Below are 115,343 nucleotides of genomic sequence, written 5' to 3' on the forward strand. Positions count from 1 at the left end.
AGATAAAAGGGGATTGGAATTTTAATATTAATCTAAAAGGAATAGAAAATAAAGAGCAATTGATTGGAGGTAGTACAGAAAAAGATGGTGTCAAAGTAAATATGGAGAGAATGGAAATAACACCAATTTCGTTTATTCTATACTACAACCAAGAAGTATCTCAAGAGATAAGGGGTGTATGGGATGGAGTAGATGTCGATTTAGAAGTGAGAGATGATTTAGGTAATCAGTATTATGGAGAAGGAAATGGAGGTTCAGGTGAAGATTCTTATAATTTTAATTGGAGTAAAACATTCCAACAACTTAATGAGAACGCTACTAAGTTAATAATAACACCTCACGTTAATTTAAGAATCCACACTTCTGAAAATTATGAATCGGTAACAATAGTTGAAGGACAAGTAAAGGAGCGTTTTGTACCTCGAAGACTGGGAGGCAATCAGGCTATTGTGTTAGATAATATTGTAATCGACTTAAAGAAATAAAAGAAAGACTGCCTAAAACCATTAGGCAGTCTTTTTTACATCAATAACTAGTTACGAGTAACGCATGCGGATGCTGCGTTTTATATTCATCTTTCCACGGAATGTTTAGTTGTTCCCACGATTCGCCGCTATCATTGGATTGAAAGACGCCATTGTTATTTAACGTGTAGAACGTATGTGGTTCGGCTTCGTTTGTAGCAAACATCGAAATGACTGTACCGATTGCAGATGGTAGTCCTTGTTGTACTTGCTGGAACGGAGTATCTTTCGTTTTTCGATAAATATAAGATTCATAAGGGATACGATGATGAGCGAGATCAGCACTTGGCGCGGCAGAAACGAGAATCGTATCACAATCAGCTGGATCAATTGCCATGCTGTATAAATAATGATGTTCAAGTCCTGCACTACATGAGATCCAGCTGTTTCCATTGTTATAACTCTCAAGATAAGCACGATCAGGTCCGCCCATAAATCCGTCACCACATGATGCATAAAGGCGATTTGGTGCTTCAGGGTGCATAAGTAATTGATGAGCATCGATAGGAGCACCGAATTTTTTATCAATCCATGTATGCCCTTTATCGTTACTTTGAATAACAGCACCAGCTTCGATTGAAACGTGTATTGTATTAGGGTTGTTTGGGTCAACTGTAATCCAGCGTACATGATGGGTAAAAGGTCTAGGCGGAAATGCCCACGTATAAGAAGATAATAATGATTTCATATTTTTAAGTTCAGTCCACGTTTCACCACCATTTTCAGAGCGAAATAAAGCGCTTGGTTCTGTGCCGACATAAACGACACCATATCCGTTAACTTGTTCATTTGAGCTTATTGTTATGGAAGTGATAGAGGAGTGCAAAATACCATCTTCTTTAGGGAAATCAAAGTAACGATAAGAATCTCCAATTGGTCGCCATGAATCCCCACTATCGTCACTTAACCATAGACCTCGTCCAAATGTTCCGCAATATACACGATTCTTTTGAAATGGATCAACAGCGATACAGGTAGGTTGCATATTTTTTAAGTGATAAGTCGTTTCATAGTTATCATTGTGTTCTTTCACTACAACAAGTTCACGTTCCATACAGAGAAATAAACGTTTCATTTAAGTAACCTCCTTAAAAATTCTTTCATTAGTAAACAATATGAAAATAAAAAAGAAGTAGTCTTGTTTTATTTGAGAAAAAGGGATTGTTTAAAAAATAGCGAAGTGTGTATACAGAGGAAGCGGGCGTTTACAATCAGTCAATTCGGGATAAAGATGGGGAGTTTGTTTCATACTAACATACAGATATTGTACTTAAAGGAGTATAAGTATGGGACATTCGCATGATCATGGTCATTCAAAAAATAAAAAGGCGTTACTAATTGCCTTCCTACTAACAACAAGTTTTATGATTGCAGAATTTGTTGGTGGATTTGTAACAAATAGCTTAGCACTACTATCTGACGCGGGGCATATGCTAAGTGATGCAGTATCTTTAGCTTTAAGTTTACTTGCGTTTAAAATCGGAGAAAAAACAGCAACAACTGCGAAAACATACGGGTATAAGCGAGTCGAAATGTTAGCAGCATTATGTAACGGTGTCGTTCTTATTGTCATTTCGGTATACATTTTTATTGAAGCAATCCGTCGTTTTAAAGAACCAGTTGAGATTGCTAGTAATGGGATGCTCATTATTGCAGTCCTTGGTCTGCTTATTAATATTTTATCAGCCTGGATATTAATGAGGGGCGGAGATGTGAAAGGTAATTTGAATTTAAGAAGTGCTTTCCTGCACGTACTAGGCGATCTATTGGGTTCCGTCGGAGCGATTATTGCTGCGTTACTTATTAAATTTTTCGAATGGACTGCTGCAGATGCGATTGCTAGTATTCTTGTGTCTATTTTAGTCATTATTAGTGGATGGCGTGTAACACGTGATACGGTTCATATATTAATGGAAGGTGCACCACAGCACATAAATGTTGAAGAGGTAAAAAGTACGTTATTAAGTATTCCGATTGTAAAAGAAGTTCATGATTTGCACATATGGTCTGTCACATCAGATTTTCAAGTATTAACATGTCATCTTATTATTAAAGGGAATGAAACGCAAAGTGTATTAAAAGAGGCTACGTATGTATTAAAGGAGAAATTTCATGTAGAACATGTCACCATTCAAGTAGAAATAGATGGTGAATTTAATCATGATGAGACAACTTGCAAAGTATGAAAGAAAAAGGATAAGAAAAAGTGTCATAACATTTTTCGCACGGCATACATATATATAATGTGGCCACAAATACTTTGCAAGGTAAATATTTCATGAAATTACTTTACTTATAAAGAGTCATCTTTTATAATCAAAAGTGGTAATTGATAAAGATTATCATTTTCAATGATCGTAGAAAGGAGTTTTTTAAAAGATGAGTAGTCAACTCCGTTTTGCTGTTGAAAATCGTAAGAGGCATTTAATTGATGAGTTAATTGGAGCAGGTGTGTTTAAGATTCGCGACCGACAATTATACGAGCTGTCTTTAGAGGAATTGGAAAAAGAGTACGAAGATATGGAAGATTATGCAAATATCCAGGCATAGCTATATAGATTAGTAAAAGGAGAACTGGTTACGATTTTGTGTAACCAGCTCTCCTTTTATTTCGTAGAAATTATTTTTTGTATTTCTTTCATGGGACGGAGCCAGTTTTGGGTCATTATTTGTTCCATTTGTTTTTCGTCCTGCTTCTGTAATGCTTGAATGATAGAGTGATGTTCTTCAATAGATTGACTTGCTGGAACAAAGTTTTGGAAAAACAAATATTCAAGACGTAAAACGTGAAGTTGCATATTTTCTAGAAAGGGTTCAATATATTGGTTTTTAGCAATAGAAGAAATTGTATTGTGGAATTGTATATCTAATTCTAAAGCTTGTTTTGCGTTTTTTTTCTCTATAGATTGCTGAAAATGCTCATTTATTTCAGAAAGTAGTTGAATATCAGCGTCTGTAATGTTTTGAAGAGCTTGCTTTCCTATAATAGAGTGAAGACCAGCCATCGTTTCATAAATGATAGATACGTCGTCTAACTTAATAGGAGCAATTTTCGTTTTTTGCCCTGGTACCATTTCCACTAATCCAGAAAGCTCTAACATTTGAAGTGCTTCTCTTACAGGTGTTCTGCTTACTCCTAGTGCCTCAGCCAATTCCCCATCATTAATTTTTTCATTGGGCTTCAGTACACCTTCAATAATCCAATTTTGTAGTTGATTTAAAACGAGTGATTTTGCTGAAACTCTTCCTGGTTTTTTATAATTTTGAGGGACAGGCATAGTGAATTCAATCCTTTCATTGTATATTTTCCTTTTTTACATGAACAAGCTTTAATTTTTGTTTCCCTTCATCCGGCTTTTGGCTTAAGATGAGCACCATTACAATGACACAAAAAGCGCCTAATAACTGAAAAGATTGAAATGGCACTTGCAATATAAGTACAGAAGAAATAATAGCTGCGAGTGGTTCTGTGCAACCAAATAATGTTGTTTCTTTCGGAGTCAGGTATCGTATGCTGTCTAAGTATAAATAAAAGGCAATAAGTGTCCCGAAAATGACGACAAATGTGATGAGCGGTAGGGTACTTAGTTTTACATATTTCATAGTTGATAATAAAATGAATTCGTTTGTAGAAATAAAGTGTACAATCGTTACACCAATACCCCCAATAATCATGCCCCATCCAACGATAACGGAGGAAGACCATTTTTCTAACAATTCCTTTGAATATAAACTATAAAAAGCGAGAGATAATCCAGATAAAATCCCCCAAATAATAGCTGGTGTAGAAACAGCCAAGTTATGAACAGGCCCGTTTGTTAGTAAGAGAAAAGTACCTACTAATGAAAGGGTAATTGAAATGAAATCAATTTTTGATGGACGAACGTTCCATTTGAAAAGTAAGTATACAGTGATGAATATAGGAGCTAAATATTGTAATAATGTTGCCACGGCAGCATTTCCTTCTTTAATTGAAGCGAAATACGTATACTGTACAGCAAGCATACCGAATAGACCAAACAAAATCATTTTAATAGCATCAGATTTTTGTTTCCAAATGCCAAATATCTCTTTTTTTCTCGTTCCGAATGAGGAAATAATGAGCAAAATAATTCCAGATATAAGTAAACGGATCGTAACTAACCATTCGGTTGAAACATTGTCATATTGAAAAAGTTGTTGTGCAGCTGTTCCAGACAAGCCCCATAAACAAGCACCGATTACAACCATAATGATTCCTTTTAAACGATTCGAATCCATAATGTATAGAGTCCTCCTTTCAAGAAATATATCGTATACAATATGCAATATATCACGAAAAGAATTAAAAACAAACTGAAATTTCTTACTTAATGTAAAGTTGTTATTCAAATTAAAGATGTTTGTTAGATCAGAGAACGATAAAATAGAAAGGCTTCCGTTTACAGAAGCCTTTCTATTTTGAATTATGAAGTGTAAGTAAAAGCTGGAATAGGATCAATAAATGTGTTCCAGTTTTGTCTCATTTCTTTTTCTGTTAATAGACAATCATCTAATGATTGTTCAATTAACGAACGGTTCATATCAATTCCAATAAATACGAGTTCGGTTATTCGATCTCCATATTGTTTATCCCAGTTTTTCAATACTTCTGGTTCTTCTGCAATCATTTGATTTCTTTCAGTTTCAGGTAATGCGGCTATCCATTCACCGGCTCCTTGAATTGTAATAGAGGAGCCTGCTTGAGATAGAAGCCCTATCATATTATTACGAGATGCCAGCCAGAAGAATCCTTTCGCTCTTACAACATCTAAAGGCCATTTTTCTAGCCAATTCATAAGGCGCTCGGGATGGAAAGGATATTTGCGGCGGTAAACAAAAGAAGTGATACCATATTCTTCTGTTTCCGGTGTATGATGGTCACTGTTTAATTCTTGTATCCAGCCGGCCGATTGACTAGCTTCTTCATAATTAAATAGATTTGTGTTTAAAATTTCTTGTAATGGTACTTTGCTAAACGAAGATTCAAGAACTTTTGCATTAGGATTTAATTTTTTTAGTAAATGATGAAGCTCCATCACATCTTCTTTTTCGAGCAAATCTATCTTATTAAGAATAATTACGTTTGCAAACTCAATTTGATCTATTAATAAATCAATAACTTCCCGTGTATCATTCTCATCGATTGCTTGTTTTCGGTCTAATAAACTTTCTCCATCTGCAAAATCATCCCAAAATCTATTTGCATCTACAACTGTAACCATCGTATCGAGGCGACAATTTTTCGTTAAATCAATGGTAAGAACTTCGTCTGTATAAGTAAACGTTTGAGCAACTGGAATAGGCTCACTTATACCAGAAGATTCAATAATAATATAGTCAATATCACCATTTTCCACAAGACGATTCACTTCTATCATTAAATCTTCTCGTAGTGTACAACAAATACAGCCATTTTGAATTTCTACTAGTTTTTCCTCCGTACGTGAAAAACCACCCTTTTTTATAAGAGATGCATCAATGTTTACTTCGCTCATATCATTAACGATAACAGCTACTTTTAAGTTATTCTTATTAGTTAAAATGTGATGTAGTAAGGTAGTTTTTCCAGATCCTAAAAAACCACTTAATACAGTGATAGGTACTTTTTTCATGAAATGATCTCTCCTTTAAATCGTAATGATTACGTTTTATATTAAACGATGGGAAAAGAAAAATCAATAATAAATCATAATGATTACGATTTAAGAATAGAAATAGACTATAAAATTTGTGCTGTAGTATGAAGCATTTGGACAAGCACATGTTTACATATTAATAAAATGGAGGCGAGAAGCTTGGTCTTTAATAGAGTTTCAAAAGAATTAGTAGGCATAGCTCTTATCGCTATGTTTCTCTTTTTATTATTTTTTGTAGATTTTACAAGTCTAGCAAATTTGCACAAAAATATGCCACAGGAATGGTTGAATGTGAATACAGTATTTTTAAGTATCATTTTTGAAGCAATACCCTTTATTTTATTAGGGGTAATTGTTTCTTCATTTATTCAAGTGTTTGTGACGGAAGATATGATTCAAAAAGTAATGCCGAAATCTCCGATTGTTGCAATGATTCCAGCAGTATTTGTGGGAGTTCTTTTTCCAATGTGTGAATGTGTCATTATACCAATTGTAAGAAGGCTCATTCAAAAGGGGCTACCACTTCATGTAGGCATTGTTATTTTACTGAGTGCACCCATTATGAATCCAGTTGTTCTTTTATCTACTGTATATGCGTTTCAAAAAAATGATTACGTTGTATATGCACGCTTTGGGATAACAATTCTAGTTGCTCTATTCATAGGTCTAATTGTGTATTATTGCTATCGCGAAAGAAATGTTTTAAAAGACGTAGAGGTTTCAGTTCAAACAAGCAAAAAAAAGAGTTGGAAAGATGTTATGAATCACACTGTAGATGAGTTTTTTGATACTGGTAAGTATTTATTGATAGGTGCTTCTTTAGCAAGTGTATTTCAAACGTTTTTTGATCGGAATGTACTGGATGTAGTAGCACATAACGAAGTAATTGCTCCCTTTATTATGATGGGGTTTGGTTATGTTTTATCAATTTGCTCTGCAGCCGATGCTTTTATAGCGGCATCTTTTGGACATGTCTTCTCAGTAAAGGCACTTCTCGCATTTCTTGTGTTTGGGCCTATGCTTGATATGAAAAATACGTTAATGCTATTTGCATATTTTCAAAAGAAATTTGTATTCTTTTTGATGGGAATTGTCATTGTATCTGTGTATACCATCCTGCAAATCATAATGTTATAGGAGGTGAGAAAGAATGGAGAAAGAGGAGCAGAAGGCATATCATCGCTATATTCGTGGAATTATTTTAATTGGTTTAGCAATGCTCTTATTTAAACTACTTGTAACAGGGAATATTTATAATTTTATCGCTCCAAAAATGATTAAATTTACGTATATAGCTTTTGTAGTGATTTTACTTCTTGGTTCTGTACAAGTTTGGAGAGAAAAAGAGGGTGATTGTAATTGTTGTAAGCACCATACAGCATTAAAATCAGGGATAAAAAGTTTCTTTGTATATGTTTTATTTGTTGTTCCGATAGTTAGTGCTTTTCTCTTTGGAAGTGTAACAATTGATGGAAGTTTAGCAGGAAAAAGGGGTATGAATCAAAGTGTACAGGCGAGAAGTATGGAAGGTAACGAAAAAGAGGGGAAACAGGATGATTTTGATGGGCAAGAGGTATTCGATGATCCAGATGAAACATCAAATTTATCAACGACTTATGAAACGGAAGAGCAAGTAGTAAAAAGTATGTTAGGACAACGAAAAATACAAGTAGAGGATAAGGATTATGTTCAAACAATGAGTATAATTGGTCAAAATGTAAAAGGATTTAAAGGGAAAGAAATTACATTCTCAGGGTTTATGTATAATGATAAGGATGTGACGGGTAATAAAGCGGTAGTGGCTCGATATGGCATAACTTGTTGTATTGCGGATGCATCAGTCTGGGGGATGATTGTTACGGGGAAAAATGTTGAAAATATTCCAGAAGAAACATGGGTGAAAATAACAGGATTATTAGATGAAACGACATATAAAGGAACAGTCTTTTCACTTGTAAAAGTAAACAAAATCGAGAAAATTAATAAGCCAACTGACCCATATGTATATGATGTTTTACCTCAATAGAAAAGAATAAATTCTTCATATTTTCATGAAATAGAATCATAATCATGGCGATAAAAAAATAAAGATAAGAGTAATTTGGTTTGTTAAAAATATGTGCAGAAGGAGTTATGCGATGAACTGGGTTACTCATAAACCATCATTTGAATTTGAAACATTTAGTCCTATTATTCGGTCACAATCTGCGTGGAGTGGACATTTAGATTTTGCATATGACTTAGTACGATTTGAAAAACCAGAAACTTTAGTCGAGCTAGGTACACATTTAGGAGCTTCCTTTTTTAGTTTTTGTCAGGGAGTAAAAGATGGAGGGTTATCGACTAAATGCTTTGCAGTAGATACTTGGGCTGGAGATGGGCACACAGGTCCATATGGAGAAGGGGTTTTTCAAATAGTAGAAAAAGTAGTGAGCGATAACTACCTTAATATAGGAAATTTAATTCGATCTACTTTTGATGATGCTGTAGACCGGTTTCAAGATGAAACGATAAATCTTTTGCATATTGATGGATATCATACGTATGAAGCTGTTTCTCACGATTATAACACCTGGCTGCCTAAAGTCGCGAAAAATGGTATTGTATTATTTCATGATATTGAAGTTAGAAGTGGTGATTTCGGCGTATATAAGTTTTGGGATGAGGTAAAAGCGAAGTACCCTCATTTTCAATTTGCGCATTCATATGGACTGGGAGTGTTATTTCCGAAGGGTTGTAGTGATAAGTTTGAGGAAATACTTAAAAATAAAGAAGAAATACAAAATATGTATAAATAAAGGTAGGGCATGCATCATTTTTATGATGTGTGTCCTATTTTTGCGTGGGAAATAATGGTGTGAATTAAAAAGTGAAGATAGTTGTAAAAAGTTTTGTTGCAGCAAATATTAAAAAAGTTAGTATGGGATTTTTCTTTGTAAATAAAGTGAAGCTTTAATACGTTCATGTCAGTCCGGGATGTTACAGTAGTTAATTTCTTACCTAAGTGCTTTGCGCTTACTGAATTTTAAGGCGGAGGTCTTATTGGCCGAAAATATCGGGATAAATAAAAATACAACATTTTTTATATTTTTCATTGCGAAAAACGTAATCTACTTTTACAATAGAAAGGGTTGTGAATATATTATACTGGAAAAATAAATCGAAATAATATGAAAATTTTGTTTTGTCTTCGCTAATTGTATATTACATACATGTAAGACGACATACGTCATGTTATCGACTTGTAAGGAGAGAAAAAAATGAAAAGTGTAAGATTACCATCGATGCTAGAAATCATAGTTCTTTTATTACTATTTCTTGCTGTTGTCTTTTCCTTCCAAACGATTTTTGATCTCCCAATTCAATTAGCGCTATTTATTTCATGGTTTTTAGTAATTGCGCTTGGATTAAGATTAGGATTTCGTTATCAAGAATTGCAAGATGCAATTACGAAAGGGATTTCTAACGGATTAGAAGCAATACTGATTTTAGTTGCAGTAGGTGCTTTAATTGGAACATGGATTGCTGGTGGGGTAGTACCAACATTAATTTATTATGGATTAGAATTTATTCACCCTAGCATATTCCTATTAGCAACATTAATTATTTGTTCTATAACTTCTATCGCGACAGGAACGTCTTGGGGAACAGTAGGAACAGCAGGTATTGCTATGATGGCGATTGGTGAAGGACTTGGTTTACCACTTCCGCTTGTTGCTGGTGCAGTTCTTTCAGGAGCTTATTTCGGCGACAAATTATCACCACTTTCTGATAGCACAGTTCTTGCAGCTTCTATGGCGAAAGTAGATGTTATTGCTCACGTTCGAGCTATGCTCGTATTAGATGTTCCGGCTTATATTATTACTAGTATTATGTTTACTGTAGCTGGTTGGATGTATGGCGGAGATAATGTTGATTTGAATCGAGTAGAATTTTTAAAAGAAGCTTTATTAAAGCAATTTGATATTAAAATATGGATGCTTGTTCCGGCGATCATTGTTATCGTTCTATTAGCGATGAAGAAACCGTCTATGCCAACAATTGCAATGGGAGCTTTAATTGGTGCAATTTGGGCAACTCTTTTCCAAGGGATGAACTTTGGAGAAGCGATTGGAACAGCTTATAACGGATTCTCAATTCAATCTGGTGTTGAGTTTGTTGACAAGTTATTAAACCGTGGTGGAATTAACGGTATGCTTGGCTCAGTAGCTGTTATTATTTTCGGTTTAGGATTTGGTGGATTACTTGAAAAACTAGGTGTTTTAAAAGTAATCGTATCAAAATTTGAGAAGAAATTAAATTCTGCAGGTAATGTAACGTTGTCTACATTAATCGTGGCATTCTTAGCTAATATATTTGGTTGTGCGATGTATGTATCACTAATTTTAACACCAAAAATTATGGAAGATAGCTATGATAAATTAAAAATAGACCGTCGTGTATTAGCACGTAACTCAGAAGTAGGTGGAACGTTAACTTCAGGTATGGTTCCATGGTCTGATAATGGTATTTTTATGGCTGGTATTTTAGGTGTAGCAACGTTCTCATACGTTCCGTTTATGTGGTTAAGCTTCGTATCGTTAATTTTAGCAGTTATTTATGGATATACAGGCAAATTCATCTGGTATGTAGATGATGCAGATAAAGGAAAGCAAGCATCATAAAATAAAAATCACCTTCTACAATATGTAGAAGGTGATTTTTTTATTTTGTAATAGCATCTGCTGAAGTTATTTCATTCTCATATTTAGCAATTTTTTGTTGTATCTTTTTTAAGTTTTTTTTAGTGTCTTGGATAAGCTGTAAGACATTGGTCTCCTGTTGTTTCATTAATTCCAACCGTTGAAAGATGGTAGATTCTCCTTCCATAGACCAGTCGATAAATTGTTTTATTTTTTTAATAGGCATACCAGTGTTTTTTAAACACAAAATCATTTCTAAATATTTGAGTGCTTCTTCATCAAAAACTCGATCTCCTTTTTCATTTCTTTGCAGAAAAGGGAACAGTCCTTGTTTATCGTAATAACGTATTTGAGAAATAGTTAAGTGTTGCATTTTGGCGACTTGCCCAATTGTATAATACATATCATTCATCCTTTTGTTACCAAGGTATAATGCCATTTTTATTTAGTATTTTACCATTATAGTTTGTTTCACTTAATGCATATTTAATAATAATTTTAGCACTTTCAGTGGTTGTATGGCCACCGGGGGAATTTCCATTAAGATCTGTAGTTGTAAAACCAGGAGTTACCCCAAATACTTCTGGACCGTTAGTAGCAAATTCTTTACTAAAAGCTAATGTTAAAGCATTAATAGCTGTTTTGGAAGAATTATATCCTAGTGTATTGATTGGATGTGTTTCACCATTAGCAAACATTGTTAGTGAGGCCATGTCAGTTGTTATATTTATTATTTTACTGTTGTTTGAATTCTTTAATAATGGTAAAAAGGCTTGTATCATTTGGAAAGTTCCAAAAAAATTAACTTCAAATCCTTGGCGTAAAGTTTCAATATTTAATTCACTAGGTAGTGTATTGAAGTCTAGCGCTATGCCTGCGTTATTAATTAATAAATGTAAGTGGTCAGTCGTTTCGTAAATTTTTTTTGTTGCTTCTTGAATGGTTTGTGAATTTGAAATATCTACTTGAATATAGGAAACGTTTGAAACATTTAAAGATTCTACGGCTTGTTGTCCAAGTTGTTCATTACGAGCACCTAAAAATACGTGATAATCTTTTTCTGCTAATTGACGAACAAGTTCATATCCAATTCCTTTATTCGCACCTGTTATAAAAGCATATTTTTTCATATTGAATTCCTCCAGTAGTGTTATAGTAGGTTACAATGGAAAGGATACAGCCTAAACTTAAGTTTAGGTCAAGAGGAATTTTTTAAAATACATATAGAATATCTATATATAAGAGTGAGAATTCTTATCATTTAAGAGAAAGTCTGTTATTATAAGAGATGTAGGTAATATATTTTCAAGGGGATGAAAACATGGAGTACAGAATTGAAAGAGATACATTAGGAGAAATAAAAGTTCCAGCTGATAAATTATGGGCAGCACAAACACAACGTAGTAAAGAAAACTTTCCAATTGGAACAGAGCAAATGCCGCTTGAAATTGTAAAAGCATTTGCAATTTTAAAGAAGAGTGCAGCGCTTAGCAATCAAAAATTAGGAAAGCTATCACAAGAAAAAGCAGAAGCAATTGTAGAAGCTGCTGATGAAGTGATTGCAGGGAAATGGAATGAACATTTTCCGCTTGTCGTATGGCAAACAGGTAGTGGTACACAGTCAAACATGAATGTGAATGAAGTAATTGCAAATCGTGGGAATCAAATTTTGAAAGAGAAGGGATCTGACGTACATATTCATCCAAATGATGATGTGAACATGTCACAAAGTTCAAATGATACATTTCCAACAGCACTTCATGTAGCTTGTGTAATCGCAGTAGAAAATCACGTATTACCAGCAATTACGAAATTAAAAGAAACTTTAGCAGAAAAAGTAACTGCATTTGAACATATTATAAAAATTGGTCGTACACATTTACAAGATGCAACACCGTTAACTTTAGGACAAGAAATTAGCGGATGGCACCGTATGCTTGAAAAAACAGAGCGTATGATTGCAGAGAGCAATACATATATGAAAGAGTTAGCAATTGGTGGAACTGCGGTTGGAACAGGTATTAATGCTCATCCTAAATTTGGTGAGATGGTATCAGAGGAAATTAGTCAATTTACAGGTAAACAATTTGTTTCTGCACCAAATAAGTTCCATGCATTAACGAGCCATGATGAAGTTGTATATACTCACGGTGCATTAAAAGCATTAGCTGCGGATCTAATGAAGATCGCTAACGATGTACGTTGGCTTGCAAGTGGTCCACGTAGTGGTCTTGGAGAAATTATTATTCCAGCAAATGAACCGGGAAGCTCTATTATGCCAGGTAAAGTAAATCCAACGCAAAGTGAAGCATTAACGATGGTTGTAGCACAAGTGATGGGGAATGATGCAACGATCGGATTTGCTGCGAGCCAAGGTAACTTTGAGTTAAACGTATTTAAACCTGTTATTGCTTATAACTTCTTACAATCAGCCCACTTATTAGCGGATGCAATTGTTTCGTTTAATGACAATTGTGCAGTTGGTATTGAAGCAGATGAAGAAGTAATTAATGAAAATGTGAATCGTTCACTAATGCTTGTAACAGCGCTAAACCCACATATCGGATATGAAAATGCAGCGAAAATTGCGAAGCATGCTCATAAAGAGGGATTAACTTTAAAAGAAGCTGCATTACAATCTGGACTACTAACAGAAGAGAAATTTGATGAAATTGTAGATCCGAAGAAAATGATTGCTCCAAAAGAGTAATAGAAAAAGCCAAGGTTCTTAGTATAGAATCTTGGCTTTTTTGATGTTCATTTTTATGTTTCATCTACTTGCAATACTGCAAGTTTCAAAATATATTATTTGTTAGCAGGCGTATTCATTACTCTCATCTGTGGGCAGTTCTCTTTTAAGAGTGAAATGAATTTTTCTTCTTCTTGTGGTACGAAAGTGGTCACTGAGTCAAATAAATTATAATTAATTTCTAATTGTTGTCTAGTCCATTTTTTTGAACGAAGTTTTTTGCCAGAGTACTTAATATGGCGAATGTCTTTGAATGAGATTTCAGTACGAAGTATGAAACCGTGTTTTACAACAAGAGATGATTCCGTTACGTTGTAGTGAGAGAAATAGAATGAAGAAAGATTCACGATATTTAATAGCATCATGAGAGTGAAAAAAATAGAATTTTCATTTTGGAAGAATAACGAAACGAAAAAAATAATTATAAATAATGTAATGAAAATGACGTGGAATGGATTTTTTTTCGCTTTAAATTTCAAGTCAGTCACCTCGGTATACTTGTTCTTTAACTAAATTAAATCATAATATTGTAATAAAACGTATGAATATGCAGAATTGCATATTCATACGTTTTATTATTCATGTAAAATTTCTTGATGGGATAAATGCAAAAGAAGTTTTGTAATAGTGGAGTGGCATGAAGTGACTTACAAGAATAGAAAGATAGCGTTAGTCATAATTAGTTGTATGATGATTATGAGTAGTTGTGCTAATAAATTTGTTGAAGATAGAAATCGAAAGCATACATTTGTACGAGCAAGTAAAGTTTTAGTAGAGACTGTAAATAGAATATATAAAAAGTAAAGGATGTTTTCTTATACGAAAACATCCTTTTTGTCGTTAAAATTGAATACTGAAGTTTTGTAATGAGTGAATACAGGTTCCATATTCACTAATCGCATATGTATTCTGTGCAATTTGCTTAACGGTAAACCAAGGGTCTTGAAGAATATTCATATTCTATTTCACATCTTATAAAATGGAATTGTATAAACATATTCGCTTTTCGTTGCATTAAAGAAGTTCGGTAGATGTTTTTATAAAAGTTTATAAAATGGGTAAACGAAAGATTGAAATGTTTGTTTGTGTTGTGATAAGATGGTAAAGTGACAATAAACGTTATGGTAATTTGTTTGGTTTTAAAATAAACATTTTAAAGGAGTGTTTAGTGTGGATGATATTTCAGAGAAGTTTTGGGATGCGTCAATAGAAGAATTAAAGAAAGGGTATGTGTTTGATGAAGCAAAAGAGGAGTACATTTGCTTAGCTTGTGGTGAAACATTTATTAAAGGTGTTATTTATCAAGATAATCAAGTTTGGTATGAAGCAGAAAAGTTCGTCCAATTGCATATTCAAAATGAGCATACATCTATGTTTGATTATTTATTAAATATGGATAAGAAATTTACTGGTTTAACGGATTTACAAAAGAGAATGGTTCAGTTTTTCCATATGGGACTGAATGATAAACAAATTGTAAAAGAGTTGGATGGCGGAAGTACATCAACAATTCGTAATCATCGATTTACACTGCGAGAGAAAATGAAGCAAGCAAAAGTATTTTTAGCACTAATGGAATTATCAGAAGAAAAATCAAAAGTACAAACGAAATTTGTGCCAATTCATAGAACAGCAACGATGGTGGATGATCGATACAATATTACGGAAGAAGAAAATGACGAAGTATTAAAAGCTCATTTTACAGAAGGGTTAGATGGACCTCTCTCTAAATTTCCGAAGAAACAAAAGCGTAAATTAATTATCTTACGTCATTTAGTAAAGAAGTTTGATAGTAATAAAAAGTATACTGAAAAAGAAGTAAATACAGTGATAGAAAATGTATACCCTGATTTCGTAACTTTAAGAAGATATTTAATCGAATATGGATTTTTAGATCGAACAGCCGATGGAAGTCAATATTGGGTGAAGTTATAATCATGCGGAAGGAAAATGAATAGAAGCACAGTATTATAACAACTATACAAAGAGATAGATATTGAAAACAGATTTTTAATAAAAGGAGAAATGAAATTTGAAACCACCTGCAGATAACAATAAAGAAGGTGCGGAGTCACAAAAGTTGGAAAGTGAGAGTAAATCGATTTGGAAATCGATGTCTCTGTTTTTAGTACCGTTATTATTAAGTAATGTACTACAATCAGTTGGACAATTATTTGGTATGGTAGTAGTAGGAAGATGGCTTGGAGTTAATGATTTAGCGGCTATATCAGCATTCTTTCCTTTGTTCTTTTTACTTGTTTCATTCGTAATTGGTATCGGTTCAGGAAGCTCTATTTTAATTGGTCAGGCGTTTGGTGCTAAAAATGAAGATCGTTTAAAAGCTATTGTCGGTACGACGCTTACGTTTACTTTTATTATCGGAGTTGTATTAGCGATAATAGGTAGTATTTTTGCGATGGATATTATGCGTCTTATGGGAACGCCAGAAAATATTATTGAAATAAGTGTACATTATGCACGAATTTTATTTATATCGATGCCAGTATTATTTTTATATTTTGCATATACAACATTTATGAGAGGTACAGGAGATTCTAAAACGCCATTTTACTTTTTAATTGTAAGTACAGCGCTAAATATGATCTTATTACCGATTCTTATTTTTGGATGGTTAGGAGCTCCGAAATTAGATGTGTATGGAGCGGCCTATGCTTCTGTTATATCTACAGTTATTACGTTTCTTGTCATGCTTGTGTATTTAAAGAAGAAAAATCACCCATTACAACTAGATGGAACGGTTAGAAAATACCTTCGAATGGATGGGGAGTTATTAAAGCTATTGCTAAGGCTCGGTATTCCAGCGAGTATTAATATGATATTAGTTTCATTATCTGAAATTGCCGTAATCGCGTTTGTAAATCGTTACGGTTCGGATGCAACAGCTGCTTACGGCGTTGTGAATCAAGTTGCAAGTTATGTGCAAATGCCAGCAGTTAGCCTTGGTATTACAGTTTCTATTTTTGCGGCGCAATCGATTGGGGGGAATCAATTTGATCGATTGCAGAAAGTTGTGAAGGCCGGAATTATTATGAACTACGTCATCGGTGGTGTGTTAATATCTCTTATTTACTTATTCTCAAGAGACATTTTATCACTATTTTTAACGAGTCAAACTACAATTGAAATTGCTCATAGCTTAGTTATGATTACGTTATGGAGTTATTTAATTTTCGGTCATGCACAAATTATTAGTGCGACAATGCGAGCGAGCGGTACAGTACTTTGGCCAACTGTTATTGGAGTTGTTTCAATTTGGCTTGTAGAAGTCCCCGTAGCATATTATCTTTCTTACCATACAAGTCTTGGAATAGAAGGCATCTGGATCGGGTATCCAGCAGCATTTATTGTCAGCTTAATATTACAGTATGCATATTATAAGCTTTCATGGCAAAAGAAACGAATTACACGATTAGTTAGTTAAATAGAAAAATGTCCCTAAGTAATTAGACTTAGGGACATTTTTTTCGTAAGTGGAGGTTTACAAATAGCTTTTTAAAGTGATATCAAAATGTTGTCTAATGAGTGTTTTATCACTCATATAAAACTCCCACGCTTTTTCTGGTTCACCGATAATCTCAAAGGATTCCTCTGTAATATATAAAGCACAATTATCCTCCAGTGCAATTCCTTCTATATTCCCTTGATGATTTTGTAAAAAGGAATGGAAGGCGTTCATTCTGTTTAATTGATTATAATGTGGACAAAATCTTTTATTAACAATACCCCATCCGTTACTCTCTATATAACCAAAACCTTCATAATCTGATCGGATACTAGACGTGAACCAACACATAGCACCAGCACTATAACCAGCAATAAGTGTTCCTTGCTGCAGAGCCAATAATAATTTTTCATCAAGTCTATATTCTTTCCATTGTGTAAGCATGTGAATATAGTTTCCACCACCTAAATAAATTAAATCGGCTGAATGAATCATCTCGTCTATTTCATACTTAGAAGGTGAATCTGTTGTAATGCGTAAAATTTGTACTTCACAATGTAATTGTTTTTCAAACGTGTCTAAAAATAATTTTATATAGCTTTCATCATCATGACTAGCCGTTGGAATAAACAATATTTTTGGGTACTGTTTATTTGTTAATTCTATAAGGCGTTCATTAATAGGCAAGTGATTTGAATCTTGTAAATCACCGCCACCAATGACAGCTAATTTCATAGTAAAGCACCACCTAATCATTTTTGTTATATAAAAATTCGATAGAAGAGAGTTACATTCCTTCCGTAATGTAATCAATAATTAGAAAATATAGCTTAAGTATATCGGAATAGTAAAGAAACTACTGACTATATATACCAATGCATTAGAAACCATTCATTGATATATAATATTTCATACTAATGTTTCAAAATATGGAAAAAATATGTTTAAATAGATATAATGACGCATTCATTCATATTGAATTTATACTTATATTTTAAAAGGGTATCGGAAATAATAGCGATTTTCTAAAACAGTTTTTACTTTTAATAGGAAGTTGTATTACAATATGGTAAAATTATTTCAATATATTTATTTAATATGAAATACAAAGAAGGAGCGTGAAAAAAAGTGGATTTTCGATTTGAATTTACAACGAAGCTGAAAGAATACTTAGACGATGAGAAGGATGAAAAAATAATAAAAGATGGACATAGAGATGTAATTTTTCACTATTTATATGCGTTAGAGACTGAAATTGGCGTTGTTAAAAATCCTAATTTTACTTTTTTTGCATCAGGAAGACGTTCACATATAGTGTTAGAAAACGTTGAATTTAAAACAGAAGTAAATGTAAAAAGTAATATAATTGAAATTACAAAAATAGTGGATAATGTAGTTATTCCGTTAGATACTATCGTAGCGAAAGATCGGGAATTATTTGCCCTTGGACGTAATGAGAAGTTTAGTGTACAAATATTAGAGCAGTATCTCTTTGATACATTTGGAGATAAGTTAGGCTTATAATGAATAGAATGAGGTACGTATTTATAGGTAGTGAATTTTAGTTTATATTACTTGCGTTTGACCTCTCATTTAATTTGTACTACAATTCGTAGTGTGAAAGGAGTCATACGATGTTTACGCAAAACTATAGGTTAAATGAGCAAGGGTTAAATCATTTCTTTGGACCGCTTGAAGCGAAGATTATGGAGATTATTTGGTCTACTGAAGGTATTACTATTAAAGAAGTCCAGCGGAAGTTAAGTGAAGAATCGCCTGTGAATTTTAATACTGTTATGACAGTTATGAACAGGTTAGTAGAGAAATTACACTTAGAAAAACAGACTGTGAAAAGAAGTGGCATATATCGTGCTATACAAACGAAAGAAGAATTCTTATCTAATCAAACGAAGAAAATGACACAGGAATTAGTGGGGGAATTTGGAGATTTAGTTGTAACACATATGATAGATGAGTTAGAGCAGGCTGATCCGAATTTAATAAAAAAATTAGAAGACAAATTGAATCAGTTAAAAAAAGAGGATCGATGAAATGAAATGGCAAATGCGTAAAATCGTATTGTTAGCGCTCATTGTTAGTACCCTCTTTTTCAGCTTGTTATTGTATTATGTTACATATCCATTTCTCTTTCAAAATAGGGCATTATTCCTTTCAAAGTTTTGCTTGTTTCAGTTAGAAAAACATATGAAAGAACTATCAATGGTTCGTATTATAATAGCGGCGTTATTATTAATTACTGTATTAATTGTGTGTAAAAGAATTTGGCGGCAATTTTTCTATAGTAAAAAAGTACAAAAAGTACTTATCCCATTTATTAGAAAAGGGAAACAAATATATATATTGCCGACTGCGGAAGTTGCAGCGTTTACAATTGGATTATTCCGTCCGAAAGTTGTCATGTCAGAAGGTTTGCTTCAGACGTTTTCAGATGAAGAGATTGATGCGATTATTTTCCATGAAGAATATCATCAAAATAATTGGGATCCGCTAAAATTATTTTGTTTTACGTTATTAGCAGAAGGAATGATGTACATCCCGATATTAAAAGAATTGTTACAACGATATCATACGTATTAAGAGTTAGCAGCAGATAAATATGCGATGCAAAAAATGGAATCTTCATTTGAGTTAGGTAGCGCGTTATTAAAATTAATTAAAATAAAGACAATGGAAAATCGATATGTTACAGCTTCATTTGCAAAAACAGCAATAAATTTACGAATCGAGCAAGTGTTAAATGAAAAGGTTATTAAGCTTACTATTCCGTTACATACGAATTCGGTATATGTAACAGTAGGTTTATTCTGTATGTCGGTTGTACTTATTGTCGGAGAGTGCATATAGCCTCTTTTTTAAGGATAAACACTACTCTATGTAGTGTGGATAGAGTAGTGTTGTCATTTATATCATTATACTTTTTATCGCTATATATATCTTGTTTATCATATATTACAGGTATTTTATTGTATACAAATCAAATGACGAAAATTACAGCATTCTTTATTCGTCTATTCGGTGGATTTACAGGTTTTTAAAAATGAGGAGGAAGAAAAGTGAAGAAACTAATTGCTATTATACTAGTAGGTGCTCTCGTTTGGGCGGGGGTTAACTTTTATAATTCAAAGAAAGAAGAAAAGGAAAGAAAAGCAAAGCAAGCAGAGTTACAAGAGAAAGAAGTATTACCACAAGTAGGTTTTAAAGCACCTGGCATCACATTAAAAGGATTAGACGGAAAGTTGCAGTCGTTAAATGATGCCAAGGGAAAACCATATATTATTAATTTTTGGGCATCATGGTGTGGGCCGTGTGAAATGGAGGCACCTGACTTAGTTCATATGTATGATAAATATAAAAAGGATGTTGAAATTTTTGCGGTGAATGCAACTGTTAGTGACCCAGTACAAGAAGCAAGCGCATTTGCTAATCGCTATGGATTTGAGTTTCCGGTTCTACTAGATATGGACGGAGTAGCTGGACTAGATTATAAAGTATTCTCTTTACCGACGACATTTTTTGTTAATAAAGATGGAATTATAGTAGATCATGTACGAGGTGTATTACCACCAGATCAATTAGAAAAGAAATTTAAGAAATTGATTGAGAGTTAAAAGGGGATTTCGTGATGATGGAGTGGATCGTGAGATTACAACCCGTATCTCTTATAATTGGAAGTCTATTTGGATTTATGTTGATGAAACGAAAGATGAGGCATCAAAATGTATCATATGAAAAAATGATGGATGCCGTAACAAATGCGTTTCTTATCATCGTATTTGTATGGAAGTTTGCACCAGCAATTTTAAATCCTGTATGGGCTTTTGAGGCGCCAGTGCAAGCACTATTAGCTGTTGGAAGTATGCAACATATTGTAGTAGGATGCGTAATTGCTAGTGTACACATTGTCTGGAAAAGTAAAAAGGAACAATTTTTGCTTCGTATTTTACTTGATGTACTCCCTTTTGGATTGTGTGTGAGCACTATCTTTTATTTTCTATTACATCATGAAGTAGGTGCACCAACGACACTACCATGGGGAATGAAAATATATGAATCTAAACTATTATATCACCCTATTTTCGTATACGAGATCATCCTTGCTCTTTGTATAATGGGCTTGTTATGGATGAAAAATGAAAGGATCGGAAATGGAAAGAATATAAGTATTTTTCTAATTGTTGAGGGGTTTGCTCAAATCATTATTTCGCTTGTTAGTGAACAAAATTCGGTTCAGTTTGGTCTATCAGCACAGCAAATAATGAGCTTTTGTATTATTAGTTTAGGGATTTTGTTAGTGCCGAAAAAATAAAAGATAGCCATGTACAGAGAGTATCTGTGTATGGCTATCTTTTATAAGCGTATTTCTTCATCATATGCTAAATCATTATATTGTAGAAATCTAAAAACCCCTTTATTAGGGGTTTTTAGGTTTCTATAGGTCTGCATGTGTTTCTTGTTTATCTGTATCCCATTTTGGAAGTTGTTTTGCTTGTTGATTTTCAGTGAAATTATTAAAGCCAAAAGCAAGTATGCATGTAAAGGTTAAAATAGCTAAACTAATCTTTTTCATTATCTTAGTGCCTCCTTAGTTAATAATTTTTGTTTTGCTTCGTAAGTTTTGAAAAAATATTTTTGAGATTTCTCTATTTTATTCACTTTATGAAATTCTACTGCTAATAATTCGTAATATTCTTGTGCATAATCGTATAATTCTTTACTGTTAAAATATGTAGTGCCTGCAATGATTGCGTTTTCTAAGTCGTCTAGAATACCAGTGTGTTGTGTTTTTAAGATAGTGAAATGGTGTTTATATTCTTGATTATTTAATTCATTACAAATTTCTAAGCCTTTTTGAACCCAATCGTTTGCAAGTTCTTTTTCATTTAAACTAAAATGTTCTTTGGCTTGTAGAAAATTGGCTTTTAGGTGTTTAGGTAATTTGTTTGTAACTATTGTAAGATGTCTAATAGCAAGGGTTGATAGATTTTGAGAAGAGTAGAGCCAACCTAAGTTATTTCGAACTTTTAAGATTAGTGTATCGTCTTTCAGCTTTTGTAAAATATTGATTGCTGAATTATAGTTCTCTTCGGCTTGTTCGAATTGTTTTAAATAAACAGAACATGAGCCTAAAATGTTTTCGCATAGAGCTATTTTAATTTCATAACGTGGATATTTTGAGAAAATCTCTTTCGCTTGATTTGCATAATTGATTGCTGTAAGTGGTTTGTTTGTATGGTGATTAAATATAGCAAATTTATATTTATATTCAGCTTCTTCTAGTTCGCCTGGTACATGTTTTAAAAGGGATTCAGCTTTTTCGTATTCTTTTTTTGCTTCATCATAATTTCCAATAATGGTAGCATGTTCAGCTTTAAAAAAGTGATAATAATAAGTAATAAAGTCTTCAGTTATTAGATTGTCAAAACGAACAATTTGACTAAAAGTATCATACTTAATATTTGTCCAATCGGTTAGGACCTTATATTTAAAGTTTAGTAGGGAGTAGTAAAGCGATAGATTTTAATCAGCTTCAATTTTATTAATCTGTTTCTCTATTTTTTCTTTTAATTGTTTCGCTTCAATTAATTGCTCCGCTACCATTACTTGATATAAAATGTTTAATTCGTTGACAATCTGTTCATGCCCTTTTAATAACACACTCATTATATATTCCCCCATCCGATAAAAGTATCCTAATTTAATTATTTCTATAATAGCAAAATAGAAGAAGTATAAGAGTAATTTTACCATATTTTTCAAGAAAATTCCGAAAAATCAATTAATTTTTACGTATTTCTTATTTTTATGTGAATATTACAAGTGCCTCTGGTAGTGGTGGGATGAATCTGATTCATGATACGTTAGCGTCAATGGGAGGGATAGTTTCACTTGTAAATATGTTTTTAGGAGGCTTGTTCAGATTGGGTCCAACTGTTAAGTTTTTAACAAAAATTTCACTTTCTTATTTAATAAAAACAGGATAATCCGCATTTTATAAGAATCATCCTGTTTTTATTTATACATTAAAAAATCGGCGGAGTAACAGAAAACAAAACAATGGCATTTTTTTTAAAATGATTCACCCATTTATGTTTTAAATAAGCAGGTATCTTTACACTGTCGCCAGTTTCTAATACGTATTCTTCCTCATTTAAATATAATGTGATTTTCCCATCTAAGACAAATGCCAATTCTTCCCCTTTATGTTCTAGCACATTTTCTGATGAAGCTGTATTAGGCGGGATAGTCATAATTGCTGTTGCTAAATTTCCAGTGAAATCAGGTGAAAGCATTTCATATGATAAATTATCGATAATCATTTTCTTTCGTTTATGGGAACGTACAATTAAATCGTCTGTATTTGTATCTTCAAGTAAAAAGCTAAATGTTGGCACATCAAGAGCTTTAGCAAGCACTTTTAATGTTTGAATAGAAGGGTTAGCGGACCCGCGCTCAATTTGACTTAACATAGATGGTGTAATATCAGCCATCTTTGCTAGTTCTTTACTAGTTAAACCTTTTTCTTTTCTTTGTTTTTCAATTTTTTTACCGATATCTATATTTTCCATAATGAAAATCTCCTTAATGATTATTAAATTATATTTAAAAAAATTAAATTAAAATTAACTTAATTGAATGATTTGTGTTAAACTATATTAAAATTAATTTAATTATAATTTATTAAATCGTAAGCTACAAGGTGATGAGGAGGAAGAGAAATGAAGGAAATAGAGAAATTAAAAGAGGAATATCCACTATTAAAGAAATTAATCGCAACAGAAGAAGTATTTTGGATAAATCCAAACATAGAAAAGTATGAAACAGCAATAAAAGGTACACCATTGAATGAAGAGAATGTAAAAGATGCGGAAGAGAGATTAAAGCGTTTTGCGCCATATATTGCGAAAGTTTTTCCTGAAACGAAAGGGACGAACGGCATAATCGAATCACCTTTAGTGAAAATACCTTCTATGAAAAAAGCTTTAGAGACAAATTACAAGCAACCTATTTTAGGAGAATTATTATTAAAATGTGATAGTCATCTCCCGATATCAGGATCAATTAAAGCTAGAGGTGGCATTTATGAAGTGTTGAAACATGCTGAGCAACTAGCATTGCAGCACGGAATGTTAACAGAAGAAGATGATTATTCCATTTTAGATAGTGATACATGTAGAGAGTTTTTCTCGAGGTATTCAATTGCGGTAGGTTCTACAGGGAATTTAGGACTTAGCATAGGAATTATGAGTGCGAATCTAGGTTTTAATGTAACCGTTCATATGTCAGCAGACGCAAAAGAATGGAAGAAAAGTTTATTAAGAAGTAAAGGTGTAAACGTTATTGAATATGAAGATGATTATAGCAAAGCAGTAGAAGAAGGAAGACGACAGGCGGATGCGGATCCTAGCTGTTATTTTGTAGACGATGAAAACTCACATGATCTATTTTTAGGATACTCAGTAGCAGCATCACGATTACAAAAGCAATTAGAAGAGTTAGAGGTTGTAGTAGATGAAGATCACCCTTTATTTGTTTACCTTCCGTGCGGAGTAGGAGGAGGACCTGGTGGAGTAGCATTCGGTTTAAAGTTATTGTATAAAGACAACGTTCATTGTTTCTTTGCAGAGCCAACACACTCACCATGTATGTTACTCGGCTTAATGACAGGCCTTCATGACAAAATTGCCGTTCAAGATATCGGAATTGATAATGTAACAGATGCGGATGGACTTGCGGTAGGAAGGCCATCTGGATTTGTCGGTAAAACGATGGAACCATTTTTGAGTGGGAATTACACAGTAAGTGATGAAGAGTTATATAGATTGTTAAAAGAACTAGCTGATACGGAGAATATTGGTTTAGAGCCTTCTGCACTAGCAGGTATGATAGGGCCAGTGAAAGTATGTAAAGAAGATGAGTATTTACAAAAGCAACAGTTAACAGAGAAGGTGAAAAAAGGTACTCATATTGTGTGGGGAACGGGTGGAAGTATGGTTCCAAAAGATGTAATGAATGAATATTATAGGAAAGGTTTGGAGTTAACGGTATAAGAAAAATGAGGCTAATTGTAGCCTCATTTTTTCATGTACATAAAAATCTTTGTTATTTTCACAATAGTTCTTTATAGTATATATAAAGGATAACTAATATTGAATAAATACAACAAAAAAGCTTTATTTTACATAATAAGAGGATGTGTATACGATGTCATTACAGACTAAATATATAGCGGGTATTTCGCTTGGGGTTATGGGTGTCGGCTTTGCGGCTTCTATCCCTTTTCAAGGAACGGTAGCAGGAGAGATTATACAAGGGGGATTTGAAGCTGGATTGGTTGGTGGACTTGCAGATTGGTTTGCGGTTACTGCTTTATTCCGTCATCCGATGGGAATACCAATCCCGCATACAGCTTTGTTACCTAAAAATCGTAAACGGGTAACGAAAGGGCTCATTCATACGTTAGAAAATGAATGGCTGACGAAAGAAAGTATTACGAATAAAGTAAAAGAGATGCAATTAGCACAGATGGTACTGCAAATTGCTGAGAGAGAAATGCAGTCTGATGCTGTGAAAAAGGGGATTGTAACGATTGCAGAGAAAGCAATTGTAACAATAGATACAGAAAAGTTAGCTGTTATTATTGAAAAAGAATTAAAAACATATTTACATACAATTAATACAAGTAACATTTTACAAGTGCTTGTTGATCAATTAGTTGTGCAAGAATATGATGAAAAGACACTTGATTACATATTAGTGAAGGTAAAAGATTGGACCGCGCAAGATGAAGCTCGTTACCAGCTCGGTAGCTTAGGTATGAAGGCGATGGAAAATATAAAAGTAGATGGATTCTTGCAGTTTACTTTGAAATCATTTATGAATATTGTAGATGAAGATAAAATTGGCGGCATTTTGCAGAAGTTTATCATTAGTAATATTAACAGCTTACAAGAGGCTGATAATACCACAAGACAACTTATATTAGCGAAGATTCGTCAAGAAATTATCAATGTAAAAGAAAATGAAGCCTTACTAAAGGAATTAGAAAATTGGAAAGAAAAGTGGATTGCGAATTGGGATGCTACTGACAAAATAAAAGAGATGCTAGAGCAAGTACAACAAAGAGCAGTTGCTTTTGTAAATAATGAAGAATTTGCTGATAAATATGTTATTCCATTTTTACAAAAACAAATGAATAAAATAAAAGAAGATGAACAGATAGTTCAAAAAATAGAAGATTGGTTACAAAAACAAGTTGTGAGTCTTGTTGAGAAGAACCATTCGAAAATTGGTAAGCTTGTACAAGAAAACCTTGATAAGTTAGATGATAAAACGTTAATCGAAATGATTGAAAATAACGTCGGTAAAGATTTACAGTGGATCCGAGTAAACGGGGCTGTTTGCGGATTTATGATTGGATTAGTGTTAGAAGGAATTAAAGCGATTATATGAGAAAAACCTTCCGCAATTGCGGAAGGTTTTTTATTTTTCGATAACGCTCATATTCAAATTATAAGTTTTCTCAATATTTAACTTGTACGTCCCATTTCCAGTTTTAATCGAATTTTTATACCAATGTTCTTGCTCGTTTAATTCTGGATGTTCTTCTGAAGAATTATTTTCTTTTTTCGTTAAATCTTCTACTTGCTCCCAAGGTGTGTTTCCGTGTATTTCTTTTTGATTCGTTATTGCTGTTAAAGTTACATCACTTTCTTTTGCAAGATGGACAGACACTCTTGAGCTTTCCTGTACAAACCAATTATTTTGTAATTGACCTGGATAAAGAGATAGTTCGTTATTTGAAGCACGGATTTCCACATTTTTATTTTGCGGAAGAACAAGCGTTGGTTTCACCTGTGGTGCTGAATTAAATAACGTATGCTGAACAGGTAATGATTTTAAAGTGATATACATCGTTTCTCCAGCCGTTTGAACTGAAAGGAAATCATCTTGTTTTAAATTGAGTTTTTCATTTGCTTTCGTTGTCATTTCATAAGTTCCCAAAAGATGAATTTGATTTGTATTATTTCCCACTATCGTTAGAGGCTGATGTCCTGCATCTACTACGATTTTTTTGATAGATTCAGGTATATCAAATTGTCCGTCTGGAATATTACTCGTTTGCCTCGTTGTGTTAATAGAGTGACGAACTTCTTCTAGTAATCCAGTTGATAATAAACAGTAAAAAGCAATTCCGACGCTTCCTAAAACGCCGATAAAGAAAATACTAAAAATATCATATTTAATAAATGATTGTTCCTTCTTAGAAAATAGAAGGTATAGTAAAACTTCGGCTCCAAGTATGATGAGTAAAACTGGCCACCATGCAGTTAGTGTATCTAATACTTGAATTCCTTTTACGACTGAAAATAGTAAAAAGCATCCTAACGATATAATAGAAAGCCCCATTGAGAATGTTCCAACACGCCAAGTCCTCATTCGTTTGTCCCACCTTTGTTTTCTTTATTTCCAAGTAACAATTTAAAGCCGCCGCCAATTAAAAGGAGCGCAACGATAGATGTTTGGAAATAGCGATAATATAGTTCACTAAGATGAATATTAAATATAGTTACAAAATAATCATTCAAAATAGGAAGGACTGTTTGATTTAATAAATAATAACCACCGAGTGTAATTAATCCGATACCGATCCATCTTTGATGATTTATAAAATAATCGATAATGGGTTCGTCTTGAACTCGTTCTTTTCCGTATTTTGCTGTTTGCTGTAACGCATCAAAAAAGCTATAAAACCAAATGATTGGTACTAAAAATAAAAATGCAGAAAGTCTTAATAAGTCGAGTAAATAAATAGATAGTAAGAAGGCTGCCATAAGCTGAAGACCACGGCGTTGTAAGCCTAAATACATATGACCTGCTCCAGGGAACATCGCTAAAATAGAAGCAAATGTTTTACTTTTCTTTCCCTGCTCTCGATGTTCTTCAAAATCTTCGAAAATAGTACGATCATCTAATTGCTCGCCACGTTCTTTTTTCTGGAGTTGCTGAACAACGTCAAAGAAATTGTAAATCCATAAAACAGGTAATGTAATAAGGAAGATAAGAAAACTTTCTTGCGATGTTAAAAGTGCAACGAAAATGATCATACTTCCGATTCCTGTGCAAGCTACTAAAAATGTAAGTCCGCGTTGCATAAGTCCTAATTGAAAATGGCCAAGTCCAGGGATGATGGATAAGAGAATGATATAAAATCGTTCGCTCTCTTTAGAGGATTCTATGAATTCTCCGGCAGCTTGTTTTTTCGATTGATTAATAATAGTGATAACTAAATCTAATAAATTGATTGCCCATAACACGACTAGTAAAAATAGAGAAAGAAAAGCAATATCACGGGCTCCTAATGCTATTGTACAAAATGCTGCAAAGATAAATAGAAATACAGCCCCTCCGCTATATAAAATAAACCGTCCAAATTTCTTTAAATATAAATGTCCAAGCCCAGGAATTAGCCCTAATACAAGTGCTAAAAAGGGATTTTTATTCATGCTTTGAACCTCCGTCCTTTTTCGATGTGTCTACCGATTTGTTTACAATTTGTTGTGAGATAGAAGACTCGTTATGTTTTGAAGATTTCTCTAAATTTGATGTCGCTGTAAAAATATACTGAAATAAACCACTTACCATAAAAATAATTGTAGCCGCAGTCGCAATTATGTAGTGAATGATCGTGCGCTTTAGTGAGGTTGTTTTTATATTTTCATTAGACTGTAGTGTTTCAAAATTAATTTGCGTCATAACTTCGTTCGTAAATGAATCATCATTTATCATTGGAAGGTTTTCATGTTGTTCATCAATACTTTCCATATAAAGTGCTAAACAATGATCACATTCATAAAGATGTTCTTCCATAGATTCACGTTCATTGCTTTCTATAAAATCTAATGTATAATTGCGCCAATCTTCTTTTGAATAATGCATCATAGAAACTCTTCCTCCTTCCAATGTTTTTTAATCCATTTTCGTGCTCGATACAGTTTCATTTCGACTGTTTTTACTTCGATGTTTTCCTGTAAAGCAATTTCTTGATAGCTCTTTTCTTCTAAGTAATGTGCGAGAATGACGTTACGGTAATTTTCGGGAAGTTCTCGCAGTTTTTGGGCAATGAGTAATTTTTGCTCTTTCGTCAATAATAAAGCCTCAATATTATGAGAGGACTGTATATTTTCCTCAGCTTCTTTACATAAGGAGAGTTCTTCACTTTCTCTAGCTTTCTTTCTCTTATAATCAATAGCGTGATTGGTGGCAATACGTGCCATCCACGTTTTTAATCCACGAAATTGATAATGTGGGAGAGAGGCGTGAATTTTTACGAATACTTCTTGTGTAACATCTTTCGCATCTTCTTCATGTCTTAAAATAGAAAAGATAACTTGGAAAATATAGTGACGATATGTTTGCACAAGGACACGAAAAGCATGTTCGCTTCCTTGTTGTGCTTTTTCAATTAATTGTTTTTCCTCAATGGGTCTCTCCCTCCTTTTTGACGCATTCTATTATATAGACGTAAAGAATGATAAGTCACCCTACACATTTTGTAAAAAAAGAATAATATATTTTTTGCAGAAGAGCTAGATGAAAAAAAGTGTGAAAAAATGGTAAGCAGAAGTATATAATGAGCAAGTAGGAAATGTTACACGGAGAAAGGATGTGAATGTTAGTAGGGAAAGATTCATACTAACAAACATGAAAATTAAAATATTAATAGCGGATGATAACTCTTTTATTAGAGAAGGCATGAAAATTATTTTAAATACATACGAAGAGTTCGAAGTAGTAGATACTGTAAATGATGGGGAAGAAGCTGTAGCATATTGTAAAAAGCATGAAGTTGATATTGCTCTTTTAGATGTTCGTATGCCAAATATGAACGGTGTAGAGGCGACGAAGTTCATTTGTGAAGAGACGAAAACAAAACCGCTTATTTTAACGACGTTTGATGATGATGAATATATTTTGGATGCAGTAAAAAACGGTGCGAAAGGTTATTTATTAAAAAATAACGATCCGGAGCGTATTCGTGATGCAATAAAAGGAGTATATAACGGCCAAACTGTTATGCAAGATGTAGTTCTCGATAAAATTAAGTCCAATTTAATGGAAAGTAAAGAGGAAGAATGTAAAATAGATAAAAGTCTTTTTACTGAAAGAGAGCTTAGTATTATCGCATTAATTGCAAAAGGTTTCTCAAATAAAGAAATTTCGAAACAGCTTTTTATATCTGAGGGAACAATTGCAAATTATATTACGTCAGTTTTAGGGAAAACTGGACTTGAACATCGCACACAAATTGCGATTTATTACTTAACAGGGAAAGTAGATTAATGATATGGAATTTTGGTTAACTGTAAGTAAATTAATTGTCTTTATATATATTGTGTTCAGTTACATACATTCAAATGTTACGAACTTACCATGGGTTATATTTGCTTTGCTTTTATATCTTTCTGTAAACGTGCTAATCTCTATATTAAAAAAAGATACGTACAAAAAAATATTGATTTGTATTTCAATTAGTGTAGTTATGTTATTAACATGGAGGGTTCATCCGTTTTTTATTTTGTTTTTACCTTTGAATTTATACGAAATTACATTCCATTACATAGACAAGAATTGGTCACACTTTGTTATTATGATGCTCCCAATTACAATTACAGATGAAAGTATTCGAATGACTTATGGATTAATTGTTGCATTTTCTTTTCTCGTTTTAACTATTGCAGATCGATATATATCGCGTGTAGTAAAGCTTGAATCGCAAAATGATAAGATGCGAAAAGATATGCAACGACTTACGAAAAGCTTACATGAAAATAAAGAGTACATAAGACAATCAGAATACACATTTAAGTTAGAAGAGAGAAATCGATTATCACAAGAAATTCATGATAAAATTGGTCACTCGATGACAGGCGCATTGATTCAAATGGAAGCAGCAAAGAGATTAATGGGGATAGATAAAGAAAAATCTGCGGAGTTATTACAAAATGCAATTCACATTTCAAAAGATGGAATTGAAAGTATTCGCATTACATTAAAAAATATGAAGCCACCAACTGAGCAAATTGGCATTCACCGTATGAAATTATTCATAGAGGAGTTTGCTAGTAAGCATGATGTAAACATTCCTTTCGTATATAAGGGAAACTTAGATATGATTTCTCCCATTCAGTGGAAAATTATTGGTGAAAATGTTACAGAGGCATTAACAAATGCGATGAAATATGCTGATGCGACAGTTATTTCTATAGATATTCATGTACTTAACAAGATGGTTAAGGTGCAAGTGAAGGATAACGGAAAAGGCGCAGCCCTTGTTAAGAAAGGTCTCGGTATTATGGGGATGGAGGAGCGAACAGCGTCTGTAAACGGAAAAATTATTGTAGATGGAACAAGTGGTTTTTTAGTGACGATGTTGTTGCCGATATAAGAGAATGGGACGAAGATGAACCATCTCATATGAAAAAAGTGAATAATCTCATGTGAAAAGAATGAACTTCTGCACTGAGCAGGTTCATTCTTTTTGTTTATACTAATAGCAGAGAAACCGAAATAGGGGTGAAATGATGAATACATTAGAAATTAAAAATTTAACGAAAAAATTTGGTGATTTTATCGCAGTTGATAATATGTCTTTATCTATTAAAGAAGGAGAAATATTTGGCTTTTTAGGATCAAATGGTGCTGGTAAGAGTACAACGATAAATATGATTGCTGGTTTGTTAAGAAGTAATGAAGGCGAAATTAGCATACTAGGAAAAAATATAAAGAAACATAATCGATTTGCAAAAATGAATATCGGAATCGTTCCGCAAGATATTGCGATTTATGAAGAGTTAACTGCCTATGAAAATGTGAAATTCTTTGCTGGATTGTATGGGTTAAGAGGGGTTGAACTAAAAGCAAGAGTAGAGGAAGCACTTCAATTTGTGGGGCTTAGCGATAAACATAAGAGTTACCCGAAAAACTTTTCTGGTGGGATGAAACGAAGACTGAATATAGCTTGTGCAATTGCTCATAGACCGAAGTTAATTATTATGGATGAACCGACAGTTGGAATTGATCCGCAGTCAAGAAACTATATCCTTCAGTCTGTTCGGAAATTAAATGAAATGGGAAGCACGATTATTTACACGAGCCACTACATGGAAGAAGTGGAAGAGATTTGTACAAAAATCGCAATTGTCGACCACGGTAAAGTGATTGCAGAAGGTACGAAAGAACAGTTAAAAGCGATTATTACAGATACGAAAGATATTTGGATTGAAGTGAAGTCAGTAGAAAATTTAGATGTAGAAAAGTTAAAAGAGATAAACGGTGTGAAAGCTGTTCAAATTGAAGAGAACGTAATCAAGGTAAACTCGGATGCAGGATTAAATAATTTAAATAAAATTATTCAGCATTTCATTAATCACGATATTGAAATTCGTTCGTTAGAAGAGCAGGCACCGAATTTAGAAACTGTATTTCTTACGTTGACTGGAAGAAACTTACGAGATAAATAAAAAGTAAATGAAGAAAAGGTAAAGGGAGGTTCATCAATTGAACATCTTCAATATTGCAGTTATGCATATTAAAAGAGATTTCAGAGACGTAAGAACTTTAGTTTTTATGTTAGCATTTCCGGTTGTACTTATGCTTGTGTTAGGAACAGCGTTAACGAATGCATTTGATAGCGATAGTCAAGCGATTAAAGATATACAAGTGCTCTACAAAGATGAAGCGAGTAGCACATTTTCTCAATCGTTCGAAGCATTTACGAAAGAAGTCGATAAATCGGGTATTCATTTTAAAAAAGCTTCCGAAGGTATAGATGGGAAAGAAGAAGTGAAGCAAAATAAATATGCTGTTTATGTAGAGTTAAATAAAGATGGTGCAAAATTGTACGGAAGTGACAAAAGTAGTATTGAGGGGAGTATTGTGGAAGGAATGCTTACAACATTTGTTGATAAGTACAATGTAGCGGCCGAAGTTGCAAAAGTAGATCCTACTAAGGTGAGCACAGTTATTTCAAACGGAAATCATAATGATTATATAAAAGAAACATCCTTACAAGCTACGAAAAAACCAGGTTCCATGGATTACTATGCGATTGTAATGACAACGATGATTGCATTATATGCTGCAATGGGAGCGAGTTCTTTAATCCGAGGAGAACGCATACGTAAAACAGGAGATCGTCTCATTGCTGCACCTATAAGTAAAGCTGAAATATTTATTGGAAAAGTACTTGGTAGCCTAGTAGCGAACGCCCTTTGCGTATTACTTGTCATGTTATTTAGTAAATTTGTATTTCAAGCGAATTGGGGCGACCACCTTGGAATCATATTTATTATTTTATTAACACAAGTCTTTCTAGCAATTAGCTTCGGTTTAGGGATCGGGTATATTACGAAAACAGCTGAATCATCGAGAGCAATTATTCTTGTTGTTATACAGTTAGCTTCTATTTTTGGTGGTGCATACTTCGTAGTAGAAGAAAATTTAGTTACGAACTTATCACCATTAACGTGGGCAAACACAGCTGTCATGAAAATTATTTATGCAAACGATGTAGGAGCGACACTGCCAGTAATATGTTTAAATCTTGGGATTTCAGCACTCTTTTTATTAATTGCAATTATTGCATTACGTAGACGGGAGGGGCTATAGTATGAAAGATATTTTATGGCTCATACAAAAAACGCTATCTGTCCTTTTGAAAAATAAAAAAGGGTTATTCATTATTATTAGTTTGCCGATAATCGGAACACTCATCTCTTTTTCGATATACGGAAATGCGGGGCAAGGCACGTTAAATATCGGGATTGTAAATAAGGAAAATGAGCTGATAGTAAATGATACGATAAAGTTCTTAGAAGGATTAAATCATGTGAAAGTGAGTAAGGTTAAGGAGTCGGAAGTAGAAGATAAACTCACTTCCAAAAAACTTGATGGAGTTATTACATTACATTCTGGTTTTTCAAAAAGTGTTCGAGAAGGGAAAACTAATCATATCGAGATTGCATCGATTAAAGGTGATCAAGTAACAGTATTTATAAAATCATATTTATATAACTATATTGATAATGTAGCAGCTATTAGTAAAGTAGCAGGAACAGATCAAAGTACATTTGATACTATGTACGCAGGGTATCAAAAAAGTGCATTTAAGATGAAAACTGAAACGCTAGAAGATACTTCGAAAAATAAAGATATGACAAACCAAACGATGGGTTACCTTATTATGTTTATGCTGTTTTCAGCAGCGAACTTATCAGGTTCTATTTTAAAAGAAAAAGAAAATAGAACGTACTTTAGACTCTTATCAACACCGATAGATGGGAAGAGATTTATATTATCTAATGTCGGAGTAAATATGATGATGTTAACAGTACAAATTCTAATTACAAACCTATTCCTAACGAATGTTTTTCATACGAATATCAATATGCCTTTCATAGTGATGATTGGCGTACTCATGCTATTTGCTTTAATAGCGATTGGAATATCATTAGTTCTTGTTGCTTTTTCGAAAAACTCAGCATCGGCAAATACGATGCAAAATCTGGTCATTGTACCAACTTGTTTACTTGCCGGATGTTATTTTCCATATGACATTATGCCAAAAGCGGTACAAAAAGTAGCTGATTTCCTTCCGCAGCGTTGGTTGCTAGACACGATAGCAAAACTACAGCAAGGAATCCCATTTTCAGAGTTGTATGTAAACATTTTAATCTTATTCGCCTTTGCGGTAGCATTCTTCTTAATTGCTATTTATAAGTTTGGAAGAAATAATGATGCGAGAAACTTTGTTTAATATGAAAAGGGTGTGACGTTAAGTCACATCCTTTTTTGTATGAAGCATGAAATCTGAATTTGAATGCCAAAATAGAAGGGTGGAAAGAAAAATGAGCGGAAGGAAATCAAAATGATTAAAAAAATATTACGAGTTACTTCTATTATTATTGCTATTTTCGCTTTTATTTTAATTTGTATGCATATTGATGTTACTTTAGGTAGGAAAATGGAAATTGGGAAAAACATGCCAACAGAGTATGCACCTCATTATAGTGATTTTCAATTATATGTAGAAGGAAAGTCATTTTATAAACAGTTATTTACTGATATAAAAGAAGCGAAACAATCTATTTACACTTATTTTTTTATTTTATCGGATGATAAAAGCAGTCATACTTTTTTAAACTTATTAAAAGAAAAGGCAAGAGAAGGAGTAAACGTATATTTATCTGTCGATTTACTTAACGATTTATCATTTGAAAGAAAGATGAAAAAAGAATTACAGAAAAATGGTGTGCATTTTACATATAGTAGAAAACAGGAATTACCATTCGGGTTTTATTCCCTTCATCATCGTAATCATCGCCGAATTACAACAATTGATGGAGAGATTGGTTATACAGGTGGTTTTAATATAGGAGATGAGTACTTAGGGAAAGATAAACACTTTGGGTACTGGAGAGATTATCATGTACGGGTAAAAGGAGAAGGTGCAAAAGATTTAGAGGAACAATTTGCTTTAGATTGGAAACGAGATACGAAAGAAGATATAAAGAGAAGTACGAATAAAGCTAGTAAAGGGAATACATTACATACTATGGTTAGTTATAATGGGCATCACGTCGCTGAAAAATATTTAGATCTTATAAAACAAGCTCAGCACTCCATTGTAATTGCAACGCCGTATTTTATAGCGAAAAATGAAGAATCAATGAATGCTTTAATCGCAGCGCAAAAGCGTGGTGTTACAGTAAAAATACTTTGGTCATATAAACCAGATCTACCTCTTATAAAAGAAGCGGCGTATCCATACATACGTCAAGCTGTTAATAATGGGATTACTGTATATGGGTATAAAAAAGGAATGTTCCATGGCAAATTAATGCTTATTGATAATGAATTAACCGTTATTGGCACAACAAACTTTACTTCGCGTAGCTTTAATATAAATGATGAAATGAATTTTTATATTCATGGTGGTCCTATTGTAGCGCAAGTTAATACAGTGTTAACAGAGGATTTTCGTGATTCGAAAGTAATGCCGAAAGAGTTTTTTGAGAAGTTATCTTTTTGGGAGCGTTGTAAGGAGAAATTTGCGAGTTTGGTGGATTTTTATTTATAAAGTTTAAAGAAAAGGGGGTCTTTTATAGACACCCCTTTTTTATGAGAACTAATTACTTTTCATGCACAAGCAATGAAGCATCATCATTAATCAACGTCCCTACATGCTCCCCTAAACAAATTCGTTTCATCACTCCAGGCTCATCAAAGTTAAAGACATGTGCTGGTAAATTGTAGTCCCGGGCAAGCAGTAATGCTGCTTGATCCATGACTTGTATATTTTGTCTAACAACATCATTATAGTTTAGTTTGCTGTACATTTTTGCTGATTTATTATGCTTTGGATCACTTGTAAAGACGCCATCGACACCTTGTTTTGCGACTAATATGGCATCGCTATTCATTTCAATAGCTCTTTGTACGCTTGGATAATCTGTCGTCACGAACGGTTGCCCGTTTCCGCCTCCAAAGATAACGATATAGCCGTTATCTAAATGGTGGACTGCACGCAAGCGAATGTATGGTTCAGCTACTGCATTGAATGGAATGGACGTCATAACGCGTACTTCTCTATTTGTTTTACTTGTTAAAACACCGCGAAGCATTAAGCTGTTAATGATTGTACCTAGTGTACCGATATTATCAGCTTCTACGCGATCAATTCCCCACTCTTCAGCTAGATGCCCCCTAAAAATGTTACCGCCACCGATGACGATGGATACTTCGATATCCAAATCAACAATGGATAAAATTTCGTTTGCGATATGTTCTAATCGTTTGGAGTTAAAGCTATTTCCAGTTTGATCGGCAAGTGCACCGCCGCTTAATTTAATTAAGACACGTTTATATGACCTCATAACAATTCCCCCTATATAGATCGCAATAAAAAAGGAACAAAGGCGAATGCCTTTGTTCCTTTTTAAGAAAATGAAAAAGAAAAGAAGAAGATAGGACGAATTTTTTCACGTAACTTTTCATACCATCCACTCCTTTTCATTTTAATTTGTTTTAAGTATATATCTTTTTGATTATACGAAACAATCTGATTACTTATCAAGTTTATTTTATCGTTTTTTAACAAAATGGTGTCAATGAAAAAAAGAAGAAAAATATTTGAATTTTTTGTGACGAACTTGTAGGTTTTTGTATGATTTTGTAGGTTCGCTTATAAGATGTGTGAGTAGCTTTTATAAATTCAAATTGAAAGCGTTCGCATGAAGGGGATGATCATAAATGAAAAAATTCGGATTGGCAACACAAATTTTTGTCGCGCTTGTTTTAGGGATTGTAGTAGGGGCAGTCTTTTATGGCAATAAAACGGCGATTTCTTATATCACACCAATTGGGGATATATTTATTCACTTAATTAAGATGATTGTAGTACCAATTGTTATTTCAGCATTAATTGTTGCAGTAGCTGGTGTAGGAGATATGAAGAAGCTTGGGAAACTGGGTGGTAAGACAATTCTTTATTTTGAAATTATTACAACGATTGCTATTTTAATGGGATTACTTGCAGCGAATATATTCCAACCAGGTACTGGTGTTGATATGAGTAATTTACAGCAAAGTGATATTTCTTCTTATAAACAAACAGCAGATGCAACAGAGAAGAAAGGTTTTGCTGAGACAATTGTTCACATTGTACCGAAAAACGTATTTGAATCGATTGCACAAGGTGACCTATTACCGATTATATTCTTCTCAGTATTATTCGGTTTAGGAGTTGCGGCAATTGGGGAAAAAGGAAAGCCTGTCTTTAACTTCTTTGAAGGTGTACTCGAAGCGATGTTTTGGGTTACAAATCAAGTCATGAAATTTGCACCATTTGGTGTATTCGCCTTAATTGCGGTTACGGTTGCAAAATTTGGTGTAGCAACACTACTTCCTTTAGGAAAACTAGTGCTAGCTGTATACGTAACTGTTATACTATTCGTTGTGATTGTATTAGGTATTAATGCACGAATGGTTGGCGTAAACATTTTTACATTAATGAAAATTTTAAAAGAAGAACTAATTCTTTCATTTACGACAGCAAGTTCAGAAGCTGTTTTACCTAATATAATGAGAAAAATGGAAGAGTTCGGTTGTCCAAAGGCAGTTGCCTCTTTCGTAATTCCGACAGGTTATACATTTAACTTGACTGGATCGGCTATTTATCAAGCGTTAGCGGCATTGTTTGTTGCACAAATGTACGGTGTACACATGTCACTAACGGAGCAAATAACGTTATTATTCGTTCTCATGTTAACATCCAAAGGTATGGCGGGAGTTCCAGGTGCATCGTTCGTTGTTGTATTAGCAACGTTAGGTTCAATGGGGTTACCACTAGAAGGTATCGCGTTAATTGCGGGAATTGACCGCATTTTAGATATGATTCGCTCATCTGTCAATGTATTAGGAAATGCATTAGCGGCCATTGTTATGTCAAAGTGGGAAGGCGAATTCGATAATGAGAAAGCAAAACAATATGTAGAAACAGTCAAAGAAACAAAAGCAGCATAAGAAATCGTTAAGGAGTGAATAATCATGGCAACATTAACTGAAGTTAAAAATGGTGTGCGAATTGAAAAAGATTTTTTAGGTGAGAAAGAAGTACCAAACTATGCATACTACGGCGTACAAACAATGCGTGCAGTTGAAAACTTCCCAATTACAGGATACAAAATCCATGAAGGTTTAATTAGAGCGTTCGCAATTGTAAAAAAAGCAGCAGCGCTTGCTAATACAGATGTAGGAAGATTGGAATTGAACAAGGGTGGCGTGATCGCAGAAGCTGCTCAAGAAATTCTTGATGGAAAATGGCATGATCATTTCATCGTCGATCCAATTCAAGGCGGAGCAGGTACTTCAATGAATATGAACGCAAATGAAGTCATTGCCAATCGTGCTCTTGAATTATTAGGAATGGAAAAGGGAGACTATCATTATATTAGTCCAAATAGCCATGTAAATATGGCCCAATCAACAAATGATGCATTCCCAACGGCGATTCATATCGCAACGTTAAATGCATTAGAAGGCTTATTACAAACGATGGGTTATATGCATGATGTATTTGAATTAAAAGCAGAACAGTTTGACCATGTTATTAAAATGGGGCGTACACATTTACAAGATGCGGTGCCAATTCGTCTTGGACAAGAGTTTAAAGCATACTCTCGCGTACTTGAGCGTGATATGAAACGAATTCAACAATCGCGTCAACATTTATATGAAGTAAATATGGGGGCAACTGCAGTTGGTACAGGCTTAAATGCAGATCCAGAATATATTGAAGCAGTTGTAAAACATTTAGCTGCAATTAGTGAACTGCCACTTGTTGGTGCAGAAGACTTAGTAGATGCAACGCAAAATACGGATGCATACACAGAAGTATCAGCAGCACTGAAAGTATGTATGATGAATATGTCTAAAATTGCGAACGACCTTCGCTTAATGGCATCAGGTCCACGTGTTGGTTTAGCTGAAATTATGTTACCAGCTCGTCAACCAGGTTCTTCTATTATGCCAGGGAAAGTAAACCCTGTTATGCCAGAAGTTATTAACCAAATTGCGTTCCAAGTAATTGGTAATGACCATACAATTTGCCTTGCTTCAGAAGCAGGACAATTAGAATTAAACGTTATGGAACCAGTACTTGTTTTCAACTTACTTCAATCGATTAGCATTATGAATAACGGTTTCCGTGCCTTTACAGATAATTGCTTAAAAGGAATTGAAGCGAATGAAGATCGCTTAAAAGAGTATGTTGAGAAAAGTGTAGGAATTATTACAGCCGTGAACCCTCATATCGGTTATGAAGCAGCAGCTCGCGTTGCGAAAGAAGCAATTGCAACAGGCCAATCCGTTCGAGAACTTTGTGTGAAAAATGGTGTATTGTCGCAAGAAGACTTAGAGTTAATTCTAGATCCATTCGAAATGACACACCCAGGGATTGCAGGAGCAACTCTTTTAAAGAAAAATTAAAAGAAGAGGGGGACAATCCCCTCTTTTTTGTTTACAATATAGAAATGCTATATATGAATAGAGGTAGGGATGTTATGAGCAAGTTTACAGTAGCTTCTAATGGTGCATTAGAAACAACATTAAGAGGAGCAGAAGTATTATCAACACCACTTTTAAATAAAGGGGTAGCTTTCACGCAAGAAGAGAGAGAAGAATTAGGTTTAAAAGGGTTATTACCGCCAGCGGTTTTAACGTTAGAAGAACAGGCACGCCGAGCATACGAACAATTTAGTTCTCAGCCGGATGATTTATTAAAGAATGTATACTTAACTGCGTTACATGATCGAAATGAAGTATTATTTTATCGTATATTAACAGATCATTTACGTGAAATGTTACCGATTGTATATACACCAACTGTCGGTGTAGCAATTCAAAGATATAGTCATGAATATCGTAAACCACGTGGTGTTTATTTATCAATTAACGATCCATCAGGTATCGAAGAAGCATTTACGAATATCGGTGCAACAGCTGAGAACATTGATTTAGTCGTTGTAACAGATGGAGAAGGTATATTAGGAATTGGTGACTGGGGCGTTGGTGGTATTAACATCGCAATCGGAAAATTAGCTGTTTACACTGCTGCAGTTGGAATCGATCCTAGTCGTGTATTACCGGTAATTTTAGATGTAGGTACAAACCGTGAGGAGCTATTAAACAATCCATTTTATATTGGAAATCGTCACCCTCGTATAACAGGTGAAGCTTACGATGAATTTATTGATACGTTTGTACAAGCGGTAAACAAACAATTCCCGAAAGCACTTTTACATTGGGAAGACTTTAGCTCTCGTAACGCACGAAAAATTTTAGATAAATATCGTCATGATGTTTGTACGTTTAATGATGATATTCAAGGTACAGGTGCAGTTTCACTTGCGGCAGTATTATCGGCAGTGAAAGCTTCTGGTGTACCGCTAAGTGAACACCGTGTTGTTGTATTTGGTGCTGGTACGGCTGGAATCGGTATCGCAGATCAAGTTAGAGATGCGATGGTCCGCGTAGGCGTATCTGAAGAAGAATCATATAAGCGTTTCTGGTGTATTGATCGTAACGGGTTAGTTACAGATAATATGGAAGATCTTCTTGATTTCCAAATTCCGTACGCAAGAAAAGAAGCAGAAGTAAGTGAGTGGAAGCAAAATGATGTGATCGGACTTGCTGAAGTTGTGAAATATGTAAAACCGACAATTTTAATTGGTACATCTACTGTTGCAGGTGCATTTAAAGAAGAGATTATTAAAGAAATGGCTTCTCACGTAGAAAGACCAATCATTTTACCAATGTCGAATCCGACGCCACTTGCTGAAGCAAAACCAGCAGATTTAATCGAGTGGACAGAAGCAAGAGCGTTAGTTGCAACAGGAAGTCCATTTGAACCAGTTACATATAACGGTGTAACGTATGTGATTGGACAATCAAATAATGCACTTATTTTCCCAGGGCTTGGTCTTGGAACAATTGTAGTACGAGCAAGCGTCATGACGGATGGAATGTTCGCAGCAGCTGCTGAAGCAGTTGCAAGTATGGTAGATACAAGTCAGCCAGGAGCACCTATTTTACCAGAGGTCGAAGAATTACGTAATATCTCAGAAATGGTTGCAATTGAAGTAGCTAAAGTTGCAGTTGCAGAAGGTGTTGCAAGAGTGAACTTAAGTGATAACGATATTAAGATGGCAGTGAAAGAAGCAATGTGGAAGCCAGAGTATCGCCAAATAAAAGCGGTAGAAAAGGTTAGAATATAGAAAAAAGCCCGTTTATAACAATAAGCGGGCTTTCGCTTTTACTACTGAAAAAAAGTATAGGAAGTGTCACCTTTGAATTGGAATCAATTATGGAAGAAAGATATGTCCCTTTTAATTATATTAATGGTCGTTGTTCCGATTGCTGGGGAGCTGAACTTTCATCCCTTTAATGATACGTTTCGAGTTAGCTTCGGTACACCGCTATTCTTCTTTTTATTATTATTTTTAAGAAGAGTACCAGCAGGAGTTGCAGGTATTCTTGTTGGTATATCTGTAGTCTTATTCCGAGTATGCCTTGATTGGATCATGCAAGGTTCATTTCATATGACAGAATCATTTTATTTGCGTTATCCTGTGTTCTTCTATTATTTTATTTATGGCAGTCTTTTTTCGCTTTGCAGGGTAAATAAGTTCCATCAGAAACCAATCATTATTGGATGCCTTGGAATTTCAATTGAAATTGTTGCAAGTATGTCAGAACTTGCGTTTTATCACATGTTAGTACTAGGTACAACAATAACGATTTCTGAAGTAAATAAACTCATCATTATTGCTATTTTTCGTAGTTTCTTTGCACTTGGTTTTTTAAATATGATGAATTTATATGAAACGAAATTAAAAGAATCGCAAGTTCGAAAAGAAAATGAAAATATGTTAATGCATCTTTCTAATTTATATGTAGAATCTGTTCATTTGAAAAAGACGTTACAAAATGCGGAGTTAATTACACAAGAAGCATATCAACTATATCGAAATTTACAAGTAAGCGCTGATTCAAGTAGTAAAACAGCATTGAAAATAGCAGGGGAAGTGCATGAAATAAAAAAGGATAATCAAAGGATATTTGCAGGGTTATCTAAACTGTTATTAGATAAAAATGTGGCTGAATATGTAGAAGGACATGAGTTAGCAGAAATGATTGTTAGAATAAACGAGAAGTATGCCGAAATGCTAGAAAAGGATATACGTTTTTCTAAACATATAGAAGGTGAGCATGCTGCATACCACGTGTATACAGTTCTATCAATCTTTAATAACTTAGTTTCGAATGCAGTTGAAGCAATTGAAGATAAAGGTGTCGTTATTATTAAGCTATATAAAAGAGAGCAACATATATTTTTTGAAGTAATTGACGATGGACCTGGTATTGCACAAAAGTATAAGAAATTAGTATTTAAGCCAGGATTTACTTCCAAGTATGATCAAACGGGAACACCGTCAACTGGTATTGGGCTTTCTTACATAAATGAAATGGTAACAGAGCTAGGCGGAGAAGTGAGATTAGAAGACCGAGAAAATAAAAGAGGATGTAAGTTTATCGTTTGTTTACCAGAGGATAGTTTAAAGCGGGAAGGGGAATAGATTTGTTTTATTATATCGTAGACGATGATGAAGTTTTCCGTTCGATGCTTTCGCAAATTATTGAAGATGGAGACCTTGGAGAAGTAATTGGTGAGGCGGATGACGGAGCTTTTATTGAAGCGGATCAACTAAATTTTAAAAAAGTAGATATTTTATTTATTGATTTGTTGATGCCGATGAGGGACGGAATTGAAACAGTTCGTCACATTGCGTCAACTTTCACTGGGAAAATCATTATGATTTCTCAAGTGGAATCGAAGCAGCTTATAGGTGAGGCATATACACTTGGTGTAGAATATTATATTACAAAACCATTAAACAAAATCGAAGTTGTATCTGTTGTACGCAAAGTGATGGAGCGTATTAGATTGGAGCGTTCTATACATGATATTCAAAAATCATTAAATAACGTGTTTCAGTGGGAAAAACCGCAATTGCGTACTGAACCAGTGCAAGAAGGAAAAAAGATAGGAGATTTAGGGCGCTTTTTACTATCAGAACTCGGTATTGCGGGAGAGAATGGAAGTAAAGATTTACTTAGTATGCTGGAATATTTATATGGTCAAGAAAAGGCACAGACATTTGAGTTTGGCTTTCCTGCGTTAAAAGAAATTTTTCATCATATTACGATAAGGAAGCTAGGGGATTTAGCTTTAGATGCGGATATTGATAAAGAGAAAAAAGCGTCTGAACAAAGAGTACGTCGAGCTATTTATCAGTCGTTAAATCATTTGGCTTCTTTAGGATTAACAGACTTTTCAAATCCAAAATTTGAAAGCTATGCTCCAAAATTTTTCGATTTCACCGTAGTTAGAAAACGTATGACAGAAATGACGAAAGATGAACTCGCATCTTCTGGTCATACGCGAATTAATACGAAGAAGTTTATTCAAGTGTTGTATTTTGAGGCGAAGAGGTTGATGGAGATAGAGTGAAGAAGATGCTTATAAATAAGCATCTTTTTTGTTAAATCAACATTTTATATTTTCTCGTGGAGCATGTAAAATGTTAAGTAAGAGAAAATGGTTTTATATTAAGGAAGTGTCAAAGCGATGAGTTTCACATTGAATAAATCGATTATTAAAGAAGTGTGCGGAGAGACCTCATATAAAAGAGGTGAAGCCTATTATAAATCAAATAAAGTGATAATAAATCATTATGATGAAAATAAAGAAATTTGCGAGGCGACAGTAAAAGGGAACGAGGATTTCCATGTTACAGTAGAAAAAGCTAAAAAGGGTGATGTTGTTGCAAAATGTAGTTGTCCTTCATTAGCGTCTTTTCAAACGTACTGTCAACATGTTGCAGCAGTATTAATACAAATAAACTATAATCAACAAACAGGTGGAATGAGTTCCACTAGTAACAGAAATGATCAATTGACAAGTGGTATGTTTCAGCTGTTTGCAGACAAACCACTGAGGCCAAAAAGTAAACAACACCGTTTTGATACACGTGAAATATTAGATATTGAGTTTATATGTACACCAGTAGCTACGAGAAGTGGAGGGGCTCTTCTTGGAATTCAATTGAAACTTGCCAAAGTGTATTTCATAAATCATATTAGAGAATTTCTTTCTAAGGTGGAGAAAAGAGAGTCTTTTCATTGTTCAAATGAATTTACATATACACCAGATGTACATAGTTTTAAACAAGAAACGGATGCGATTATTCAGCAGCTCATTAAAATGTATCATAACGAAAAAATGTATGAAGATACGCTAGAAGTACATGCGAAACAAGATGAAAGTATGATATTTATACCACCAGCTTCATGGAAAGAGATGCTCTCTTCACTTTCTAAAGTTGAATATGTACAGCTGAAACAAAATGAACAACTGTTTCAGGGATTACAAGTTTCAAAAGGATTGTTGCCGTTACACTTTGAATTTACGAAGGGAAATAATGGTGGATTTACACTTCATATAGATGGTCTAAATCGTGTACAAGTTATGGATATGTATAACAATGCACTTTACGATGGGAAATTATATCACTTACATATTGAAGATTGTATGCGACTTATTGAATTACAAAAGATGATGAGTCGTTCAAATAGTAATCAGTTTTATATTCCAGAAAGTAAGATGGAACATTTCGTCTCGAAAGTTGTACCAGGATTAATGAAGCTCGGAACTGTACACATTGATGAAGTAATATCGGATCGTGTTGAAACCCCTTCGCTAAAAGCGAAATTGTATTTAGACCGCGTGAAAAATCGCTTATTAGCAGGTCTTGAATTTCACTATGGGAACGTCATGATTAATCCGCTAGAAGAGGATGGACAGCCGTCTGTTTTTAATCGTGATGAGAAAAAGGAAAAAGAGATTTTAGACATTATGAGTGAAAGTGCTTTTGCAAAAACAGAAGGCGGTTACTTTATGCATAATGAAGAAGCTGAGTATAACTTTTTATATCACGTCGTGCCAACATTAAAAGGTTTAGTTGATATTTATGCGACGACAGCAATCAAATTGCGAATTAGTAAAGGGGATGCAGTTCCTCTTATTACAGTGAGAAGAAAAGAAAGAATTGATTGGTTGTCATTTCGTTTTGATATAAAAGGAATACCAGAAGCAGAAATTAAAGGTGTATTAGCGGCCCTTGAAGAGAAACGTAAATATTATCGATTGGCGAACGGTTCGTTTTTATCCCTAGAGAGTAAAGAGTTTAATGAAATTAATCAGTTTATAAAAGAATCAGGTATTCGGAAAGAATTTTTACATGGAGAAGAGGTAAATGTTCCACTTATTCGGAGTGTAAAATGGATGAATGGACTTCATGAAGGCAATGTTTTAAGTTTAGATGATTCTGTTCAAGAGTTAGTAGAAAACATTCAAAACCCGAAAAAATTAAAATTTGCTGTGCCAAATACTTTAAATGCAGAAATGAGAAAGTATCAAGTATATGGGTTCGAATGGATGAAAACACTTGCTCATTACCGTTTTGGAGGTATTTTAGCAGATGATATGGGACTTGGAAAAACGTTGCAAAGCATTGCTTTTATAGATTCTGTTTTGCCTGAGATTCGAGAAAAGAAACTGCCTATATTAGTCGTTTCACCATCATCTCTTGTTTATAATTGGTTTAGTGAATTGAAAAAATTCGCCCCGCATATTAGAGCAGTTATTGCAGATGGAATTCAAGCAGAGCGCCGGAAAATTTTGAAAGATATAACGGAATTTGATGTCGTAATTACGTCATATCCATTATTGAGAAGAGATATAAGATTGTATGCAAGACCATTTCATACACTATTCCTTGATGAAGCGCAGGCGTTTAAAAACCCTACAACGCAAACGGCAAGAGCTGTGAAAATAATTCAAGCTGAATACCGTTTTGGGCTAACGGGTACACCTGTAGAAAATTCATTAGAAGAGCTATGGTCTATCTTCCATGTCGTCTTCCCGGAATTATTACCAGGAAGAAAAGAGTTCGGTGATTTAAGGCGTGAAGATATAGCGAAGCGAGTGAAACCATTCGTATTAAGACGATTAAAAGGGGACGTATTAAATGAGTTGCCAGAGAAAATAGAGCACTTACAATCATCGGAGTTATTACCCGATCAAAAGAGTCTTTATGCTGCTTATTTAGCGAAGTTAAGGGAAGAAACGTTAAAGCATTTAGACAAAGATACGTTACGTAAAAATAAAATTAGAATTTTAGCTGGTTTAACGAGATTGCGACAAATTTGTTGTCATCCTGCTTTATTTGTTGATGATTACAAAGGAAGTTCAGCTAAATTTGAACAACTGTTAGAGATTTTAGAGGAATGTAGAAGCACAGGAAAGAGAATATTAATTTTTTCTCAATTTACGAAGATGCTTTCCATTATTGGTCGTGAGTTAAATCGCCAAGCAATTCCATACTTTTATTTAGACGGGAGTACACCAGCGCAGGAACGTGTAGAGCTATGCGATCGGTTTAACGAAGGAGAAGGGGATCTATTTCTCATTTCTTTAAAAGCTGGTGGTACCGGACTTAATTTAACTGGTGCAGATACAGTAATATTATACGATTTATGGTGGAATCCAGCTGTTGAACAACAAGCGGCCGATAGAGCGTATCGAATGGGACAAAAAAATACAGTGCAAGTTATAAAGCTAGTAGCCCACGGAACAATTGAGGAGAAAATGCATGAACTGCAAGAAAGTAAGAAAAATTTAATCGCTGAAGTGATTGAGCCGGGAGAAGAGAAATTGTCCTCAATCACAGAGGAAGAAATTCGAGATATTTTAATGATTTAATATAAAAAAGCTATGCCTTCAAATTTATGAGGGCATAGCTTTTTTGTTGTAATAATTATATTTTGTTTTGTATAAAGCAAATAAATCAAATGTTATTTAAATTACTTCTTTGTACCTTTACTTTTGTATGGTTTGGCAGCTGCCTTTTTCTTTGCACTTGATTGCCAACGGTTCCATCCTTTACTTCCTGTACCTTGTCCTACACCTTTTTTCGGTTTTGCTTTCGTTTTACTCATATGATCACTCCGTTATATAAAAATCTTATTTGATAATAGTCAATGATTTAGAAAATACTCTTTATAAATGACTATGATTACTTTAAGTAAAAATAAACTGCTTGAATGCTATAGTATATCATGAAATTGCAAGTAAACTGAAAGGAATTATAAAGAAAATGAAAATAATAAGAAATACTGTGGATTCTATATTCCGAACGATCACATTAATTGTTGTGTATACGTTAGTTTCGATCAGTGAAACATTTTTTGGATTGACGAGGCAGAAAAAGTAAAGATGTTAAATTAACAACAATCAATAAAGCCGTAAAATAAAGAATTGAAAAATATTTTAAAACTTTTTGTTGACTTTCTTTATTTTTTGTATAGAATAATCATTAATAAAATGTTTCAGAGATGTGACAACAAAACGACTATGAAAGGACGAGTAGTAGTAGGACGTAGTTTAAGCGAGTCAGGGGTGGTGTGAGCCTGATACGAAGCCTATTATGAAGAACCTCCTGGAGTTGCTAACCGAAATCCTTTATAGGAAAGTAGACTTAGCCGGGAACTTCGCCGTTACAAGAAGAACAGTATCGAGATATTTCATCTCCGTATTGTATAAGTGAGCAACCTCTGTTGCTAATTTGGGTGGTACCGCGGAACCAAAGCCTTTCGTCCCAGTTTTTTGGGAAAGAAGGGCTTTTTTTGTTGGCTTCTTTTCACAACATCCAAACATTTTAGGAGGAAACCACCATGTATCAATCATTAATGACAGTAAGAGAGACTCAAATCGCAATTAAGGAAGTTAAAACATTTTTCGAGGACCAATTAGCAAAACGTCTTGAACTATTCCGCGTATCTGCACCATTATTCGTAACGAAAAAATCAGGATTAAACGATCACCTAAACGGTGTAGAACGTCCAATTGAATTTGATATGTTACATTCAGGAGAAGAATTAGAAATTGTTCATTCACTAGCGAAATGGAAACGATTTGCATTACATGAATACGGATATGAAGCTGGTGAAGGTTTATATACAAACATGAACGCGATTCGTCGTGATGAAGAACTTGATGCAACGCATTCCATTTACGTTGACCAATGGGATTGGGAAAAAATCGTTCAAAAAGAATGGCGTACTGTCGATTACTTACAAAAAACAGTACAAACAATTTATGGAATATTCAAAGATTTAGAAGATCACTTATTTGAAAAATATCCGTTCCTTGGAAAGTATTTACCGGAAGAAATTGTTTTCGTTACTTCTCAAGAATTAGAAGATAAATATCCAGAATTAACACCGAAAGATCGTGAACATGCAATTGCAAAAGAACATGGTGCAGTTTTCATTATCGGAATTGGTGATGCACTTCGTTCAGGTGAAAAGCACGATGGACGCGCAGCTGATTATGACGATTGGAAATTAAACGGTGACATTTTATTCTGGCACCCAGTACTACAATCTTCATTTGAATTATCATCAATGGGAATTCGTGTTGATAGTAAATCACTTGATGAGCAGTTAACGAAAACTGGTGAAGACTTCAAACGTGAGTATGATTTCCATAAAGGTATACTAGAAGACGTACTACCATTAACAATCGGCGGTGGTATTGGACAATCAAGAATGTGCATGTACTTCTTACGTAAAGCACATATCGGTGAAGTTCAATCTTCTGTATGGCCTGACGATTTACGTGCAGCTTGTAAAAAAGAAAACATTCATCTGTTTTAATAGAAGTGAGGGAATAGCTTAAATATAGAGCTATTCCCTCTTTTTTACTGTGTAAACGAATGGTTTACAGTGAGTTTTACTAATGGTTTCTTTCTTTTTCATCTCCTTGTATGTAATAATTTGTTAAAGGAGGGGACGTTATGAGCTTAGGAGAACAGTTAAAAAAACTACGAGAGTCAAAGGGATTTTCACAAGAGGATGTTGCTAAAAAGATTGGTGTGACGAGGCAAGCGGTATATAAGTGGGAGAATGATAAAAGTTGTCCTGATATTGATAATTTGATTTTATTGAGTGAAATGTATAATGTTACGCTCGATGAGTTAATAAAAGGGAATCAAAACATTAAAGAAAAAATACATATTGATGAAGAAAATGAGGATTTTGAGAAAGAGAACGAGTTTGGTTTTTATATTGGATTTGGTTTGTTAATAATGAGTGCTTTCATTGATTATGAAGGAATTCAAAAGATGTTATTAGGAATTGCGTTATTCATGATGTTTTTTTATTTTGATATGAAAAAAGTTATTTTGAATGAATATCGATCTTTTTTTCGAGGAAGAGAGCCAAAAGATATATGTGATAAAAAATGAGCAGAGTCAGTTGTATTTCCTAGGAAAAGGTAAATTGAATGATTAAATTGTTTCATAATGATTTTAGAATGTTAGAGGTATGTTAAAGAACTCTTTGGATAGAGACTTGAAATCTATGTGTAAAATGATAATACATTTTTAAAAGCTCAAACAAGCATAACCACGTTTTAGAGTGAGGACGTGGTTAAAAATATAGTGGCTTCATTTATAATGAATTTCTGTTTGATGTAGATAATAATTTTTGGGAATATCACTTACTTGTTACCGAGTTCTTCCGCTAAACCGATTAAAATGCCTTCAGTTCCACGAATGTAGCAGAGACGGTAAGAGTTCTCGTATTGAACTACTTCGCCAACGAGCTGAGCACCATGCTTAGTAGTAAGCCTAGATACCATTTCGTCAATGTCTTCAATGGTGAACATGATGCGCAAATAACCGAGGGTGTTGACAGGAGCTTTCCGGTGATCTGCTATAGTAGGTGGGGTAAGAAATCGCGAAAGTTCAATGCGGCTATGGCCATCTGGTGTAACCATCATAACAATCTCTACGCACTGAGAACCGAGTCCGGTTACGCGACCAGCCCATTCACCTTTGACAGTGGCGCGCCCTTCGAGTTTTAACCCAATCTCCTCGAAGAAAGTGATTGCATTATCAAGGGATTCTACAACGATGCTGACATTATCCATTCTGAGTAATTTGTTGTTTGTCATTGTCTTTATCTCCTTATATGTAAAAGTGTATGATCTAACCATCTACATAATTATACTATTAAAAAGTTATAAACTCCTTCCAAACAAAAATAGCTTGTCACAGTATAGGGAAATGTGACAAGCTATTTTTAATTGTGCTATATAGTATCTTGTTAACAAACAATACCGCGACTTCCCCGAAAAATATTTCTACTCTGTATGCCCTTAAAGGGCCCGATTGTTGTATAGAATGAAGTGTATTATTTAAATGATAAATACATTTCTTATTACTCTATATGCAAATAGCTTTCTATTTATATAGGAAGGAAATAGATTCATATAATTTGTTTTAAGTTTTTACTAGTAGAAATTAACTCATCTGCACTAAAGGCTCAATTTTCGCCATAAATGATTGATGCAACGCCTCAACACCTGTTACTAAATGAAGGCGGTCAATAACGACAGACACTTTAATTTCTGATGTACTTACCATTTTAATATGAATATCTTCTTCTTTTAAAGTAGTGAACATATTTGCAGCGACACCAGGGTTAGATACCATGCCAGATCCTACGATTGATACTTTTGCTAAGTGATTTTCATGTTCTACAAATTCGTAGTGAAGAGTTTCTTGATTTTGTTCCAAAACTTTTAAAGTTTCTCTTAAATCATTCGAGTGAATGGAGAAGGAGAGATGTACAGTTCCTTCATTTGTAATACTTTGAATGATGATATCTACATTAATGTGTGCTGCTGCTAATGTAGAGAAAACTGTTGAAAGCGAGCCTTGTTCTAGTCCTTTAATTGTGATACGTGTAATGTTATCCTCAAATGCAATACCTTTAACGATTGATTGTTGTTCCATGTTACATTCTCCTTTTACAATTGTTCCGTTTTCTTGTTCCATACTTGAGCGAACTTCTAAAACTACGTTATGATTTTTAGCAAACTCAACAGCGCGCGGGTGTAATACGCCAGCACCGAGATTAGCAAGCTCTAACATTTCGTCATAAGAAATTTCATCTAATTTGTAAGCATCTTTTACAACTCGTGGGTCCGTCGTATATACGCCTGTCACATCCGTATAAATATCACATTTTTTTGCTTTAAGTGCAGCGGCTAGTGCGACAGCAGTCGTATCAGAACCACCACGGCCAAGCGTTGTAATTTCATTTTCTACACTTATACCTTGGAAACCAGCTACGATAACAATCGTGCCTTCAGCAAGATAAGATTGAATACGATCTGTATGAATGTCAGTAATCCGTGCACTACTATGTACAGATTCTGTCGTAATACCAGCTTGCCATCCTGTTAATGAAATTGCATGATAGCCTTTTACTTGCAGTGCCATTGTTAATAATGAAATAGTTACTTGTTCACCTGTAGATAGAAGCATATCCATTTCACGTTTACTTGGATTTTCTGTAATTGCGTTAGCGAGTGCGACAAGTTGATCCGTACTTTTTCCCATTGCTGAAACGACAGAGACAACGCTATGACCTCGTTCATATTCTTCAATAATTAAATTTGCTACATGTTGAATGCGTTCGACGCTTCCGACAGAAGTGCCACCAAATTTTTGAACAATTGTTTCCATTACAAATTCCTTCTTTCGTCTATTTTTAAGAATAGATTAGGAAATATATAAATCCCAATACTCCTGTAGTTACCAGAAAGACAAACAAAAAACACCATCTCAAATAAGTGAGGATGGTGCTGTTACAGGAAAAGGGAAACAGAAAACGGAGCTAATAAAAAAACCGCCAAAAAAGGAATATCATAAAAAAATGATATCTCTTTTTTGTAGATAGCTCTTCATACGTACACGTCTGTACATATGACAGTTCTGTTTCTATTCGAAAACAGCCCCAATTGATAAATGCAGAGAAATTTATCAATTTCGGCAATACTTCCTTTCATCTAAGTTCATAGACATCTCTGTGTCTCCATTAGAATACTCATAAGTATCGCAACCTCTATCTCACGTTTTAGGCGAGAGTGTTTGATTTATGAAGTTATTGGTAACATTTGTTTTATAATAATTTAAATTTTTCGGGGAATCAAGTGTTTTATATATATTTTAAAAATTCTTTCTTTTTTCTGAGGAAGTTTGTGAAAAATGTAGCAAAATAAATTCATTGCATGTACATTAAACTTATAGTGCATAGGAGGTGGGGAGAATGAAAAGGAAACAGCCTATTTATGTTGCGACAAAAATGAACACGACGATGGAAAAATTATGGGAATATACGCAAGAACCAGATATACATACAGAGTGGGATGCTCGTTTTACTGAAATTTCGTATTTAGAGAAAAAAGAAGGAGAACCACAGAAGTTTTTGTATAAAACAAAGATTGGATTTGGGCTTGAAATAGCTGGAGAAGGGGAATCAATAGGTGAAATAAGAAAAGAAACTGGTGAAAGAATTTCCTCTTTAAAATTTTGGACGGATAGTACATTATCTCTTATTCAAATAGGACGTGGTTATTGGAAGTATACGCCCAATAAAGAATACATCCATTTTGAGACACAATATGATTATGAGACAAGATTTGGTCGTATAGGAAATGTAATAGATTCCTATATTTTTCGTCCGTTATTAGGTTGGGCGACCGCTTGGAGTTTTGATGCCTTAAAATTATGGTTAGAAAAGGGGCTTCATCCTAGGTTACTAATTAGAAGAACAATGACGTATTGGCTCGTATGTTTTTTATTTGCTTTTGTATGGATATATCAAGGGATAGTGCCAAAACTACTGTTTACTCATTTAGAAGAAGTAAAGATGCTTTCTGTATTAATTGGTTCAAATGAAAGTAGTGTATGTATACTTAAAATAATTGGGGTGTTAGAAATAATTTTCGGTGTCGTATGGCTGTTGCCACTAACAAAACGAAAATTATTTATACTGTATATTATTGTATTACTAGTTTTAACGTTAGCGGCAGGATTTACGAATATTGCAAGCTTTACAGGGCCGTTTAATCCGATTACATTAAATGTTCTTTTAATGGGGTTATCAATTGTCGGTTATATAAATAGTTTCGATTTACCAAGCGCGAAAAATTGCAAGAGGGCGAGAAAGGGATAAGTGTATGGCTAATATGTATGAACGATTATTAGGGGATACCTATAAAAATCTTCATCCTGAATTGCAGAAGCGTTATGCGATTACAGAAGAGAATAGTTTTACAGGGGAAGGAAAGATGGATGAAATTTACGGTGGCTCTTTTTTCGTGAAATTTATATTGAAAATTGCATCGAAGTTTCGAATGTTTTTCTCGGAACGAGGAGAGGGAATTCCATTTACGATACAAAACATAGCTGAGCGAGATGAATATGGACAAGAATTAGTAAGGTGGAACCGTACTTTTTATTTCCATAATAAGAAAAGATATTTTAATGCAGTTATGCAATTGGATGAAAAAGAAAATGAAATTGTAGATTATTTTGGTGAACCACATTTACTCGTTTCTACACTGCATTTTCATATCGATGAGTTAGGGGCAATGCATATTTCTTCAAAGAAACAATGGTTTTATATGTTTGGAGGAAAAATGCCGTTACCAAAATTTTTGTATGGTGAGGCAAAAATTGTTGAAAGTTATGATGAAACGCTTCAGTGTTTTCGAATTCATGTACAAGTAAGAAACCCGTTAATTGGTTCGCTTTTTTCATACAAGGGAACATTTGTAGAAAGGGAATAAACGATATGAAAAATATAATATTTGGGCTTGCTTGTTATGTTGTTTTTCTAATATGTGAGCGTTCGAATACAAATCCTGTTGAAGCAATTATATTATTATCTGTTTTATTATTTATACCAATATCATTTTGTATTATTGAGAAAAGAAAAAGAGATGGATCGCATTTATTATTTTATAAATTCGTATCGTTTTTATATCCAATCGCAACAATTTGCGCAATGCTAGCGTTCGTCACAAATCACTATGTATTTGCGCTAGTTTGGTTTGTATATACAGGAATTGTTGCGTTATTTGGTGTAAGTAGATTGCTAGAAAGAGGATGGAAGCCGTTAGAAGAGACCGCCATAGATAGTGCGTTTATTTATTTGTTTTTAGGTGGTTTTTGGTTTTTTGCTTCAGTAGCAAAACTTTCAATTATGCAGTTTAGCTCTGACATTGTTTTACTCACAGCTGCACATTTTCATTATTCGGCGTTTCTATTGCCATTATCAGCTGGTTTAATAGGGAGAAAAAGAGAAAAGAGAAGTAAAGTGTATGATGTTATTATGTTTATCATCATGATTTCACCTATGACAGTTGCAATAGGAATTACATACTCAAGAATATTTGAATTTTTGGCAGTGTTCCTATATTTATGTGCGATTTATGGGTATGGATTTTACGTTTGGAGAGCAAAATTTAATGCTATCAGTGCAAAGATTTTTCTAATCGTTTCGTCTAGTACACTCATGGTTACAATTATGTTCTCACTTATATATTCATACGGAAATTTGAAGCATGTAATGACGATTACAATTGCTCAAATGGTTTGGATTCACGGTGTTGTCAATGGAATTGGAGTAGCTTTACCGGCATTTGTCGGCTGGGTGATCGAAAAGAGTGTTCCGAATTATAAATACTATGGGAAACCAATGAGTAAGTTAAGAGGAAATGTGGCAATTGGTGAGGCTTATTTATATAGCAGCAATTTAGTAGACAGTAAGGAATACAACGGTTTAGTTGATAAAGTAAATGACTTTCATAGTGAGGCATTTGATGTGACAAAGGTTCCTTTAAGTATTATTCGTTTTTATGAAAATACAGCAGAGTATGAGTTACAATCGAATATTAAATGGGCTCGTTCGTTCCGTCCGTTTGCACTTTGTTATGAGAAAATGAGTAAGCGTGTAGAACAAATACATTTAGGAATGGGCGGCAATTGGGAAACGATGTATGGCTCTATCATTAGTGTAATGGATGAGAAAGATGGAAGGGAGAATGTAAGGGCTTGGCTAAGGAAAAATGAAGCAGGTGAATCTATTTTTGTAGCTCTTTATTCAAAGCATACATATAAGAACGAGACATACATGAATATTGCATTACCTTTACCATATTCGAATATGACTGGTATTTTGAAACTATATAATGATAGTCATGATTTAATCATTACTAGTAAGTTAAGAGAAAATGGTCAGGGAGATGAGGGGATTTATTTACATACTCGGTTCTTAACAATACGTTTACCATTAGCAGAGACTTTTATTATAAAAGAGCGCACGGATCACATACTAGAAGCTAATCATAGAATGTGGATATTTGGATTTAAGTTTTTAGAAATTGATTATAAGATTAAGAAAGTAGAGGAGAAGTAAGAAAAGCTTGGAGAGATTTCAAGCTTTTTTACGTATGTGTAATTGTTATAGCAATTTGTTTATCTAGCTCATTATCCCAAACACGTTGAATTTCAAAAGTGCCTGTTTCAAAAAATAATGGGAATCTCTCTTTAAACCAATCTTGCATAGGAAGATGTAGTGCTGTATCGATTGGTATCCATAATAATTCGCCCTCAGGAGGGTTTAAAAGAAGTTCACCTTCAAATGAGTCTGTCCAGTAGTTAAATACCATGTACCGAACATTACCTTTCGGATTTACATATTCATCTAATCCTTTAAAAGTTAAATTCGAAACAAGTAATCCAGTTTCCTCTTTTACTTCTCTTATAGCGGCTTGAACGATACTTTCGGGGAAATCTACTTTGCCGCCAGGAGCGATGTAGCCAGGGAAACCTCGATGGCTGGGGCGTTTTATGAGTAAAACTTCATTGTTGCGCTGGATCATACACATTGTATAGATGCGGTGCTCGATGTTATGTGAATTTGAAGGCATTGTAATGTATTCTCCTTTATTTTTCTTGATAATTTTACCATAACATAATAGTTTCTTATATAATTAAAATAGAATATTGTTAATTTTCGGCATTTTATTATGAAGTCTATAATCATTTGAAAAGAGGAGAGAAAGATGCAAGGGGAATTACAAAGAGAAAAAGATTTAGGGTATGTTGGTAAATTATTATCGCCAGTTAAAGCGTCACCACATTTTAAATTTTTATGGATTGGACAATTACTCTCGGCCTTAGGTAGTTCGATAACTATGGTCATACTTCCAGTTGTTGTGTATTCATTAACTGGCTCAACAGTTGTGATGGGGATGACAATGGCAATGTACATGCTACCTAATATTCTCGCTTTACCGTTTGCAGGTTTAATTGTAGACCGAATTGATCGGGTTAAATTAATGTTATTTACGGATATACTCCGCTGTATATTAATGCTATTACTTGCATCGCTTATATTTATGGATTTATTAACAATTACAGTTTTATATATTCTCGTTGCCTTATACGGACTTATGGAAGGGATATTCCAACCAGCATATTCTGCTGTAAGGGCGAAAGTATTCGTTCCTGAAATTCGTAATGCAGCTAACGCACTCACTCAAATGAGTAATCAAGGTATACGATTAATTGGGCCAGCACTTGGTGGGTTAATCGTATCGGTTGCGTCTGCAGGGGTAGGTTTCGGCCTAGATGCAGTAACGTACTTATTATCATTTTTATGTTTATTATTTTTAAAAGAAATTAAGTTTAAAAAAGTAAAACCCATTGAAAAGAGTAAGCTTAATTACAAACAAGAGTTTATGGAAGGTGTTTTAGTTTTAAAAAGTCATCCGTGGCTGTGGATTACAATTTTAGTTTTTTCTTTTATAAATATTTGTTATGCCGGCATTATCGTCGTATTAATTCCGTGGTTATTTAATGTTCATCATCATTTTGAAGCTTACGTGTATGGACTTGGCATGGCCTTTTCTGGTGGTGGAGCTGTAATTGCCGCATTAATATTTGGTGGGAAAGAGCGGTGGCATAAGAGAGGATTACTGGCTTATGGAGGTGTTTTAATTAGTGGCATTGCTTTATTAATTATGCCATTCATTTCTTGGGCACCCGCCTTAATATTCTTAATGGTAATTGAAGGATTTGGCATGATGATATTTGGACTCATTTGGGAAACTAGTTTACAGGAACTTGTACCAGAAGAAGCATTCGGAAGAGTGGCAAGCCTTGATATGTTGGGTTCTTTTGCTTTATTGCCATTAGGGTATGTAGTTGTAGGCTGGTTAGCTACTGTCATAGGTGGCGAGATAACTATTATAACACTAGCTAGTTTAGTAATTTTAACAATTGGAATCGCATTGTCTGTACCGAGTATTCGTCGATTTAATTGATTATATGGGAAAAGGGGGTGATATGCATGACTATAGAAAACTTGAAAGATATAGTAACGAGGCAATTAAAGAGTAAATACATTTTGGAAGAAAAGGTCTTTGAAGCGAACAATTTTACAGTCTATATCGCTACCCATATAGAAAATAATCTAGCATATAATCAATTAGTATTAATAAAACATCTTTGTAATGAAAAACCGTCCGTACATATTTGGCACAAGAAAATTAGTATGGAAGCAACAGAATTGGAAATTACAAAAGAAGTGACGGAAGCGATACAAGAGGGTTTCAAAAGAGAAGAATAAGCCCTAAAGAAATTAGGACTTATTCTTCATTAAATACAAATGTTTGTTTCATTTTTTTACCTTCATTTACCGGATGGCCGTTATAAGAGAAATTCTTTTCTTCCCAAGTAATCACAACTTTAAAATTATGACTATTAAAGTCTAATGGGAATACCATGTAGTCAAAGCTTGTATGACTTTTAGAAATATTTTCATTAGGTGTAGTAGGTTTAAAGGTAGCTTTAGAGGTAGGATTGTTATCAAGTATTTCCACAGATACGTTTGATACATCATGACCGATGTTTTTTACGAGTAAACTATACGTATCAAATACACCTTGTTTTGGCTGGATTGCTTGCTTGTTTGAGTTATGAGATTTATCAATTTCGACATACCATTGTTTAGACTTTGACGCAATCGGTAGTGACTGAAATGTGTAAGCACTAGCTTGTATTGGTAGTGCTAAGCATAAAAGTGTAAAGAGAGTTAATATTTTTCGTTTCATTTTTTTAGAGCTCCCATTCTTTAATAGATTTACTTGTTATTATCTTCTCTTTATGAGTAAATATACCATATAATGTAAGGTGGCTATTGTGAGTAGTGAATCAATATTTTATTCACTACTCTTATAGCTGGCATAATTACGTATGTAGTAAGAAAGAATAAATTTGTTTTTTTATATTTAGATTGCTGCCCTTTTTAAAAGAGCTATTTTTACGTTTTAAAAAAATATACTAAGAGTTCCGTATAAATTATTTATTTTAATGTAGTTAAATGTGCTTGTAGATGTGAAATTAGAGAAGGAAGCTGTGTAGAGATGTTTCTACACAGCTTTTTAGGATATGAAAAAATTACCAAAAATATGTTAAAATAACATTATCATACAACAAGGGGGATTCGTTTTATGGAAAATGGACATCTTGCTAAAGTAGATTTAACGAAAAAAATTGAATCAAAATCTAAGTACAACAAGAAACTCGAAAAATATCAAAGGCGCTTATTAGCATTACAGCAAATTTTGAAAGAAGAAAAAATCGCGGTTATGCTTGTTATGGAAGGATGGGATGCGGCTGGTAAAGGTGGGGTAATTAAGCGGGTGACGGAACATCTTGACCCGCGTGGATTCCAAGTAAATCCAATTGGAGCGCCTGCACCTCATGAAAAACGTTACCATTATTTGCAACGTTTCTGGCGCAAAATTCCACAGTACGGGCAAATTACCATTTTTGATCGCTCATGGTACGGTCGAGTGTTAGTTGAGCGTGTTGAAGGTTTTGCTACAAAGGAAGAGTGGATGAGAGCATACGATGAGATTAATGGTTTTGAAAAACTACTAACAGATGACCATTACATAATAGGGAAGTTCTTCTACCATATAAGTAAAGAGGAACAGTTAAAGAGATTTAAAGATAGAGAGAAAAATCCTTTGAAAAGATGGAAAATTACAGACGAAGATTGGCGTAATCGTGAAAAATGGGATGAGTATGTTGAAGCGATGGAAGACATGTTTGAAAAAACAAGTAAGCCAAATGCGAAGTGGCATATTATTGAAAGTAACGATAAATTGTATGCTCGTGTGAAAACGTTAAAAATCATTATTTCATTCATTGAGGATTATTTCTTAGAACATGGTATAGAATTGCCTTCTTATTATTATGAAATGAAAGAGGATATTGAAGTTTTGCAAGATGTAGGTGTTAAAGAGTAAATAAGAAAATGGCCCTGTGAATTGGTGAAACCAAATTATAGGGATTTCCTATTATTGGTTGCAAATGATTGATGTTCATTCAACAAATATAGAAATTATTATTCCGTGTATGATATTAGGTGTTGGATATGGTTTAGTAGTGGGGCCAATTACAGTTTTAAGTGCTTCTTCATTTGAAGGAGAACTGTTAACTGCTTCTCAAAGTGTTGTATCAATGTTACGACAAGTTGGAATTGTATTGGCGGTTGCAATATTTGTCTCTAACTTAACTCATAATTTAACTGTAAATAAAGAAAAAGTATATCGTTATGCAGAAGAAAAGGTGCGGAATATTCATGTGAATAGTACTGAGCAAACTGAAATTTTACAAATAACTAAAGAAAAAATAGAGAATCAAAGTTTAGAATCGAATATAAATAAGAAACAAAATGCAATGACAATGGGATTAAGTAAAGAGAAGAAGGAAGAATTGATTCGCGACAAGACGGATGAAATATTAAGAAAAGTTCCAGTAGAATATAGGGATGTAAAAAGAGAAGAAGTTATGAGGCAAGTGACAAAAGAAGTTGAAAAACAAGAGGAAAGTATAAAGAAAGAGGTACTCACATTCTCGAATGATGTGAATCATTATGCCAAGAATCAGATGGCTATGAGTTTTACAGATTTATATAAAGCAAGTGTGCCAATTATATTAATTTGTGCTTTCGTAAGTTTGTTGTTTTGGGAAGGAAGAGCTTTGAGTAAAAAGAGAAGGGGAAGGATAGTAGAAGAAGTGTAAAGGGAAACAGGCTGCTATTAGCCTGTTTTTTCATTGTTTTCTCCTTGCGTATTGTGAATAGTAGTATTTTTAATATAGCATGGGATAAGTCGAGTATGATTAGAAAGTTTTTTGAATGAAAGGTATGAATGGAAAATGCCATTGAATATGTAACATTATACATAGTACATTAACAAGAGGGATTAATTTTAAAAGGAGGATGGGGAATTGCTAGATAAGGCAGGGGCTTTAATAGATAATCATGTGTACACAGAAGAGGAGCAACAAAAACTATACAAACGAACGTTAATAATCGTCAGCATTTCACAAATGTTTGGCGGTGCAGGACTAGCTGCTGGTATTACAGTGGGAGCACTTCTTGCGCAGCAAATGCTTGGAACAGATGCATTTGCAGGATTACCGACTGCTATGTTTACATTGGGATCAGCATTAGCAGCTTTCATAGTAGGGAAGCTTTCGCAACGATATGGACGCCGGATAGGTCTTGCAACAGGGTTTATAGTAGGCGGATTTGGAGCAATTGGTGTTGTAATGGCAGCTTTAACGAATAGCATTATTCTTTTACTTATTTCTTTACTCATATATGGTGCCGGTACAGCCACGAATCTACAAGCTCGTTATGCAGGTACAGATTTAGCAGATAAGAAGCAGAGAGCAACGGCTGTTAGTATTACGATGGTAATGACGACTTTCGGTGCAGTTGCAGGACCAAATTTAGTAGGAGTAATGGGTAGTTTTGCTCATTCAATTGGAGTTCCTAAACTTGCAGGTCCGTTCATACTATCGGCAGCAGCATTTATGCTGGCGGGGCTAGTTCTTTTTGTTATGCTTCGTCCAGATCCGTTAATTATTGCTAACATAATAGAAAGATATAAACAGGAACATACATATAAAGGGCAACCAATAACAGAAGAAGCGAAAGAAAATAAACGAGGTATTACAGTTGGAGCAATCGTAATGATACTTACGCAAATCGTGATGGTTGCGATTATGACGATGACGCCAGTTCATATGGGACACCACGGTCACGGTTTAAGTGCAGTAGGACTTGTGATAGGTTTTCATGTAGGTGCAATGTATCTTCCATCTCTCGTTACAGGAATGTTAATTGATAAAATTGGCCGAACTACAATGAGCATAGCTGGTGGAGTGATTTTACTTGCAGCGGGTGTCATAGCTGCGATAGCGCCAAGTGATTCTTTATTATTATTAATCGTTGCTCTTTCTTTACTTGGGCTAGGATGGAACCTCGGATTGATTAGTGGTACAGCACAAATCGTTGATTCCACAACACCGTCTACACGTGCTAAAACACAAGGGAAAATAGATGTTTTTATTGCGCTAGCTGGAGCTTCTGGTGGAGCGATGTCAGGTATGGTAGTAGCGAATTCAAGTTATGCGGCATTGTCATTGGCTGGAGGCGTGTTAGCGTTGTTACTTATTCCTGTTGTGATATGGTCTCGAAAAGGGGTAAGAAATTAAATGAAGAAGAGGTTCTAGTTACTGACTAGAGCCTCTTTTTATACACTTAAATTAAATTCCATTCTACAATAAGTCCTAAATGCGTAAGTCCGCCACCGAATCCGTATAGTAAAAGTGTGTCTCCATTCATTCGTAAGTTAGCGCTGTGGGGTATGAACCAGTCTATATCATCTACTTGCATATTTGCGGTATGTATTAAATCTTTTATGCCTTTTGGCACTGTACGTGTTGCCCATTTATATACTTCTCTTCCATTTTGAACGATTTTTTCATTTGTTTGCAGTGGTGTGCCATTCATAGTAGTAGATAAGTTTGTTCTATATAGATGAATGCCGCCATCACCGTTTGTTCCCATGTGAGCAGCGATAAAGCTTGGGGTGTCTTCATCTCTTTCTAATAAAATAGCTCCAGCACCATCACCGAATAAAATACAGGTCGTTCTATCGCTATAATCAGTAACTTTAGATAATGTTTCTGTCGCTACGACAAGTACTTTTTCATGTGATCCAGAAGTGATTAAGCTATTACCGACGTGTAGTCCATATGTAAAACCAGCACAAGTTGCATTTAAATCAAAAGCTAGTGTATGAGGTATGTTGAAGTATTGTTGTATTTGGCAAGCAACACTAGGGAAAACGTAATCAGCAGTAGTAGTAGCGACAATGATACAGTCGACATCTTCTAAGTTTTTCTTATATGTTGTACATAAATTTTTAATTGCTTTAATGGCTAAGTTTGAGGAGTATTCTTCTTCGCTAGCGATTCTTCTTTCCCTCATTCCTGTTCTTTGTACAATCCATTCATCATTCGTATGGACCATCTTTTCTAAATCGTTATTAGACAATATTTGATCTGGAACATAAGTACCAATTGCAGTAATACGAGATTTAGAATGCATAGAAACATCTCCTAACTTTTATTTTTATAACCTGATACTAATATCAGGTTATAAAAATGTCAATAAAGATTTTTGTTGTATTAAAACGATAATACTTAACTTACTATGAAGGAATTTGGCGAGTGTTGTAAAAATAATATACGAGAAGTTTCTAAAATTGATAATTGCTTTTGTTATTTTTGTTGTGAGAAAAACTCGCAAAAAATGACGATTAAAGTAAAAACATAACGATTTTCTTTAGTGTGATATAGGTTGTTAAACCTTGTGAAAGCGAATTACTTATGCTACACTTTATGTAACTTAAAATGAACGGAGGGGCTTCCTTTGATCTTAATCAGATTACGTCTCAATACTTTGTGCCAATAATTGAATAGCGCTCAAAGGCTCTGTCTGTGTACAGAGTGAACGGGATTGGTCTGCCTATTTTAAAGGAACCCTTTATTAAACTTATATGTGAAAAAGAGGGAGGGACGAATACGCCCTCTTTTTGTTTTGCCTTTATAAATAGAATGGGATTGTATAGGTGAACGCTTATTGTGGATACGTATACGATCTTGGGACTTTTTGACTATAAAATAGGATGAAAGCATAGCTTTCTTCTATTTCTTTGGTGAACCCTTATCCGTTTACGAAAACACAGGCAGCGACCTGTGTTTTTTATTTTACGTAATCGAAATGGAGGAATAAATATATGGAAGAAGTATTACAAAGAGCAGTTTTAGTTGGAGTAAATGTAGGTAATGAAGATGATTTTGCGTATTCGATGGAAGAGTTAACAAATCTTGCGGAAGCTTGTGATGTAGAGGTAATTGGGCAAGTAACGCAAAATTTACAACGAGTAAATCCGTCGCATTATATCGGAAAAGGAAAGATTGAAGAAGTAGCAGCGTATATATGCGAAATAGATGCGAATATGGTCATCTTTAATGATGAATTATCTCCTTCACAAATTCGAAATTTAGAAGAGGATTTAGATTGTAAGGTAATTGATCGTACCATTTTAATTTTAGATATTTTTGCGCAACGTGCGAAAACGAAAGAAGCACAGCTACAAGTAGAAGTAGCACATCTTCAGTACATGATGCCTCGTTTAATCGGTCTTCGTGAATCGTTAGGAAGACAGAGCGGCGGCGTTGGTACGAAAAATAAAGGTGTCGGTGAGAAAAAGTTAGAGTTAGATCGTCGTAAAATTGAAGAACAAATTTCAGTTTTAAATAAAGATTTAGAAGCGCTCGTTGCCCAGCGTCAAACACAGCGAAAGCAACGTAAGAAAAATGAAATACCTGTTGTAGCATTAGTAGGTTATACGAATGCAGGAAAGTCAACGACGATGAATGCAATGCTTGAAATTTATAATGGTACAGAAGAAAAGCAAGTATTTGAAAAAGATATGTTATTTGCGACGTTAGAAACATCTGTACGAAATATTGATTTGCCAGATAATAAATCATTTTTATTAACAGATACAGTTGGATTTGTAAGTAAATTACCACATCATCTTGTGAAGGCGTTCCGTTCAACGTTAGAAGAAGTAGCGGAAGCAGATTTACTTATTCACGTCGTAGATTACGCAAATCCAAATTATGAACAATTAATTGATATTACAAATGAAACGTTAAAGAAAATTGGAGTAGAAAATATTCCAACGATCTATGCTTATAACAAATCAGATATGGTGGATGTTGAAATTCCGAAAGTACAAGAAGACCGTGTTTATTTATCTGCGAAGAAACATGTTGGAATTGAAGAGCTTGTAGAAATGATTCGTTCCCATATTTATAAAGAATATACGAAATGTGAAATGTTAATTCCGTATGATCAAGGACAGGTAGTTTCGTATTTCAATAATCATGCGCACGTTTTATCAACGAGTTATGAAAATGAAGGTACGAAACTAGAAGTGGAATGTAAGACGAGCGATTACGAGAAGTATAAGCGTTTTGCAATTTAATGTAAGAGGCAACCCAGTTTGTGATTGGGTTGCCTTTTTCTATAATGTTTTACGGCTGAAAGTTACAAGGATGCAAGTCAATGATGGGAGTTAAGTTATATTTCTGGAAAAAGAAATGAAAGCAGTATAGAATAGAAATGTTTCAAAAGTCAGAATTTATTAAACCTACTGTAATAAATATATTTTTTGTACAGAAAGGAGCGATTCACATATGCAGGCAGTTTCGCAAAAAAACACAGTAGAAACACCGACAATATATCGAATATTATTTGCGATTAGCTTTGGACATTTTTTAAATGATTCGATGCAAGCAGTTGTACCGGCGTTGTTTCCTATTTTGGAAAAAACGATGAATTTATCGTATATGCAAGTAGGGTGGATTGCGTTTGCGTTAAATATGACGTCATCGATTATGCAACCGGTGTTTGGTATGTATTCAGATAAGAAGCCGTCACCATTTTTATTACCACTCGGCATGTTTTCAAGTATGCTTGGAATGATTGGACTCGCGTTTGCACCAAACTTTATTATTGTTATTATTTCTGTTTTATTTATTGGTTTAGGTTCCGCAGTCTTTCATCCAGAAGGCGCTCGTGTTGCGTATATGGCGGCAGGTGCAAAACGAGGGTTAGCGCAAGCGATTTATCAAGTTGGGGGAAACACGGGGAATTCTTTAGCTCCTATCTTTACAGCGCTAATTTTCGTTCCACTCGGTCAAATTGGTTCATTAGGTTTTACAGCATTTGCAGCAGTAGGAATTGCATTATTAATTTTCGTATCGAATTGGTACAAAAATGAATTAGCAACCGGCGCTGTAAGAAGGAAGAAGAGAGCTGCGCTTGAGGCGGAAAATGCAATTGTAAGTACACATATTAAATTCGTAATTATACTTCTTGTTTTTCTTACTTTTGTGCGCTCTTGGTACGGTGCAGGTATCGGGAATTTCTATCAATTTTACTTAATTGAGCATTATGGTTTATCTATAAAAAATGCCCAGTATTTCGTATTCGCATTTATGATTGCTGGTGTGTTAGGCACTTTCTTCGGAGGACCGTTAGCAGATCGATTTGGTAAGAAAAACATCATCGTATTTTCAATGTTAGGTTCAGCGCCACTTGCACTGTTATTACCACATGTCTCACTTGTGTGGGTCGTACCTTTATTTTTATGTATCGGTTTTATTAGTTCAAGTAGTTTTAGTGTAATTGTTGTATATGCACAAGAGCTTGTACCTGGAAAAGTGGGAATGGTGTCAGGATTAATCGTAGGTCTTGCGTTTGGACTTGGAGCATTAGGTGCAGTAGTTCTTGGGAAATTAGCAGATATATATAGCCTGCAATTTATTATGCTATTATGTAGTTGTCTACCATTAATTGGACTCACTTCATGGTTACTGCCAAGTGATAAGAAAACGATAGAATAGGGGATGCGCTATGAAATTATGTGAAAACGTAACAGAATTAATAGGCGATACACCTGTCGTCCGATTATCTAAATTTATTCCGGAAGACGCAGCAGATGTGTATGTGAAACTAGAAATGTTTAATCCATCGCGCAGTGTGAAAGACCGTGCTGCTTATAATTTACTTCACGTTGCAGAAGAAAATGGTCTCATTAAACCAGGGGATACAATTATTGAACCGACAAGTGGGAATACAGGAATTGGTTTAGCGATGAACGCAGCAGCTAAAGGGTATAAAGCGATTTTAATTATGCCAGACAATATGTCAAAAGAGCGTATTAATTTATTGAAAGCATACGGGGCAGAAGTAGTTTTAACACCAGCAGAACAAAGAATGCCAGGAGCAATTGCGAAGGCGTTAGAACTGCAAAAACAAATACCGAATAGTTTTATCCCGCAACAATTTGAAAATCCAGCTAATCCGAATATTCACCGTTATACGACTGCACTTGAAATTTACGAACAAATGGATGGAGAGCTTGATGCTTTTGTTGCAACGGCAGGAACAGGTGGAACGATTACAGGGACTGGTGAAACGTTAAAAGAGAAATTACCAAACTTATATATTGCAGTAGTGGAACCGAAAGGATCTCCCGTTTTATCAGGTGGTGTACCAGGTCCTCATAAACTAGTAGGAACAAGCCCAGGATTTATTCCGAAAAACTTAAGTACAGAAGTGTATAACGAAATTATTCAAATTGCAGACGAAGAGGCTTTAACGACAATGAGAAATTTAGCTAGACAAGAAGGATTATTAGTTGGGCCATCTTCTGGAGCATCTGTTTACGCTGCGATTATGATAGCGAAACGTCTAGGCGTTGGTAAAAAAGTTTTATGTATTGCGCCTGATACAGGTGAACGTTATTTGAGCATGGGGTTATTTGAATAAAAAAGGATAGAAACACCTTAATAGTGAATAGCTGCTATTAAGGTGTTTGGTTTATGGAATGAAGAGGGGGAGAAGAACAATGAAACTATTAAAACCAATCCATGAATATAGTGAGCATATTACGGCGTATAGACAGGCATTTTTACAATCAGGGGAACAACCACATGGAAGTAGTTCTTTACAAAACTTTGATTCTCTTGATGAATGGTTTGAAAAAGTGAGTAAACAAGAACTAGGAGAAAATATACTAGCTAATCGAGTGCCATCTAGCCAGTTTTTAAGTTTTGAAAAAAGGGAACTTATAGGTTTTGTGAATATTAGACATAGATTAAATCCAGAATTATTACGGGAAAGCGGTCATATTGGATATAGTGTCCATCCAAATAAACGTCGCCACGGTTACGCTACGAAACAACTAAAGCTTGCATTAGCTGAAGCACAAAAATTAGGATTACAGAAAGTGTTAATAACTTGCGATAAATCCAATATCGGTTCTGCTAAAACGATTCAAAAGGTTGGCGGTGTGTTAGAAAATGAAGTAGTTTCTTCTCGTACTGGTGAAGTTATTTAGCGCTATTGGATAGAAATATGATGTAGTAGGAATTTGAAAAGGTAATGCAAGCTGTAAAATCGAAATAGATAAATGAAATATAAGGGATTACTGCAATTTTAGGGGGAAATGAAATGGGATTAAAAGAGAAAGCGATAGAGATGTCAGAGATTTATAGGAAAGATCCGAAAGTGGAAGCTATTATTTTAGCGGGTTCAGTAGCTAGAAAACTTGAAGATGAACATTCAGATATAGAATTACATATTTTATGGTCAACACCGCCGGAAGATGAGGATCGTAGGGCCCCTATTTATCATATTGATGGGAAAATATTATCGTATCATCCGTATGAGGAAGAAGAATGGTCGGAAACGTATTTAACGAAAGAGGGAATTAAATTAGAGATTAGTAACTTTTTAACAGAGACAGTAGAGAAAGTGATTTCGGATGTGGTGGATCAATATGATATAAGTTATGAAAAACAATGTATTGTATCATCTGTTCATGATGGTGTTAGTTTGTATGGAGAAGGGAAAGTGAATGAATTAAAAGATAGAGTAGCGGCATATCCAGATGAACTAGCAAAACGGATGATTTCAGAAAATCTATGGTTAAGTAATCGTTGGCACAATCGAAAGGCGCTTTTAAAACGGAAAGATTGGCTTATGCTTTATGACGTTATTTGTGAAGTACAAAGGAATGTATTTGGTGTTTTATTTGGTTTGAATAAAATGTACGTGCATCATCCAGCGTTTAAATGGATGCCTAATAATGTGGAACGAATGACTATTAAACCTGAAAAATTATATAAACGTATGGCAGATATATTAATAGGGAGTCCAGAAAATAGTGTGCAGGAGTTAGAGTTGCTAATAGAAGAAGTATTGCAACAAGTTCATACATACGCGCCAGGAGTAAATGTGGATGAGCAAGAAAAATCTATTTTTTATTTTGTGAAATAGAAAATAGTAATAAGGGGGAAGTTATGGGGTTTTTTAATAGGTTTTTTAAAAAAGTTGAAAAAGTGAATGAGCAAGAGGCCACTCTTCATGAATTAAGTGAAGAATTGTATGTTGAATCACCGGTAGAGGAAGCGACTAGTTACTGGGTATCAATGGCACAAAATATAATTATTAATGCTGTAAAAGCAGCTGACAATGATGTGGAACGTGCCTTCGTATTATTGAATTTGAAGAAAGGTGAGGCTTCATTTGATATTTTTTATCAAATAAACGGACAATTGTATTTCTGGGATCAGCTAGAAAATGAGACGATAAAAAATAGAATTCAGAACGAGTTGTTACCGCAAGCTCCAGAAGTTTCAAATGCAGTAAATGAGCAATTTCGTGAAGCTGATCACCCTATAATTTCGTTCGCACAATTGCAGTTTGAATGGGAAACGAAAGCCTGGTTCTCACATATAATTTGGGAAGATAACCTTGCTGCTCAATTGCCAAAAACTCAAATTTTAAATGAATGGTTTCGTGTAATTAAAGAAGAAACGAAAAATAGACCACTGGATAGTGATGCGGAATTTTCTTGGTATCCATCAAACTCTTAAAAACTAATACAGATAGAGATAGGTTATGTTTCTAGATGATTTTTCTTCTGGAATAAGTATCAATAATACGTAATTCTTTTTCTATTGCCTGTTAGAATTCGTTATGTACTAATCTACTTGTTTTCTAAACTAAAACTTATATTTCGAATTTTTAAATAGATTGTAATACATAAAAATTCAAAATATAAGTTGACACTATTTTTAATGTGTGATAAAAATGATAGTAATCAATTCGGAAAATAATATTTGGGCAATGAAAGGGTATAGTAGTGAATATCTCCCTATTTCAGAGAGCTGATGGTTGGTGTGAATCAGTATATAGATTATTCATGAAGTTCGTCCTGGAGCATCTTTCATAAATCTCGCATTATGAGGAAATGAAAGACGGTAGTTTATACCGTTATCAAATAAAGTGGTGAAGATTTTTTCACAACTAGGGTGGTACCGCGATATTTATCGTCCCTACGTATTTACGTAGGGACGTTTTTTATTTAGGTCCTAACTTTGGTGTGGCTTCATAACTAGGGTGGTACCGCGATATTTTATCGTCCCTACGTTTTTGCGTAGGGGCGTTTTTATTTAGGTGGTTTCTTAGTGTTCTTCACAACTAGGGTGGTACCGCGATATTTTTGTCGTCCCTACGTATTTACGTAGGGGCGTTTTTTTATTATTAGGGAGGAAGTGAACGTATTAGAAAAGAGTATTGATAGAACAATATAAATACCGAATTGTAACAAAAAAGAAGAGATAGAGAGGAGATTAATAAATGAATTCACAGCAATGGACATCGAAATTAGGTTTCGTATTAGCTGCAGCAGGTTCGGCAATTGGTCTTGGGGCGATTTGGAAATTCCCATATATGGCCGGCATTGGAGGAGGCGGAGCATTCTTCCTAATTTTCATCGGTTTCACATTATTAATTGGTTTACCGCTATTATTAGCTGAATTTGTTATTGGAAGAAGTACACAAAAAGAGGCTGTTGATGCATATAGAGAGATTGCTCCTAAAACGTTATGGCCTTGGTTAGGTAAATTAGGAATTGTAACATGTTTCATATTACTTTCTTTCTACAGTGTTGTAGGAGGCTGGATTTTATTATATTTATGGAATGCAATTACAGGTAGACTATGGGAAGGAAATGGAGCATACGAAGCTACGTTTGGTGAAATCATTTCCAATCCATATTTAGCAGTTGGATCACAGCTATTATTCATCCTTATTACTATTTTTATCGTAAGTAAAGGTGTACAAAATGGTGTTGAAAAAGTAAATAAATATTTCATGCCAGCACTATTTGTTTTATTCTTTGTATTAATAGTTCGTGCACTTACGTTAGATGGTGCCGGAGAAGGCGTTCGTTTCTTCTTACAACCTGATTTCTCACATGTAACATCAGAAGTTATTTTATACGCAATGGGGCAATCGTTCTTCTCGTTATCTGTCGGGGTAGCCGTTATGGTAACGTATAGCTCGTATTTACCGAAAGAAGAAAGCTTACCACGTTCAGCATTTTCTATCGTAGCATTAACTCTTGTTATTACATTACTTGCAGGACTTGCAATTTTCCCAGTTGTGTTCGCATTCGGAATGGAACCATCTCAAGGACCGGGACTATTATTTATCGTATTGCCAGCTATTTTCAGTAAAATGGCATTTGGAAAATTATTCTTCATCGTTTTCTTATTACTATTCTTCTTCGCTACGATTACATCAGCAATTTCGATGTTAGAAATTAGTGTTGCGTCGTTAACATCAAAAGGTAAAGGGAAACGTGAAAAAATGGCCTTAATCGTAGGGTTATTAATCTTCGTTGTTGGGGTACCATCAGCATTATCATTCGGTATATTAAGTGATCTGAAGATTTTCGGAAAGACAGTCTTTGATTTAGCGGACTATGCAGTAAGTAACGTATTAATGCCACTAGGTGTATTATTAGTTTCTATCTTTGTTCCTTTGAAAATGAAGAAAGATGTATTAATGAAAGAGCTAGGTGTAAGTAAAAATAAAGGTTATAAACTATTCGTATTATGGTTATTCTTACTTCGGTATATCGCACCAATTGCGATTATTATCGTATTCTTAAATGTACTTGGCATTATATAAAAAGAAAGGTAGCGTATCATACAAAGATACGCTACCTTTTTATTTTGCTCTTTTTTGCAATTCATTTACTGTTACGAACTGATAGCCCTTCTTAGATAAAGAATCTAAAATACCTTCAATCGTTTGTAAATTTTCATTAGACTCATCATACATAGAATGCAATAAAATGATAGAACCTGGTTTTACATTTTTATTAACATATTCAATTTTATCAGCCGTAGATTTATAAAAAGTATCGGGCTCAAGATCCCATATAATCGTTTCGATATTATTTTTATTTAAATAATAGGGTAGTCCAATTAATTTTTTTCCGTTAGGAGGCCTAAAATCAATTTCGTCTGTAAATCCTGTTTGGCGGATTAATGAATTCGTTTTTTCTATTTCACCTTTAATGAAAGAAGGTGTTTTGAAAACCATTCTATTATGAGAATATGTATGGTTTCCAAGTTGGTGCCCAGATTGCGCGATAGCTTCTCCTAACGATAAATTTTTCTCTAATTCATTTCCAATTAAAAAGAAAGTAGCTTTAGCGTTGTATTTATCTAGTAGCGGTAATATTTGTTTTACATTGTTAGTAGGGCCATCATCAAAAGTTAAAGCAATCACTTTTTCATTTGTTTCTACGCGTTGTGTTAAATCTCCAAATAATTGAAAGCTTCTTGCGTTCATCAATTTGTATGTTCCAAATAATGCCGTGATAATAAAGAATAGTGTAACGGTTGTAATGATAATTTTTTTCCTCATAATGTAACCTCACAATGATTTTTGATTCAATTAAAAAGTATTATATCAAATTAAGTAATTTCACGCTTTAAAAAGGATGTGGATGCAAGGGGAAGGGATTTATCATATAATAAAATGCAAAAGGTATATTAGGAGGTGTTTAAATGGCGATTACAATTCAATTGCCAGACACTGCAACGTCTCATGCAAAGCCAAGTATGAAAATGGCGATACTTTGCGTGAGGTAGACAAGTAATATACAATCGCCTAAATGAGCTCGTATCATTTTTTATATTTGGCTTTGCACCTTATTGAAATGAACCATAAAAAATAAGGGGCGAGCAGAAATGAAATACGTTAAAGCCGCGACGGTTTTACCAGAAAGTTTAATTACTGAAATTCAAAAGTATATACAAGGTGAAACAATTTATATTCCGAAACAAGAAACGAAACATTATAAATGGGGTACACGATCTGGCGGAAGAAAACAACTAGATGAAAGAAATAAAGCGATTAAAGAAGCGTTTAAAAGTGGGATTGCTATTCATCAACTTGCAGAAGAATATTTTCTTTCTGGGGAAACGATTAAAAAGATTGTATATTCTAAATGAGCATAAAAGAGTCTAGTTCAAATATTATTTTGAACTAGACTCTTTTTGCTTTGTATGTATTGGATATATAGGGTGTGAATGGGCATGATAATAGAAAAAATGAATCGCAATAGTATTGTATAGAAATGTGAATAGGAATAAAAACTTTATATTTCATATTACAGAAAGGTGAACATATATGAATCATCTTGGACAAATAACGATAGAACTTTTTGTTGGTTTTTTTGTTTTATTAATTGCTACTAAAATATTAGGGAAAACACAAATATCACAGCTAACCCCTTTTGATTTTATTTCTGCGATTGTAATCGGAGAACTAGTTGGAAACACTGTATATGATCCTGAGGTGAGAGTATGGTCTATTTTATACGCTGTTTTTGTATGGGTAATATTAATTTACGCAATAGAAGCAATAACACAAAAATTTAGAAGGACAAGAAAGTTCTTTGAAGGATACCCTTCTATTATCATTCGTAATGGGCATATTGATAGAGAACAATTAAAATCAAATCATTTGGATATTAACCAATTACAACAAATGTTAAGACAACAAAAAGATATATTTTCAATCCGAGAAGTTGAATATATGATATTGGAACCTAATGGAAACATAAGCGTTCTGAAAAAAAGTAAATACGAATCTCCTACTATAAATGATTTAAGTTTAAAACATAAGCCTGTATACTTACCAATTTCATTAATTAGTGATGGGAAAGTAGTTAAGGATAATTTGAGGGAAGCAGGATTTGATGAAGGGTGGCTTTATAAACAAATAAAGCAAAAAGGAATTACTAAATTTGAAGACGTATTATATGCGGAATGGAAAGCAGATGATGGCTTCTTTTGTCAGGAAATGCAGCGGTAGAGAATAAGTGATATATGTAATGTTTGTTTCTAAGTTATCTTTTACATATCAAAAAACGTAATCATTGTATACAATAAAACTAGATCAACAATTTGTATGGAGTGATAAAGATGGAAGTGTTTATTAGAAGTGATCAATATAATTTTATAAAATCACAAGCTTATATTTTAGCAAACGGGCATGCAACCGCAAATGATAGAGGTGTAATTCAAGCGTTAAAATCGCTTGCGATTGAAAAGATAATACATGTATTTGAGAATTTAACGGATGAACAGAAAGAGTTAATTGATACGGTATTAACAGTTCAAAATAGAGAAGATGCAGAATCATTTTTAATGAAAATAAATCCGTATGTAATTCCGTTTCAAGAAGTTACAGCACAAACATTAAAAAAATTGTTTCCTAAAGCGAAAAAGTTAAAACTTCCTGATATGGAAGAAATAGATATGAAAGAAATATCTTATTTAAGCTGGATTGATAAGGGATCAAGCAGGAAATTTATTATAGCGAAAAATGATAAAAATAAGTTTGTTGGTCTGCAAGGAACGTTCCAAAGTTTAAATAAAAAAAGCATTTGTTCGTTATGTCATGGACATGAAGAAGTTGGGATGTTTTTAGTTGAAATTAAAGGCGATGTACCAGGAACTTTCGTAAAAAAAGGAAACTATATTTGCAAAGATGGTGTAGCTTGTAATCAGAACATGAAATCACTTGATAAATTACAGGATTTTATTGAGCGATTAAAGAAATAAAATGGAAGACCTCTAGTACTTAAACTGGAGGTTTTTATTTTTTGAAGAAGTAGATTAAAAATTTAACTGTACTATGATTATTAGAGGATAATTAGTTCAATAGATAAACGGAAATCAAAAACGAAACCTTATAACCGTATCTCCCAATCAGTTTTAGAACGATTATTTGAAAAACTGAATCACTTACGTCACAACTTCAATGAAACAAAAACCTATATGTTATTATTTTCCGTAACACTAACGTCATATTATAAGATAAGATTTTCGAACATTTAATAGGGAGGCGTTTCTATTGAAAATCAGTGAGCTGTCTAAAAAGACAGGTGCAAGTATCCGATCCATAAGGCATTATGAGAAAAAAAATCTAATTACCGCTGTACGCCTTGAAAATGGTTATCGCGAGTTCGATGAATCCGCCATCAAACGTATTCGAATTATTCAACTTTATTTAGGTATGGGGCTGACAACGGGACAAATTGAGGAAATATTGAAATGCGAGGATAATGGTCCGGAAGACTATGAATTTTGTGAAGAAATGCTGGAAACTTATCAAGTGAAGCTGGATCAAATTAACAGACAAATCAGTGTATTGGACGTTGTAAAGCATCGGTTGGAAAAACAAATCATGCAAATGACGGATAAAAGAAGAATGAGAAATGGAAATTCTCTTAGTTGAAACAACGAAATAATTGAAGATCCCAGTCCGCGATTATGGCGGAATCCGGGATCTTTACAGAAGACTATGATGTTATGCAGACGGTTTCTTTAGCAGTTCGGTCAAGCGAGAGAATCCGTCGGTTCCGTAGCCCTCGTTGATGGCCTGCTGGGTTACGGCCATTGCAGCACTCAGAACGCTGACGTCGAGGCCGTGGTGCTGAGCAGCATGGATGATGTGCTCCATTCCTGCCGAGGCCGAGATGATATTGGACTTGTCACCAGGGTAGTGACCCGAGTCTACTTCATTTGCTAAATAAGCCATGATGTCGGGCAAGATGCCTATGATACCCTGGGCATAAACAGCGAACTCCTTTGCCGGAATATTCTCGGCAGTGGCAAGGGCGAGAGCGTGAGCGTAACCGCTCATGGATGTCCAAAAGAGATCGAGCAGGGCCACATCATATGCCGCTGCCCGGCCAGGGTCCGCCCCAAGATAAGAAGTAGTGCCACCCAAGCTTGCCAAGGTCGGTTGGTGGGCCTTAAAGATGGATTCTGGTCCACTATACAGGACGGAAGCCGCAGGCGTCCCGATGGTTGGAGTAGGGGTCATAATCGCCCCATCGAGGTAATCGACTCCGTGTTGGGCAGCCCATGTGGCCATTTCACGGGCACGTTTGGGCGAGTCGGCAGTGAGGTTCACCAGTGTCCGTCCCTTCAGGGCATCTCCCGCAGGGGCAAGGACTTCACGGACGATATTGTAGTCCAGAACACAAATGATCACCAGGGGACTTGCAGAGACCGCGGCGATAACTGAATTCGAAAGAATCGCCCCCTGAGAAACAAGATAATCGGCTTTTTCGGCAGTTCGGTTCCATAATGTCGTAGGGTGGCCGTTCATCAGGAATGTACCAGCCAGCGCCTGGCCCATCGGACCCAAGCCAATAACTGTAACAGGTGAACGGTTCGGGTTCTCCATCATAGATACATCTGTATCTGATACTTGACTGATATTTTGTTCTTTCTCACTTTGGTCATTTTTCTTCAATGAAAATGCCTCCTTTCAGATGTTCAAACTTAATTCTAAAGTATGACACCAGTGTCACAGTCAACAAAAATATTTTGGTTATAATATTTCAACAAACCAGTTATAAGTAATCTATTATTCCATTAAAGGGCGAGATTGCGGAAAAAGTAGTGAAAAGTGATACATATTATCGATGACTAATATGTATCACTCTTTATTATTTATGACTTTTTACGATTTAGGTCTTGATAATGAAATAAAGTTTGATAAAAGATATACTTTGAAATAGTTGCTTATTTTGAAGGAGGTAAATATGAATTACATTTCACCGGAAGAAGAAATGTTAAAAGCGAAACGGTGGTCTAAAGATACGATAGCAGCGAGCGGGTCGTGGTCATACCGTTGCTCTTAAATTAGATTGGTAGTGGGTAAATAATAAACTTGGTCAATGTGATGTAAGCAGCTGGAAAGATATTATGGCAATAGCAGCTGGTACGAATCATACAATCGGACTTAAATCAGACGGTACCGTGGTGGCAGTCGGGTGGAATGAGTATGGTCAATGTAATGTAAGCGATTGGCGTAATATTGTAGCGATAGCGGCTGGTTGTGCGCATACGGTCGGTCTAAAATTAGATGGCACCGTGGTAGCAGTAGGTGATAATACATACGGTCAATGCGATGTAGGTAGTTGGCGCAACATCCGATTGCCTGGCAAATAGTTAATGTACAACAAATCATTAGTAATATTATTCTATTTTAGGAGTAATTATGGAATAGAACATGTACATAAGAATCCCTTTTCAAAAGGGGGGGTATTCTTTTCTGTAAAATGAAGGTCTAAATGGGATTTTCAAATAAATTTTATTTCAAAGCTACAGCAAAAGAGATAAATAAGACATAGGAGAGCTGAAGAAATACTTAAAAAGTTTTTGCTTTCTTTACCGGATGTTTTACTTGTATGCATTGTTATCTACATAACATACACAACTACTCTTAGTTTTGTACAGATGTTAATAATTTCAATTGCAATCGGAATCATTTGTGGTCTTGTTATAAGGATTGGTAAGGATGTATTTATGTATATAAGGTGGACAATGAAACAGAGGAAATCTTGAATACGTTGTATTGCTATTAGGAGGAGATGAAATGACTAAGAAAAAGAGTAGAGTGAAAAATGAAGTAGCGCTTTGGGCATTAACAGCGGTTGTTCTCATCATTGTATGGTACTTTTATCAAAAATAAAAACGCATCGTACTAAAAAAGCACGATGCGTTTTTATTATTTTTTTTGCCAATTTTCTTTTATAAAGTCTTCACGGCCAGATTCTTTTTGCTCAGTAGCATATTTCTCTGGGTTCTTTTTATAGAAATGTTGATGGTATTCTTCAGCCTCATAAAAAGGTGCAGACGGGCGAATTGCAGTTACGATTGGATCTTTAAACATACCGCTTTCTGCAAGAGATTGTTTTGATTTTTCAGCAAGCTCTTTTTGTGTTTCAGTATGATAAAAAATAGCAGTGCGATAAGATGGACCACGGTCAAAGAATTGTCCGCCATCATCAGTTGGATCGATTTGTGGCCAATATAAGTCTAGTAATTTCTGATAAGGAAAAATAGAAGGATCGAATGTAATTTGAACAACTTCTAAATGTCCAGATGTTCCAGCTTTTACTTGTTCATATGTTGGATTTTCTACATGACCTCCTGCATAGCCAGAAAGTACTTTATGAATACCAGGAAGTTCATCAAATGGTTTTACCATGCACCAAAAGCAACCGCCTGCGAAGGTTGCGAGTTCGTATGTTTTTTCGGACATTGCTGTAATCCTCCTAAATGTATATGTTTTATATAGTATTATATAAATTGTTTTATTGCGCAATAAAAAAGATTTGAAAATATATGTTTTTTATAAACAAGATCCTCCGCTCACATCAATTAATTGTCCAGTAACCCAGCGGCTGTCTGGAGAAGCAAGAAATGCAGCAGTATCGGCAATGTCTTCTACTTCACCTAAGCGATTGAAAGCGGAAATAGTAGTAGCGTACTGCTTCATCATTGGGTCGCTCAAGAGTTCTGCATTCATATCTGTTTTAATAAATCCTGGAAGTATTGCATTCACCGTTATTCCTCGTGCTCCAAGCTGTTTTGCTAGTGTAAAAGTCAGTGTATTAATAGCGCCTTTCGTCATACTATATGCAACATAATCAGGTAAAGAAATGCGGGTGGCAGCGGATGAAATACTAATAATTCGGCTATTGTCACGTAAACGTGGTAGTGCTAGTTGAATGATAAAGAATGGAGCTTTTGCATTTACTGAAACCATTCTATCAAAAAATTGTTCAGTCATTTCTTCAATAAAAGCACCAGGACCAATGCCAGCATTGTTTATTAAAATATCAAATTGTGTTTCACCAGTGCACTTTTGTAATTCAGTATCTAAAGCGTTATAAAGGTTTTCTACACCGTGTAAGGATTCTAGATTTGCGCCGATAGAAAAAGCTTGGCCACCATCTGATCGAATTTCATGAACAGTTTCTTCAGCGTCATCTTTTCGATTACCGTAATGAACAGCAACCAATGCACCGTCATTTGCTAAACGTTTAGCGATCGCTCGTCCAATTCCTCGGCTTGCTCCTGTAACTAACGCTACTTTCCCTTTTAACATAGTTTCCTCATCTCCTCATAAACTTTATAAGTTTTTCTTTATGTAGTAGTAATGCAAACATACTTAAGTAATATATGAGTGTATGTAAGTAATGCATTCCAATTTTGATTTGAGAAAAAATAAATAGAATGAATTTTGATTTTTTCGAAAAAATATGTTGACAACGAAAAGAACAACGTCCTATAATACGTGTAACAAATAAAAGTTAATTAAGAATTTTCTAACTTTATATGTTGTATATGCAAAGAAGAGGAAAGTAGATGATTATGATCGTTTCAGAGAGCTACTCCAAGGCTGTGAGGGTAGTAACAATCGAATCATTGAAGATCACCTCGGAGCATCGCTTGCGAAAGGGAAACTGAGTAGAGGGCGGCGGCATCGTCTCCGGTAAAAGGACGGAGGTCTGATTGGACCTACAAAGCTTATATTTCGTGAGAAGTATAAGGAAGCTGAGTGGTAACGCGAAACTCTCGCCTCAGCAATCAAAGCTACTAAATTGTAGTAGTTGATTGCTGAGGCGAGAGTTTTTATTTTTTAAAATAGAAGAAGAGAATGCGTAGAAGAGGAGAGTAAATGATAAAGATTGTTTCAGAGAGCTGCCCCGAGGCTGTGAGGGTGGTAACGATTCACTCATTGAAAATCACCTTGGAGCACTACTTTTGAAAACTAGTAAAAAGTAGCGGGGTTGTTCCCGATAGAAAAACAAAAGTCTAATTGGACTTGCAGAGCTTATATTTCGTGAGAAGTATAAGGAAGCTGAGTGGTACCACGATTCCCTCGTCTCAGCAATGGATCGCTACAAGTATGTATGTAATCGATTGTTGAGACGAGTATATTTTTAAGGTTTATATACTGAATATTCTGTTAAAAATACTCATCTCAGCAATCGATGTAGAAATAGGTTGCAAAAATAGAGAAAAAAGAGGAGCGATGTGAGATGGGAAACCAGTACATTTACATGAATGGGGAATTTGTAGAAAAAGAAAAGGCAGTTGTTTCAGTTTATGATCACGGTTTTTTATACGGAGACGGTGTATTTGAAGGGATTCGTAGTTACGGAGGAAATGTATTTTGTTTAAAAGAACATGTGAAACGATTATATGAATCAGCGAAATCTATTTTACTAACAATTCCAATGACGGTAGAAGAAATGGAAGAAGCGGTTTTACATACACTCCAAAAAAATGAATATGCTGATGCTTACATTCGCTTAATTGTCTCAAGAGGAAAAGGTGACTTAGGGCTCGATCCGAGAAGTTGTGTGAAGCCGAGCGTAATTATTATTGCAGAACAATTAAATTTATTCCCACAAGAATTTTATGATAATGGGTTAAGTGTTGTATCTGTTGCATCAAGACGTAATACGCCAGACGCGTTAGATCCACGTATTAAGTCAATGAATTATTTAAATAACGTACTTGTAAAAATTGAAGCGGCACAAGCAGGAGTGTTAGAGGCTCTTATGTTAAATCAACAAGGATATGTTTGTGAAGGTTCTGGCGATAATGTTTTCGTTGTGAAAGATGGAAAAGTATTAACCCCGCCATCCTATTTAGGAGCATTAGAAGGTATTACGAGAAATAGTGTTATCGAGCTATGTGAACGACTGAGTATTCCGTGTGAGGAAAGACCATTCACTCGCCATGATGTATATGTAGCGGATGAAGTATTTTTAACAGGAACAGCAGCGGAGTTAATTCCAGTTGTAAAAGTTGATTCGAGAGAAATTGGAGATGGGAAACCAGGAAATGTAACGAAACAATTGACTGAAGAATTTAAAAAATTAACGAGAGAAAGAGGAGTACGTGTTCCCGGGCTGACGGAAAGCTTAGCATAAATAAGGAGAGGAGTTAATTGAAATGAAGCAGCAGTATACAGCGTATGAGAAGTTACAGTATGAAGAAATGACAGGCGCTGGGCACGTGATTCAATGTTTAAAGAAATTAGGTGTAACGACCATTTTCGGCTATCCAGGCGGAGCGATTTTACCAGTATACGATGCGTTATACGAAAGTGGTTTGAAACATGTTTTAACTCGTCATGAACAAGCTGCCATTCATGCGGCTGAAGGATATGCGAGAGCTTCTGGAAAAGTCGGGGTAGTCTTTGCTACATCTGGTCCAGGGGCGACAAATTTAGTTACGGGCTTAGCAGACGCTTATATGGATTCGATTCCTTTAGTTGTCATTACCGGCCAAGTTGCAACGCCTTTAATTGGTAAAGATGGATTTCAAGAAGCGGATGTTGTCGGAATTACAGTACCTGTTACGAAGCATAATTACCAAGTTCGTGATGTAAATCATGTATCACAAGTTGTGCAAGAAGCTTTTTACATCGCCAAAAGCGGACGACCGGGACCAGTATTAATCGATATTCCAAAAGATGTTCAAAATGCAAAAGTCACCAGTTTCTTTAATGAAGAAGTTGATATTCCGGGGTACAAACCAGAACTTGTACCAGACAGCATGAAACTTAGAGAGGTAGCTAAAGCAATTTCAAAATCAAAGCGTCCACTTCTTTATATTGGAGGAGGTGTCATTCATTCAGGTGGATCCGATGAACTCTTCGGATTCGCAGGGGAGAACCGTATTCCAGTCGTTTCAACTTTAATGGGACTTGGTGCATATCCACCGGGGGATCCATTGTTTCTAGGGATGCTTGGTATGCATGGGACATACGCTGCTAATATGGCGGTAACAGAATGTGATTTACTACTTGCATTAGGTGTTCGCTTCGATGATCGTGTAACAGGAAAATTAGAACTTTTTTCTCCACACTCGAAAAAAGTACATATTGATATTGATCCTTCTGAGTTTCATAAAAATGTAACTGTAGAGCATCCGATTGTTGGTGATGTGAAAAAAGCGTTACACATGTTGTTACATATGTCTATTTATACACAAACAGACGAATGGCTTCAGAAAGTAAAGACATGGAAAGAAGAATATCCACTTTCTTATAAGCAAAAAGAATCTGAGTTAAAACCACAGCATGTGATCAACTTAGTAAGTGAATTAACGAATGGTGAAGCGATTGTCACAACAGAAGTAGGACAGCATCAAATGTGGGCTGCTCACTTCTATAAAGCAAGAAAACCTCGGACGTTCCTTACTTCTGGAGGATTAGGTACGATGGGGTTTGGGTTTCCAGCAGCAATTGGTGCTCAGTTAGCTAAAAAAGAAGAACTTGTCATTTGTATTGCAGGTGACGCTTCTTTTCAAATGAACATTCAAGAACTACAAACAATTGCTGAAAATAACATCCCTGTAAAAGTATTTATTATAAATAACAAATTTTTAGGGATGGTAAGGCAATGGCAAGAAATGTTTTATGAAAATCGTTTATCAGAATCAAAAATTGGATCGCCAGATTTTGTGAAAGTAGCAGAAGCTTATGGAGTGAAGGGATTAAGAGCAACAAATTCAACCGAGGCGAAACAAGTGATGTTAGAAGCTTTTGCTTATGAAGGTCCTGTCGTAGTTGATTTTTGTGTAGAAGAAGGTGAAAACGTATTTCCGATGGTTCCGCCAAACAAAGGGAATAACGAAATGATTATGAAGAGGTGGGAAGAATGAGTCATACTTTTTCACTCGTTATTCATAACGAGCCAAGTGTCTTATTACGTATAAGTGGGGTTTTTGCTCGGCGTGGTTATTATATTTCTTCTTTACACTTAAATGAAAGAGATACTAGTGGTGTTTCTGAAATGAAACTCACAGCAGTTTGTACTGAAAATGAAGCGACATTACTTGTTAGTCAGTTGAAAAAATTAATTGATGTTCTGCAAGTAAATAAATTATAAGGAGTGTATGGAATATGAAAACGTATTATGAGAAAGATGCAAATGTAGAGTTATTACAAGGGAAAACTGTTGCAGTAGTTGGCTATGGATCACAAGGTCATGCGCAAGCACAAAATTTACGTGATTCTGGTGTAGAAGTTGTAGTTGGTGTTCGTCCTGGTAAGTCGTATGAAGTAGCGAAAGCGGATGGGTTTGAAGTAATGTCTGTTTCAGAAGCGGTTCGAACCGCACAAGTTGTACAAATGTTATTGCCAGATGAACAGCAAGCTCATGTGTATAAAGCAGAGGTAGAAGAGAATCTTCGTGAAGGACAAATGTTACTTTTCTCACATGGATTTAACATTCACTTCGGACAAATTAATCCGCCAAGTTATGTAGATGTAGCGATGGTTGCGCCAAAAAGTCCAGGTCATCTCGTTCGCCGTGTATTTCAAGAAGGAAATGGTGTTCCGGCATTAGTCGCAGTACATCAGGATGCAACGGGAACAGCATTACATGTAGCACTTGCGTATGCAAAAGGTGTAGGGTGTACACGTGCGGGTGTAATTGAAACGACATTCCAAGAAGAAACTGAAACGGATTTATTCGGTGAGCAAGCTGTACTTTGCGGCGGGGTAACTGCACTTGTGAAGGCCGGGTTCGAAACGTTAACGGAAGGTGGATATCGTCCTGAAATTGCATACTTTGAATGTTTGCATGAATTAAAGCTAATTGTTGACTTAATGTACGAAGGTGGATTAACGACTATGCGCCATTCTATTTCAGATACGGCAGAGTTTGGAGATTATGTAACAGGATCGAGAATTGTTACAGATGAAACGAAGAAAGAAATGAAGCGTGTTTTGACAGAAATTCAGCAAGGTGAATTTGCGAAGAAATGGATTTTAGAAAATCAAGCAGGGCGTCCGACGTATAACGCAATGAAAAAAGCAGAACAAAATCATCAATTAGAAAAAGTGGGAGCAGAGCTTCGTGAAATGATGAGCTGGATTCATGCACCGAAAGAATTAGTAAGGAAATAGAGTAAGAGAGTATAAATGAAAAATATGTAAGAGGGGATTTGACAAGATGAGAAGTGATATGATTAAAAAAGGTTTTGATAAAGCGCCGCACCGTAGTTTATTAAAAGCAACTGGTTTGAAAGATGAAGATTTTGATAAACCTTTCATAGCGATTTGTAATTCTTTTATTGAAATTATTCCAGGGCATAAGCACTTGAACGAGTTTGGGAAACTTGTAAAAGAGGCAGTTCGCGCGGCAGGTATGGTACCATTCGAATTCAATACAATTGGAGTTGACGATGGTATTGCGATGGGACATATCGGTATGCGTTATTCTCTTCCGAGTCGTGAAATTATTGCAGATTCAGTAGAAACGGTTGTAAATGCACACTGGTTTGACGGCATGATTTGTATCCCAAACTGTGACAAAATTACACCTGGTATGATGATGGCTGCACTACGTATTAACATTCCGACTGTGTTTGTTTCAGGCGGCCCGATGGCAGCAGGAAAAACATCTAAAGGAGAAGTTGTTGATTTAAGTTCCGTTTTTGAAGGAGTAGGAGCTTATCAATCTGGGAAAATTTCAGAAGAAGAATTAAAAGATATTGAAGATCATGGCTGTCCATCTTGTGGCTCTTGTTCGGGTATGTTTACCGCGAACTCTATGAATTGTTTATGTGAAGTGTTAGGTTTAGCTCTTCCTGGTAACGGGAGTATTTTAGCAATTGATCCAAGACGTGAAGAGTTAATTAAACAAGCAGCAGAGAAATTGAAAATTTTAATTGAAAGAGATATTAAGCCGCGTGATATTGTAACAGAAGAAGCGATTGACGATGCTTTTGCACTTGATATGGCGATGGGTGGATCAACGAATACAGTATTACATACGCTAGCACTCGCACAAGAGGCAGGACTAGATTATGATATGAATCGTATTGATGCAGTTTCAAGACGTGTACCTCATTTATGTAAAGTAAGTCCAGCCTCAAATTGGCATATGGAAGATATTGATCGTGCGGGCGGGATTAGTGCAATTTTGAAAGAGATGAGCCGGAAAGAAGGAGTACTTCATCTTGATCGAATAACTGCTACTGGGCAAACATTAAGAGAAAATATTGCTGAGGCAGAGATTAAAGATAAGGAAGTTATTCACTCTCTTGAAAACCCTCATAGTGAGGAAGGAGGATTGCGTATATTAAAAGGAAACCTTGCGAAAGATGGAGCTGTTATTAAAAGCGGTGCAACAGAGGTAAAGCGTTTTGAAGGACCTTGCGTTATTTTTAATTCACAAGATGAGGCACTTGCTGGCATTATGCTTGGGAAAGTGAAAAAAGGAGATGTAGTTGTCATTCGTTATGAAGGACCAAGAGGTGGCCCTGGTATGCCAGAAATGTTAGCACCAACGTCAGCGATTGCTGGTATGGGATTAGGTGCAGATGTTGCGCTATTAACGGATGGTCGTTTCTCGGGTGCTTCACGTGGTATTTCAGTAGGGCATATTTCACCAGAAGCAGCTGCGGGCGGAACGATTGCGCTTCTTGAACAAGGGGATATCGTTTGTATCGATGTTGAGGAAAGATTGTTAGAAGTAAGAGTGAGTGATGAAGAATTAAATAAGCGTAAAAAAGAGTGGAAAAGACCAGAACCGAAAGTGAAAACTGGCTGGCTTGGACGTTATGCACAAATGGTAACATCGGCGAATACAGGTGCAGTTCTAAAAATCCCGGATTTTGATTGAGCCAATTTAAAAAAGATAAGGATGATATATAATGGTGCAGAAGGTAAAGGAGAGAGTGAAAATTGAAGAGATCTTAATGGCACATAATTGCATGAAAGATATCATTATTAAAACACCGTTACAACGTGATACAGTTTTATCTGAGAAATATGATTGTGACGTTTATGTAAAACGAGAAGACTTACAATTGATTCGCTCTTTCAAAATTCGTGGTGCGTACAATTTAATTCAAAGTTTATCGGAAGAACAATTACAAAACGGCGTTGTTTGTGCAAGTGCTGGTAATCATGCACAAGGAGTTGCTTATACGTGCAATTTATTGAAGATTCCGTCAAAGATATTTATGCCGACAACGACACCTAAACAAAAAGTATCGCAAGTACAGTTTTTTGGTGGCGATTTTGCGGAAATTGTATTAGTTGGTGATACATTTGATAGTTCGTTCCAAGAAGCACAGCGCTATTGTGAAGAAAATAGGATGACGTTCGTTCATCCATTTGATGATCCGTATGTAGTTGCTGGTCAAGGAACAGTGGCAGTTGAAATTATGCATGATATGGAGAAACCAGTGGATTATATCTTTACAGCAATTGGTGGTGGTGGATTAGCATCAGGTGTTGGTACATATGTAAAAGGTGTTAGTCCTGCTACAAAAGTCATTGGTGTAGAGCCGATGGGAGCTGCCTCTATGAAAGAGGCCTTTCTTCAAAATGAAAATGTCGCATTAGAGAAAATAGATAGTTTTGTTGATGGGGCAGCTGTTAAAAAGGTCGGAAAGTTAACATTTGAAACTTGTAAAGATGTAATTGATGACATTGTTTTAGTACCAGAGGGAAAAGTTTGTACGACGATTTTAGAACTGTATAAGAAAAATGCAATTGTAGCTGAACCGGCTGGTGCCCTATCTATTGCAGCGCTTGATTTATATAGAGATGAAATAAAAGGTAAAACAGTTGTATGTACGCTAAGTGGTGGAAATAACGATATTGATAGAATGCAAGAAATAAAAGAACGTTCGCTCATTTACGAAGGATTAAAACATTACTTCATCATTGAATTCCCGCAGCGTTCAGGTGCGCTAAGAGAATTTCTTGATAAAGGATTAGGACCAGAAGATGATATTACGCGCTTTGAATACATTAAGAAACATAATAAAGAAAATGGTCCAGCGTTAGTCGGCGTAGAGTTGAAACATAAAGAGGATTATGAGCAATTAATTACTCGTTTTAAAGAAAATAACATTCAATTTATGGAGCTTAATAAAAACCCTGTTTTGTTTGATTTACTTATTTAATAGAAGGAAAGAGTTAGCATCCAAATAAAAAAAGATAGATACAAGCAAGGGAAATGCTGCTTGTTCTATCTTTTTTATAGTTAAACTAATTATTTTCCATATTCAAGAAGGATAAAGCTAGTTAACCAAAAGAGTATCGCAATACGAATGATTACATACATAGTAAATTCAAAGGTAGTAAGTTTTCGCTCGCGTTTTATTTTTTTTAGAAGTCTAACAGAGAAAAATGAACATAAAAGTAGAACGGCTATAGATATTTTATAAATGTTTTCTAACAAACTTACATTTTCTAATAAGTTTTTCAGCATGTTCATCACCTATTCTGTAAAGTATGTTACAGAAAAATAGATCTTGCGTTGTCTAGTTTCGTTTGTTTTTTATGTTCCCTGTATCATCAATTTCTACATCAGTTGAAATCGTTTGTAAATATTGTAGAGCTTTTTTCTTTTCTTCCTTATTTACAGGGGAGATTTGGTTGTTGCGAATGATGTAAGGATTGAATGACATTTGAACATCCTTTCCTTTAAAAGTTAAAGTTAATACGCCAGTTTCGGCGCTTTTCCCGCTCACGTAACTTGGGAATAAAAAGTTACCTAATGAGTAAGCGATAGGAACTTTGTTATAATACTCAAACCCTTGTAACCAATGTGGGTGACTCCCGACAATCGCGTCGGCTCCTGCGTCAACCATTTTAGGTACATATTGTTTTTGGTATTCTACCGGACGGTTTGATTTTTCAACGCCCCAATGCATATAGACGATTAAATAGTCTGCATCTTGTTTTTGTTCTTTAATTGTTTTTGTTACAAGATTTAAATCATAGCCATTCGCAACGCCAGGTTTATTCTCACCAGCTACCCAATTAGAATCAGGCATAAATCGAACGAAGGAAAGAAATTTAAACTTTTTCCCTTTTACGGTCATTTCTCGTGCTGTATATGCATCTTTCGCATTTTTTCCGGCTCCAATGTAAGGGAGCTTTAATTTTTCTACGTGAGAAATCGTATCTAATAATCCATCTTGCCCATAATCAAGTGTGTGGTTATTCCCAATATTTACGATGTCATATCCAGTGTTTTTAATGGCTTGTAGTGTAGATGGATCACTTTTAATCCAAAACAGTTGCCCAGGTGCTTTCTTTTCTTTCGCTGTAAATGCCGACTCTAAATTCACAAAAGAAATATCAGCTTTTTTTATTTCTTCTTTTACATGTTGGAATGGGTAATCAGCCCCATTCTTTTCGATTATAGGACGTAATTGCCAATCAAACATTGTATCACCAGAGAAGGTGAGTGTGATTTCTTGGTCTTCTATTTTCTTTTCGCTTTTTGAAGCGGTTTTACTAGATTTGTTTTGTAAATCGGGTTTGTCTTTTGCTTTTGAAATAAAAGAGTAATTGATTAATAAAACAATCGGTGTAATGAAAAAGGCTATTAACAAAAATCGTTTTAGTAAAGTTTTCATATATCCCTTCCCTTTTAATATTATCCCGCAATTAAATTAAAACTGAATCTATATAAAGGTAATTAAAGTTACAAAAAAAATAGCGGGTTATGTAGTGGAAAACATTTGTTAATATTCTCAATATTAAGTTAACATATAGGTAACCTGTAAATCAATGTATAAACCAAAATATAGAAATAAAGAATTCGAAGGGTGAAGAATGAGAAATGGTTATATTAGGAGCAGTTGTAAATGGAATTTGTATTATATTTGGTACTTTACTTGGTAAATTATTTAGTAGGATCCCAGAAAGTATGAAAGGGACGATAATGCACGCAATTGGTTTAGCGGTTACTGTGCTTGGGCTTCAAATGGCATTAAAAAGTGAAAACTTTCTTGTTGTCATACTGAGTTTAGTGATTGGTACGGTAATTGGAGAATGGTTACAATTAGAAGAAAAGTTAAAACATTTAGGGTATTGGCTAGAAAATAAAGTTGGATTGAAGGGAAAAGGCAGCATATCAGAAGGTTTTGTAACAGCTACTTTAATTTTTGCAATTGGTGCGATGGGGATACTTGGTGCACTTGACAGTGGGATTCGCGGAAATCATGATATTTTATTTACAAAGGCGATTATCGATGGATTTATTTCTATTATATTAACGACAACTCTAGGCATTGGCGTAGTATTTTCGGCGATTCCAGTTGTTTTATATGAAGGTGGTATTGCAGTTTTTGCAACACAAATTAATAGTTTTGTCCCGGAAGAATTAATGAACCAATTTATAGTGGAGATGACGGCTGCGGGCGGCATTATGATATCTGCTATCGGATTAAACTTACTCGGATTTATTAAAATTAAAGTGGCAAATTTACTTCCAGGTATATTGGTAGTGGGTGTAATTGTTTCAATTATTTATGGTTACAGTTTAATAGTAAAGTAGTAGGGGATGGAAATACATATGGAGGAATTTCAATTTACAAAACGTGTGCATAAAATATTGGAGATTGCAGCAGAAGAGAGTGAGTATAACATAATTCACCCGGTCCACCTGTTTATAGGTATGTGTAAAGAAGGTACAGGAGTTTGCGCTGAGTTATATATGTATTTGTTTCATAAAGTCGGTCGAGATTTTTCAGAAAAACTTTCGTTACGAAAACGATTCGATTTACATAATCAAGAGTATAAAAAAATAGGGCAATATAAGCTATCTTATAAGGCGATAGAAATTTTACAAATAGCGAAGAAACGTATGGAACGCTTTCAGCAAGTAGTAATCAATGAAGGACATATTATGTATGCATTATTTCGTGTAGATACAGATATTGGCGAATTTATACATACACAAATGCAAGAAGATATATTACGTATTACAGCTGCACCAAGAGACTTAGCGGTTGATTTAAATAGTTTTAAACCTACTTATAACACATTATTTTGTCATGTAAGAAGAGCTAGACCTTCTGATTTTGATAAGTTATCACGATTTGTGGCGGATGAATTTGGTGAACGGTGGTTACAGTCGGTTGATTACGGATTTCGGACATATAATGAAAAGTTACCTATTTATATTGCACAGCAGGGGGAAGTGATAATTGGTTTCGCCTGTTACGATGTAGTGAGAGGAAAGAAAGGATTATTTGGTCCAATGGGCGTAGCGAAACAAAATCGTGTGACAGGTGTAGGAAAAGAATTATTGCATCATTGTTTATATAATATGAAACAAAATGGATATGAATATGCGATTATTGGACAAGCGGGTCCCATTGAGTTTTACGAGAGAAATTGTAATGCTCGTTTAATACCGATAGATAATAAGTAACCAACTTCATCTAGGGAAGTTGGTTTTATTATGAAAATGATGTAGAGATGTAGTGATTTTTACTAGAAAATAGCGGGTTTTGTAGTAAATCTTACGAGTAAAGCAGATTACTAAACTTTTTACAAGAAAGGGTGTAGAATGGGTATCTAAAGAAAGAAGGTGTGAAAATGGCCAGCTGGAAACGAAATTTAATGATTTGTTGGCTAGGTTGTTTTACCACTGCAGCCGGTATGAGTTTAGTAATTCCTTTCTTATCTTTTTATATTGAGGAATTAGGAGTAACTGGCACTTCAAGTATTGCACAGTGGTCGGGACTTGCATTTGGTGTAACATTTTTGATGGGTGCGATCGTATCGCCAATATGGGGAAAGCTTGGTGATATACATGGACGGAAATTGATGCTTATTCGTGCTAGCCTCGGTATGGCGGTTATTATGACGCTTATGGGGTTTGTAACGGATGTGTATCAACTAGTCGCACTACGATTTTTAATGGGAGCAGTATCTGGTTTCCTTTCAACAGCGATGACATTTATTGCAGCAGAAACTCCGAAAGAACATTCAGGTTGGGCGATTTCCACAATTTCAACTGGTGGTGTGAGCGGTTCGTTACTTGGCCCGTTACTTGGAGGTTATTTGTCTGAATTAATTGGAATGCGTCATGTCTTTCTTGTTACAGGAGCTTTTTTATTCCTTTCCTTTCTCATCGTTTTTTTCTTCCTGCATGAAGAAAATCACTCTGCTCAAGCAAAAAAAACACAGCCGAAAAAAGTATGGACGATGGTCCCAGCGAAGCATTTAATTATTAGTTTGTTTGTTACAACATTTATTATTCAACTTGCTAATATGTCAGTTCAACCAATTGTTACATTGTACGTGAAAAATTTAGTAGGTCCTCATACTGCACATATTGAGACAATTGCGGGAGCAGTTATGTCAGCAACAGGATTAGCAGTTATTTTAGCAGCACCAAGACTAGGAAGATTATCAGATCATATCGGTCCTCAAAAAACGTTAGTTGTAGCGTTGTTTGCTGCAGGAATTATTTTTATCCCGCAAGCATTTGTAACCTCAGCTTGGCAACTATTAATTCTTCGATTTTTATTAGGTATCGCACAAGCAGGATTATTACCTTCCGTACAAACTCTACTAAAACAACATACACCAACCCATGTTACGGGACGAATATTTGGATATAATCAATCATTTCAGTTTTTAGGAAATATGATTGGTCCAGTGCTCGGGGGACAAATTGCAGCGCATGCAGGTTTTCAATATGTTTTCCTCTCTACATCATCACTATTATTTATTGCATGTATCTGGGTTTATTTTCATAATAAGAACGAAGAGGTATCAGAGAAACGACATTTGGAAGTTAGTTAACTAAGTGAATGAAAAAAGGATGAAGCAATGATTGCTTCATCCTTTTCTTTAAAATTTAAGACATAGATAGCTTAATGTACCAAGCTCATAACTACGGTGAATGACTTCACCGCTGTTCTCGCCACTTCCCATTGCAATAAACAAAGGAACAAAATGCTCTGCTCTTGGTACTGCTAATTGTGCATGAGGAGCATTTTTCTCCCAATTAAACAATGCATCTTTATCGTTATTCTGCATATGTTTAATAATCCAATCATCAAATTCAATTGCCCATTTTTCAGGTGTAGTTTGATTCCATTTCAGTGCTCGTAAATTATGAACGGTAACGCCACTACCGATTACTAAAATATCTTCTTGTCCAAGTCCTTTAAATGCTTCTCCAATTTCAAATTGTTCTTTTGCAGAAAGGAATGGATTTACTGATATTTGCACGACAGGAATATTTGCTTCTGGATACATGCGGTGCAGAAGTGTCCATGAACCATGATCTAAACCTCTCGTCATATTATGATGGACTGGAATACCTTTGTTCTTAAATTTTGTTTCTAACATAGATGCAATGCTAGAAGAGCCTTTCGCACGATATTTGATTTCGTATAACTCAGGGGGGAAACCTCCAAAATCATAAATTGTTTCATACTCGTTATCTGATGAGGAAATCGTTAATACTTCACTTTCCCAGTGAGCAGTGAAAATAACAATTGCTTTCGGTTTATATGTTTCTCCAAGTGTTTTTAAAAATCGTGTATAGTCTGTATCTTGAATAGCGAGCATAGGCGAACCATGTGCTAAAAATAGTGATGGCATCATAATAGAAACCTCCCAAAAATATAATAATTACTTTATGTAAGTAACTATATAATTTTACGGATGGTTCGTCAACATATTAATTTAAGAGCTAATTAGAAAAGTGAGTCATTTGTCATAATGAAGGCAATTGCATATAATACATAGTAAGAATAATGAATGGATATTCATTTTTAAAGATACATAATAGAGTTGGGAGCTGACGAAATGAACGTACAGGAAAGTTTCGTTACGGCATTGGATGGATCGGAAATTTATTTGCGTAAGTGGTTACCAGAAGGTGAACCGAAAGGGATTATTCAAATTGCACATGGTATGACAGAACATGCAGGTGTTTATACAGACTTTATTGATGCTTTATTAGAAGCAGGCTATGGTGTTTATGCACATGATCATAAAGGTCATGGGAAAACGGTGAAGAGAGAAGAAGATTATGGTCATTTTGAACCAAATATAGGGTGGAATCAAGTTGTATCGGATGTTATCTTTGTTTCAGAAAGGATAAAAGAAGAGCAGTCAAGTCCTTTGTTTTTACTAGGACATAGTATGGGTTCTTTTTTATCAAGACGTGCTGTACAACTTAGGGGTGAACTATACGATGGATTTTTGATTTCAGGAACAGGTGGAAATCCAGGGCTTTTAGGAGTTATTGGTCATAAAGTAGCAACAATTGAGATGAAGTTGCGTGGGGCAAAAACGAAAAGTCCAATGTTAAACTTTTTATCTTTCGGAAACTTCAATTCGAACTTTAAGCCAAATCGTACAAAATTCGATTGGTTATCTTCAGATAATAATCAAGTTGATAAATATATTGCGGATCCGTTATGTGGTTTCATTTGTACGACGAGTTTTTACCGAGAATTATTTTCTGGTGTATTAGAAGTAAATAAACTAGAAGAATACAAGAAGACGCCAAAGAATCTTCCAATACATATATTCTCTGGTGATCGTGATCCTGTTGGCGATATGGGGAAAGGTGTAAAAGAAGTATATGAAAACTATAAAAAATGTGGTGTGAAAGACGTGACACTACGTTTATATGAAAATGGTAGACATGAAATGTTTCATGAAGTAAATAAGGATGAAGTATTTAAAGATTTAATTTCGTGGTTAAATGCGCATAATAAATGAGAAAGATAAGCCCAAACTGTTTACAGTTTGGGCTTATCTATTTTACAGAAATACGGGCAATAAATTCTTAAATTCACTTTACTTAATAAAAAATAAATCTTATTCTATAGTCGTTAAAAAATAAAGAAATATTGTATGAGAGGAAACCTCAATTTTCTGAAGTGAGGTTTTTTGTAGTAACGAAGTAATAGTGAATAAAACTAATTTTAAAAATAACTTAAAATCAAACTATTTATAAAGAAACAGATGCCTGTTCATAATAGTAGTATAATAGTGAATGAGGTGTTAATAGAATGGAAGATAGAACATTAGGTTTATTACTAGATGTTGTTGGGGAATTATTTTCAGATGAAATTTCAATTGCTGTTTCGAATACGAAAGAATATATTTACTATCGGCCAAGTAAACGAATTGATTTAAAGATTAGTGCCGGGGATCCCATAAAGGAAGGAACGATTGCTCATAAAGCGATGGTGATGAATCAAAAAACCTCTGAGTTTATGAATCGGGATGTTTTTGGTATTCCTTATCATGGAATGGCTGTACCATTTTCCAACAATGGAAAGCTTGAAGGGTGCGTAACGGCAATTTATCCAGCTTTAACGGATGGAAAGTCAGTCGTTACTTTAAAAACAACAGACGGCTGGATTCCGGTTCCTTTTTCAAAGGTTATGTATTTAGAGGCTAAAGATAAAAAGACGTATGTGAATTCAGAAGAGTTATCAGGAACACATAAATACTCTCTGCAAGAATTCGAATACTTGCTTCCTAAAGATTCATTTATTAGATGTCACCGCTCATTTATTGTAAATGTTAATCATATTAAAGCGATTTATCCTGATACCCATTCTACTTTTGTACTTTCGATGGATAATGGTGAGAGAGTACCAGTTAGTCAATCATACGCTAGTTATTTCCGTAAGCTTCTAGGATTCTAAATTTTTCTGCTTTAGAACCTAGATTTGCTGTTCTGTCTGAATTTTCGGCATTGTATACTAAAATCCCTATTTTGATAGTGTTAATGTGTAAAATAATTATGAATATTCAATGAGAGAGGGATTACATATGGAGAATAATTTAGATAGAATCAGAGATCAACGTCTAAAAGATCGGGTAGTTACACCTGAAGAAGCAGCTTCTTGGATTCAAAGTGGAATGACTTTAGGCTTAAGTGGGTTTACACGTGCAGGTGATGTAAAAGCAGTCCCATTTGCGCTTGTAAACCGAGTTAAGAATGATGAATCTTTTAAAGTAAATGTTTATACTGGGGCTTCTTTAGGCTCGGATGTAGACAAATTATTTGCTGAGGCAGGAATTTTAGGGAAAAGATTACCTTTCCAAGCTGACGCGACTATGCGAAAAGGAATTAATAACGGAGACTTTTTATTTGTGGATCAACACTTGTCTCATACAGCAGAGTTACTCCGCGCAGACGTTCTGGATATAGATTTTGCTATTTTGGAAGCGGTTGCGATTACAGAGGACGGAATGATTATTCCAACCACTTCAATTGGAAATTCCTTAGCGTTTTCCTTAAATGCTAAGTCTATTATTATTGAAATGAATATGGCTCAATCCGCGCAATTAGAGGGGCTACACGATCTATATGAACCAGGTAAACAAGGGGAGAGACTTCCAATTCCGCTTGTGAAAACAGATGACCGAATTGGAACAATCGGTATTCCAATTGATCCTGAAAAAGTGAAGGGAATTGTGTTTACGAATCAATTGGATTCGCCATCGACAATTGTTCCTCCGGATGAAGAAACTGTTATTATGGCACAGCATTTAATAGAATTCCTTCGAGAAGAAGTCAAAGTAGGCCGATTAACAAATCGTTTAGCGCCGTTACAATCAGGAATTGGTTCAGTGGCTAACGCCGTATTGCACGGAGTGTTAGATTCAGAATTTGAAGATTTAGAAGTATATTCCGAGGTTTTACAAGATGCAGTTTTTGATCTTATGGATGCTGGAAAAGTCAATTTTGCTTCTTGTTGTTCTATCACGCTTTCTGAAGAGAAAATGCAACAAGTATTTTCTAACTTTGAAAAATATCGTGACAAATTAATGATGCGTCCACAAGAGATTTCCAATCATCCTGAAATCATTCGTCGCCTTGGATTAATCTCAATTAATACGGCTTTAGAATTAGATATATACGGAAATGTTAACTCTACTCACGTTTTAGGTACAAAAATGATGAATGGTATTGGTGGTTCTGGTGATTTTGCGAGAAATGCACGCCTAGCTATCTTTGTTACGAAATCGATTGCAAAAGGTGGTAACATTTCAAGTATCGTTCCTTTCGTTTCGCATGTAGACCATACTGAACATGATGTAGATGTTATTGTCACTGAACAGGGGTATGCCGACTTAAGGGGACTTGCGCCAAGAGAAAGAGTGGAACTTATTATTGAGAATTGCGCACATCCAATGTATCGTGATCAACTACGTGCTTATTACGAAGAAGCAAAAACAAGAGGTGGACAAACTCCTCATATTTTAGAAAAAGCTTTTTCTTGGCATACGAATTATGCTAAAAATGGAACAATGCTTGAAGCGGTAGTAGAAACTGTATAGAAATATAAGAATGATTCTTAGAATAATATGCTATAAAGATTGAAAGAAAAGAACGCCAATTTTCAGGAATGGCGTTTTTTTCTTTTAAAAAATTATTATCTATTATGAAGAATTATAAAAGTAATCTCTTATTTACGGAAATAAGAGGTTTTTTAAATTAATTTTCGAATCATTTTATAGTGTATATATCGAAGGTGAGGAGAAAGAATCATGAAGATAAGAAAAGCGTTATTAAGTGAAGCAAATGAATTGAGTGAACTCGCACTACACTCAAAAGCAACGTGGAATTATAGTGAAGAATTCATACTTGCTTGTAAGGAAGATTTAACAATTACAGAAGAGTACATAAAAAATAACTTTGTATATGTTTTAGAAAACGATAATACGAAGATTGGTTTTTTCTCATTTTTACGTAATGATAAAGCTCTCGATTTCCTGTACATTCATCCCCGATACAAAGGGAAAGGCTACGGGAAAATACTTTGGGAGTATGTAATAGAAAAAGCAAATGAACTAGGTTTAAAAAGTTTTACGATTGATAGTGATCCGAATGCAAAAGGATATTACCTGAAAATGGGAGCACAGTTAATCGGAGAAACACCATCAACTGTTTTTAAGAATCGTTTACTGCCCCTTTTGAAATATGATGTGTAAAACAATTAATAGTAGGAGAAGCTGAGAATGGATCATGTAAAGAGAAAGCAAATATATGAAGCACTAATAAGATCGTGGTCGATTGAAACAAGCTCAAAGTGGACAATTGAAAATCCAGCAAAGGGACAATGTGGTGTTACAGCTCTAGTCGTTCAAGACATATACGGAGGGAAAATTAAAAAGACAAAAATAGGGAGCGTGTGGCATTTTTATAACTTTATAGATGGGCAGAGGTTTGATTTTACAGAGGTTCAATTCAATGAAAACCTGAATTATTTGGATGTGGAATCAAATCGGGAAGAAGCATTTGCAGATACAAATGAAAAGCAATATAGCATTTTGAAGGGAAAAATAACAAAAGAATTAAAATTATCTTTTGACTCTTAATCTTTAATAAGTTACTATAATGGTGGTAACTTATTAAAGGGAACTTCATAGAGTTGAAAGGGGAAATACTTTTGAAAACAACTTATGTAAACGCTACAATTGTAACGATGAATGAACAAAACGAAGTGATAGAAAATGGATATATCATTGTAGAAAATGATCAAATTATAGATGTAAAGAGCGGAGAATTCGCTAATGATTTTGAAGTAGATGAAGTAATTGACATGAAAGGAAAATGGGTTTTACCAGGGCTTGTAAATACACATACACACGTTGTAATGAGTCTCCTAAGAGGTATTGGAGATGATATGCTATTACAACCATGGCTTGAGACGAGAATTTGGCCACTGGAAAGTCAATTTACTCCCCAAATTGCGGTCGCTAGTACGGAACTAGGATTACTTGAAATGGTGAAAAGTGGTACAACATCATTCTCTGACATGTTTAATCCAATTGGAGTAGATCAAGATGCAATTATGGAAACGGTATCAAGGAGCGGGATGCGAGCTGCTGTTTCAAGGACTTTATTTAGCTTCGGAACGAAAGACGATGAAAAGAAAGCGATTGAAGAAGCTGAGAAATATGTGAAGCGTTACTATAACGAAAGTGGCGTGTTAACTACGATGGTTGCACCACATAGTCCATATACATGTAGTACAGAATTGTTAGAAGAGTGCGCACGGATTGCAGTAGAGAATCAAACGATGGTTCATATCCACCTTTCTGAAACAGACCGTGAAGTACGTGATATTGAAGCGCAATACGGAAAACGTCCAGTAGAATATGCAGCGAGCTGCGGATTGTTTAAACGCCCAACAGTTATTGCACACGGTGTAGTATTAAATGATGATGAGCGTGCATTTTTAGCAGAACATGACGTTCGAGTAGCTCATAATCCGAATAGTAATTTAAAACTAGGTTCTGGTATAGCGAATCTAAAAGCGATGCTAGAAGCAGGAATAAAAGTAGGAATTGCAACAGATAGTGTTGCATCTAACAATAATTTAGACATGTTTGAAGAAATGCGCATAGCGACTTTACTACAAAAAGGTATTCACCAAGATGCAACAGCGTTACCAGTTGAAACAGCTCTTACACTTGCGACTAAAGGAGCTGCTGAAGTAATCGGCATGAAACAAACAGGATTACTTGAGGTTGGAAAGTGTGCCGATTTTATTACGATTGACCCATCTAATAAGCCGCATTTACAACCAGCAGATGAAGTGTTATCGCATCTTGTATATGCTGCCAGTGGAAAAGATATTAGCGATGTCATTATTAATGGAAACCGTGTCGTTTGGAATGGCGAATGTAAAACGTTAGATGAAGAGCGTATTATATTTGAAGCAAGTCGTTATAAACGAGGTTTGCAAAGATAGATAATTATGTGGCAGTTGAAAAAAGCTATCCTTTAAAAGGATAGCTTTTTTCTTGAACGAATAAATATTCAAAAGAATGTCGCATCTTTCTGTTATTATTTCTGCTATAATATATTACGCTTTATAATATTTTATATTTAAGGAGAACAACTCATGAAGCGAAAAAAGAGCTATTTAATGGTAATGGCACTTGTTACATCTTTATTATTAACAGCTTGTAATAATAAAGCAAATAAAAGTGATACAGAGGTTAAAAAACAAGTGTTAAATGTAACAGTATCAGAAGAAATTCCTTCTCTGGACACTGCTAAAACGATGGATGGTACATCAGCACACGTTATGCAGAATATATTTGAAGGGTTATATGTATTAAATGATCAAGATCAGCCTACTCCAGCCATAGCAAAATCGTTTAAAAGGAGTGAAGATGGTAAGAAATATACATTTGACTTGCGTAAAGATGCAAAATGGTCAAATGGAGACAGTGTAACAGCAAACGATTTTATGTTTGCGTGGAAACGTGCAATTAACCCTGAAACAGCATCTCAATATGCGTCTATGCTCTTTTATGTGAAAAATGCGAAAGAGATTAATAAGGGAGCAATATCTCTAGATGAACTTGGAGTTACGGTTATAAATGATTATAAGTTAGAAGTTGAACTCGAACAGCCAGTTCCGTATTTTTTACAGTTGTTAGCACTACCTATATACTTACCACAGCATGAATCATTTTTGAAAGAACAAGGAAACAATTATGCATTGGAACCTAGTAATCTCATATATAACGGTCCATTTGTATTAGAGAAATGGAAGCATGAACAAGAGTTTCAATTAAAGAAGAATGCTACATATTGGGATCGAAAGAAAGTGAAATTAGACGAAATAAACTTTCATATCGTAAAGGATACAATGACAGCTGTAAATTTATATGAAGCCGGAGATTTGGATCGAGTACCTATTAATTCGCAAGTTGTAGACAAGTATAAAGGGAATAAGGAATTACATATGTCGAGTGATCCTGGAATTGCTATGCTTCGTTTTAATGAAAAAAATACCGCGTTAGCAAATAAAAAGGTGCGTCAATCTATTTCATTAGCGTTAAATAAAGATGATTTCGTTGCTCACTTTATTAATAACGGAGCAAAACCTGCAAGTGGACTTGTACCAGTTGGTCATGTAAATGAAGTGACTGGTAAAGATTTTAGAAAAGAAAACGGCGATATTTCCTCATATGATTTGCAAAATGCTAAAAAGCTTTGGGAAGAAGCGAAAAAAGAACTTGGAGTAGAGCAAGTAAACCTCGAGTTTTTAACGTTTGAACAAGATAATGCAAAACGGATGGCAGAATATATAAAAGGTGATTTAGAAAAGAATTTACAAGGACTCGCGATACAAATTAAACAACAGCCATTTAAGCAAAAATTACAGTTAGAACAAACAGGTGATTACGATATAACTATGGCAAATTGGGGACCTGACTATAAAGACCCAATTAGTTACTTAGAGATATTTACGACGGGTAATCTAAATAACAAAATGAATTACTCTAATTCTCATTACGATGAATTAATGAAGAAAGCGAAAACTGATTTTGTACTAGAACCAGAGAAACGATGGGGAGCATTGCTAGAAGCTGAGCAGGTATTATTAGAAGATTCAGCTGTAGCTCCACTCTATCATATTGGCTCAGCATATGTACAAAAGGATTATGTAAAAGGAATTGAGAAGCACCAATTTGGTGGTATTTATACTTATAAGAATGCTTATATTGCTAATGAATAAATACAAAAAACCTTACTTTTTAAAAGTAAGGTTTTTTACACATGAATTCTATTAAACCGATTTTAATAAAGAATAAAAATTCGTGTCATAGGGGATATCATCTTGATACATATAATTTTTTAGAACTCCTTCTTTTTCAAATCCTAATTTTAATAGCACCTTATTTGAAGCTTCATTTTCAAGAAATACAATTGCTCCGATCCGTTTTAAATGAAGTGTGTGGAAACCGTACGATATAACTTCAGAAACAGCTTCCGTCGCATATCCTTTTCCCCAGTGTTCAGGGAGGAAGGCATAGCTTATATTGGCTCGTTTATGCTCAGAAGACCAATCGTGAAATCCGATTGTTCCGATGAGTTCTTTCTTGCCTTTTAATTCAATTCCCCACTTTATACCGCTTCTTGCATTGTAACTCAGCTTAAAGTTATGAATAATTTGTCTCACTTGATCAAGATCCTGTAATGGTTTTTGGCCATAATAACGCAGTACGTCAGTATTAGAAAAGCATTGTAGTATACTCGGTGCATCTTCTTCTTTAAGTTCTCGTAAAATGAGTCGGTCGGTTTTCAATATAGGAAACATGCTTTCACTCCATTTCTTCTGAAACTAGAATGTGTTTTTATTATATAATCTAGTCTGAAAATAAAGATTATTCAAGTGAGAAGTACGGTTTTAATTTATGATAAAATTGATTGTGGAATATATTTCAAAAAGAGGTTTGTATATGGAGAAAAATCCAATTTTAATTGTAGATGATGATCAAGATATTGTTCGATTTGTGAACGTAAATTTAATGCAAGAAGGTTTTAAAGTTTTTAGTGCTCATAATGGAGAAGAGGCTTTAGAAATAATAAATAATAACAGAATTCAACTTGCTATTTTGGATATTATGATGCCACAAATGGATGGAATAGAATTGTGTAGAAGGATTAGAGAGAAACATAGTTTACCAATTATGTTTTTAAGCGCAAAATCATCGGACGTAGATAAGGTAATAGGATTTAGTACTGGAGCAGATGATTATATTGTGAAGCCGTTCAGTACAATTGAATTTATAGCGAGAGTGAAAGCTCAATTAAGAAGGTATACATATTTCAATCAAAATGCTGCCCAAGAAATAGAAAAGAAAATAAACATTAGAGGTTTAGAAATAGATGAAGTGTCTAGAACTGTAATGTTATATGGAGAAACAATCAATCTTACGAGAACTGAATATGATATTTTGTACTTAATGGCCGCTGTAAAGAATCGTGTATTTACTATTGAAGAAATATATGAGAGCGTTTGGAAAGAAAGGGCCTATGAAAGTAATAATACAGTAATGGTTCATATTGCAAGATTAAGAAATAAAATTGAAGAGAATCCAAAAGAACCGAAGTTTATACAAAATGTTTGGGGAGTCGGATATAAAATTGAAGATTAGATCTTTACAGGGTATTAGGGCGAAATTTTTTTTAGCTTTCATATGTAGCATCTTGTTAGCGACTGTAAGTATAATAGTGCTTCAAATTTTAGTTGGAAATATATATAGTCATGTTAATGCGTTAGAAGAAAAATATTCATTTTTATACTTTATAGTTTTTTTGATTTTTACTACGACATACTTTGCATGTATGACAAAAACAATGATGAAAAGATTGTCTGAAATTAATAAGAACGTGAAGGAAATAAGTAATGGTAATTTTGAAGTACATATACCTATTTCAAAAAATGACGAGATTGGTGAATTAGCGACGAATGTAAATAGAATGGTCAAAAGTTTAAAAGAGTCTATCGAGAATGAAAAAAAATCACAGGAAATGAAAAATGAAATGATTAGTAATATTTCTCATGATTTACGAACGCCAGTAACATCTTTAATCGGTTATGCGGACCTGTTAGGAAATAAACTCCATTCGAATGGAGAAGAATGTGAACAGTATGTAAGTATATTAAAGCGAAAAAGTTATGAATTAAAACATCAAGTAGATGATTTATTAGAATACTGTCAAATAAATTATAGAGAGATTGAATTACATAAAGATGAAGTAGATATGAAAGCATTAATTGAACAAATCATGATTGGCTTTGTACCACAATTAGATGATGCTAATATGAGCTTTTATATTAAAAGTGATGAAGTGCTGTATGTAGAAGTTGATGTGGCACTTATAGTGAGACTATTTGAAAATATAATAGGTAATAGTATTATGTATGGAAAAGATGGAAAGGAAATTGCAATTGGAATTTCCAATAAAACAATGAATGTTGAAGTAGAAATTAAAAATTTTGGACAATGTATTCCGGAAGAGGACCTTCCTTACGTTTTTGAGAAATTTTATCGTAGTGAAAAATCACGTAGTTCTTATACTGGTGGGAAAGGAATGGGGCTTGCAATTTCAAAAAGTATAGCCGAGCTCCATCAAGGGGATCTAACTGTACGTAGTAACGATAAAGAAACAGTTTTCACTGTGAAATTACCGCAGTATAAAAAAGTAAGAAAGTCGTAAGTATTTCTTTTATATGTCGTAATTTTTACTTTGTATCATTGAGAAAAAGGATATGAGAGTAGGGATGCGACATGTGGAAGAAATTTTTATTAGTGATTATAGTTTCTTTTTTAATTATAAGTTGGATCTTAGTTTATGTAGCTAAAGGCGTTATATCAGTCATTTTTTGGTGGAGTATACAAGCCTTTAGCATAGTATCACTCTTTATTTTGATAGGATCAGTTTTACTATTTGTGTGGAAAGGGATTTTCAGAAAGCGAATAGATAGAGCGCTACTCTTCATCGTTCTTTTCTCTATAATTGGAGCTTGGCCTTTAGGGTGGTTTGCTAACATAGGAGGACTTGCTTATCCAGCAGATGTACATTCTATGAATCCTAAAGCAGTAGTTCGCTTTCCTTTGAATGAACGAGCATTAGTGGGATGGGGTGGTGATCGATTAGAAACGAACTATCATGTTATAAAACCAAATGAACGCTGGGCATATGATGTTCTTATTCCACCTGCTGAAGTGAAAAGTAGTAAGTTAGAGGATTATGGAATATATGGAGCGGAAGTAATGGCACCAGCTTCTGGAACAGTTGTATCTATCAATAATGATGAAAAAGATGTAGTTCCAGGAGAGGATGATTTTCAGTCAATGGCGGGTAATCATATTTATTTACAACTAGATGAATCAGGGACATTTATGGTTCTGGCCCATTTAAAGAAAGGATCAATTAAAGTGAGGGAAGGACAACATGTAAATGAAGGAGAGGTTCTTGCTCAAGTCGGTAACTCAGGAAGTTCAAGTGAGCCGCATTTACATATTCATCATCAAAGGCAAGATCCGTCCAAGGTAAGTATGTTTTTTGCGGAAGGATTGCCACTTTACTTTCGAACTGAAAATGGTATCATGATGCCGGAAAGAGGGACATACATAAGTGGTAACTAGAAGAAAATCATTTCATCCAAAAAGGGTATTCCAAATTAAAATTGGAATACCCTTTTTCATTACCCTACAAAAGTTTGATACAGTAAGAAAATATTTAAAATGATAACAAGTATAGCAATTATCCATGCGATAAATGTTGTTATGCGGTGGTTAACGAGTGCACCCATTATCTTTTTATTACTTGTAAACATAATAAGTGGTACTAATGCAAATGCAATACCGAATGATAAGACGACTTGGCTCATAACGAGAGCGTAAGTTGGATTTACACCTAAAGCGATAATAACTAATGGTGGAATCATTGTAATAAATCGGCGTAAATATAACGGAATATGCATTCGAATGAAACCTTGCATAATAATATCACCCGACATTGTACCGACAGAAGAGCTAGATAGTCCTGCTGATAAAAGTCCAATCCCAAATAATGCAGCCGATACAGGACCTACTAAATTGGTAAATTGAGTGTAAGCAACATCTAAATCTTCAACGTGCAAGCCGTTTTTAAAGAATAGAGCAGCTGCTACAATTAACATACTTGCATTAATTGCTCCAGCAATAACCATTGCAATAATAATATCGATAAACTCGAAGCGGAAAATCTTTTTCTTTTGTTCATCATTTGTTCCGACTACGCGCCGCTGCGTTAAGGCGGAATGTAAATAGATTGCATGCGGCATAACTGTCGCACCTAAAATCCCTGCTGCAAGTAATATACTATCTACACCTTGGAATCTTGGAATAAATAGTCCTGAAAGAAGGGGACTTAATTCTGGTTTTGCATAAAAAACTTGAATTCCAAAAGCGATTACTACAATGAAAATCATTCCTGTAATAATAGCTTCTAGTGGACGAAATCCTCTACGTTGAAACTCAAGAATAATAAATGATCCGGCTGCAGTAATTAAAGCGGCAGGTAGCATCGGGATTCCAAATAGTAAGTAAAGCCCCAAAGCAGCTCCAATAAATTCCGCTAAATCTGTAGCCATAATAACTAGTTCACCTTGTATCCATAAACCGATAGACACAGGCTTTGGAAAGTTTTCACGAGCTATTTCGGGTAAATTGTTTCCTGTAGCAATTCCTAATTTAGCTGATAAAGTTTGGATTAATACAGCCATTAAGTTAGAAGCGAGTATAACCCATAATAGTAAATATCCATATTGTGAACCAGCTGCGATATTTGTAGCAAAGTTGCCAGGGTCAATATAAGCAACGGATGCGATAAAAGCGGGTCCTAAAAATGGTAACAGTCTTTTCCAGCCTTTTGTTTCTCCACTTAAAGCTAAGTGAGCTGATTGTACAGTTGTACTTTCAGAAGGGAGATGTTCATCTTTTGTTATATCTTTATTCATAGTAGTTTTCCCCTTTAAAATGTTAACTTGATGAAATTATTGTATGTATTCTTACTCATTATTTCAATACATTTAAATATGTTATGTGATAATTTCATTTGAACACGAAAGTTTCCTTAATGCAAATTATATGCCTTTATGCAATGGATGGTGTGATAATGTAAAATAAATTGGGAGTTTATGGTGTGATGACGTAGGGAAACATAATAAATTAAAGGGTCAATTTTGAAATTTATGTGAACATAAAGCCGATAATCCAGCATATTAATTGATGGAATTGCATTTGTATGATATATAATATATTGGGATTACAACATAACCATAGTGTTTTGATGTGTAATCTTGTTTTTTATTTTTGTTAACTGATAGAAAATAGTATAAAGAAAAGAAAATGGGATTCATTTTCTTATTATATATGTTTTGATATGAACGTTAACTTATACATGATTTTAAAAATTAGATAGGTGGTAGAAATACATTGGCAACTACAAAACCATACAGAGTATTACTATATTACATGTACACAACAATTGAAAACCCAGAAGAATTCGCGGCAGAGCATTTAGCATTTTGTAATTCACTTGAATTAAAAGGAAGAATTCTTGTAGCAAAAGAAGGTATTAACGGAACTTGTTCTGGAACTGTAGAACAAACAGAGAAATACATGGAAGCAATGAACAATGATCCACGTTTTGACGGTATCGTATTTAAAATAGATGAAGCTGATGGTCATGCATTCAAGAAAATGCACGTGCGTCCTCGTCCAGAGTTAGTTACACTTCGTCTAGAAGATGACATTAACCCACACGAAATAACTGGGAAGTATTTAGAGCCAAAAGATTTTTATGAAGCAATGAAACAAGAAGATACAGTTATCATTGATGCACGAAATGATTATGAGTTTGATTTAGGCCACTTCAAAGGTGCGATTAAACCTGATATCGAATCATTCCGTGAATTACCAGATTGGATTCGTGAAAATAAAGAAGTACTTGAAGGTAAAAAGATTTTAACTTATTGTACAGGCGGAATTCGTTGTGAGAAGTTTTCTGGCTGGTTAGTTCGTGAAGGCTATGAAGATGTAAGTCAGCTTCACGGCGGAATTGTAACGTACGGAAAAGATCCAGAGGTACAAGGTGAGCTTTGGGATGGACAATGTTACGTGTTCGATGAGCGTATCGCTGTACCAGTAAACCAAAAAGAACATGTTATCGTTGGTAAAGACCACTTTACAGGTGAACCTTGTGAGCGCTATGTAAACTGTTCAAATCCAGAATGTAATAAGAAAATTTTATGTTCTGAAGAAAACGAAGCGAAATATTTACGTGCATGTTCTCATGAATGTCGTGTAAGTCCACGTAACCGCTACGTAATACAACATGAATTAACGGAAGAGCAAGTAGCTGCTGCATTAGAGCAAATCGAAGCAGGGAAGTAAGAGGAAAAAGGCTAATCTAAATTTTATTTTGGATTAGCCTTTTTCATATTCGATTCTTTTTTGTCGTTTTTTGTCGGTAAGTCGATATGTTTAAATAATCGCTGATATATTTTGATTTGCGTCGATATAATTTGAAAATCGCTGATATATTTCGAGTTGCGCCGATATAATTTGAAAATCGCTGATAAAAATTTCACTTACTGAATTGTACTACGTATTTGTAGTTTAAAAATAATCTTCTTTACTTCTTATCGTCTTTCTCTCTCACAGCAGAAAGTACAGTTTGTTTTACCCAAGCTTTTCTTCGTTTATGTTGTAGACCCCATTGGTATAAACTTTGGGCTCCTAAAATAAGTGAAATGACAATACCGCTAATCGCAATTAATAGAGCGAAAAATTCAAGAGGTGACGATATTTTGTTTGAATCGGTGTTTCTTAAAAGGTCAATCATAGTAAACCCTAACATTTGGCCCACTACAGAGTAGAGCGTTAAAATTAATAATAAAAGGCTATCTTTTTTAGAGGCGACGTTTTCTTGATATTTAAACAAACTATCAAGATTTTGTTTCGCGTTCGAGTATAGAACCTCAATATTAAAAAGTTTTCTTAAGCGGAAGAAAATATCTTCACTCTGTGATTGGGATACTAATTCTAAAGAAAAATAATTAGCAGTGAACGAATTGATCGAATAAATTAATTTCTCTATTTCATTAGTATCTTGTTCAATATTTAGCTCAGCATAGGCGTTTGCCATTTTTAATAAAACAATTTTATGGAATAGATTTAATAATAAAGCGTAATAAAATTCCCCATACATTTGACTAGCAAGTTTAGCAATTTCGCGTTCTCCTTCATTTGTTACACATGTAAAAATGTGTTCTTCCATTATGAAATAACGATTTGGAGCCCACCTCTGGTAAGCGTGTTTTTTTAAATAGTCATGAATGTAAGGAAGGTTATTTGCACTCACATATGGCTTACCATCACTTGTTAATCCGGAAAGACTAGAAGTACGATAAACATCCACTTCATTAAGTTCCATACCTTCTTTTAGTGACAATAAAGTTTGAACGTACATTCTTTGGTCTTCAAAGAATGGGAAGGTTTGAAAGTATGAACTTCTTAATCTCTTCTTTTCAAAGAAATCAGTTACGCCATGAAATAAATAACCAAAAATGAATTTTTCAACTTGGGAATACTTTTTTCCGTTACATTCAATACAAATAGTCTCATTTGTATCATTTTTAGTTTCAAGTACACGGAAGCGGGCAGCGAATTCGATTGCTTCAGATAAAGTCATGTTTGGAGCAGTGTTTACTTCTGTTCGAATTGTTAAGAAGCCAAGTTCATAAGGACAAAGTGTTACATCAATAGAGTGTATATTAAATTGGATTGAAGTAAGGTTTGTTGTTAAATGTCCAGTTAAGTTAAGGTCCTTTGAATAACGTTGCAAGCCCTTTTGATGCTCTGAGTGAGGAAAGAGAATTTTATTGGTAAATGAAAGATAGTATGCTTCCATATTTTGATGTGAAACTTTAAACTCCCCATAATATGTATTTTCATCATCGAGATGATCGAGCCGAAAAGGACGAAAATCGTTTTTTTTGTAAGAAAGGGAACATCTCTTGTTCATATCCAGCTTTAAACGAAAACGGGAATATAAATTGAAATATAGCTGTTGCTACATCTTTTTCCTCAATTGCTTGTATTGCCTCCATCTACATTGTTTCCTTTCCATATATGCTATAGAAACAACATGCCCAAATTTATTTGAAAATAACCACTGTTTTACACTCGATTGAGAGTGAAAATTCAGCTTATTTAGCAGAGGACATGTATAATGTTATGTATACTAAAAGTTATAAAATTGTATTTTGAAGAGGGGGATGCTGTATGCGGATTTTAGTATTAGGCGCTGGTGGAGTCGGAGGATTTTTTGGTGGCAGATTAGTCGAAAAGGGAGAAGATGTTACATTTCTTGTTCGTAATAAACGAAAAAAACAATTAGAGGAAAGAGGACTTGTAATCCGAAGTGTTAACGGGGATTTTTCCTTTCAACCGAAATTAATAACGAAGGAAGAGAGAACTTCTCCATTTGATGTCATTTTATTTTCAACAAAAGCGTATCACTTAAACGAGGCAATTCAAGATTTGAAGCCGTTTGTTGGCGAAGGTACTGTAATCATTCCATTGTTAAATGGTATCGCTCATTTATCACTATTACAAAAAGAATTCGGCGAAGAAAAAGTAATTGGCGGTTTATGCTTTATCGAGACGACGTTAAACGATCAAGGAGAAATTGTACAAACTAGCGCTGCCAACAGACTTGTGTTTGGAGAAATTAAGTCTCAAAATTCAGAGAGAGTAAAGCATATTTCTAAAGCATTTGCAGGTACGAAATCTAGTTTTGTTTTAAGTGAAAATATTACGCAAGATATGTGGCATAAATATTTATTTATTACTGTAATGTCCGGTGTGACAACGTTAATGCGTGCACCAATTGGACCAATTCGTGAAAGTGAAGGCGGCCGTGATTTTATCCGTAATGTGTTTGAGGAATCTGTACAAATCATGAGAGTATTAGGAGCTCCAATAAAGGTTAATATTGCCCAGGAACATATGAAAACGATTGATAAAATTTCGTATGATATGAAGTCATCGATGCAACGTGATATGGAGAAGGGTTCGTTTATTGAAGGGAAGCACTTGCAAGGATATTTACTGGATGTAGCAGAGCAATTTTCTATAACGGCACCATTATTAAGCACTATATATCAAAATTTAAAGGTGTATGAAGAGATGACCTTTAACAGATCTGTAATAGAATTAGATGTATGAAAAAATAAAAAAGATAGCAATATATAAGTGTATTGCTATCTTTTTTATTTTTTTTATGACAAATTATTTATTTCTTTTCGTTCTATCTGTCAAATTTATTTCCTGTTCACGTTTACCATATAACTGATTAATTTCATTTGCTACTGCATCTAAATATGAATCGGAAAAAATAGGCTTCTTTTCTTTAGACATAGGGGTCTCCTTTGCGGATTTTTTAGTATTCATTATGTATATTTCTCAGTGGATTATGCACAATCATTTTAATTTTTTTCTTATTAAAAATTTTTGTTTACTTTTTGAAAATAAAGGAGTATTATAATCCACAGTTTCAATTTTCTAAATCGCTGAAACCGCATGGTACGGGGGACCCGTTTTTACGGATTAGTACATAATCCGATGGGGTGAATCCTTAAAAAAGGTAGGGCTACTCATAGGCCCGAATCCGACAGCTAACCTCGTAAGCGTTATATTGAGAAGGAAGGTGGAGCTTGTGCGACAAAAAAAATAATGTCTACAAGTCTATTTCGCTATGGCTTGTAGACATTTTTTGTTTTCTGAGGAAATAGTTTACTGGCTGCAACAAGCAGAAAAGTTCGTACAAAATTATTGGAGAGTGGACAGCATTGGTTTCATCTATTAAAAGATTTTTAATTGGAAGACCGTTAAAATCAACGGAGCTTGGAGAACAAAAGCTTAATAAAACGAAAGCTTTAGCTATTTTATCTTCTGACGCATTGTCATCAGTTGCTTACGGTCCAGAGCAAATTTTAATTGCTTTAGCAGGTGTTGGAGCGATCGCTTATTGGTATTCCATTCCGATCGCTGTTGGGGTATTAGTATTATTGACAGCCCTTATTTTATCTTATCGTCAAATTATTTTTGCTTATCCGCATGGCGGGGGAGCGTATGTTGTATCAAAAGAAAATTTAGGGATGAATCCAGGCTTAATTGCTGGAGGATCTTTATTAGTTGACTATATTTTAACTGTTGCGGTAAGTGTGTCCGCTGGTACAGATGCAATTACGTCTGCGTTTCCTAGCTTACATGCACACAACGTAATTATTGCGGTTATATTTGTTATATTAATTACGATATTAAATTTAAGGGGAGTAACGGAATCAGCTTCCGTTTTAGCATATCCTGTTTATTTATTCGTTTTAGCACTATTTATATTAATTGGTGTGGGCATATATAATATTTTAACTGGTCATGTTTCACCCACTTTACATGCGCCAATTGGTACACCAGTTGCAGGGATTAGTTTATTTTTATTACTAAGAGCATTTGCATCAGGTAGTTCTGCTTTAACAGGTGTTGAAGCAATTTCAAATGCAATTCCGAACTTTAAAGATCCTGCGCCAAACAATGCTGCAAAAACATTGCTTGCAATGGGTGCATTACTTGCTGTGTTATTTTCAGGAATTGTATTTTTAGCTTATTATTACGGAGTGACTCCGAGTAAAGAAGTAACAGTTGTTTCTCAAATTGCTGAACAAACATTTGGACGTAATTTCATGTACTATTTCATACAAGGTACAACAGCTTTAATATTAATTCTTGCTGCTAATACAGGTTATTCTGCATTTCCTTTATTAGCGGTTAACCTTGCAAAAGATAAATTCATACCGAGAATGTTTACGATTAGAGGAGACCGCCTAGGTTACTCAAACGGTATTATTATACTTGGAGTTGCTTCGATTATTTTAATTGTAGCTTTCCAAGGACAAACAGAACATTTAATTCCACTATATGCAGTAGGTGTATTTATTCCATTTACACTTTCTCAAACAGGGATGGTATTAAAATGGCTTCGCGAAAAGCCTGAAGGATGGGCTTTAAGATTAACGGTTAATTTAATTGGTGCAGTTATTAGTTTTATCGTAATGAGCATGTTCTTTTTAACTAAATTTGCACAAGTTTGGTCGATTCTTATTTTCTTACCAGTTATTATCTTCTTATTCCATCGAATTAAGAAGCATTATGATGCAGTGGGTGATCAATTAAGTTTAAAAACTTGCGAACCTCTTATTCCAATTGAGGGGAATGTAATTGTCGTTCCTGTAGCAGGTATGACGCATGTAGTAGAAAATTCATTGAACTATGCAAAATCTCTTTCGGCAGATCAAGTTATCGCAGTATATGTTGCTTTTGACAGAGAAGAGGAAAAGAAATTTGAAGAGAAATGGAAGAAGTGGCAACCTGAAGTAAGGCTTGTTACATTACATTCTCATTATAGAAGTATTATTCAGCCGCTAACAAAGTTCATTGATACAGTGCAATATAAGGCAAATGAATCGAATTACCGCGTTACGGTCGTTATACCACAGTTCATTCCGAAAAAAGGTTGGCATAACATTCTTCATAATCAATCCAGTTTACTCATACGTGCGTATTTACTTTATAAAAGAAATGTTGTTATTACGACAGTTCCATATCATTTAAAAAAATAAGAAGATTTTTAAGGATAGCTTTGTGAAAATGAAGCTATCCTTTTTGTGTATATGCTATGCATAATTGCATATGGGATTAAAAATTATACTAATATAACTTCATTGGTTATTTGAAAGTAGTGTTTTCTGTTGTGATATGTAGATATTTCAATCGATAAAGTGAATCGGATTATATTTTGAAATAAGGACATGAAAGCTTGAAAATAAAGGGAATGAAAATACTTCTTTACGATATATAAACAGCTGTGTTTAAATGACCTTACAGTACAAAACTTATATGAAAACAAAATGAAATTTCATATTTACGTATGTTGTTTAGTTTAAAATGAATAATATTTTTATGTAATATATTCACTGTGTGAATGTGGGAATTTCGATGAAATAGAAAATTTATACAATATTATTCATACTAAACACATATGAAAAATAATAAAATGTTTTGTGACGATAAGTAAGTAATGTAGCAATACGAGAGAGGTGGTTCATGCATAGATCACGTTGAGAACGTTCTCTATTTTAACCATCTCAAATTATGGGCAAGAAAATAGAATAATAAAATGCGATAGTAATAGTTGCTAATACATAGGAGGAGTTAAAGTGAAAAAGACTTTAATTACAGGGTTATTGGTTACAGCAGTATCTACGAGTTGCTTCATTCCTGTAAGCGCTTACGCTAAGGAGGGGCAAACGGAAGTGAAAACAGTATATGCGCAAAATGTAATTGCTCCAAATACATTATCCAATTCAATTAGAATGTTAGGATCACAATCACCGCTTATTCAAGCATACGGATTAATTATTTTGCAACAGCCAGACATTAAGGTGAATGCGATGAGTAGCTTAACGAATCATCAAAAGTTTGCAAAGGCGAATGTACGAGAGTGGATTGATGAATATAATCCGAAGCTAATTGACTTAAATCAAGAGATGATGAGATACAGCACTAGATTCAATAGCTATTATAGTAAGCTCTATGAACTAGCAGGAAACGTAAATGAAGATCAGCAAGCAAAAGTAGATTTTATGAGTGCATATGGAAAATTACAATTGCAAGTACAGAGCATCCAAGAGAGTATGGAGCAAGATTTATTAGAGTTAAATCGATTTAAAACAGTATTAGACAAAGATAGTAACAACTTATCAATTAAAGCCGATGAAGCAATAAAAACACTGCAAGGATCAAGTGGAGATATTGTGAAATTAAGAGAAGATATTAAAAGAATTCAAGGGGAAATTCAAGCTGAACTAACTACTATTTTGAATAGACCTCAAGAAATCATTAAAGGTTCTATTAATATCGGTAAACAAGTATTTACAATCACAAATCAAACTGCACAAACGAAAACAATCGATTTTGTTTCTATTGGTACTTTAAGTAATGAAATTGTAAATGCTGCAGATAGTCAAACGAGGGAAGCAGCTCTTCGCATTCAACAAAAGCAAAAAGAGTTATTGCCACTTATTCAAAAGTTATCACAAACTGAAGCAGAGGCGACTCAAATTACATTCGTTGAAGATCAAGTAAATAGCTTTACAGAATTAATTGATCGTCAAATTACAACTTTAGAAACGTTATTAACCGATTGGAAAGTTTTAAATAATAATATGATTCAAATTCAAACAAATGTTGAAGAAGGCACGTATACAGACAGTAGTTTACTTCAAAAACATTTTAATCAAATTAAAAAAGTAAGTGATGAAATGAATAAGCAAACAAATCAATTTGAAGATTACGTTACAAACGTTGAAGTACATTAAATAGAAAAATAATTAGCGATATAGGGAGAGAAGAAAAATGACAAAAAAACCATATAAAGTAATGGCTCTATCAGCACTTATGGCAGTATTTGCAGCAGGAAATATTATGCCGGCTCATACGTATGCAGCTGAAAGTACAGTGAAACAAGCTCCAGTTCATGCGGTAGCAAAAGCTTATAATGACTATGAAGAATATTCATTAGGACCAGAAGGCTTGAAAGATGCAATGGAAAGAACAGGTTCAAATGCTTTAGTAATGGATCTGTATGCTTTAACAATTATTAAACAAGGTAATGTTAACTTTGGAAATGTATCGACTGTTGATGCAGCTTTAAAAGGAAAAGTGATTCAGCACCAAGATACAGCTAGAGGAAATGCGAAGCAATGGTTAGATGTATTAAAGCCACAGCTTATTTCAACGAATCAAAACATCATTAACTACAATACGAAATTCCAAAACTATTATGATACTTTAGTTGCTGCGGTAGATGCAAAAGATAAAACGACTCTTACGAAAGGCCTAACTAGATTATCAAGTAGTATTAATGAAAATAAAGCGCAAGTGGATCAGTTAGTAGAAGACTTGAAGAAATTCCGAAATAAAATGACGTCGGATACGCAAAACTTCAAGGGTGATGCAAATCAAATTACATCTATATTAGCTAGTCAAGATGCAGGAATTCCGCTTCTGCAAAATCAAATTACAACGTACAATGAAGCAATTAGTAAATATAATGCAATTATTATCGGTTCATCTGTTGCGACAGCTCTAGGACCAATTGCAATTATTGGTGGTGCAGTAGTTATTGCTACGGGCGCAGGAACACCGCTAGGAGTAGCATTAATTGCAGGTGGTGCAGCAGCTGTAGGCGGTGGTACAGCTGGAATTGTATTAGCGAAGAAAGAGCTTGATAATGCACAAGCAGAAATTCAAAAGATAACAGGACAAGTTACAACTGCGCAATTAGAAGTAGCTGGATTAACGAACATTAAAACACAAACAGAGTATTTAACAAATACAATTGATACTGCAATTACAGCGTTACAAAATATTTCAAACCAATGGTATACAATGGGATCAAAATACAATTCTCTACTTCAAAATGTGGATTCAATTAGTCCAAACGACCTTGTTTTCATTAAAGAAGATTTAAATATTGCGAAAGATAGCTGGAAAAACATTAAAGACTATGCAGAAAAGATTTATGCTGAAGATATTAAAGTAGTAGATACGAAAAAAGCATAATCGAATACGAATCGTTAGAGCGTTAAGTGTTGATGAATGATTTGAAGCTCCTGTTCAGTTGTGAGCAGGAGCTTTTGATATCCTTATAAAGAGAATAGGTGAAAAATATGCAGAAAAGATTTTATAAAAAATGTCTTTTAGCGGTAATGATTGCTGGGGTGGCAACTAGTAACGCATTTCCTTTACATCCTTTTGCAGCAGAACAAAATGTAAAGGTGCTACAAGAAAATGTGAAAAACTATTCTCTTGGACCAGCTGGATTCCAAGATGTAATGGCACAAACGACATCAAGTATATTTGCAATGGATTCATATGCAAAATTAATTCAAAATCAACAAGAGACGGATTTAAGTAAAATAAGTTCGATTAACAGTGAATTTAAAGGGAATATGATTCAGCATCAAAGAGATGCAAAAATTAATGCGGCATATTGGTTAAATAATATGAAGCCTCAAATTATGAAAACGGATCAAAATATTATTAATTACAATAATACGTTTCAATCGTATTATAATGACATGTTAATAGCGATTGATCAAAAGGATAGCGGAAAATTAAAAGCTGATTTAGAAAAGTTGTATGCGGATATTGTAAAGAATCAAAGTGAGGTAGATGTATTATTAGGGAATTTGAAAGCTTTTC

General features: G+C 34.6%; 106 protein-coding genes, 5 pseudogenes, 2 riboswitches and 3 other annotated features (2 of these 116 running past the window's edge). Of the genes and pseudogenes, 78 read left to right on the forward strand and 33 right to left on the reverse strand.

What is annotated here, in order from left to right; translation table 11 throughout:
- On the forward strand, positions 1–485 hold the final stretch of the coding sequence (locus BAQ53_RS08285; protein ID WP_208906700.1) for a DUF4179 domain-containing protein. The gene continues 661 nt to the left of window position 1, outside the view; only the last 485 of its 1,146 coding nucleotides appear in the window; its start codon lies off the left edge, out of view; its stop codon occupies positions 483–485.
- Between the two features lie 40 nt (positions 486–525).
- On the opposite strand, the gene BAQ53_RS08290 is transcribed toward BAQ53_RS08285, so the two are convergent.
- A complete protein-coding gene (locus BAQ53_RS08290) occupies positions 526–1,599 on the reverse strand; it encodes a WD40/YVTN/BNR-like repeat-containing protein (protein ID WP_000825295.1) in 1,074 nt (357 codons plus the stop codon).
- 211 nt (positions 1,600–1,810) lie between these two features.
- On the opposite strand from BAQ53_RS08290, the gene BAQ53_RS08295 reads away from it, so the two are divergent.
- Together BAQ53_RS08295 and fbpA are read left to right on the forward strand one after the other, a co-directional pair.
- Positions 1,811–2,710, forward strand: coding sequence for a cation diffusion facilitator family transporter (locus BAQ53_RS08295; protein WP_208906701.1), 900 nt, complete (start codon positions 1,811–1,813; stop codon positions 2,708–2,710).
- Between the two features lie 193 nt (positions 2,711–2,903).
- Positions 2,904–3,074: a Fur-regulated basic protein FbpA gene (fbpA, locus tag BAQ53_RS08300; protein WP_000098302.1), complete on the forward strand. Its 171-nt coding sequence runs from the start codon at positions 2,904–2,906 to the stop codon at positions 3,072–3,074.
- Between the two features lie 56 nt (positions 3,075–3,130).
- Here fbpA and BAQ53_RS08305 read toward each other — a convergent pair whose 3' ends face one another.
- The 3 genes from BAQ53_RS08305 to BAQ53_RS08315 all read right to left on the reverse strand — a co-directional run bounded on the left by BAQ53_RS08305 (position 3,131) and on the right by BAQ53_RS08315 (position 6,157).
- Positions 3,131–3,802, reverse strand: a complete 672-nt coding sequence (locus BAQ53_RS08305) for a GntR family transcriptional regulator (protein ID WP_208906702.1) — start codon at positions 3,800–3,802, stop codon at positions 3,131–3,133.
- A 16-nt stretch (positions 3,803–3,818) separates the two neighbouring features.
- The gene (locus BAQ53_RS08310; RefSeq protein WP_208906703.1) at positions 3,819–4,784 is read right to left on the reverse strand and encodes a DMT family transporter; all 966 of its coding nucleotides are present in this window, start codon (positions 4,782–4,784) and stop codon (positions 3,819–3,821) included.
- A gap of 185 nt (positions 4,785–4,969) precedes the next feature.
- Positions 4,970–6,157, reverse strand: coding sequence for a GTP-binding protein (locus BAQ53_RS08315; RefSeq protein ID WP_208906704.1), 1,188 nt, complete (start codon positions 6,155–6,157; stop codon positions 4,970–4,972).
- A gap of 168 nt (positions 6,158–6,325) precedes the next feature.
- On the opposite strand from BAQ53_RS08315, the gene BAQ53_RS08320 reads away from it, so the two are divergent.
- From BAQ53_RS08320 to nhaC, 4 genes are all read left to right on the forward strand, one after another.
- The gene (locus BAQ53_RS08320) at positions 6,326–7,318 is read left to right on the forward strand and encodes a permease (RefSeq protein ID WP_208906705.1); all 993 of its coding nucleotides are present in this window, start codon (positions 6,326–6,328) and stop codon (positions 7,316–7,318) included.
- A gap of 13 nt (positions 7,319–7,331) precedes the next feature.
- On the forward strand, positions 7,332–8,207 hold the full coding sequence (locus BAQ53_RS08325; protein ID WP_208906706.1) for a TIGR03943 family putative permease subunit: 876 nt from the start codon (positions 7,332–7,334) through the stop codon (positions 8,205–8,207).
- A gap of 112 nt (positions 8,208–8,319) precedes the next feature.
- Entirely contained in the window at positions 8,320–8,979 is a 660-nt protein-coding gene (locus BAQ53_RS08330) for a class I SAM-dependent methyltransferase (RefSeq protein ID WP_001104670.1), read from the forward strand.
- Between the two features lie 462 nt (positions 8,980–9,441).
- The gene (nhaC, locus tag BAQ53_RS08335) at positions 9,442–10,845 is read left to right on the forward strand and encodes a Na+/H+ antiporter NhaC (protein WP_000843987.1); all 1,404 of its coding nucleotides are present in this window, start codon (positions 9,442–9,444) and stop codon (positions 10,843–10,845) included.
- A gap of 40 nt (positions 10,846–10,885) precedes the next feature.
- Here nhaC and BAQ53_RS08340 read toward each other — a convergent pair whose 3' ends face one another.
- Positions 10,886–11,266: a MerR family transcriptional regulator gene (locus BAQ53_RS08340; RefSeq protein ID WP_208906707.1), complete on the reverse strand. Its 381-nt coding sequence runs from the start codon at positions 11,264–11,266 to the stop codon at positions 10,886–10,888.
- Positions 11,267–11,282: 16 nt separating this feature from the next.
- A complete protein-coding gene (locus BAQ53_RS08345; RefSeq protein WP_208906708.1) occupies positions 11,283–11,993 on the reverse strand; it encodes an SDR family NAD(P)-dependent oxidoreductase in 711 nt (236 codons plus the stop codon).
- Positions 11,994–12,184: 191 nt separating this feature from the next.
- Between BAQ53_RS08345 and fumC the strand changes: the two genes are divergently transcribed.
- Positions 12,185–13,573 (forward strand): class II fumarate hydratase, encoded by a 1,389-nt coding sequence (fumC, locus tag BAQ53_RS08350; protein WP_000456624.1) that lies wholly within the window; start codon positions 12,185–12,187, stop codon positions 13,571–13,573.
- Between the two features lie 95 nt (positions 13,574–13,668).
- Here fumC and BAQ53_RS08355 read toward each other — a convergent pair whose 3' ends face one another.
- A complete protein-coding gene (locus tag BAQ53_RS08355) occupies positions 13,669–14,091 on the reverse strand; it encodes a PH domain-containing protein (RefSeq protein ID WP_000669074.1) in 423 nt (140 codons plus the stop codon).
- Between the two features lie 691 nt (positions 14,092–14,782).
- On the opposite strand from BAQ53_RS08355, the gene BAQ53_RS08360 reads away from it, so the two are divergent.
- Together BAQ53_RS08360 and BAQ53_RS08365 are read left to right on the forward strand one after the other, a co-directional pair.
- Positions 14,783–15,547, forward strand: a complete 765-nt coding sequence (locus BAQ53_RS08360; protein ID WP_000340982.1) for a DUF2087 domain-containing protein — start codon at positions 14,783–14,785, stop codon at positions 15,545–15,547.
- Positions 15,548–15,644: 97 nt separating this feature from the next.
- Positions 15,645–17,054: an MATE family efflux transporter gene (locus BAQ53_RS08365; RefSeq protein ID WP_244161472.1), complete on the forward strand. Its 1,410-nt coding sequence runs from the start codon at positions 15,645–15,647 to the stop codon at positions 17,052–17,054.
- 57 nt (positions 17,055–17,111) lie between these two features.
- Here BAQ53_RS08365 and BAQ53_RS08370 read toward each other — a convergent pair whose 3' ends face one another.
- Positions 17,112–17,810, reverse strand: a complete 699-nt coding sequence (locus BAQ53_RS08370; protein WP_000762112.1) for a peptidase E — start codon at positions 17,808–17,810, stop codon at positions 17,112–17,114.
- Positions 17,811–18,203: 393 nt separating this feature from the next.
- On the opposite strand from BAQ53_RS08370, the gene BAQ53_RS08375 reads away from it, so the two are divergent.
- The 6 genes and pseudogenes from BAQ53_RS08375 to BAQ53_RS08400 all read left to right on the forward strand — a co-directional run bounded on the left by BAQ53_RS08375 (position 18,204) and on the right by BAQ53_RS08400 (position 21,402).
- Positions 18,204–18,599 carry a DUF3942 family protein gene (locus BAQ53_RS08375; protein WP_000347526.1) on the forward strand — a complete coding sequence of 132 codons (396 nt, stop codon included), beginning with the start codon at positions 18,204–18,206 and terminating at the stop codon, positions 18,597–18,599.
- Between the two features lie 110 nt (positions 18,600–18,709).
- Positions 18,710–19,126 (forward strand): BlaI/MecI/CopY family transcriptional regulator, encoded by a 417-nt coding sequence (locus tag BAQ53_RS08380; protein ID WP_000495078.1) that lies wholly within the window; start codon positions 18,710–18,712, stop codon positions 19,124–19,126.
- Between the two features lies 1 nt (position 19,127).
- Positions 19,128–19,940: pseudogene (locus BAQ53_RS08385) on the forward strand (M56 family metallopeptidase).
- A 47-nt stretch (positions 19,941–19,987) separates the two neighbouring features.
- Positions 19,988–20,131: a hypothetical protein gene (locus BAQ53_RS08390; protein ID WP_175423356.1), complete on the forward strand. Its 144-nt coding sequence runs from the start codon at positions 19,988–19,990 to the stop codon at positions 20,129–20,131.
- Positions 20,132–20,149: 18 nt separating this feature from the next.
- A complete protein-coding gene (locus tag BAQ53_RS08395; RefSeq protein WP_000733185.1) occupies positions 20,150–20,704 on the forward strand; it encodes a TlpA family protein disulfide reductase in 555 nt (184 codons plus the stop codon).
- Positions 20,705–20,721: 17 nt separating this feature from the next.
- Complete coding sequence (locus BAQ53_RS08400) at positions 20,722–21,402, forward strand: prolipoprotein diacylglyceryl transferase family protein (RefSeq protein WP_208906942.1); 681 nt, start codon at positions 20,722–20,724, stop codon at positions 21,400–21,402.
- A 123-nt stretch (positions 21,403–21,525) separates the two neighbouring features.
- Here the strand turns inward: BAQ53_RS08400 and BAQ53_RS08405 are convergent, their stop codons facing one another.
- The 3 genes and pseudogenes from BAQ53_RS08405 to BAQ53_RS08415 form a co-directional block, all read right to left on the reverse strand.
- Positions 21,526–21,663, reverse strand: a complete 138-nt coding sequence (locus BAQ53_RS08405) for a hypothetical protein (RefSeq protein ID WP_000724010.1) — start codon at positions 21,661–21,663, stop codon at positions 21,526–21,528.
- A pseudogene (locus BAQ53_RS26440) lies at positions 21,663–22,757 on the reverse strand (response regulator aspartate phosphatase). The gene BAQ53_RS08405 and the pseudogene BAQ53_RS26440 overlap by 1 nt, the downstream one beginning before the upstream one ends.
- A gap of 359 nt (positions 22,758–23,116) precedes the next feature.
- Positions 23,117–23,662: a helix-turn-helix domain-containing protein gene (locus BAQ53_RS08415; protein ID WP_061883987.1), complete on the reverse strand. Its 546-nt coding sequence runs from the start codon at positions 23,660–23,662 to the stop codon at positions 23,117–23,119.
- 150 nt (positions 23,663–23,812) lie between these two features.
- On the opposite strand from BAQ53_RS08415, the gene BAQ53_RS08420 reads away from it, so the two are divergent.
- Together BAQ53_RS08420 and BAQ53_RS08425 are read left to right on the forward strand one after the other, a co-directional pair.
- The gene (locus tag BAQ53_RS08420) at positions 23,813–25,144 is read left to right on the forward strand and encodes a D-serine ammonia-lyase (RefSeq protein WP_089148941.1); all 1,332 of its coding nucleotides are present in this window, start codon (positions 23,813–23,815) and stop codon (positions 25,142–25,144) included.
- Between the two features lie 154 nt (positions 25,145–25,298).
- Positions 25,299–26,546: a DUF445 domain-containing protein gene (locus BAQ53_RS08425; RefSeq protein ID WP_000058310.1), complete on the forward strand. Its 1,248-nt coding sequence runs from the start codon at positions 25,299–25,301 to the stop codon at positions 26,544–26,546.
- 30 nt (positions 26,547–26,576) lie between these two features.
- On the opposite strand, the gene exsE is transcribed toward BAQ53_RS08425, so the two are convergent.
- From exsE to BAQ53_RS08445, 4 genes are read right to left on the reverse strand one after another with little or no spacing between them, the layout of a single operon-like run.
- A complete protein-coding gene (gene exsE / locus BAQ53_RS08430; RefSeq protein ID WP_208906709.1) occupies positions 26,577–27,533 on the reverse strand; it encodes an exosporium protein ExsE in 957 nt (318 codons plus the stop codon).
- Complete coding sequence (locus BAQ53_RS08435) at positions 27,530–28,600, reverse strand: hypothetical protein (RefSeq protein ID WP_208906710.1); 1,071 nt, start codon at positions 28,598–28,600, stop codon at positions 27,530–27,532. The genes exsE and BAQ53_RS08435 overlap by 4 nt, the downstream gene beginning before the upstream one ends.
- The gene (locus tag BAQ53_RS08440; RefSeq protein ID WP_000972351.1) at positions 28,593–29,036 is read right to left on the reverse strand and encodes a hypothetical protein; all 444 of its coding nucleotides are present in this window, start codon (positions 29,034–29,036) and stop codon (positions 28,593–28,595) included. The genes BAQ53_RS08435 and BAQ53_RS08440 overlap by 8 nt, the downstream gene beginning before the upstream one ends.
- The gene (locus BAQ53_RS08445) at positions 29,033–29,515 is read right to left on the reverse strand and encodes an RNA polymerase sigma factor (RefSeq protein WP_244161473.1); all 483 of its coding nucleotides are present in this window, start codon (positions 29,513–29,515) and stop codon (positions 29,033–29,035) included. Before BAQ53_RS08445 ends, BAQ53_RS08440 begins: the two co-directional genes overlap by 4 nt.
- A 283-nt stretch (positions 29,516–29,798) precedes the next feature.
- Between BAQ53_RS08445 and BAQ53_RS08450 the strand changes: the two genes are divergently transcribed.
- The 6 genes from BAQ53_RS08450 to BAQ53_RS08475 all read left to right on the forward strand — a co-directional run bounded on the left by BAQ53_RS08450 (position 29,799) and on the right by BAQ53_RS08475 (position 36,234).
- Entirely contained in the window at positions 29,799–30,437 is a 639-nt protein-coding gene (locus BAQ53_RS08450; protein WP_000694093.1) for a response regulator transcription factor, read from the forward strand.
- A gap of 4 nt (positions 30,438–30,441) precedes the next feature.
- The gene (locus tag BAQ53_RS08455) at positions 30,442–31,542 is read left to right on the forward strand and encodes a sensor histidine kinase (protein ID WP_208906711.1); all 1,101 of its coding nucleotides are present in this window, start codon (positions 30,442–30,444) and stop codon (positions 31,540–31,542) included.
- A gap of 136 nt (positions 31,543–31,678) precedes the next feature.
- Positions 31,679–32,617, forward strand: a complete 939-nt coding sequence (locus BAQ53_RS08460; RefSeq protein WP_001093829.1) for an ABC transporter ATP-binding protein — start codon at positions 31,679–31,681, stop codon at positions 32,615–32,617.
- A gap of 37 nt (positions 32,618–32,654) precedes the next feature.
- The gene (locus tag BAQ53_RS08465) at positions 32,655–33,764 is read left to right on the forward strand and encodes an ABC transporter permease (RefSeq protein ID WP_061883988.1); all 1,110 of its coding nucleotides are present in this window, start codon (positions 32,655–32,657) and stop codon (positions 33,762–33,764) included.
- 1 nt (position 33,765) lies between these two features.
- Positions 33,766–34,911, forward strand: coding sequence for an ABC transporter permease (locus tag BAQ53_RS08470; protein WP_208906712.1), 1,146 nt, complete (start codon positions 33,766–33,768; stop codon positions 34,909–34,911).
- 111 nt (positions 34,912–35,022) lie between these two features.
- Complete coding sequence (locus BAQ53_RS08475) at positions 35,023–36,234, forward strand: phospholipase D-like domain-containing protein (protein WP_208906713.1); 1,212 nt, start codon at positions 35,023–35,025, stop codon at positions 36,232–36,234.
- A 52-nt stretch (positions 36,235–36,286) separates the two neighbouring features.
- On the opposite strand, the gene pyrH is transcribed toward BAQ53_RS08475, so the two are convergent.
- Positions 36,287–37,030 carry a UMP kinase gene (gene pyrH / locus BAQ53_RS08480; protein WP_001258266.1) on the reverse strand — a complete coding sequence of 248 codons (744 nt, stop codon included), beginning with the start codon at positions 37,028–37,030 and terminating at the stop codon, positions 36,287–36,289.
- A 376-nt stretch (positions 37,031–37,406) separates the two neighbouring features.
- On the opposite strand from pyrH, the gene BAQ53_RS08485 reads away from it, so the two are divergent.
- The 6 genes from BAQ53_RS08485 to BAQ53_RS08510 all read left to right on the forward strand — a co-directional run bounded on the left by BAQ53_RS08485 (position 37,407) and on the right by BAQ53_RS08510 (position 47,538).
- The gene (locus BAQ53_RS08485) at positions 37,407–38,678 is read left to right on the forward strand and encodes a cation:dicarboxylate symporter family transporter (RefSeq protein WP_000713293.1); all 1,272 of its coding nucleotides are present in this window, start codon (positions 37,407–37,409) and stop codon (positions 38,676–38,678) included.
- Between the two features lie 24 nt (positions 38,679–38,702).
- Positions 38,703–40,142 carry an aspartate ammonia-lyase gene (gene aspA, locus BAQ53_RS08490; RefSeq protein WP_000224200.1) on the forward strand — a complete coding sequence of 480 codons (1,440 nt, stop codon included), beginning with the start codon at positions 38,703–38,705 and terminating at the stop codon, positions 40,140–40,142.
- Positions 40,143–40,216: 74 nt separating this feature from the next.
- On the forward strand, positions 40,217–41,929 hold the full coding sequence (malS, locus tag BAQ53_RS08495; protein WP_208906714.1) for an oxaloacetate-decarboxylating malate dehydrogenase: 1,713 nt from the start codon (positions 40,217–40,219) through the stop codon (positions 41,927–41,929).
- A 63-nt stretch (positions 41,930–41,992) separates the two neighbouring features.
- Complete coding sequence (locus BAQ53_RS08500; protein WP_080345681.1) at positions 41,993–43,291, forward strand: sensor histidine kinase; 1,299 nt, start codon at positions 41,993–41,995, stop codon at positions 43,289–43,291.
- 2 nt (positions 43,292–43,293) lie between these two features.
- Positions 43,294–44,226, forward strand: a complete 933-nt coding sequence (locus BAQ53_RS08505; protein ID WP_000500301.1) for a response regulator — start codon at positions 43,294–43,296, stop codon at positions 44,224–44,226.
- Positions 44,227–44,343: 117 nt separating this feature from the next.
- Positions 44,344–47,538 (forward strand): DEAD/DEAH box helicase, encoded by a 3,195-nt coding sequence (locus BAQ53_RS08510; RefSeq protein ID WP_151522480.1) that lies wholly within the window; start codon positions 44,344–44,346, stop codon positions 47,536–47,538.
- Between the two features lie 101 nt (positions 47,539–47,639).
- Here BAQ53_RS08510 and BAQ53_RS08515 read toward each other — a convergent pair whose 3' ends face one another.
- The gene (locus tag BAQ53_RS08515; RefSeq protein ID WP_000047588.1) at positions 47,640–47,774 is read right to left on the reverse strand and encodes a DUF3934 domain-containing protein; all 135 of its coding nucleotides are present in this window, start codon (positions 47,772–47,774) and stop codon (positions 47,640–47,642) included.
- Positions 47,775–48,180: 406 nt separating this feature from the next.
- Positions 48,181–48,439, forward strand: a binding site (T-box leader).
- 70 nt (positions 48,440–48,509) lie between these two features.
- Between BAQ53_RS08515 and asnA the strand changes: the two genes are divergently transcribed.
- Positions 48,510–49,493, forward strand: a complete 984-nt coding sequence (gene asnA, locus BAQ53_RS08520) for an aspartate--ammonia ligase (RefSeq protein WP_000284914.1) — start codon at positions 48,510–48,512, stop codon at positions 49,491–49,493.
- A 140-nt stretch (positions 49,494–49,633) separates the two neighbouring features.
- Positions 49,634–50,083, forward strand: coding sequence for a helix-turn-helix domain-containing protein (locus tag BAQ53_RS08525; RefSeq protein WP_000051970.1), 450 nt, complete (start codon positions 49,634–49,636; stop codon positions 50,081–50,083).
- 254 nt (positions 50,084–50,337) lie between these two features.
- On the opposite strand, the gene BAQ53_RS08530 is transcribed toward BAQ53_RS08525, so the two are convergent.
- The gene (locus tag BAQ53_RS08530; protein ID WP_208906715.1) at positions 50,338–50,793 is read right to left on the reverse strand and encodes a VOC family protein; all 456 of its coding nucleotides are present in this window, start codon (positions 50,791–50,793) and stop codon (positions 50,338–50,340) included.
- Between the two features lie 349 nt (positions 50,794–51,142).
- Complete coding sequence (locus BAQ53_RS08535) at positions 51,143–52,372, reverse strand: aspartate kinase (protein ID WP_208906716.1); 1,230 nt, start codon at positions 52,370–52,372, stop codon at positions 51,143–51,145.
- A 203-nt stretch (positions 52,373–52,575) separates the two neighbouring features.
- Positions 52,576–52,762: riboswitch (Lysine riboswitch) on the reverse strand.
- A gap of 193 nt (positions 52,763–52,955) precedes the next feature.
- Between BAQ53_RS08535 and BAQ53_RS08540 the strand changes: the two genes are divergently transcribed.
- From BAQ53_RS08540 to BAQ53_RS08550, 3 genes are read left to right on the forward strand one after another with little or no spacing between them, the layout of a single operon-like run.
- Complete coding sequence (locus tag BAQ53_RS08540) at positions 52,956–53,864, forward strand: DoxX-like family protein (RefSeq protein WP_208906717.1); 909 nt, start codon at positions 52,956–52,958, stop codon at positions 53,862–53,864.
- A 4-nt stretch (positions 53,865–53,868) separates the two neighbouring features.
- A complete protein-coding gene (locus BAQ53_RS08545) occupies positions 53,869–54,480 on the forward strand; it encodes a DUF4166 domain-containing protein (protein WP_208906718.1) in 612 nt (203 codons plus the stop codon).
- Positions 54,481–54,485: 5 nt separating this feature from the next.
- Positions 54,486–56,111, forward strand: coding sequence for a YndJ family protein (locus tag BAQ53_RS08550; protein WP_208906719.1), 1,626 nt, complete (start codon positions 54,486–54,488; stop codon positions 56,109–56,111).
- Between the two features lie 28 nt (positions 56,112–56,139).
- On the opposite strand, the gene BAQ53_RS08555 is transcribed toward BAQ53_RS08550, so the two are convergent.
- Complete coding sequence (locus BAQ53_RS08555; RefSeq protein WP_001139828.1) at positions 56,140–56,625, reverse strand: 8-oxo-dGTP diphosphatase; 486 nt, start codon at positions 56,623–56,625, stop codon at positions 56,140–56,142.
- A 135-nt stretch (positions 56,626–56,760) separates the two neighbouring features.
- On the opposite strand from BAQ53_RS08555, the gene BAQ53_RS08560 reads away from it, so the two are divergent.
- Together BAQ53_RS08560 and BAQ53_RS08565 are read left to right on the forward strand one after the other, a co-directional pair.
- Entirely contained in the window at positions 56,761–58,023 is a 1,263-nt protein-coding gene (locus tag BAQ53_RS08560) for an MFS transporter (protein WP_208906720.1), read from the forward strand.
- A gap of 26 nt (positions 58,024–58,049) precedes the next feature.
- Positions 58,050–58,328 (forward strand): hypothetical protein, encoded by a 279-nt coding sequence (locus BAQ53_RS08565; RefSeq protein WP_208906721.1) that lies wholly within the window; start codon positions 58,050–58,052, stop codon positions 58,326–58,328.
- A 19-nt stretch (positions 58,329–58,347) separates the two neighbouring features.
- On the opposite strand, the gene BAQ53_RS08570 is transcribed toward BAQ53_RS08565, so the two are convergent.
- The gene (locus tag BAQ53_RS08570) at positions 58,348–58,812 is read right to left on the reverse strand and encodes a YozF family protein (protein ID WP_000823344.1); all 465 of its coding nucleotides are present in this window, start codon (positions 58,810–58,812) and stop codon (positions 58,348–58,350) included.
- 399 nt (positions 58,813–59,211) lie between these two features.
- Here BAQ53_RS08570 and BAQ53_RS08575 point away from each other — a divergent pair, with 399 nt between their 5' ends.
- The 3 genes and pseudogenes from BAQ53_RS08575 to BAQ53_RS08585 all read left to right on the forward strand — a co-directional run bounded on the left by BAQ53_RS08575 (position 59,212) and on the right by BAQ53_RS08585 (position 62,275).
- Positions 59,212–60,015 (forward strand): polyphosphate kinase 2 family protein, encoded by an 804-nt coding sequence (locus BAQ53_RS08575; RefSeq protein WP_000427324.1) that lies wholly within the window; start codon positions 59,212–59,214, stop codon positions 60,013–60,015.
- 34 nt (positions 60,016–60,049) lie between these two features.
- Positions 60,050–60,793: pseudogene (locus tag BAQ53_RS08580) on the forward strand (MFS transporter); the annotation flags it as partial.
- A 207-nt stretch (positions 60,794–61,000) separates the two neighbouring features.
- On the forward strand, positions 61,001–62,275 hold the full coding sequence (locus BAQ53_RS08585) for an MFS transporter (RefSeq protein ID WP_000884519.1): 1,275 nt from the start codon (positions 61,001–61,003) through the stop codon (positions 62,273–62,275).
- A 46-nt stretch (positions 62,276–62,321) separates the two neighbouring features.
- Here BAQ53_RS08585 and BAQ53_RS08590 read toward each other — a convergent pair whose 3' ends face one another.
- Positions 62,322–63,173 carry a ketoacyl-ACP synthase III gene (locus BAQ53_RS08590; RefSeq protein WP_208906722.1) on the reverse strand — a complete coding sequence of 284 codons (852 nt, stop codon included), beginning with the start codon at positions 63,171–63,173 and terminating at the stop codon, positions 62,322–62,324.
- Positions 63,174–63,864: 691 nt separating this feature from the next.
- Here BAQ53_RS08590 and hflX point away from each other — a divergent pair.
- The 7 genes from hflX (at position 63,865) to BAQ53_RS08625 (ending at position 71,690) form a co-directional block, all read left to right on the forward strand.
- Entirely contained in the window at positions 63,865–65,124 is a 1,260-nt protein-coding gene (gene hflX, locus BAQ53_RS08595) for a GTPase HflX (protein ID WP_151522474.1), read from the forward strand.
- A 211-nt stretch (positions 65,125–65,335) separates the two neighbouring features.
- Positions 65,336–66,547 (forward strand): MFS transporter, encoded by a 1,212-nt coding sequence (locus tag BAQ53_RS08600; RefSeq protein WP_001149412.1) that lies wholly within the window; start codon positions 65,336–65,338, stop codon positions 66,545–66,547.
- Between the two features lie 10 nt (positions 66,548–66,557).
- The gene (cysK, locus tag BAQ53_RS08605) at positions 66,558–67,475 is read left to right on the forward strand and encodes a cysteine synthase A (RefSeq protein WP_208906723.1); all 918 of its coding nucleotides are present in this window, start codon (positions 66,558–66,560) and stop codon (positions 67,473–67,475) included.
- Between the two features lie 79 nt (positions 67,476–67,554).
- Positions 67,555–68,046 (forward strand): GNAT family N-acetyltransferase, encoded by a 492-nt coding sequence (locus tag BAQ53_RS08610; RefSeq protein WP_208906724.1) that lies wholly within the window; start codon positions 67,555–67,557, stop codon positions 68,044–68,046.
- A gap of 113 nt (positions 68,047–68,159) precedes the next feature.
- The gene (locus tag BAQ53_RS08615) at positions 68,160–68,987 is read left to right on the forward strand and encodes a DUF4037 domain-containing protein (protein ID WP_208906725.1); all 828 of its coding nucleotides are present in this window, start codon (positions 68,160–68,162) and stop codon (positions 68,985–68,987) included.
- 23 nt (positions 68,988–69,010) lie between these two features.
- Positions 69,011–69,586, forward strand: coding sequence for a hypothetical protein (locus BAQ53_RS08620; RefSeq protein WP_000505538.1), 576 nt, complete (start codon positions 69,011–69,013; stop codon positions 69,584–69,586).
- A gap of 244 nt (positions 69,587–69,830) precedes the next feature.
- Positions 69,831–70,053: a binding site (T-box leader), on the forward strand.
- Positions 70,054–70,352: 299 nt separating this feature from the next.
- The gene (locus BAQ53_RS08625; RefSeq protein WP_001088187.1) at positions 70,353–71,690 is read left to right on the forward strand and encodes a sodium-dependent transporter; all 1,338 of its coding nucleotides are present in this window, start codon (positions 70,353–70,355) and stop codon (positions 71,688–71,690) included.
- A 39-nt stretch (positions 71,691–71,729) separates the two neighbouring features.
- On the opposite strand, the gene BAQ53_RS08630 is transcribed toward BAQ53_RS08625, so the two are convergent.
- On the reverse strand, positions 71,730–72,434 hold the full coding sequence (locus BAQ53_RS08630; RefSeq protein ID WP_001227583.1) for a polysaccharide deacetylase family protein: 705 nt from the start codon (positions 72,432–72,434) through the stop codon (positions 71,730–71,732).
- A gap of 326 nt (positions 72,435–72,760) precedes the next feature.
- Between BAQ53_RS08630 and BAQ53_RS08635 the strand changes: the two genes are divergently transcribed.
- The 4 genes from BAQ53_RS08635 (at position 72,761) to BAQ53_RS08650 (ending at position 75,317) form a co-directional block, all read left to right on the forward strand.
- Positions 72,761–73,024: a CD3324 family protein gene (locus BAQ53_RS08635; RefSeq protein ID WP_000878308.1), complete on the forward strand. Its 264-nt coding sequence runs from the start codon at positions 72,761–72,763 to the stop codon at positions 73,022–73,024.
- Between the two features lie 178 nt (positions 73,025–73,202).
- The gene (locus BAQ53_RS08640) at positions 73,203–73,889 is read left to right on the forward strand and encodes a DUF421 domain-containing protein (RefSeq protein ID WP_001015963.1); all 687 of its coding nucleotides are present in this window, start codon (positions 73,203–73,205) and stop codon (positions 73,887–73,889) included.
- 110 nt (positions 73,890–73,999) lie between these two features.
- Positions 74,000–74,641, forward strand: coding sequence for a FusB/FusC family EF-G-binding protein (locus BAQ53_RS08645; protein WP_208906726.1), 642 nt, complete (start codon positions 74,000–74,002; stop codon positions 74,639–74,641).
- Between the two features lie 292 nt (positions 74,642–74,933).
- Positions 74,934–75,317, forward strand: coding sequence for a MerR family transcriptional regulator (locus BAQ53_RS08650; protein WP_208906727.1), 384 nt, complete (start codon positions 74,934–74,936; stop codon positions 75,315–75,317).
- Between the two features lie 72 nt (positions 75,318–75,389).
- Here BAQ53_RS08650 and BAQ53_RS08655 read toward each other — a convergent pair whose 3' ends face one another.
- Complete coding sequence (locus tag BAQ53_RS08655) at positions 75,390–76,274, reverse strand: NAD(P)-dependent oxidoreductase (protein WP_050552471.1); 885 nt, start codon at positions 76,272–76,274, stop codon at positions 75,390–75,392.
- A 479-nt stretch (positions 76,275–76,753) separates the two neighbouring features.
- Between BAQ53_RS08655 and BAQ53_RS08660 the strand changes: the two are divergent.
- Positions 76,754–77,044, forward strand: a pseudogene (locus BAQ53_RS08660) (chromosome condensation regulator); the annotation flags it as partial.
- A gap of 195 nt (positions 77,045–77,239) precedes the next feature.
- Positions 77,240–77,440, forward strand: a complete 201-nt coding sequence (locus BAQ53_RS08665; RefSeq protein ID WP_033672568.1) for a hypothetical protein — start codon at positions 77,240–77,242, stop codon at positions 77,438–77,440.
- Positions 77,441–77,603: 163 nt separating this feature from the next.
- Here the strand turns inward: BAQ53_RS08665 and msrA are convergent, their stop codons facing one another.
- Both msrA and BAQ53_RS08675 read right to left on the reverse strand, forming a co-directional pair.
- Positions 77,604–78,140, reverse strand: coding sequence for a peptide-methionine (S)-S-oxide reductase MsrA (gene msrA / locus BAQ53_RS08670; RefSeq protein WP_001291891.1), 537 nt, complete (start codon positions 78,138–78,140; stop codon positions 77,604–77,606).
- A gap of 90 nt (positions 78,141–78,230) precedes the next feature.
- Positions 78,231–78,989 carry an SDR family oxidoreductase gene (locus BAQ53_RS08675; protein WP_208906728.1) on the reverse strand — a complete coding sequence of 253 codons (759 nt, stop codon included), beginning with the start codon at positions 78,987–78,989 and terminating at the stop codon, positions 78,231–78,233.
- A gap of 548 nt (positions 78,990–79,537) precedes the next feature.
- Positions 79,538–79,777, forward strand: a binding site (T-box leader).
- A gap of 149 nt (positions 79,778–79,926) precedes the next feature.
- On the opposite strand from BAQ53_RS08675, the gene ilvE reads away from it, so the two are divergent.
- Genes ilvE through ilvA form a run of 6 tightly spaced genes read left to right on the forward strand, consistent with a single transcriptional unit; the run spans position 79,927 to position 86,827 of the window.
- Positions 79,927–80,826, forward strand: a complete 900-nt coding sequence (gene ilvE / locus BAQ53_RS08680) for a branched-chain-amino-acid transaminase (RefSeq protein ID WP_046945413.1) — start codon at positions 79,927–79,929, stop codon at positions 80,824–80,826.
- A gap of 22 nt (positions 80,827–80,848) precedes the next feature.
- Positions 80,849–82,564, forward strand: a complete 1,716-nt coding sequence (gene ilvB / locus BAQ53_RS08685) for an acetolactate synthase large subunit (protein ID WP_208906729.1) — start codon at positions 80,849–80,851, stop codon at positions 82,562–82,564.
- Complete coding sequence (locus BAQ53_RS08690; protein ID WP_002163928.1) at positions 82,561–82,791, forward strand: ACT domain-containing protein; 231 nt, start codon at positions 82,561–82,563, stop codon at positions 82,789–82,791. The genes ilvB and BAQ53_RS08690 overlap by 4 nt, the downstream gene beginning before the upstream one ends.
- A gap of 14 nt (positions 82,792–82,805) precedes the next feature.
- Complete coding sequence (gene ilvC, locus BAQ53_RS08695) at positions 82,806–83,813, forward strand: ketol-acid reductoisomerase (RefSeq protein ID WP_000861144.1); 1,008 nt, start codon at positions 82,806–82,808, stop codon at positions 83,811–83,813.
- A gap of 46 nt (positions 83,814–83,859) precedes the next feature.
- On the forward strand, positions 83,860–85,533 hold the full coding sequence (ilvD, locus tag BAQ53_RS08700) for a dihydroxy-acid dehydratase (RefSeq protein ID WP_001255812.1): 1,674 nt from the start codon (positions 83,860–83,862) through the stop codon (positions 85,531–85,533).
- Positions 85,534–85,564: 31 nt separating this feature from the next.
- Positions 85,565–86,827 (forward strand): threonine ammonia-lyase IlvA, encoded by a 1,263-nt coding sequence (gene ilvA / locus BAQ53_RS08705; protein ID WP_000250358.1) that lies wholly within the window; start codon positions 85,565–85,567, stop codon positions 86,825–86,827.
- 89 nt (positions 86,828–86,916) lie between these two features.
- Here ilvA and BAQ53_RS08710 read toward each other — a convergent pair whose 3' ends face one another.
- Positions 86,917–87,135, reverse strand: a complete 219-nt coding sequence (locus tag BAQ53_RS08710) for a hypothetical protein (protein WP_000916801.1) — start codon at positions 87,133–87,135, stop codon at positions 86,917–86,919.
- Between the two features lie 52 nt (positions 87,136–87,187).
- The gene (locus BAQ53_RS08715; RefSeq protein WP_074594772.1) at positions 87,188–88,291 is read right to left on the reverse strand and encodes a CapA family protein; all 1,104 of its coding nucleotides are present in this window, start codon (positions 88,289–88,291) and stop codon (positions 87,188–87,190) included.
- A gap of 206 nt (positions 88,292–88,497) precedes the next feature.
- On the opposite strand from BAQ53_RS08715, the gene BAQ53_RS08720 reads away from it, so the two are divergent.
- From BAQ53_RS08720 to BAQ53_RS08730, 3 genes are all read left to right on the forward strand, one after another.
- Complete coding sequence (locus BAQ53_RS08720; RefSeq protein ID WP_000236038.1) at positions 88,498–89,214, forward strand: DUF554 domain-containing protein; 717 nt, start codon at positions 88,498–88,500, stop codon at positions 89,212–89,214.
- An 18-nt stretch (positions 89,215–89,232) separates the two neighbouring features.
- Positions 89,233–90,093, forward strand: a complete 861-nt coding sequence (locus BAQ53_RS08725; protein WP_000390848.1) for a GNAT family N-acetyltransferase — start codon at positions 89,233–89,235, stop codon at positions 90,091–90,093.
- Between the two features lie 167 nt (positions 90,094–90,260).
- Entirely contained in the window at positions 90,261–91,475 is a 1,215-nt protein-coding gene (locus BAQ53_RS08730; protein WP_000179321.1) for a multidrug efflux MFS transporter, read from the forward strand.
- 48 nt (positions 91,476–91,523) lie between these two features.
- Here BAQ53_RS08730 and BAQ53_RS08735 read toward each other — a convergent pair whose 3' ends face one another.
- The gene (locus tag BAQ53_RS08735) at positions 91,524–92,285 is read right to left on the reverse strand and encodes a DODA-type extradiol aromatic ring-opening family dioxygenase (protein WP_000982905.1); all 762 of its coding nucleotides are present in this window, start codon (positions 92,283–92,285) and stop codon (positions 91,524–91,526) included.
- A gap of 204 nt (positions 92,286–92,489) precedes the next feature.
- On the opposite strand from BAQ53_RS08735, the gene BAQ53_RS08740 reads away from it, so the two are divergent.
- From BAQ53_RS08740 to BAQ53_RS08770, 7 genes are all read left to right on the forward strand, one after another.
- Complete coding sequence (locus BAQ53_RS08740; RefSeq protein WP_001102594.1) at positions 92,490–93,413, forward strand: alpha/beta fold hydrolase; 924 nt, start codon at positions 92,490–92,492, stop codon at positions 93,411–93,413.
- 293 nt (positions 93,414–93,706) lie between these two features.
- Positions 93,707–94,351, forward strand: coding sequence for a LytTR family DNA-binding domain-containing protein (locus BAQ53_RS08745; RefSeq protein ID WP_000390207.1), 645 nt, complete (start codon positions 93,707–93,709; stop codon positions 94,349–94,351).
- A gap of 127 nt (positions 94,352–94,478) precedes the next feature.
- A complete protein-coding gene (locus tag BAQ53_RS08750; RefSeq protein WP_000429816.1) occupies positions 94,479–95,993 on the forward strand; it encodes a succinyl-CoA:acetate CoA-transferase ScpC in 1,515 nt (504 codons plus the stop codon).
- A 210-nt stretch (positions 95,994–96,203) separates the two neighbouring features.
- Positions 96,204–96,647 carry a GNAT family N-acetyltransferase gene (locus tag BAQ53_RS08755; RefSeq protein WP_000702233.1) on the forward strand — a complete coding sequence of 148 codons (444 nt, stop codon included), beginning with the start codon at positions 96,204–96,206 and terminating at the stop codon, positions 96,645–96,647.
- A 27-nt stretch (positions 96,648–96,674) separates the two neighbouring features.
- The gene (locus BAQ53_RS08760) at positions 96,675–97,034 is read left to right on the forward strand and encodes a YunG family protein (protein ID WP_000350133.1); all 360 of its coding nucleotides are present in this window, start codon (positions 96,675–96,677) and stop codon (positions 97,032–97,034) included.
- Positions 97,035–97,087: 53 nt separating this feature from the next.
- A complete protein-coding gene (locus BAQ53_RS08765) occupies positions 97,088–98,413 on the forward strand; it encodes a bifunctional S-methyl-5'-thioadenosine deaminase/S-adenosylhomocysteine deaminase (RefSeq protein WP_208906730.1) in 1,326 nt (441 codons plus the stop codon).
- Between the two features lie 153 nt (positions 98,414–98,566).
- Positions 98,567–100,195 (forward strand): peptide ABC transporter substrate-binding protein, encoded by a 1,629-nt coding sequence (locus BAQ53_RS08770; RefSeq protein WP_151522470.1) that lies wholly within the window; start codon positions 98,567–98,569, stop codon positions 100,193–100,195.
- 51 nt (positions 100,196–100,246) lie between these two features.
- Here the strand turns inward: BAQ53_RS08770 and BAQ53_RS08775 are convergent, their stop codons facing one another.
- Positions 100,247–100,777: a GNAT family N-acetyltransferase gene (locus tag BAQ53_RS08775; protein WP_000483962.1), complete on the reverse strand. Its 531-nt coding sequence runs from the start codon at positions 100,775–100,777 to the stop codon at positions 100,247–100,249.
- Positions 100,778–100,919: 142 nt separating this feature from the next.
- Here BAQ53_RS08775 and BAQ53_RS08780 point away from each other — a divergent pair, with 142 nt between their 5' ends.
- The 3 genes from BAQ53_RS08780 (at position 100,920) to BAQ53_RS08790 (ending at position 103,616) form a co-directional block, all read left to right on the forward strand.
- Positions 100,920–101,618, forward strand: coding sequence for a response regulator transcription factor (locus BAQ53_RS08780; RefSeq protein ID WP_000414476.1), 699 nt, complete (start codon positions 100,920–100,922; stop codon positions 101,616–101,618).
- The gene (locus BAQ53_RS08785; RefSeq protein ID WP_116777434.1) at positions 101,584–102,684 is read left to right on the forward strand and encodes a HAMP domain-containing sensor histidine kinase; all 1,101 of its coding nucleotides are present in this window, start codon (positions 101,584–101,586) and stop codon (positions 102,682–102,684) included. The genes BAQ53_RS08780 and BAQ53_RS08785 overlap by 35 nt, the downstream gene beginning before the upstream one ends.
- A 71-nt stretch (positions 102,685–102,755) precedes the next feature.
- Positions 102,756–103,616, forward strand: coding sequence for a M23 family metallopeptidase (locus tag BAQ53_RS08790; RefSeq protein ID WP_208906731.1), 861 nt, complete (start codon positions 102,756–102,758; stop codon positions 103,614–103,616).
- Between the two features lie 59 nt (positions 103,617–103,675).
- Here the strand turns inward: BAQ53_RS08790 and BAQ53_RS08795 are convergent, their stop codons facing one another.
- Positions 103,676–104,971, reverse strand: a complete 1,296-nt coding sequence (locus tag BAQ53_RS08795; protein ID WP_001030680.1) for an Nramp family divalent metal transporter — start codon at positions 104,969–104,971, stop codon at positions 103,676–103,678.
- Between the two features lie 478 nt (positions 104,972–105,449).
- On the opposite strand from BAQ53_RS08795, the gene trhO reads away from it, so the two are divergent.
- Positions 105,450–106,409: an oxygen-dependent tRNA uridine(34) hydroxylase TrhO gene (trhO, locus tag BAQ53_RS08800; RefSeq protein ID WP_000246214.1), complete on the forward strand. Its 960-nt coding sequence runs from the start codon at positions 105,450–105,452 to the stop codon at positions 106,407–106,409.
- 241 nt (positions 106,410–106,650) lie between these two features.
- On the opposite strand, the pseudogene BAQ53_RS08805 reads toward trhO, so the two are convergent.
- Positions 106,651–108,127: pseudogene (locus BAQ53_RS08805) on the reverse strand (hypothetical protein).
- A 175-nt stretch (positions 108,128–108,302) separates the two neighbouring features.
- On the opposite strand from BAQ53_RS08805, the gene panE reads away from it, so the two are divergent.
- On the forward strand, positions 108,303–109,247 hold the full coding sequence (gene panE, locus BAQ53_RS08810; RefSeq protein WP_061884003.1) for a 2-dehydropantoate 2-reductase: 945 nt from the start codon (positions 108,303–108,305) through the stop codon (positions 109,245–109,247).
- Between the two features lie 63 nt (positions 109,248–109,310).
- Here the strand turns inward: panE and BAQ53_RS26370 are convergent, their stop codons facing one another.
- Positions 109,311–109,439, reverse strand: coding sequence for a hypothetical protein (locus tag BAQ53_RS26370; protein WP_000031873.1), 129 nt, complete (start codon positions 109,437–109,439; stop codon positions 109,311–109,313).
- A 140-nt stretch (positions 109,440–109,579) separates the two neighbouring features.
- A riboswitch (cyclic di-AMP (ydaO/yuaA leader) is annotated at positions 109,580–109,726 on the forward strand.
- 144 nt (positions 109,727–109,870) lie between these two features.
- Between BAQ53_RS26370 and BAQ53_RS08815 the strand changes: the two genes are divergently transcribed.
- The 4 genes from BAQ53_RS08815 to nheC all read left to right on the forward strand — a co-directional run.
- Positions 109,871–111,697 carry an APC family permease gene (locus BAQ53_RS08815; RefSeq protein WP_208906732.1) on the forward strand — a complete coding sequence of 609 codons (1,827 nt, stop codon included), beginning with the start codon at positions 109,871–109,873 and terminating at the stop codon, positions 111,695–111,697.
- Between the two features lie 597 nt (positions 111,698–112,294).
- Positions 112,295–113,455 (forward strand): non-hemolytic enterotoxin NHE subunit A, encoded by a 1,161-nt coding sequence (gene nheA / locus BAQ53_RS08820; RefSeq protein WP_061884005.1) that lies wholly within the window; start codon positions 112,295–112,297, stop codon positions 113,453–113,455.
- Positions 113,456–113,492: 37 nt separating this feature from the next.
- On the forward strand, positions 113,493–114,701 hold the full coding sequence (gene nheB, locus BAQ53_RS08825; RefSeq protein ID WP_000162982.1) for a non-hemolytic enterotoxin NHE subunit B: 1,209 nt from the start codon (positions 113,493–113,495) through the stop codon (positions 114,699–114,701).
- A gap of 107 nt (positions 114,702–114,808) precedes the next feature.
- Positions 114,809–115,343, forward strand: partial view of a non-hemolytic enterotoxin NHE subunit C gene (gene nheC / locus BAQ53_RS08830; protein ID WP_208906733.1) — the 5' portion only. Its footprint extends 545 nt past the window's final position; only the first 535 of its 1,080 coding nucleotides appear in the window; its start codon is at positions 114,809–114,811; its stop codon lies off the right edge, out of view.

The organism is Bacillus sp. B25(2016b) (assembly GCF_001679765.1).
Taxonomy (GTDB): domain Bacteria; phylum Bacillota; class Bacilli; order Bacillales; family Bacillaceae_G; genus Bacillus_A; species Bacillus_A thuringiensis_K.

What these genes read in the sequence shown, in the direction of transcription:
- BAQ53_RS08290 (WP_000825295.1), bottom strand. Translation starts at nt 1,599, where the DNA reads ATGAAACGTTTATTTCTCTGTATGGAACGTGAACTTGTTGTAGTGAAA.
- BAQ53_RS08295 (WP_208906701.1), top strand. Translation starts at nt 1,811, where the DNA reads ATGGGACATTCGCATGATCATGGTCATTCAAAAAATAAAAAGGCGTTA.
- fbpA (WP_000098302.1), top strand. Translation starts at nt 2,904, where the DNA reads ATGAGTAGTCAACTCCGTTTTGCTGTTGAAAATCGTAAGAGGCATTTA.
- BAQ53_RS08305 (WP_208906702.1), bottom strand. Translation starts at nt 3,802, where the DNA reads ATGCCTGTCCCTCAAAATTATAAAAAACCAGGAAGAGTTTCAGCAAAA.
- BAQ53_RS08310 (WP_208906703.1), bottom strand. Translation starts at nt 4,784, where the DNA reads ATGGATTCGAATCGTTTAAAAGGAATCATTATGGTTGTAATCGGTGCT.
- BAQ53_RS08315 (WP_208906704.1), bottom strand. Translation starts at nt 6,157, where the DNA reads ATGAAAAAAGTACCTATCACTGTATTAAGTGGTTTTTTAGGATCTGGA.
- BAQ53_RS08320 (WP_208906705.1), top strand. Translation starts at nt 6,326, where the DNA reads ATGGAGGCGAGAAGCTTGGTCTTTAATAGAGTTTCAAAAGAATTAGTA.
- BAQ53_RS08325 (WP_208906706.1), top strand. Translation starts at nt 7,332, where the DNA reads ATGGAGAAAGAGGAGCAGAAGGCATATCATCGCTATATTCGTGGAATT.
- BAQ53_RS08330 (WP_001104670.1), top strand. Translation starts at nt 8,320, where the DNA reads ATGAACTGGGTTACTCATAAACCATCATTTGAATTTGAAACATTTAGT.
- nhaC (WP_000843987.1), top strand. Translation starts at nt 9,442, where the DNA reads ATGAAAAGTGTAAGATTACCATCGATGCTAGAAATCATAGTTCTTTTA.
- BAQ53_RS08340 (WP_208906707.1), bottom strand. Translation starts at nt 11,266, where the DNA reads ATGTATTATACAATTGGGCAAGTCGCCAAAATGCAACACTTAACTATT.
- BAQ53_RS08345 (WP_208906708.1), bottom strand. Translation starts at nt 11,993, where the DNA reads ATGAAAAAATATGCTTTTATAACAGGTGCGAATAAAGGAATTGGATAT.
- fumC (WP_000456624.1), top strand. Translation starts at nt 12,185, where the DNA reads ATGGAGTACAGAATTGAAAGAGATACATTAGGAGAAATAAAAGTTCCA.
- BAQ53_RS08370 (WP_000762112.1), bottom strand. Translation starts at nt 17,810, where the DNA reads ATGAAATTAGCTGTCATTGGTGGCGGTGATTTACAAGATTCAAATCAC.
- BAQ53_RS08380 (WP_000495078.1), top strand. Translation starts at nt 18,710, where the DNA reads ATGTTTACGCAAAACTATAGGTTAAATGAGCAAGGGTTAAATCATTTC.
- BAQ53_RS08400 (WP_208906942.1), top strand. Translation starts at nt 20,722, where the DNA reads ATGGAGTGGATCGTGAGATTACAACCCGTATCTCTTATAATTGGAAGT.
- BAQ53_RS08405 (WP_000724010.1), bottom strand. Translation starts at nt 21,663, where the DNA reads ATGAAAAAGATTAGTTTAGCTATTTTAACCTTTACATGCATACTTGCT.
- BAQ53_RS08415 (WP_061883987.1), bottom strand. Translation starts at nt 23,662, where the DNA reads ATGGAAAATATAGATATCGGTAAAAAAATTGAAAAACAAAGAAAAGAA.
- BAQ53_RS08420 (WP_089148941.1), top strand. Translation starts at nt 23,813, where the DNA reads ATGAAGGAAATAGAGAAATTAAAAGAGGAATATCCACTATTAAAGAAA.
- BAQ53_RS08425 (WP_000058310.1), top strand. Translation starts at nt 25,299, where the DNA reads ATGTCATTACAGACTAAATATATAGCGGGTATTTCGCTTGGGGTTATG.
- exsE (WP_208906709.1), bottom strand. Translation starts at nt 27,533, where the DNA reads ATGAGGACTTGGCGTGTTGGAACATTCTCAATGGGGCTTTCTATTATA.
- BAQ53_RS08435 (WP_208906710.1), bottom strand. Translation starts at nt 28,600, where the DNA reads ATGAATAAAAATCCCTTTTTAGCACTTGTATTAGGGCTAATTCCTGGG.
- BAQ53_RS08440 (WP_000972351.1), bottom strand. Translation starts at nt 29,036, where the DNA reads ATGATGCATTATTCAAAAGAAGATTGGCGCAATTATACATTAGATTTT.
- BAQ53_RS08450 (WP_000694093.1), top strand. Translation starts at nt 29,799, where the DNA reads ATGAAAATTAAAATATTAATAGCGGATGATAACTCTTTTATTAGAGAA.
- BAQ53_RS08455 (WP_208906711.1), top strand. Translation starts at nt 30,442, where the DNA reads ATGGAATTTTGGTTAACTGTAAGTAAATTAATTGTCTTTATATATATT.
- BAQ53_RS08460 (WP_001093829.1), top strand. Translation starts at nt 31,679, where the DNA reads ATGAATACATTAGAAATTAAAAATTTAACGAAAAAATTTGGTGATTTT.
- BAQ53_RS08470 (WP_208906712.1), top strand. Translation starts at nt 33,766, where the DNA reads ATGAAAGATATTTTATGGCTCATACAAAAAACGCTATCTGTCCTTTTG.
- BAQ53_RS08475 (WP_208906713.1), top strand. Translation starts at nt 35,023, where the DNA reads ATGATTAAAAAAATATTACGAGTTACTTCTATTATTATTGCTATTTTC.
- pyrH (WP_001258266.1), bottom strand. Translation starts at nt 37,030, where the DNA reads ATGAGGTCATATAAACGTGTCTTAATTAAATTAAGCGGCGGTGCACTT.
- BAQ53_RS08485 (WP_000713293.1), top strand. Translation starts at nt 37,407, where the DNA reads ATGAAAAAATTCGGATTGGCAACACAAATTTTTGTCGCGCTTGTTTTA.
- aspA (WP_000224200.1), top strand. Translation starts at nt 38,703, where the DNA reads ATGGCAACATTAACTGAAGTTAAAAATGGTGTGCGAATTGAAAAAGAT.
- malS (WP_208906714.1), top strand. Translation starts at nt 40,217, where the DNA reads ATGAGCAAGTTTACAGTAGCTTCTAATGGTGCATTAGAAACAACATTA.
- BAQ53_RS08510 (WP_151522480.1), top strand. Translation starts at nt 44,344, where the DNA reads ATGAGTTTCACATTGAATAAATCGATTATTAAAGAAGTGTGCGGAGAG.
- BAQ53_RS08515 (WP_000047588.1), bottom strand. Translation starts at nt 47,774, where the DNA reads ATGAGTAAAACGAAAGCAAAACCGAAAAAAGGTGTAGGACAAGGTACA.
- asnA (WP_000284914.1), top strand. Translation starts at nt 48,510, where the DNA reads ATGTATCAATCATTAATGACAGTAAGAGAGACTCAAATCGCAATTAAG.
- BAQ53_RS08525 (WP_000051970.1), top strand. Translation starts at nt 49,634, where the DNA reads ATGAGCTTAGGAGAACAGTTAAAAAAACTACGAGAGTCAAAGGGATTT.
- BAQ53_RS08530 (WP_208906715.1), bottom strand. Translation starts at nt 50,793, where the DNA reads ATGACAAACAACAAATTACTCAGAATGGATAATGTCAGCATCGTTGTA.
- BAQ53_RS08535 (WP_208906716.1), bottom strand. Translation starts at nt 52,372, where the DNA reads ATGGAAACAATTGTTCAAAAATTTGGTGGCACTTCTGTCGGAAGCGTC.
- BAQ53_RS08540 (WP_208906717.1), top strand. Translation starts at nt 52,956, where the DNA reads ATGAAAAGGAAACAGCCTATTTATGTTGCGACAAAAATGAACACGACG.
- BAQ53_RS08545 (WP_208906718.1), top strand. Translation starts at nt 53,869, where the DNA reads ATGGCTAATATGTATGAACGATTATTAGGGGATACCTATAAAAATCTT.
- BAQ53_RS08550 (WP_208906719.1), top strand. Translation starts at nt 54,486, where the DNA reads ATGAAAAATATAATATTTGGGCTTGCTTGTTATGTTGTTTTTCTAATA.
- BAQ53_RS08555 (WP_001139828.1), bottom strand. Translation starts at nt 56,625, where the DNA reads ATGCCTTCAAATTCACATAACATCGAGCACCGCATCTATACAATGTGT.
- BAQ53_RS08560 (WP_208906720.1), top strand. Translation starts at nt 56,761, where the DNA reads ATGCAAGGGGAATTACAAAGAGAAAAAGATTTAGGGTATGTTGGTAAA.
- BAQ53_RS08565 (WP_208906721.1), top strand. Translation starts at nt 58,050, where the DNA reads ATGACTATAGAAAACTTGAAAGATATAGTAACGAGGCAATTAAAGAGT.
- BAQ53_RS08570 (WP_000823344.1), bottom strand. Translation starts at nt 58,812, where the DNA reads ATGAAACGAAAAATATTAACTCTCTTTACACTTTTATGCTTAGCACTA.
- BAQ53_RS08575 (WP_000427324.1), top strand. Translation starts at nt 59,212, where the DNA reads ATGGAAAATGGACATCTTGCTAAAGTAGATTTAACGAAAAAAATTGAA.
- BAQ53_RS08590 (WP_208906722.1), bottom strand. Translation starts at nt 63,173, where the DNA reads ATGCATTCTAAATCTCGTATTACTGCAATTGGTACTTATGTTCCAGAT.
- hflX (WP_151522474.1), top strand. Translation starts at nt 63,865, where the DNA reads ATGGAAGAAGTATTACAAAGAGCAGTTTTAGTTGGAGTAAATGTAGGT.
- BAQ53_RS08600 (WP_001149412.1), top strand. Translation starts at nt 65,336, where the DNA reads ATGCAGGCAGTTTCGCAAAAAAACACAGTAGAAACACCGACAATATAT.
- cysK (WP_208906723.1), top strand. Translation starts at nt 66,558, where the DNA reads ATGAAATTATGTGAAAACGTAACAGAATTAATAGGCGATACACCTGTC.
- BAQ53_RS08610 (WP_208906724.1), top strand. Translation starts at nt 67,555, where the DNA reads ATGAAACTATTAAAACCAATCCATGAATATAGTGAGCATATTACGGCG.
- BAQ53_RS08615 (WP_208906725.1), top strand. Translation starts at nt 68,160, where the DNA reads ATGGGATTAAAAGAGAAAGCGATAGAGATGTCAGAGATTTATAGGAAA.
- BAQ53_RS08620 (WP_000505538.1), top strand. Translation starts at nt 69,011, where the DNA reads ATGGGGTTTTTTAATAGGTTTTTTAAAAAAGTTGAAAAAGTGAATGAG.
- BAQ53_RS08625 (WP_001088187.1), top strand. Translation starts at nt 70,353, where the DNA reads ATGAATTCACAGCAATGGACATCGAAATTAGGTTTCGTATTAGCTGCA.
- BAQ53_RS08630 (WP_001227583.1), bottom strand. Translation starts at nt 72,434, where the DNA reads ATGAGGAAAAAAATTATCATTACAACCGTTACACTATTCTTTATTATC.
- BAQ53_RS08635 (WP_000878308.1), top strand. Translation starts at nt 72,761, where the DNA reads ATGAAATACGTTAAAGCCGCGACGGTTTTACCAGAAAGTTTAATTACT.
- BAQ53_RS08640 (WP_001015963.1), top strand. Translation starts at nt 73,203, where the DNA reads ATGAATCATCTTGGACAAATAACGATAGAACTTTTTGTTGGTTTTTTT.
- BAQ53_RS08645 (WP_208906726.1), top strand. Translation starts at nt 74,000, where the DNA reads ATGGAAGTGTTTATTAGAAGTGATCAATATAATTTTATAAAATCACAA.
- BAQ53_RS08655 (WP_050552471.1), bottom strand. Translation starts at nt 76,274, where the DNA reads ATGGAGAACCCGAACCGTTCACCTGTTACAGTTATTGGCTTGGGTCCG.
- msrA (WP_001291891.1), bottom strand. Translation starts at nt 78,140, where the DNA reads ATGTCCGAAAAAACATACGAACTCGCAACCTTCGCAGGCGGTTGCTTT.
- BAQ53_RS08675 (WP_208906728.1), bottom strand. Translation starts at nt 78,989, where the DNA reads ATGTTAAAAGGGAAAGTAGCGTTAGTTACAGGAGCAAGCCGAGGAATT.
- ilvE (WP_046945413.1), top strand. Translation starts at nt 79,927, where the DNA reads ATGGGAAACCAGTACATTTACATGAATGGGGAATTTGTAGAAAAAGAA.
- ilvB (WP_208906729.1), top strand. Translation starts at nt 80,849, where the DNA reads ATGAAGCAGCAGTATACAGCGTATGAGAAGTTACAGTATGAAGAAATG.
- BAQ53_RS08690 (WP_002163928.1), top strand. Translation starts at nt 82,561, where the DNA reads ATGAGTCATACTTTTTCACTCGTTATTCATAACGAGCCAAGTGTCTTA.
- ilvC (WP_000861144.1), top strand. Translation starts at nt 82,806, where the DNA reads ATGAAAACGTATTATGAGAAAGATGCAAATGTAGAGTTATTACAAGGG.
- ilvD (WP_001255812.1), top strand. Translation starts at nt 83,860, where the DNA reads ATGAGAAGTGATATGATTAAAAAAGGTTTTGATAAAGCGCCGCACCGT.
- ilvA (WP_000250358.1), top strand. Translation starts at nt 85,565, where the DNA reads ATGGTGCAGAAGGTAAAGGAGAGAGTGAAAATTGAAGAGATCTTAATG.
- BAQ53_RS08710 (WP_000916801.1), bottom strand. Translation starts at nt 87,135, where the DNA reads ATGCTGAAAAACTTATTAGAAAATGTAAGTTTGTTAGAAAACATTTAT.
- BAQ53_RS08715 (WP_074594772.1), bottom strand. Translation starts at nt 88,291, where the DNA reads ATGAAAACTTTACTAAAACGATTTTTGTTAATAGCCTTTTTCATTACA.
- BAQ53_RS08720 (WP_000236038.1), top strand. Translation starts at nt 88,498, where the DNA reads ATGGTTATATTAGGAGCAGTTGTAAATGGAATTTGTATTATATTTGGT.
- BAQ53_RS08725 (WP_000390848.1), top strand. Translation starts at nt 89,233, where the DNA reads ATGGAGGAATTTCAATTTACAAAACGTGTGCATAAAATATTGGAGATT.
- BAQ53_RS08730 (WP_000179321.1), top strand. Translation starts at nt 90,261, where the DNA reads ATGGCCAGCTGGAAACGAAATTTAATGATTTGTTGGCTAGGTTGTTTT.
- BAQ53_RS08735 (WP_000982905.1), bottom strand. Translation starts at nt 92,285, where the DNA reads ATGATGCCATCACTATTTTTAGCACATGGTTCGCCTATGCTCGCTATT.
- BAQ53_RS08740 (WP_001102594.1), top strand. Translation starts at nt 92,490, where the DNA reads ATGAACGTACAGGAAAGTTTCGTTACGGCATTGGATGGATCGGAAATT.
- BAQ53_RS08745 (WP_000390207.1), top strand. Translation starts at nt 93,707, where the DNA reads ATGGAAGATAGAACATTAGGTTTATTACTAGATGTTGTTGGGGAATTA.
- BAQ53_RS08750 (WP_000429816.1), top strand. Translation starts at nt 94,479, where the DNA reads ATGGAGAATAATTTAGATAGAATCAGAGATCAACGTCTAAAAGATCGG.
- BAQ53_RS08755 (WP_000702233.1), top strand. Translation starts at nt 96,204, where the DNA reads ATGAAGATAAGAAAAGCGTTATTAAGTGAAGCAAATGAATTGAGTGAA.
- BAQ53_RS08760 (WP_000350133.1), top strand. Translation starts at nt 96,675, where the DNA reads ATGGATCATGTAAAGAGAAAGCAAATATATGAAGCACTAATAAGATCG.
- BAQ53_RS08770 (WP_151522470.1), top strand. Translation starts at nt 98,567, where the DNA reads ATGAAGCGAAAAAAGAGCTATTTAATGGTAATGGCACTTGTTACATCT.
- BAQ53_RS08775 (WP_000483962.1), bottom strand. Translation starts at nt 100,777, where the DNA reads ATGTTTCCTATATTGAAAACCGACCGACTCATTTTACGAGAACTTAAA.
- BAQ53_RS08780 (WP_000414476.1), top strand. Translation starts at nt 100,920, where the DNA reads ATGGAGAAAAATCCAATTTTAATTGTAGATGATGATCAAGATATTGTT.
- BAQ53_RS08785 (WP_116777434.1), top strand. Translation starts at nt 101,584, where the DNA reads ATGTTTGGGGAGTCGGATATAAAATTGAAGATTAGATCTTTACAGGGT.
- BAQ53_RS08790 (WP_208906731.1), top strand. Translation starts at nt 102,756, where the DNA reads ATGTGGAAGAAATTTTTATTAGTGATTATAGTTTCTTTTTTAATTATA.
- BAQ53_RS08795 (WP_001030680.1), bottom strand. Translation starts at nt 104,971, where the DNA reads ATGAATAAAGATATAACAAAAGATGAACATCTCCCTTCTGAAAGTACA.
- panE (WP_061884003.1), top strand. Translation starts at nt 108,303, where the DNA reads ATGCGGATTTTAGTATTAGGCGCTGGTGGAGTCGGAGGATTTTTTGGT.
- BAQ53_RS26370 (WP_000031873.1), bottom strand. Translation starts at nt 109,439, where the DNA reads ATGTCTAAAGAAAAGAAGCCTATTTTTTCCGATTCATATTTAGATGCA.
- nheB (WP_000162982.1), top strand. Translation starts at nt 113,493, where the DNA reads ATGACAAAAAAACCATATAAAGTAATGGCTCTATCAGCACTTATGGCA.